This window comes from Variovorax sp. 3319, from assembly GCF_031456585.1.
Classification (GTDB): domain Bacteria; phylum Pseudomonadota; class Gammaproteobacteria; order Burkholderiales; family Burkholderiaceae_C; genus Variovorax; species Variovorax paradoxus_P.
Genome location: NZ_JAVDUZ010000003.1, coordinates 397,197 through 510,903 on the forward strand (window position 1 = coordinate 397,197; position 113,707 = coordinate 510,903).

General features: G+C 65.3%; 100 protein-coding genes, 1 tRNA gene and 1 riboswitch (2 of these 102 only partly in view). Of the genes, 47 read left to right on the forward strand and 54 right to left on the reverse strand.

All coding sequences use genetic code 11. From position 1 onward, the window contains the following. A protein-coding gene (locus tag J2X67_RS08985) for a response regulator (RefSeq protein WP_309952322.1) crosses the window boundary here: on the forward strand, positions 1–1,343 show its 3' portion. It extends 865 nt beyond the left edge of the window; 1,343 of the gene's 2,208 nt are visible here — the last part of the coding sequence; its start codon lies beyond the left edge, outside the window; the stop codon is at positions 1,341–1,343. Positions 1,344–1,384: 41 nt separating this feature from the next. On the opposite strand, the gene J2X67_RS08990 is transcribed toward J2X67_RS08985, so the two are convergent. The 3 genes from J2X67_RS08990 to J2X67_RS09000 form a co-directional block, all read right to left on the reverse strand. Then, positions 1,385–2,203 carry a substrate-binding domain-containing protein gene (locus tag J2X67_RS08990; protein WP_309952325.1) on the reverse strand — a complete coding sequence of 273 codons (819 nt, stop codon included), beginning with the start codon at positions 2,201–2,203 and terminating at the stop codon, positions 1,385–1,387. A gap of 150 nt (positions 2,204–2,353) precedes the next feature. After that, the gene (locus tag J2X67_RS08995; RefSeq protein WP_309952326.1) at positions 2,354–3,259 is read right to left on the reverse strand and encodes a response regulator transcription factor; all 906 of its coding nucleotides are present in this window, start codon (positions 3,257–3,259) and stop codon (positions 2,354–2,356) included. After that, positions 3,237–6,629 (reverse strand): ATP-binding protein, encoded by a 3,393-nt coding sequence (locus tag J2X67_RS09000; RefSeq protein ID WP_309952328.1) that lies wholly within the window; start codon positions 6,627–6,629, stop codon positions 3,237–3,239. Before J2X67_RS09000 ends, J2X67_RS08995 begins: the two co-directional genes overlap by 23 nt. A gap of 251 nt (positions 6,630–6,880) precedes the next feature. Here J2X67_RS09000 and urtA point away from each other — a divergent pair, with 251 nt between their 5' ends. The 8 genes from urtA (at position 6,881) to J2X67_RS09040 (ending at position 14,155) form a co-directional block, all read left to right on the forward strand. Continuing rightward, positions 6,881–8,146, forward strand: a complete 1,266-nt coding sequence (gene urtA / locus J2X67_RS09005; protein ID WP_309952331.1) for an urea ABC transporter substrate-binding protein — start codon at positions 6,881–6,883, stop codon at positions 8,144–8,146. 143 nt (positions 8,147–8,289) lie between these two features. After that, positions 8,290–9,204, forward strand: coding sequence for an urea ABC transporter permease subunit UrtB (gene urtB / locus J2X67_RS09010; RefSeq protein WP_309952333.1), 915 nt, complete (start codon positions 8,290–8,292; stop codon positions 9,202–9,204). Positions 9,205–9,238: 34 nt separating this feature from the next. Then, positions 9,239–10,429: an urea ABC transporter permease subunit UrtC gene (gene urtC, locus J2X67_RS09015; RefSeq protein ID WP_309952522.1), complete on the forward strand. Its 1,191-nt coding sequence runs from the start codon at positions 9,239–9,241 to the stop codon at positions 10,427–10,429. Between the two features lie 15 nt (positions 10,430–10,444). Next, positions 10,445–11,188 carry an urea ABC transporter ATP-binding protein UrtD gene (gene urtD / locus J2X67_RS09020; protein ID WP_309952335.1) on the forward strand — a complete coding sequence of 248 codons (744 nt, stop codon included), beginning with the start codon at positions 10,445–10,447 and terminating at the stop codon, positions 11,186–11,188. 148 nt (positions 11,189–11,336) lie between these two features. Further along, complete coding sequence (gene urtE, locus J2X67_RS09025; protein ID WP_309952525.1) at positions 11,337–12,026, forward strand: urea ABC transporter ATP-binding subunit UrtE; 690 nt, start codon at positions 11,337–11,339, stop codon at positions 12,024–12,026. 23 nt (positions 12,027–12,049) lie between these two features. Continuing rightward, positions 12,050–13,282 (forward strand): formamidase, encoded by a 1,233-nt coding sequence (fmdA, locus tag J2X67_RS09030; protein ID WP_309952337.1) that lies wholly within the window; start codon positions 12,050–12,052, stop codon positions 13,280–13,282. A gap of 7 nt (positions 13,283–13,289) precedes the next feature. Continuing rightward, on the forward strand, positions 13,290–13,634 hold the full coding sequence (locus J2X67_RS09035; RefSeq protein WP_309952338.1) for a zinc ribbon domain-containing protein: 345 nt from the start codon (positions 13,290–13,292) through the stop codon (positions 13,632–13,634). 170 nt (positions 13,635–13,804) lie between these two features. Continuing rightward, positions 13,805–14,155: an alpha/beta hydrolase gene (locus tag J2X67_RS09040; RefSeq protein WP_309952341.1), complete on the forward strand. Its 351-nt coding sequence runs from the start codon at positions 13,805–13,807 to the stop codon at positions 14,153–14,155. A 99-nt stretch (positions 14,156–14,254) separates the two neighbouring features. On the opposite strand, the gene bglX is transcribed toward J2X67_RS09040, so the two are convergent. From bglX to J2X67_RS09075, 7 genes are all read right to left on the reverse strand, one after another. Further along, the gene (gene bglX, locus J2X67_RS09045) at positions 14,255–16,549 is read right to left on the reverse strand and encodes a beta-glucosidase BglX (RefSeq protein ID WP_309952344.1); all 2,295 of its coding nucleotides are present in this window, start codon (positions 16,547–16,549) and stop codon (positions 14,255–14,257) included. Between the two features lie 98 nt (positions 16,550–16,647). Then, entirely contained in the window at positions 16,648–17,874 is a 1,227-nt protein-coding gene (gene tcuB, locus J2X67_RS09050) for a tricarballylate utilization 4Fe-4S protein TcuB (RefSeq protein WP_309952346.1), read from the reverse strand. Further along, entirely contained in the window at positions 17,858–19,285 is a 1,428-nt protein-coding gene (gene tcuA / locus J2X67_RS09055; protein WP_309952348.1) for an FAD-dependent tricarballylate dehydrogenase TcuA, read from the reverse strand. The genes tcuB and tcuA overlap by 17 nt, the downstream gene beginning before the upstream one ends. A gap of 77 nt (positions 19,286–19,362) precedes the next feature. After that, complete coding sequence (locus J2X67_RS09060) at positions 19,363–20,289, reverse strand: LysR family transcriptional regulator (protein ID WP_309952351.1); 927 nt, start codon at positions 20,287–20,289, stop codon at positions 19,363–19,365. A 7-nt stretch (positions 20,290–20,296) separates the two neighbouring features. Next, positions 20,297–21,175 (reverse strand): bile acid:sodium symporter family protein, encoded by an 879-nt coding sequence (locus J2X67_RS09065; protein ID WP_309952353.1) that lies wholly within the window; start codon positions 21,173–21,175, stop codon positions 20,297–20,299. Between the two features lie 104 nt (positions 21,176–21,279). Continuing rightward, complete coding sequence (locus tag J2X67_RS09070) at positions 21,280–22,047, reverse strand: class II aldolase/adducin family protein (RefSeq protein WP_157614430.1); 768 nt, start codon at positions 22,045–22,047, stop codon at positions 21,280–21,282. 23 nt (positions 22,048–22,070) lie between these two features. Next, positions 22,071–22,661 carry an HD domain-containing protein gene (locus tag J2X67_RS09075; RefSeq protein ID WP_309952354.1) on the reverse strand — a complete coding sequence of 197 codons (591 nt, stop codon included), beginning with the start codon at positions 22,659–22,661 and terminating at the stop codon, positions 22,071–22,073. 99 nt (positions 22,662–22,760) lie between these two features. Between J2X67_RS09075 and J2X67_RS09080 the strand changes: the two genes are divergently transcribed. After that, positions 22,761–23,480, forward strand: a complete 720-nt coding sequence (locus J2X67_RS09080; RefSeq protein WP_309952355.1) for a Crp/Fnr family transcriptional regulator — start codon at positions 22,761–22,763, stop codon at positions 23,478–23,480. Between the two features lie 32 nt (positions 23,481–23,512). On the opposite strand, the gene J2X67_RS09085 is transcribed toward J2X67_RS09080, so the two are convergent. The 3 genes from J2X67_RS09085 to J2X67_RS09095 all read right to left on the reverse strand — a co-directional run bounded on the left by J2X67_RS09085 (position 23,513) and on the right by J2X67_RS09095 (position 26,092). Then, complete coding sequence (locus tag J2X67_RS09085) at positions 23,513–24,670, reverse strand: ABC transporter substrate-binding protein (RefSeq protein ID WP_309952356.1); 1,158 nt, start codon at positions 24,668–24,670, stop codon at positions 23,513–23,515. Between the two features lie 124 nt (positions 24,671–24,794). After that, complete coding sequence (locus tag J2X67_RS09090; protein WP_309952358.1) at positions 24,795–25,346, reverse strand: cupin domain-containing protein; 552 nt, start codon at positions 25,344–25,346, stop codon at positions 24,795–24,797. Further along, positions 25,343–26,092, reverse strand: a complete 750-nt coding sequence (locus tag J2X67_RS09095; RefSeq protein WP_309952359.1) for an NAD(P)-dependent oxidoreductase — start codon at positions 26,090–26,092, stop codon at positions 25,343–25,345. The genes J2X67_RS09090 and J2X67_RS09095 overlap by 4 nt, the downstream gene beginning before the upstream one ends. A gap of 89 nt (positions 26,093–26,181) precedes the next feature. Between J2X67_RS09095 and J2X67_RS09100 the strand changes: the two genes are divergently transcribed. Further along, the gene (locus tag J2X67_RS09100; protein WP_309952360.1) at positions 26,182–27,639 is read left to right on the forward strand and encodes a PLP-dependent aminotransferase family protein; all 1,458 of its coding nucleotides are present in this window, start codon (positions 26,182–26,184) and stop codon (positions 27,637–27,639) included. A gap of 27 nt (positions 27,640–27,666) precedes the next feature. Here the strand turns inward: J2X67_RS09100 and trmB are convergent, their stop codons facing one another. From trmB to J2X67_RS09120, 4 genes are all read right to left on the reverse strand, one after another. After that, the gene (trmB, locus tag J2X67_RS09105; RefSeq protein WP_281148433.1) at positions 27,667–28,404 is read right to left on the reverse strand and encodes a tRNA (guanosine(46)-N7)-methyltransferase TrmB; all 738 of its coding nucleotides are present in this window, start codon (positions 28,402–28,404) and stop codon (positions 27,667–27,669) included. Continuing rightward, a complete protein-coding gene (gene gluQRS, locus J2X67_RS09110) occupies positions 28,404–29,327 on the reverse strand; it encodes a tRNA glutamyl-Q(34) synthetase GluQRS (RefSeq protein WP_309952362.1) in 924 nt (307 codons plus the stop codon). The genes trmB and gluQRS overlap by 1 nt, the downstream gene beginning before the upstream one ends. 7 nt (positions 29,328–29,334) lie before the next feature. Beyond that, positions 29,335–30,426, reverse strand: coding sequence for an FAD-dependent oxidoreductase (locus J2X67_RS09115; RefSeq protein ID WP_309952364.1), 1,092 nt, complete (start codon positions 30,424–30,426; stop codon positions 29,335–29,337). An 88-nt stretch (positions 30,427–30,514) separates the two neighbouring features. Beyond that, positions 30,515–31,468 (reverse strand): LysR family transcriptional regulator, encoded by a 954-nt coding sequence (locus J2X67_RS09120; protein WP_309952366.1) that lies wholly within the window; start codon positions 31,466–31,468, stop codon positions 30,515–30,517. Between the two features lie 176 nt (positions 31,469–31,644). Between J2X67_RS09120 and J2X67_RS09125 the strand changes: the two genes are divergently transcribed. The 4 genes from J2X67_RS09125 (at position 31,645) to J2X67_RS09140 (ending at position 34,388) form a co-directional block, all read left to right on the forward strand. Continuing rightward, complete coding sequence (locus J2X67_RS09125) at positions 31,645–32,346, forward strand: pirin family protein (RefSeq protein WP_309952368.1); 702 nt, start codon at positions 31,645–31,647, stop codon at positions 32,344–32,346. Between the two features lie 81 nt (positions 32,347–32,427). Then, a complete protein-coding gene (locus tag J2X67_RS09130; protein WP_309952371.1) occupies positions 32,428–32,865 on the forward strand; it encodes a DoxX family protein in 438 nt (145 codons plus the stop codon). 21 nt (positions 32,866–32,886) lie between these two features. Next, a complete protein-coding gene (locus tag J2X67_RS09135; protein ID WP_309952373.1) occupies positions 32,887–33,438 on the forward strand; it encodes a flavodoxin family protein in 552 nt (183 codons plus the stop codon). 26 nt (positions 33,439–33,464) lie between these two features. After that, positions 33,465–34,388: a pirin family protein gene (locus tag J2X67_RS09140; protein WP_309952374.1), complete on the forward strand. Its 924-nt coding sequence runs from the start codon at positions 33,465–33,467 to the stop codon at positions 34,386–34,388. Positions 34,389–34,423: 35 nt separating this feature from the next. Here J2X67_RS09140 and J2X67_RS09145 read toward each other — a convergent pair whose 3' ends face one another. Next, a complete protein-coding gene (locus J2X67_RS09145; RefSeq protein WP_309952375.1) occupies positions 34,424–35,209 on the reverse strand; it encodes a sulfurtransferase in 786 nt (261 codons plus the stop codon). A gap of 61 nt (positions 35,210–35,270) precedes the next feature. On the opposite strand from J2X67_RS09145, the gene dnaE reads away from it, so the two are divergent. After that, entirely contained in the window at positions 35,271–38,789 is a 3,519-nt protein-coding gene (dnaE, locus tag J2X67_RS09150; protein ID WP_309952377.1) for a DNA polymerase III subunit alpha, read from the forward strand. A 49-nt stretch (positions 38,790–38,838) separates the two neighbouring features. On the opposite strand, the gene tolA is transcribed toward dnaE, so the two are convergent. From tolA to ribD, 10 genes are all read right to left on the reverse strand, one after another. After that, the gene (gene tolA / locus J2X67_RS09155) at positions 38,839–39,798 is read right to left on the reverse strand and encodes a cell envelope integrity protein TolA (RefSeq protein ID WP_309952378.1); all 960 of its coding nucleotides are present in this window, start codon (positions 39,796–39,798) and stop codon (positions 38,839–38,841) included. A gap of 3 nt (positions 39,799–39,801) precedes the next feature. Next, the gene (locus tag J2X67_RS09160) at positions 39,802–40,239 is read right to left on the reverse strand and encodes a biopolymer transporter ExbD (protein WP_309952379.1); all 438 of its coding nucleotides are present in this window, start codon (positions 40,237–40,239) and stop codon (positions 39,802–39,804) included. A gap of 15 nt (positions 40,240–40,254) precedes the next feature. After that, positions 40,255–40,977, reverse strand: a complete 723-nt coding sequence (gene tolQ, locus J2X67_RS09165) for a protein TolQ (protein ID WP_309952381.1) — start codon at positions 40,975–40,977, stop codon at positions 40,255–40,257. Next, positions 40,974–41,432 carry a tol-pal system-associated acyl-CoA thioesterase gene (gene ybgC, locus J2X67_RS09170; protein ID WP_309952383.1) on the reverse strand — a complete coding sequence of 153 codons (459 nt, stop codon included), beginning with the start codon at positions 41,430–41,432 and terminating at the stop codon, positions 40,974–40,976. The genes tolQ and ybgC overlap by 4 nt, the downstream gene beginning before the upstream one ends. Continuing rightward, positions 41,429–42,625 (reverse strand): pyridoxal phosphate-dependent aminotransferase, encoded by a 1,197-nt coding sequence (locus tag J2X67_RS09175; RefSeq protein ID WP_309952385.1) that lies wholly within the window; start codon positions 42,623–42,625, stop codon positions 41,429–41,431. The genes ybgC and J2X67_RS09175 overlap by 4 nt, the downstream gene beginning before the upstream one ends. Then, on the reverse strand, positions 42,622–43,167 hold the full coding sequence (gene nusB, locus J2X67_RS09180) for a transcription antitermination factor NusB (protein WP_309952387.1): 546 nt from the start codon (positions 43,165–43,167) through the stop codon (positions 42,622–42,624). Before nusB ends, J2X67_RS09175 begins: the two co-directional genes overlap by 4 nt. Then, positions 43,164–43,631 (reverse strand): 6,7-dimethyl-8-ribityllumazine synthase, encoded by a 468-nt coding sequence (gene ribH / locus J2X67_RS09185; RefSeq protein ID WP_309952388.1) that lies wholly within the window; start codon positions 43,629–43,631, stop codon positions 43,164–43,166. Before ribH ends, nusB begins: the two co-directional genes overlap by 4 nt. A 6-nt stretch (positions 43,632–43,637) precedes the next feature. Continuing rightward, entirely contained in the window at positions 43,638–44,792 is a 1,155-nt protein-coding gene (gene ribBA / locus J2X67_RS09190) for a bifunctional 3,4-dihydroxy-2-butanone-4-phosphate synthase/GTP cyclohydrolase II (RefSeq protein WP_309952389.1), read from the reverse strand. After that, the gene (locus J2X67_RS09195; protein ID WP_309952390.1) at positions 44,789–45,454 is read right to left on the reverse strand and encodes a riboflavin synthase; all 666 of its coding nucleotides are present in this window, start codon (positions 45,452–45,454) and stop codon (positions 44,789–44,791) included. Before J2X67_RS09195 ends, ribBA begins: the two co-directional genes overlap by 4 nt. 87 nt (positions 45,455–45,541) lie before the next feature. After that, the gene (gene ribD, locus J2X67_RS09200; protein ID WP_309952392.1) at positions 45,542–46,669 is read right to left on the reverse strand and encodes a bifunctional diaminohydroxyphosphoribosylaminopyrimidine deaminase/5-amino-6-(5-phosphoribosylamino)uracil reductase RibD; all 1,128 of its coding nucleotides are present in this window, start codon (positions 46,667–46,669) and stop codon (positions 45,542–45,544) included. Between the two features lie 164 nt (positions 46,670–46,833). On the opposite strand from ribD, the gene pilV reads away from it, so the two are divergent. The 6 genes from pilV to J2X67_RS09230 are packed head-to-tail and all read left to right on the forward strand — an operon-like array spanning position 46,834 to position 54,045. Next, complete coding sequence (gene pilV / locus J2X67_RS09205; RefSeq protein WP_309952394.1) at positions 46,834–47,406, forward strand: type IV pilus modification protein PilV; 573 nt, start codon at positions 46,834–46,836, stop codon at positions 47,404–47,406. Between the two features lie 13 nt (positions 47,407–47,419). Further along, positions 47,420–48,406 (forward strand): PilW family protein, encoded by a 987-nt coding sequence (locus J2X67_RS09210; RefSeq protein ID WP_309952396.1) that lies wholly within the window; start codon positions 47,420–47,422, stop codon positions 48,404–48,406. Next, positions 48,403–49,056, forward strand: coding sequence for a PilX N-terminal domain-containing pilus assembly protein (locus J2X67_RS09215; RefSeq protein WP_309952398.1), 654 nt, complete (start codon positions 48,403–48,405; stop codon positions 49,054–49,056). The genes J2X67_RS09210 and J2X67_RS09215 overlap by 4 nt, the downstream gene beginning before the upstream one ends. Before the next feature lie 32 nt (positions 49,057–49,088). Continuing rightward, on the forward strand, positions 49,089–53,051 hold the full coding sequence (locus tag J2X67_RS09220) for a PilC/PilY family type IV pilus protein (RefSeq protein WP_309952400.1): 3,963 nt from the start codon (positions 49,089–49,091) through the stop codon (positions 53,049–53,051). Continuing rightward, a complete protein-coding gene (locus J2X67_RS09225; protein WP_309952402.1) occupies positions 53,048–53,482 on the forward strand; it encodes a type IV pilin protein in 435 nt (144 codons plus the stop codon). The genes J2X67_RS09220 and J2X67_RS09225 overlap by 4 nt, the downstream gene beginning before the upstream one ends. 26 nt (positions 53,483–53,508) lie before the next feature. Further along, positions 53,509–54,045, forward strand: coding sequence for a GspH/FimT family pseudopilin (locus tag J2X67_RS09230; protein WP_309952404.1), 537 nt, complete (start codon positions 53,509–53,511; stop codon positions 54,043–54,045). A gap of 18 nt (positions 54,046–54,063) precedes the next feature. Here J2X67_RS09230 and nrdR read toward each other — a convergent pair whose 3' ends face one another. From nrdR to J2X67_RS09245, 3 genes are all read right to left on the reverse strand, one after another. Beyond that, the gene (gene nrdR, locus J2X67_RS09235; RefSeq protein ID WP_007836918.1) at positions 54,064–54,507 is read right to left on the reverse strand and encodes a transcriptional regulator NrdR; all 444 of its coding nucleotides are present in this window, start codon (positions 54,505–54,507) and stop codon (positions 54,064–54,066) included. 21 nt (positions 54,508–54,528) lie between these two features. Continuing rightward, on the reverse strand, positions 54,529–55,773 hold the full coding sequence (glyA, locus tag J2X67_RS09240; RefSeq protein WP_258506967.1) for a serine hydroxymethyltransferase: 1,245 nt from the start codon (positions 55,771–55,773) through the stop codon (positions 54,529–54,531). Between the two features lie 41 nt (positions 55,774–55,814). Continuing rightward, positions 55,815–55,941, reverse strand: a riboswitch (ZMP/ZTP riboswitch). A 41-nt stretch (positions 55,942–55,982) separates the two neighbouring features. Next, on the reverse strand, positions 55,983–56,840 hold the full coding sequence (locus J2X67_RS09245; protein WP_309952406.1) for a lytic transglycosylase domain-containing protein: 858 nt from the start codon (positions 56,838–56,840) through the stop codon (positions 55,983–55,985). A gap of 594 nt (positions 56,841–57,434) precedes the next feature. Here J2X67_RS09245 and J2X67_RS09250 point away from each other — a divergent pair. Both J2X67_RS09250 and J2X67_RS09255 read left to right on the forward strand, forming a co-directional pair. After that, positions 57,435–61,244, forward strand: a complete 3,810-nt coding sequence (locus tag J2X67_RS09250; RefSeq protein ID WP_309952407.1) for a DUF748 domain-containing protein — start codon at positions 57,435–57,437, stop codon at positions 61,242–61,244. 130 nt (positions 61,245–61,374) lie between these two features. Continuing rightward, a complete protein-coding gene (locus J2X67_RS09255) occupies positions 61,375–64,281 on the forward strand; it encodes a DUF349 domain-containing protein (RefSeq protein ID WP_409050478.1) in 2,907 nt (968 codons plus the stop codon). Between the two features lie 81 nt (positions 64,282–64,362). On the opposite strand, the gene J2X67_RS09260 is transcribed toward J2X67_RS09255, so the two are convergent. The 6 genes from J2X67_RS09260 to J2X67_RS09285 all read right to left on the reverse strand — a co-directional run bounded on the left by J2X67_RS09260 (position 64,363) and on the right by J2X67_RS09285 (position 68,487). Then, entirely contained in the window at positions 64,363–64,959 is a 597-nt protein-coding gene (locus J2X67_RS09260) for a hypothetical protein (RefSeq protein ID WP_309952411.1), read from the reverse strand. A 95-nt stretch (positions 64,960–65,054) separates the two neighbouring features. Continuing rightward, entirely contained in the window at positions 65,055–65,846 is a 792-nt protein-coding gene (locus tag J2X67_RS09265) for a zinc-dependent peptidase (protein ID WP_309952412.1), read from the reverse strand. A gap of 8 nt (positions 65,847–65,854) precedes the next feature. Then, complete coding sequence (locus J2X67_RS09270; protein ID WP_309952413.1) at positions 65,855–66,625, reverse strand: UDP-2,3-diacylglucosamine diphosphatase; 771 nt, start codon at positions 66,623–66,625, stop codon at positions 65,855–65,857. Positions 66,626–66,658: 33 nt separating this feature from the next. Then, complete coding sequence (locus J2X67_RS09275; RefSeq protein WP_309952415.1) at positions 66,659–67,171, reverse strand: peptidylprolyl isomerase; 513 nt, start codon at positions 67,169–67,171, stop codon at positions 66,659–66,661. 33 nt (positions 67,172–67,204) lie between these two features. Then, entirely contained in the window at positions 67,205–67,822 is a 618-nt protein-coding gene (locus tag J2X67_RS09280) for a peptidylprolyl isomerase (RefSeq protein ID WP_409050474.1), read from the reverse strand. A gap of 74 nt (positions 67,823–67,896) precedes the next feature. Continuing rightward, complete coding sequence (locus J2X67_RS09285; RefSeq protein ID WP_309952417.1) at positions 67,897–68,487, reverse strand: tetratricopeptide repeat protein; 591 nt, start codon at positions 68,485–68,487, stop codon at positions 67,897–67,899. Between the two features lie 191 nt (positions 68,488–68,678). Between J2X67_RS09285 and cysS the strand changes: the two genes are divergently transcribed. The 6 genes from cysS to J2X67_RS09315 all read left to right on the forward strand — a co-directional run bounded on the left by cysS (position 68,679) and on the right by J2X67_RS09315 (position 74,164). Continuing rightward, entirely contained in the window at positions 68,679–70,055 is a 1,377-nt protein-coding gene (gene cysS / locus J2X67_RS09290; RefSeq protein WP_309952418.1) for a cysteine--tRNA ligase, read from the forward strand. Between the two features lie 17 nt (positions 70,056–70,072). Next, positions 70,073–70,723 carry a DNA-3-methyladenine glycosylase gene (locus tag J2X67_RS09295; protein ID WP_281148398.1) on the forward strand — a complete coding sequence of 217 codons (651 nt, stop codon included), beginning with the start codon at positions 70,073–70,075 and terminating at the stop codon, positions 70,721–70,723. Positions 70,724–70,739: 16 nt separating this feature from the next. Further along, the gene (locus J2X67_RS09300; protein ID WP_281148397.1) at positions 70,740–71,720 is read left to right on the forward strand and encodes an acetyl-CoA carboxylase carboxyltransferase subunit alpha; all 981 of its coding nucleotides are present in this window, start codon (positions 70,740–70,742) and stop codon (positions 71,718–71,720) included. A gap of 11 nt (positions 71,721–71,731) precedes the next feature. After that, complete coding sequence (gene tilS, locus J2X67_RS09305) at positions 71,732–72,709, forward strand: tRNA lysidine(34) synthetase TilS (protein WP_309952420.1); 978 nt, start codon at positions 71,732–71,734, stop codon at positions 72,707–72,709. 67 nt (positions 72,710–72,776) lie between these two features. Further along, complete coding sequence (locus J2X67_RS09310) at positions 72,777–74,045, forward strand: aspartate kinase (RefSeq protein ID WP_309952422.1); 1,269 nt, start codon at positions 72,777–72,779, stop codon at positions 74,043–74,045. A gap of 26 nt (positions 74,046–74,071) precedes the next feature. Beyond that, a tRNA-Ser gene (locus tag J2X67_RS09315) sits at positions 74,072–74,164 on the forward strand. 47 nt (positions 74,165–74,211) lie between these two features. On the opposite strand, the gene J2X67_RS09320 is transcribed toward J2X67_RS09315, so the two are convergent. Further along, positions 74,212–76,023 (reverse strand): ABC transporter ATP-binding protein, encoded by a 1,812-nt coding sequence (locus tag J2X67_RS09320; RefSeq protein WP_309952424.1) that lies wholly within the window; start codon positions 76,021–76,023, stop codon positions 74,212–74,214. 288 nt (positions 76,024–76,311) lie between these two features. On the opposite strand from J2X67_RS09320, the gene J2X67_RS09325 reads away from it, so the two are divergent. Next, positions 76,312–76,980, forward strand: coding sequence for a hypothetical protein (locus tag J2X67_RS09325; protein WP_309952425.1), 669 nt, complete (start codon positions 76,312–76,314; stop codon positions 76,978–76,980). A gap of 40 nt (positions 76,981–77,020) precedes the next feature. Here the strand turns inward: J2X67_RS09325 and J2X67_RS09330 are convergent, their stop codons facing one another. The 4 genes from J2X67_RS09330 to J2X67_RS09345 are packed head-to-tail and all read right to left on the reverse strand — an operon-like array spanning position 77,021 to position 80,409. Then, complete coding sequence (locus tag J2X67_RS09330; protein WP_309952426.1) at positions 77,021–77,827, reverse strand: PPK2 family polyphosphate kinase; 807 nt, start codon at positions 77,825–77,827, stop codon at positions 77,021–77,023. 46 nt (positions 77,828–77,873) lie between these two features. Further along, on the reverse strand, positions 77,874–78,308 hold the full coding sequence (locus tag J2X67_RS09335; RefSeq protein ID WP_309952427.1) for an RNA-binding S4 domain-containing protein: 435 nt from the start codon (positions 78,306–78,308) through the stop codon (positions 77,874–77,876). Between the two features lie 2 nt (positions 78,309–78,310). Beyond that, positions 78,311–79,732: a sensor histidine kinase N-terminal domain-containing protein gene (locus J2X67_RS09340; RefSeq protein ID WP_309952428.1), complete on the reverse strand. Its 1,422-nt coding sequence runs from the start codon at positions 79,730–79,732 to the stop codon at positions 78,311–78,313. Next, positions 79,729–80,409, reverse strand: coding sequence for a response regulator transcription factor (locus J2X67_RS09345; protein ID WP_126749534.1), 681 nt, complete (start codon positions 80,407–80,409; stop codon positions 79,729–79,731). The genes J2X67_RS09340 and J2X67_RS09345 overlap by 4 nt, the downstream gene beginning before the upstream one ends. Before the next feature lie 127 nt (positions 80,410–80,536). On the opposite strand from J2X67_RS09345, the gene J2X67_RS09350 reads away from it, so the two are divergent. The 3 genes from J2X67_RS09350 to J2X67_RS09360 all read left to right on the forward strand — a co-directional run bounded on the left by J2X67_RS09350 (position 80,537) and on the right by J2X67_RS09360 (position 83,656). Further along, entirely contained in the window at positions 80,537–81,496 is a 960-nt protein-coding gene (locus tag J2X67_RS09350; protein WP_309952430.1) for a tripartite tricarboxylate transporter substrate binding protein, read from the forward strand. A gap of 104 nt (positions 81,497–81,600) precedes the next feature. Continuing rightward, positions 81,601–82,137: a tripartite tricarboxylate transporter TctB family protein gene (locus J2X67_RS09355; RefSeq protein ID WP_309952431.1), complete on the forward strand. Its 537-nt coding sequence runs from the start codon at positions 81,601–81,603 to the stop codon at positions 82,135–82,137. A gap of 1 nt (position 82,138) precedes the next feature. After that, complete coding sequence (locus J2X67_RS09360; RefSeq protein WP_281148387.1) at positions 82,139–83,656, forward strand: tripartite tricarboxylate transporter permease; 1,518 nt, start codon at positions 82,139–82,141, stop codon at positions 83,654–83,656. A 279-nt stretch (positions 83,657–83,935) separates the two neighbouring features. Here the strand turns inward: J2X67_RS09360 and J2X67_RS09365 are convergent, their stop codons facing one another. From J2X67_RS09365 to J2X67_RS09380, 4 genes are read right to left on the reverse strand one after another with little or no spacing between them, the layout of a single operon-like run. After that, positions 83,936–87,046, reverse strand: coding sequence for an efflux RND transporter permease subunit (locus tag J2X67_RS09365; protein WP_281151196.1), 3,111 nt, complete (start codon positions 87,044–87,046; stop codon positions 83,936–83,938). Further along, positions 87,043–88,287 carry an efflux RND transporter periplasmic adaptor subunit gene (locus tag J2X67_RS09370; RefSeq protein WP_309952433.1) on the reverse strand — a complete coding sequence of 415 codons (1,245 nt, stop codon included), beginning with the start codon at positions 88,285–88,287 and terminating at the stop codon, positions 87,043–87,045. The genes J2X67_RS09365 and J2X67_RS09370 overlap by 4 nt, the downstream gene beginning before the upstream one ends. Further along, entirely contained in the window at positions 88,284–89,783 is a 1,500-nt protein-coding gene (locus tag J2X67_RS09375; protein ID WP_309952434.1) for an efflux transporter outer membrane subunit, read from the reverse strand. The genes J2X67_RS09370 and J2X67_RS09375 overlap by 4 nt, the downstream gene beginning before the upstream one ends. After that, complete coding sequence (locus J2X67_RS09380) at positions 89,780–90,502, reverse strand: CerR family C-terminal domain-containing protein (protein ID WP_309952436.1); 723 nt, start codon at positions 90,500–90,502, stop codon at positions 89,780–89,782. The genes J2X67_RS09375 and J2X67_RS09380 overlap by 4 nt, the downstream gene beginning before the upstream one ends. A gap of 157 nt (positions 90,503–90,659) precedes the next feature. On the opposite strand from J2X67_RS09380, the gene J2X67_RS09385 reads away from it, so the two are divergent. Continuing rightward, positions 90,660–92,204 carry a sigma 54-interacting transcriptional regulator gene (locus J2X67_RS09385; RefSeq protein WP_309952437.1) on the forward strand — a complete coding sequence of 515 codons (1,545 nt, stop codon included), beginning with the start codon at positions 90,660–90,662 and terminating at the stop codon, positions 92,202–92,204. A gap of 39 nt (positions 92,205–92,243) precedes the next feature. Here J2X67_RS09385 and J2X67_RS09390 read toward each other — a convergent pair whose 3' ends face one another. Beyond that, positions 92,244–94,268 carry a J domain-containing protein gene (locus J2X67_RS09390; RefSeq protein ID WP_309952438.1) on the reverse strand — a complete coding sequence of 675 codons (2,025 nt, stop codon included), beginning with the start codon at positions 94,266–94,268 and terminating at the stop codon, positions 92,244–92,246. Further along, positions 94,265–95,965 (reverse strand): molecular chaperone HscC, encoded by a 1,701-nt coding sequence (locus tag J2X67_RS09395; RefSeq protein WP_309952439.1) that lies wholly within the window; start codon positions 95,963–95,965, stop codon positions 94,265–94,267. Before J2X67_RS09395 ends, J2X67_RS09390 begins: the two co-directional genes overlap by 4 nt. 267 nt (positions 95,966–96,232) lie before the next feature. Between J2X67_RS09395 and J2X67_RS09400 the strand changes: the two genes are divergently transcribed. The 8 genes from J2X67_RS09400 to J2X67_RS09435 all read left to right on the forward strand — a co-directional run bounded on the left by J2X67_RS09400 (position 96,233) and on the right by J2X67_RS09435 (position 104,224). Continuing rightward, positions 96,233–97,420, forward strand: a complete 1,188-nt coding sequence (locus J2X67_RS09400; protein WP_309952441.1) for a substrate-binding domain-containing protein — start codon at positions 96,233–96,235, stop codon at positions 97,418–97,420. A 168-nt stretch (positions 97,421–97,588) separates the two neighbouring features. After that, positions 97,589–99,046: a PHB depolymerase family esterase gene (locus J2X67_RS09405; protein WP_309952442.1), complete on the forward strand. Its 1,458-nt coding sequence runs from the start codon at positions 97,589–97,591 to the stop codon at positions 99,044–99,046. A 44-nt stretch (positions 99,047–99,090) separates the two neighbouring features. Then, positions 99,091–99,858 carry an ABC transporter ATP-binding protein gene (locus J2X67_RS09410; RefSeq protein WP_309952444.1) on the forward strand — a complete coding sequence of 256 codons (768 nt, stop codon included), beginning with the start codon at positions 99,091–99,093 and terminating at the stop codon, positions 99,856–99,858. A 136-nt stretch (positions 99,859–99,994) separates the two neighbouring features. Continuing rightward, positions 99,995–100,723, forward strand: a complete 729-nt coding sequence (locus J2X67_RS09415) for an ABC transporter ATP-binding protein (protein WP_309952445.1) — start codon at positions 99,995–99,997, stop codon at positions 100,721–100,723. Further along, on the forward strand, positions 100,720–101,700 hold the full coding sequence (locus J2X67_RS09420; protein ID WP_309952446.1) for a branched-chain amino acid ABC transporter permease: 981 nt from the start codon (positions 100,720–100,722) through the stop codon (positions 101,698–101,700). The genes J2X67_RS09415 and J2X67_RS09420 overlap by 4 nt, the downstream gene beginning before the upstream one ends. A 13-nt stretch (positions 101,701–101,713) precedes the next feature. Beyond that, positions 101,714–102,781 (forward strand): branched-chain amino acid ABC transporter permease, encoded by a 1,068-nt coding sequence (locus J2X67_RS09425; protein ID WP_309952447.1) that lies wholly within the window; start codon positions 101,714–101,716, stop codon positions 102,779–102,781. Beyond that, complete coding sequence (locus tag J2X67_RS09430; protein ID WP_309952448.1) at positions 102,778–103,665, forward strand: alpha/beta hydrolase; 888 nt, start codon at positions 102,778–102,780, stop codon at positions 103,663–103,665. Before J2X67_RS09425 ends, J2X67_RS09430 begins: the two co-directional genes overlap by 4 nt. A gap of 52 nt (positions 103,666–103,717) precedes the next feature. Then, positions 103,718–104,224 carry a DUF1993 domain-containing protein gene (locus tag J2X67_RS09435; RefSeq protein WP_309952449.1) on the forward strand — a complete coding sequence of 169 codons (507 nt, stop codon included), beginning with the start codon at positions 103,718–103,720 and terminating at the stop codon, positions 104,222–104,224. Here the strand turns inward: J2X67_RS09435 and hemH are convergent. Continuing rightward, positions 104,221–105,270 carry a ferrochelatase gene (hemH, locus tag J2X67_RS09440; protein WP_309952451.1) on the reverse strand — a complete coding sequence of 350 codons (1,050 nt, stop codon included), beginning with the start codon at positions 105,268–105,270 and terminating at the stop codon, positions 104,221–104,223. The two genes, J2X67_RS09435 and hemH, sit on opposite strands and share 4 nt — an antisense overlap. 15 nt (positions 105,271–105,285) lie before the next feature. Between hemH and J2X67_RS09445 the strand changes: the two genes are divergently transcribed. Next, on the forward strand, positions 105,286–106,017 hold the full coding sequence (locus tag J2X67_RS09445; RefSeq protein WP_309952453.1) for an HAD-IA family hydrolase: 732 nt from the start codon (positions 105,286–105,288) through the stop codon (positions 106,015–106,017). An 18-nt stretch (positions 106,018–106,035) separates the two neighbouring features. Here the strand turns inward: J2X67_RS09445 and J2X67_RS09450 are convergent, their stop codons facing one another. From J2X67_RS09450 to hpnC, 5 genes are read right to left on the reverse strand one after another with little or no spacing between them, the layout of a single operon-like run. Next, the gene (locus J2X67_RS09450; protein ID WP_309952455.1) at positions 106,036–106,341 is read right to left on the reverse strand and encodes an NIPSNAP family protein; all 306 of its coding nucleotides are present in this window, start codon (positions 106,339–106,341) and stop codon (positions 106,036–106,038) included. A 42-nt stretch (positions 106,342–106,383) separates the two neighbouring features. Next, entirely contained in the window at positions 106,384–106,686 is a 303-nt protein-coding gene (locus tag J2X67_RS09455) for a hypothetical protein (RefSeq protein ID WP_309952457.1), read from the reverse strand. After that, the gene (hpnE, locus tag J2X67_RS09460) at positions 106,683–107,942 is read right to left on the reverse strand and encodes a hydroxysqualene dehydroxylase HpnE (protein ID WP_309952459.1); all 1,260 of its coding nucleotides are present in this window, start codon (positions 107,940–107,942) and stop codon (positions 106,683–106,685) included. Before hpnE ends, J2X67_RS09455 begins: the two co-directional genes overlap by 4 nt. Continuing rightward, positions 107,939–108,778, reverse strand: a complete 840-nt coding sequence (hpnD, locus tag J2X67_RS09465) for a presqualene diphosphate synthase HpnD (RefSeq protein WP_281151175.1) — start codon at positions 108,776–108,778, stop codon at positions 107,939–107,941. The genes hpnE and hpnD overlap by 4 nt, the downstream gene beginning before the upstream one ends. Beyond that, complete coding sequence (hpnC, locus tag J2X67_RS09470) at positions 108,775–109,686, reverse strand: squalene synthase HpnC (protein WP_309952461.1); 912 nt, start codon at positions 109,684–109,686, stop codon at positions 108,775–108,777. The genes hpnD and hpnC overlap by 4 nt, the downstream gene beginning before the upstream one ends. A 149-nt stretch (positions 109,687–109,835) precedes the next feature. Between hpnC and J2X67_RS09475 the strand changes: the two genes are divergently transcribed. From J2X67_RS09475 to J2X67_RS09485, 3 genes are all read left to right on the forward strand, one after another. Continuing rightward, a complete protein-coding gene (locus J2X67_RS09475; RefSeq protein WP_309952527.1) occupies positions 109,836–111,680 on the forward strand; it encodes a potassium transporter Kup in 1,845 nt (614 codons plus the stop codon). A gap of 111 nt (positions 111,681–111,791) precedes the next feature. Next, on the forward strand, positions 111,792–112,985 hold the full coding sequence (locus J2X67_RS09480; protein ID WP_309952463.1) for an efflux RND transporter periplasmic adaptor subunit: 1,194 nt from the start codon (positions 111,792–111,794) through the stop codon (positions 112,983–112,985). After that, positions 112,982–113,707, forward strand: partial view of an efflux RND transporter permease subunit gene (locus tag J2X67_RS09485; protein ID WP_309952465.1) — the 5' end (the start) only. It continues 2,430 nt past the right edge of the window; the window shows 726 of its 3,156 coding nt (coding positions 1–726); the start codon lies at positions 112,982–112,984; the stop codon falls past the right edge of the window. Before J2X67_RS09480 ends, J2X67_RS09485 begins: the two co-directional genes overlap by 4 nt.

A 113,707-nucleotide genomic window follows, 5' to 3' on the forward strand; every position in this document is an offset into this window, starting at 1 on the left:
TGCTCTACCTCAACCACGGGCAGGCGCGCGAGTGGACGCAGGACGAACTCGACTTTGTGCGCGAGACCGGCGACCGGGTGCGCTCGGCCATTGCGCGGCGCGAGGCGCAGATCGAACTGCAGGCCTTCGCCGAATCGCTGGAGCGGCAGGTCGAAGAACGTGCCGCCGAACTGGAGGCCGCGCGTGAGCAGTTGCGCCAAAGCCAGAAGCTCGAGGCCGTGGGCCAGCTCACGGGTGGGCTCGCGCACGACTTCAACAACCTGCTGGCGGCCATCAGCGGCAGCCTCGAACTGATGCGCCGGCGTGCCATCGACGGGCAGCCCGCCGAGTTGGAGCGCTACATCGGCGTGGCGCAGGGCGCGGTCAAGCGCGCGGCCGCGCTCACGCACCGGTTGCTCGCCTTCTCGCGCCGCCAGACGCTGGAGCCCAAGCCGCTCAACGCCAACCGGCTGGTGTCGGACATGGAAGAGCTGCTGCGCCGCACGCTCGGCCCCGAGATCGAGCTGGAGCGCGTGGCCGCAGTGGGGCTGTGGAACGTGCATGCCGATCCGAGCCAGTTGGAGAACGCGCTGCTCAACCTGTGCATCAACGCGCGCGACGCCATGCCCGAAGGCGGCAAGCTGGTCATTGAAACCGCCAACCGCTGGGTCGATGCGCGTACCGCCAAGGAACGCGACATGCCCATGGGGCAATACGTGTCGCTGACCGTGAGCGACAACGGCGTGGGCATGACGCCCGAGGTGGTGGCGCGCGCCTTCGACCCCTTCTTTACGACCAAGCCCATCGGCATGGGCACGGGGCTGGGGCTTTCGATGATCTACGGCTTTGCCAAGCAGTCGGGCGGACAGGTGCGCATTTATTCCGAGCCGGGCAAGGGCACCTCGGTGAGCATCTACCTGCCGCGCCACGACGCGCAGGAAGAGGCCGCGAGCGAACCGGTGGAGGCGCCGCTTGCGCCGCGCGCCGACCAGGGGGACACGGTGCTGGTGGTCGACGACGAGCCCGCGCTGCGAATGATCATTGTCGAAGTGATGCGCGGCCTGGGCTACGCCACGCTGGAGGCCGGCGACGGTGCGGGCGCGCTGCGCATATTGCAGTCGCCGCGCCAGCGCATCGACCTGCTTGTGAGCGACGTGGGCCTGCCCGGCGGCATGAACGGCCGGCAGGTGGCCGATGCGGCGCGCACCGCGCGGCCCGGGCTCAAGGTACTGTTCATTACCGGCTATGCCGAGAACGCGGTGCTGAGCCACGGCCACCTCGACCCCGGCATGCATGTGATGACCAAGCCCTTCGAGATGGACGTGCTCGCGCGGCGCGTGAAGGAACTGATCGAGTCTCGCTAGGTTTCGCCAGGGCCTTGCTGGCACCACGCGGCCGGGGGGCGTCAGCGGGCCGTGAGCGGCTCCAGCCCGGTCTTCGAGATCGTGGGCGCCGCGGCCGGAGAGTTGAGATAGCGAATCAGCTGGCGCGCGCCTTCCGGCTGCTTCGATGCGGTCGCAATACCTGCAGAGAACACCGTGTTGCGCTGCACCTCGGCGGGCAGCGGGCCGATGTAGTCGATGCCCTCGATCGGCAGCAGTTCGCTCACCTGCTGCAGCCCCAGTGCCGCATCGCCGCGCGCCACCACGGTGCCCACGCGCTCGCTCAGAATGCGCTTGCTCTTTGGCTTGACCTGGTCTTCGATGCCGAGCTTCTTGAGCAGCTCGGTCTCGTAGTAAGTGCCGCTTGCGCTGGCCGAATAGGCGATGGAAGGCGCAGCCACCAGCGTGCGCTTGAGCGCATCGACGGTGGAGATGTCGGGCTTGGGCGCGCCCTTGCGCACCGCAAAGCCAATGGCAGAGCGCACCAGGTCGACCTGGCTCCCCGGCACCACCTTGCCTTGCGCCACCAGCGCGTCGAGCGCCGGGCGCGCAAGGATCACCACGTCGGCCGGTTCGTTGCGCGACAGGCGGCTTGGAATCGAGTCTTCGGCGTTGCCCATCGAGGCGCCATAGGCAGTCTTGACCGTGTAGCCGCTGCTGCGCTCGAAGCCGGGGCGCAGATCGTTGTAGGCGGCAGTGAAGCCGCCCGAGGTCATCACATGGATGTCGCCGCCGGCCGGTTGCTGCTTGCCGAAGCTTCCGCAACCGGCAAGTGCGGCCGCAGCGGCCAGCAGGGCCGCGCGGCGGGTAAGGCGATGCAACGAGAAAGGCTGGGTCTTCATGATGTCTCCTGAATGGTTCACGCCCATCGTAGGCAGCAAGGCTGTCATTCAGCCCTCAGCATTTTTGGGGTAAGTACCGAGGGGAGTGGCCTGCTATGAAGCCTTTGGATTACATGCCGGAGCTTCGGCCTCGTCAACGCGGGCTTTTCATCAGGCCAGTTGTCCGCTCGCCAACGCCGCCGCGGCTGCGCGCGTTTCCACGCCGAGCTTCTCGAAGATGTGCTCCAGGTGCTTGTTGACCGTGCGCGGGCTGGTGCCGAGGATTTCGCCGATGTCGCGGTTGGTCTTGCCCTTGGCAAGCCACGACAGCACCTCTGTCTCTCGCGGCGTCAGCGCCGCTTCGGCGAGCCGTGCCGAAGAAATGCCGGCCGCACTTTCGCGCTGCACCGCAAAAAGCAGCATGGTTTCGCCGAGTGCCGCGGCGCCGAGGTTGCGCACCGAGAGCCGCGTGCCTGCGGCCGTCGTCAGGGCTATTGCGGCGCCTTGCGCGAGCACAGGCCCCAGCGACGCCGGCAGCAGGCCCGCTGCGGGCGGTGCATCCATGGCGTGCAGCCACAGCGCGGCTTGCGGAGAACGCCATGCGATGCGCCCGTGCGCATCGACAAAAACAACGCCCATGCCGGCCACGTCGACAGCGTCGCGCGCCATGCGGGTGATGCGCGCGTTGCGCGTGTGCGTGTGAAGCCGCGCGAGCACTTCCTGCGCGCGAATGGGCTTCACCACGTAATCGACGCCGCCGCACTCGAAGCCCTCGACCACGTGTGCCGTTTCTGAAAGGCCGGTCATGAAGAGCACCGGAATGTGCGCGAGCGCCGCGTTGGCCTTGATGCGCCGGCAGGTCTCGAAGCCCGAGAGGCCGGGCATCAGCCCGTCGAGCAGGATGGCATCGGGCACCACCAGTTCAAGGCGCTGCAGCGCGGCCTCGCCGTCAGCGGCAACCAGCACGGTGTAGCCGCTCGATTCGAGCGTGTCGCACAGCATGCCGAGGCTGCTGGGTGCGTCGTCCACCACCAGCACCACAGGGCGTTCGGTTTCAGGGGGTGAGAGTGTCTGCATCTTCTGCGAGTGCCTTGCGGAGATTGTCGAGTTCGAAGCGGGTCACCATGCCGCGCAGCCAAGTGCAGGTTGCGGCCGCAGGGGGAGAGGCGGCGGCAAGCCGGTCGAGCACCTGGTGCAGGCCGCGCACGTGGCCCATTTGCACGAGCCGCATCAGCTCTGCGCGGTCGTCTTCGGAAAGAGCGAGCTGCTCCGGCCGGGGCGCTGGCTCGGCCGTGGGCGGCATGGCTTCGTTCAGCGCCAGCCATTCGAGCCCGAGATGGCGCTCCAGAGTGGCAATCAGCTCCGATTCGATCACCGGCTTGCCTACGAACGCCTGGCAACTGGCGGCGCGCAGAAGCTCGGTCTGGTTCTCGAACATGTTGGCCGAGACGATGATGATCGGAATGCCGCTGAAGCCCGAGGCGCGCACCAGGGCAGCGGTTTGCCAGCCGTCCATGTCGTCCATGGTCAGGTCCAGGAGAATTGCGCTGGGCAGGTTTTCGCGCAGGCTGTCGAGGCACTCGGTGCCGCTCGCGGCCTCGCGCACCTCGAAGCCCAGCGGCACCAGCATGCCGGCCAGCATTTGCCGCTGCACCGGCTGGTCGTCGACCACCAGCAGGGTGCGCCGCTCGCCGATGTAGCCCGACACCAGCCGCCGCAGCGCACCGGCTTGCGCCTGCGGACCGGGGTCGGCCACCTCGCGCAAATAGACGCGCACGCTGAATGTGCTGCCTGCGGGCGAGGTGGCAGCCAGGGCCAGCTCGCCGCCCATGAGCGATGTGAGCAGGCCGGTAATCGTGAGGCCAAGGCCCGTGCCCGGCTCACCTCGCCGCCGGCCCGCGGCCCCGCGTTCGAACGGCAGAAAAATGCGCTGGTGGTCTTGCGGCGCCACGCCGATGCCGGTGTCGACCACGTCGAAGCGCAGCACTTCGCGCCGCGCATCCACATGCAGCGTGACCGTGCCGGTGTCGGTAAAGCGCACCGCGTTGGCCAGCAGGTTGATGAGAATTTGCCGCAGCCGCTTGGCGTCGGCATGCACCCAGGGCGGCAGCCTGCCGCTGTGGGTGTACACGAACGCAAGGCCCTTGTTCTCGGCCTGCGGCCGCACCATGTGCACCACCTCGTCCAGGAAGGCGGGCAGTGCGAGCGGCGCCGGCTCCAGTTGCAGGCGGCCGGCCTCTATGCGCGCCAGGTCGAGCAGCCCGTCGATCAGCCCGAGCATGTGCTCGCCGCTGCGCTGTATGGTCTGCACCGCTTCGCGCGGCGGCGCCACGGCTTCGCCCTTGAGCAGGATCTGCGAGTAGCCGAGGATGCTGTTCAGCGGCGTTCGCAGTTCGTGCGTCATGCCGGCCACGTAGCGCGTCTTCGCCTGGTTGGCGGCCTCGGCTGCTTCCTTGGCGGTTTGCAGGGCGGCGTCGGTACGCCGGTGCGCCTCGATCTCTACGGTGAGCAGGTGGTTGTGCCGGTTCGATTCTTCCTGCGCCATTTGCCGGCTCTCGCTGCCCAGCACAATCCACCACGCGGCCACCGCAGCCACCAGCGAGAGCAGCGCAAACACCTTGAGAAAGGCGCTGCGCAAGGCGGGGTCCATGGCATCGGAGCCCGTGATGGTTTCTTGCGCATACACCACGCCCATCACCGTGGCCAGCAGCGCGACGAGCGAGGTGGCCACCATCAGGTAGTGCGCCACCCGAAAATTGAGCCGCGCCGAAAGCGCCGGAGGCAGCAGCGCCTTGAGCCAGCCGCTCATCTGCTCGGCGGCGCGCGACTCGGTCTTGCAGCGGTCGTGGCAGCGCGATTCGAGCGTGCAGCACAGCGAGCAGATCGGCGCGCTGTAGGCCGGGCAATGCGCCATGTCTTCCGACTCGAAGCTGTTGTCGCACACCGAGCACTTGACCATCTGCCCCGGCGTCCAGCGCTGGATGTCGGTGCGCGCCAGGTAGTAGCGCCCGCGCGTGCGCCACGCGAGCAACGGCGAAACGGCCAGTGCCGTGATGAGCGCAATGAATGGCGAGAACGCCCGCGCCCATTGCCCCAGCACGCCGGAGTAGGCCAGCATGGCAAGCGCAGCCGCCACCAGCATCGCGCACAGGCCCACGGGGTTGATGTCGTAGAGGTGCGCGCGCTTGAACTCGATGGTGCGCGGGCTCCAGCCCAGTGGCTTGTTGATGACCAGATCGGCCACCAGCGCGCCGACCCATGCAATGGCAATGTTGCTGTAGAAGCCCAGCACGTGTTCCAGCGCCGCAAACACGCCCAGCGTCATCAGCAGGATGGCGATCACCACGTTGAAAACCAGCCACACCACGCGGCCCGGGTGGCTGTGCGTGAGCCGCGCAAAAAAATTGGACCAGGCCAGCGAGCCCGCATAGGCGTTGGTCAGGTTGATCTTCATCTGCGACACCACCACGAAGAGGGTGGTGATTGCCAGCACCCAGGCCGGATCGCGCAGCACGTAGGAAAAGCCGGTGAGGTACATCAGCGTGGGCTCTATCGCGTGCTTGCCCGGAATCTCGTGCTGCAGCGCCAGAAAGGCGAGGAAGGCGCCGCCCATCATCTTGAGCATGCCCGGCACGATCCAGCCCGGCCCCGACACCAGCACCGCAGCCCACCAGCGGCCCCGGTTGGCGGCCGTCTTCTCGGGCAGGAAGCGCAGGTAGTCGACCTGCTCGCCTATCTGCACCACCAGCGAGAAGGCCACCGTGGCTGCAGCGCCGAACATCAGCGGGTCGAAGCCGCTGCTGTCGGACGTGCGGCCCACCAGGCCGGTGAAGTCGGCATAGAGCTCGGGCTTCTTGACCAGCACCGCAACGAAGGGGCAGATGAACAGCACGATCCAGATCGGCTGCGTCCATAACTGCAGGCCCGAGATGAGCGTGATGCCGCGCATGACCAGTGGAACGATCACGATCGAAGAGAGCAGGTACAGCAGCGGCAGCGGCCAGTCGATGTACAGCTGCAGCGCCAGCGCGAGGATGGCCGCCTCGAGCGCGAAGAAGATGAAGGTAAAGCTCGCGTAGATGAGCGAGGTGAGGGTGGAGCCCAGGTAGCCGAAGCCTGCGCCGCGGGTGAGCAGGTCCATGTCTACGCCGTGCTTTGCGGCGTAGTACGAAATGGGCAGGCCCGTGAGAAACGTGATGAGCCCCACCACCAGGATGGCCCACAGCGCGTTCGAGAAACCGTAGTTCAGCGCAATGGCTCCGCCAATGGCCTCCAGCGCCAGGAACGAGGTGGCACCGAACGCCGCGTTGGCCACGCGGAACTCCGACCACTTGCGAAAGCTGCGCGGCGTGTAGCGCAGCGCGTAGTCCTCCAGCGTTTCGTTCGCGACCCACGCGTTGTAGTCGCGGCGGATGCGAAAGATCTTCTGGCCGGTGACGGGTTGCATGGTGGGGTCTTGCGGCAAGAGCGTAGGCGGCATGGATGGCAGCAGAGCAAGAAGCGCTCCCTGCGTGCTTTTCGGCCCTGTGCACGGCTTGCGAGTCTGCGGGCCCGGGCGCCTTCGGCCGCTACGTTGAATGACGTATTCGCGGCAGCGCGGGTGATTTCTAAAGTACCAGCCATGGTGCTCGAGGCACCGTCCGATGCACTGCGATGGTGCGCGGTCAACTCTTTCTTTCAACCCGCCTGGAGTTCCTGATGTCGCGTGATTCCGATCCCTCCCTCGATGCCCTGGCATTGCGCCGCCGCCGTTTGCTGCAGGGCGCCGCCGCGCTGCCTGTGATGGGCCTGAGCGGCCTGAGCTTCGGCCAGTCGCAATTCCCCACGGCCAAGGTCAACACCACCAAGCTCGCGGTGACCGACACCGAAGTGACGGTGGGGCAACTGCACTCGTCGTCGGGCACCATGGCCATTTCGGAAACCGGCTCCATCCAGGCCGAGCAGCTGGCCATAGACCAGATCAACGCGATGGGCGGCATCCTGGGCCGCAAGATCAAGGTGATCAAGGAAGACGGTGCTTCCGACTGGCCGACCTTTGCCGAGAAGTCGAAGAAGCTGCTGGTCAACGACCACTGCGCCGCAGTGTTCGGCTGCTGGACCAGCGCCTCGCGCAAGGCCGTGCTGCCCGTGTTCGAAAAGGAGAACGGCCTCTTGTACTACCCGACCTTCTACGAAGGCCTGGAGCAGAGCAAGAACGTGATCTACACCGGCCAGGAGGCCACGCAGCAGATCATCTGGGGCCTGGACTGGGGCGCAAAGGAGAAGAAGGCCAAGACCTTCTTCCTCGTCGGCTCCGACTACATCTGGCCGCGCACCTCGATGAAGATCGCGCGCAAGCACATCGAGAACTTCCAGAAGGGTTCGGTGAAGGGCGAGGAGTACTACCCCCTGGGCCACACCAACTTCAACTCGCTCATCAACAAGATCAAGGTGGCCAAGCCCGACTGTATTTTTGCGGCCGTGGTGGGCGGCTCCAACGTGGCGTTCTACAAGCAGCTCAAGGCCGCGGGCATCACGGGCGACAAGCAGTTTTTGCTGACGCTGGCCGTGACCGAAGACGAGATGACCGGCGTGGGCGGCGAAAACTTCGCGGGCTTCTATTCGTCGATGAAGTACTTCCAGTCGCTGGACAACGCGAACAACAAGAAGTTCGTGGAGGCCTTCAAGGCCAAGTACGGCAAGGACGCCGTGATCGGCGACGTTACGCAGGCGGGCTACCTGGGCCCCTGGCTCTGGAAGGCGGCCGTGGAGAAGGCGGGCAGCTTCGACGTGGACAAGGTGGTGGCGGGCTCGCCGGGCATCGAGCTGAAGACGGCGCCTGAAGGTTACGTGAAGCTGGATGCGAACCACCATTTGTGGAGCAAGGCGCGGATCGGGCAGGGGCAGCTGGATGGCACGTTCAAGGTCGTTGCCGAATCGGCCGAACTGATCAAGCCGGATCCGTTTCCCAAAGGCTACCAGTAACCCTGTCTTGCTCCCTCCCCCTCTGGGGGAGGGCAGGGGTGGGGGCAAGCGGCGCTACCACTGGGCACGCTCTGCCTGCCCTCATCCGAACCTTCCCCCATAGGGGGAAGGGGCCAATACCCAAACACCTGGAACCTGTCGCCATGAACCTGTCGGACATGATGAACATCGGCCTCATGCAGGGCTTCGCGGGGCTGAGCCTCTTCGCGGTGCTGCTGCTCATGGGCCTGGGGCTCGCGATCATCTTCGGCCAGATGGGCGTCATCAACATGGCGCACGGCGAGTTCATGACCATCGGCGCCTATTCGATCTACCTGGCCGCGCGCGTCACCGAAAGCCTGGCGCCCGCGTTCATGCCGTATTACTTTCCGATTGCCATCGGCCTGGCTTTCGTGTTTGCCTTCATCGTCGGCTGGATTGTGGAGTGGGTGCTCATCCGGCACCTGTACAAGCGGCCGCTCGATACGCTGCTTGCCACCTGGGGCGTCAGCCTTGGGCTGCAGCAGCTCTTTCGCACCTTCATCGGCCCGAAGGAAGTGAGCCCCACGCTGCCCGAGTGGCTCATGGGCTCGTGGACGCCGCATGAAGGCCTGGACATTCCGATCAACGGCCTCTTTGTGCTGGCGCTCACCGCGCTGGTGACCGGCGGCGTGCTGGTGGCACTGCACAAGAGCCGCTGGGGCCTGCGAGTGCGTGCCACCGTGGCCAACCGCACCATGGCCAATGCGACGGGCATCGACACCATGAAGACCGACCGCCTGACCTTTGCCATCGGCTGCGGCATTGCGGGCATGGCTGGTGCGGCCTTTACCACCATCGGCTCCACCGGGCCGACCTCGGGCTCGCTCTACATCGTCGATGCCTTCCTTGTCGTCACCTTCGGCGGTGCAGCCAGCCTGCTGGGCACGGTGGTCTCTGCCTTCGGCATTGCGCAGACGCAATCCGTGTCGGAATTTTTCATGACCGGCTCGATGGCCAAGGTGCTGACGCTCTCGCTGATCGTGCTCATCCTGATGATGCGTCCGCAAGGCCTTTTCGCGGTCAAGGTGCGCCGCTGATGAACCCGAATTCTTTCTGGAGAACGTTCCGATGATGAATTTCATCAAGGCCTCGATCCTGCGCTACCAGCTGGGCAGCCTCTTGCTGCTGGTGTTGCTGCTGGCGGTGGTGCTGCCGCTGTCGCTCGACATCTTTCGCCTGAACCTGGTGGGCAAATACCTCACCTACGCCTTCGTTGCCGTGGGGCTTGTGATGGTGTGGGGGTACGGCGGCGTGCTGAGCCTGGGGCAGGGCGTGTTCTTCGGCATCGGCGGCTATGCGATGGCGATGTTTCTCAAGCTCGAGGCTTCGGACCCGATCACCACCAAGATCCAGTCGACACCCGGCATACCGGACTTCATGGACTGGAACCAGATCACCGAATTGCCGGTGCTGTGGCTGCCCTTCAAAAGCCTGCCGCTGAGCCTGGCGCTGGTGGTGCTGGCACCGATGGCACTGGCGTGGCTGGTGAGTTTTGCAATGTTCAAGCGCCGCGTGGGCGGGGTGTACTTTGCGATCATCACGCAGGCGGTGGCGCTCATTTGCACCGTGCTCATCATCGGCCAGCAGGGCTACACGGGCGGCGTCAACGGCATGACCGACCTGAAGACGATGCTGGGCTGGGACACGCGCGCCGACGGCGCCAAGTACATCCTCTACTACGTGTGCGTCGGCCTGCTGGTCGCAAGCATCGTGCTGTGCCGCTGGATCCAGACCAGCAAGCTCGGCACGCTGCTGCTTGCCATGCGCGACAAGGAAGACCGCGTGCGCTTCTCGGGCTACGACGTGTCGAACTTCAAGGTCTTCATCTTCTGCCTCGCGGCCGGCCTCTCGGGCATCGGCGGCGCGATGTTCGCGCTGCAGGTGGGCTTCATGTCGCCGAGCTTCGTGGGCATCGTGCCTTCCATCGAGATGGTGATCTTCTGCGCCGTGGGCGGCCGCATGAGCCTGGTGGGCGCGGTGTACGGCGCGCTGTTGGTGAATGCGGGCAAGACGCTCTTCTCCGAAAGCTTTCCGGACCTCTGGCTGTTTTTGATGGCCGGTCTCTTCATCGGCGTGACCATGGCCTTTCCCATGGGCCTGGCGGGCCTGTGGGACGACAAGATCAGGCCCTGGTGGAAGAGCCGCCGCCAGGCGCTGCGCGAAGCCGCGGTAAAGCCGCCGGCCGCAACCGTACCCGCACAACCTCCCGCGCCGCAGACCGAACCCGCATTGCCGGACGGCGTCGGCAGCCAACGCGCCTGACCCGGAGCCCATCGCATGAGCAACACCGACTTCGCGCTCGCAGTGGAAGACCTCACGGTCTCCTTCGACGGCTTCAAGGCCATCGACGACCTGACGCTGTACATAGACAAGAACGAACTGCGGGTGATCATCGGCCCTAACGGGGCCGGCAAGACCACGCTGCTCGACCTGATTTGCGGCAAGACGCGGGCGAGCGGCGGCAGCATCAAGTTCAAGAACACCGAGCTCACGAAGATGGCCGAGCACAAGCGCGTGCGGCTGGGCATCGGGCGCAAGTTCCAGACACCATCCATCTACGAGAACCTGAGCGTCTTCCAGAACCTGGAGGTGTCTTTCCCGAAAGGCCGTTCGGTGCTCGGCGCGCTGGCCTTCAAGTGCGACGACGAGGTCAAGTCCAAGGTGCAGGCGGTGGCCGAAGACATCGGCCTGGCCGACAAGCTGCGCACGGAAGCGGGCCTGCTGAGCCATGGCCAAAAGCAGTGGCTGGAGATCGGCATGCTGCTGATGCAGGAGCCCGAGTTGCTGATGCTCGACGAGCCCATAGCGGGCATGAGCGCGCGCGAGCGCGAACTCACCGCCGACCTGCTCAAGCGAATTTGCCAGAACCGCGCGGTGATCGTCATCGAGCACGACATGGCGTTTGTGAAGCAGATTGCGCACAAGGTAACGGTGATGCACCAGGGAAAGATCCTGGCCGAGGGGCCTATGGAGAAGGTGCAGGCGGATCCCAAGGTCATCGACGTTTATCTGGGGCACTGATGGCTGGTTTTTTAAACGCCGCGTTGTGCGTGAAGTGCTTTGTTCAGGGCGCGCACCTGCCGACGGGGGACATTCGCGGAGGGGAGTACCCGGTGGCCTGTGTACCCGCCCTGAACAGAAGCAAAGGAGCCACGACATGAGCAACATCATGCTGAAGGTCGACGACCTGCACACAGCCTACGGCCAGAGCGAGGCCCTGCACGGCATCTCGTTCGAAGGCCATGCCAACGAAACAATAGCCATCATGGGCCGCAACGGCATGGGCAAGACCACGCTGTTCAAGAGCCTCATGGGTGTGCTGCCGTTGAAGAGTGGGCGCATCGAGGTGGCGGGGCAGGACGTGTCGCGCGACGAAAGCTTCAAGCGGGTGGCCAAGGGCATTGCCTATGTGCCGCAAGGCCGCATGATTTTTCCGACCCTCACCGTCGAAGAAAACATCCAGACCGGCCTCGAAAACTCAAAGACCAAACGCATTCCCGAAGAGATCTATGCCCTGTTCCCCGTGCTCTGGGACATGAAGCGCCGCAACGGCGGAAACCTCTCCGGCGGCCAGCAACAGCAGCTTGCCATTGCGCGCGCCCTTGTTACCGACCCCAAGGTGTTGCTGCTCGACGAGCCTACAGAAGGTATCCAGCCTTCGATCATCAAGGACATTGCCAAGGCCCTGAACGAAATTCGCAAGCTGCGCGGCATCACCATTGTGGTGTCCGAACAGGTGCTTAGCTTTGCGATGGATGTGGCCGACCGGCTCTTCGTGATCGAGGGCGGGCGGCTCGTGCATGAGACCGCGCGCGACAAGACCGATGTCGACCACATCAAAGCCTATCTCTCTGTTTAACCACAACCCAGGAGCCACCGCAAATGACGGACACGCTGATCAAGGTCGACCTGACCAAGCCGCCCACGGAAAACGAGAATATCCACAACCGCTGGCACCCGGACATTCCGATGGCCTGTTGGGTCAACCCGGGCGACGATTTCATTCTTGAAACCTTCGACTGGACCGGCGGCTTCATCAAGAACAACGACAGCGCCGACGACGTTCGCGACATCGACCTGAGCACCGTGCACTACCTTTCAGGTCCCGTGGGCGTGAAAGGGGCAGAGCCCGGCGACCTGCTGGTGGTCGACCTGCTCGACATCGGCGCCAAGCAGGACAGCCTGTGGGGCTTCAACGGATTTTTCTCGAAGAAGAATGGTGGCGGATTCCTGACCGACCATTTTCCCGAGGCGCAAAAATCCATCTGGGATTTCAAAGGCATGTTCACCAGCTCGCGCCATGTGCCGGGCGTCAACTTTGCGGGCCTCATCCACCCTGGCCTGATCGGCTGCCTGCCCGACAAGCCCATGCTCGACATGTGGAACGAGCGCGAAGGCAAGCTCATTGCCACCGACCCTGACCGGGTGCCTGGCCTTGCCAACCCGCCGTTCGCAGGCACCGCGCACATGGGCAAGATGACAGGCGACGCCCGCGCCAAGGCCGCTGCCGAAGGCGCGCGCACCGTGCCGCCGCGCGAGCACGGAGGCAACTGCGACATCAAGGACCTGTCGCGCGGCTCCAAGGTTTTCTTTCCCGTGTATGTGGATGGTGCCGGGCTCAGCGTGGGCGACCTGCACTTCAGCCAGGGCGATGGCGAGATCACCTTCTGCGGCGCCATTGAAATGGCGGGCTGGGTGCACATGAAGGTCACTCTCATCAAGGGCGGCATGGCCAAGTACGGCATCAAGAACCCGATTTTCAAGCCGAGCGTGATCACGCCGCAGTACAACGACTACCTCATCTTCGAAGGCATTTCTGTCGACGAGTCAGGCAAGCAGCACTACCTGGACGTGAACGTGGCCTACCGCCAGGCTTGCCTCAACGCCATCGAGTACCTGAAGAAGTTCGGCTACTCGGGCGCGCAGGCGTATTCGATTCTTGGCACTGCACCGGTGCAAGGCCACATCAGCGGCGTGGTCGATGTGCCGAACTCTTGCGCCACGCTTTGGCTCCCCACGCAGATCTTCGACTTCGACATCAACCCGAACGCAGCAGGGCCGGTGAAGATGATCGACGGCAGCATCGACATGCCGCTTTCGCACGACCTGGCCTGACGCGCCCATGCCTACCTACGACTACGCCTGCGTGCAATGCGGCGGCTTCGAGGCGTTGCGGCCTTCGGGCCAGCGCGACGAGCCTGCCGCTTGCCCCGATTGCGGTTGCGCATCGCCGCGCGTACTTTCGGCGGCGCCGCGGCTTGCGCTGATGGCCTCGGGCACACGCCGCGCCATGGAGACCAACGAGCGCGCGCGGCACGAGCCCGGCAGTTCGCGCGACTATGCGCGCTTCAGGCATCCGGCAGGCTGCGGATGCTGCTCGAGCTCGTCGAGGCGCAGTGCCACCGTGACGGCGCCCAGCGGTGCAAAGTCGGCGCCATCGAAGCGGCCATGGATGATTTCGCACTAACGCGGAGCTAACGCCGGACTAACGCCGAGCTAACTCTGCAGCCTGAGCGGCGCCTTGGCAGCCGGGCGATTGTTTCAATCCCGTGAACGCCGTGATTCATTTTGCGGCGTTTTTTTATGGGTGTTCGGGATCAAACTTCATCTCACCAACCAACCCATTAGGAGATTGAAATGAATGCCTCGAAAATCCTCGCTGCCGCTGCTCTCTCGCTCCTGGCTGCTGCCGGTGCGCAAGCAGAAACCTATGAAGGCGTGCTGACTGTGAACTCGGGCGTGTCGCGCTCCGAAGTCGCTCCGCAAGCCGTTGCCGCTGCACGCGCCGGGAACCAATACAGCGAAGGCGCCAGCGCCGGCGCACAAGCCTTCACCTCGACCGCCGACCGCTCGGTGATCCAGGCCGAAGCTGTTGCCAAGGCACACGACCCGCTGGCAAGCCTCGACCGCCGCGCGTTCTACCGCGACGAAGTGCCGCAAGCCTACAAGAAGCCCAGCGTGTCGTTCACGCGCCAAGCTGGCCTGTAAGCCGATATCCCGCTGATCAGCGCGCAATGAAGAACGGGCCTTCGATAGGCCCGTTTTCCGTTGCTGCAAAAAGCTGTCGGAGGCCCCGCGCGGTACGCATCACTCCCGTGTCAGCGCGAAGCTCTTTCGTATGCCGCCGATGGCCGAAGGCGCCACCCACAAATCGAATTCGCCGGGTTCGACGGTTGGCTTCATGTCGCGGCCGATGAACTTCAGGTCTTCGGCGCCAAGCGTGAACTCCACCACCTTCGATGCGCCCGGCTCGATGCGCACCTTTTGAAAGTTCTTGAGCTCTCGCACCGGCCGCGTCACGCTGGCGGCGCGCTCGGCGGTGTATAGCTGCACGACTTCCTCGGCCTCGCGCTGGCCGGTGTTGGTTACCGTGGCGCGCACGCGCAGGGTGCTGCCAATCGGCAGCCTGTCGCGGCTGAGTTCGACGCCGTCGTAGCGCACGGGCGCATAGCCGATGCCGTATCCGAAGGGGTAGAGCGCCTGATTCGTGGTGTCCACGTAGCGGGTCTTGAAAGCCATGGCCTGGTCGTTGTCGGGCAACGGGCGACCGGTGCGCTTCTGGCCGTAGTAGAACGGCACCTGTCCCGAGGTTTGCGGAAAGCTCACCGGCAGCCGGCCCGACGGATTGAAGTCGCCGAACAGCACGTCCGCAATGGCGGAGCCCGTCTGCACGCCCAGAAACCAGGTGACAAGAATCGCGTCGGCATTGCGCACCGCGCCCCGCAGCGCCATTGCGCGGCCGTTGCTCAGCAGCACGACCACGGGCTTGCCTGCCGCGGCCACCGCCTCGGCCAAGTCTTGCTGCGCCTGGGGAAGACCGATATCGGTTCGCGAACGGGCTTCGCCCGACATGAGCTGGCCTTCACCGACGGCGAGCACCACCACGTCGGCGTCGCGCGCGGCGGCCACCGCGGCCTCGATGCCGCCCGCCAGCGGCGTATCGATGCCCGAGCCGCGCACCACGGTCAAGGCGCCAGGGTCGCGCAGCGCGGCACGCAGGCCGTCTTCGATGCCTACAGGGGCCGATTGGCCCGGAAACAGGCTCCAGGCGCCGAGCAGGTCTTGCGTGCCCGAGCCGAAGGGGCCGATCAACGCGATCTTCTTGCCCGACTTGGGCAGCGGCAGCACGGCGCGCTGGTTCTTCAGCATCACGATGGAACGGCGTGCGTCCTCGCGCGCCAGCGCAATGTGCTCGGGGTTTTCTGCGCGGTCGTGTGCCGGCGGACCGTCGAGCCCGCGAAACGGATGGTCGAACAAGCCGAGCTTCTGCTTGACCCACAGCACGCGGCGCACCGCGTCGTCCAGGCGCGCCATCGGCACCTCGCCAGAGGCGACGAGTTCGGGCAGGTAGCGCATGTAGAGGCCGCTCTGCATGCTGACATCGGTACCCGCCAGGAACGACTGCTTGGCGGCTTCGCGGCCATTGGCGGCGTAGCCATGCGCAATCAGCTCTTCGTCGGCGGTGTAGTCCGAAACCACGAAGCCCTTGAACTTCCACTCGTCGCGCAGCACGCCGGTCAGCAGCGCGGGGTTGGCAATCGAAGGAATGCCGGAGATTTCATTGAACGCGCTCATGACCGAGAGCGCACCCGCGTCGAGCGCGGCGCGGAACGGCGGCAGGTACACCTGGCGCAGCGTGCGTTCGGAAATATCGGTGGCTGCATAGTCGAGCCCGCCCTCGGCGGCGCCGTAGGCCGCAAAGTGCTTGGGCGTGGCCAGCAATGCGTCGCCGCGCGAAAGGTCGTTGCCCTGGAAGCCGCGCACGCGCGCCGCCGCGAACAGGTTGGCCAGGTATACGTCTTCGCCCGCGCCTTCGATGCCGCGGCCCCAGCGTGCATCGCGTGCAATGTCGACCATGGGTGCAAAGGTCCAGCGAAAGCCGTCCGCGCTGGCTTCCACCGCCGCGGCGCGCGCGGTGCGCTCGGCCAGTTCGGGCTCCCAGCTTGCGGCCTCTGCCAGGGGCATGGGGAAGATGGTGCGAAAGCCGTGGATCACGTCGGCACCGTAGAGCAGCGGAATGCCCAGGCGCGATTCGCGCACGGCCACCTCTTGCAGCACGCGCTTGCGCTCCAGCCCCTGGTTGTTGAACAGGCCCGTGAGCCGACCGGCGCGCACGTCGTCTATCTCTTGCTGCGCATTGCGTTGCGCGGCCTGGGGGTTGCCGGGAATGTTGGTGTCGGCGGGACCATAGAGGCTGAGCTGGCCCACCTTCTCTTCGACCGTCATGCGGGCGACCAGCGAGTCGATACGCGCGTCGGCGCCTTGTGGCCCTGCGGGAGGGGTTGCAGGGGCTCTCTGCGAGACGGGGGTGACGGCGGAAACGGGAGAGAGAAAACAGGCCAGGCCCAGCAGGGCCGCCATGGCGGGGGTTCGAACGTGCATGGCCCGCCATTCTCGTGCCAAAGCCTGACCGCATGGAACGGGCGGTCTTTGGAGCTGTTACACCCGGTTTAACAGCTGTTGTCCGTTGGCCCGGCGCCTCAGTCGCCGCCCAGTTGCAAGCGGCCGGGCAGGCGTTTTTCAATCGCAAACTTCAGCAGCGCCGCCGAGCGGAAGATGCCGTGCGCGAACTTGCCGTAGGGCAGGGTAAGAAAGAGCGCCATCACCACGCCCAGGTGCACCGCGAGAAGCAGCGCCATGAAGGCGCTGTCGCGCCAGGCAAGCAGCGCAAGCCCCGTGAGGCTGGTGAGCAGCAGCAGCGCGATGAAGCCGCGGTCCATCGGCCGCTGGGCAATGTCGCCATGCGCGGCGCTGCGCCGCAGGTTCATCCACAGCAGGCCCGCCGGGCCGGCCACCAGGCCGATGCCGCCAGCGGTGCCCAGCAGCACGGGTAGGCTGGTGAGTGCATAGGGCGCTTGCAGGCCGAGCAGGTAGTGATACAGCGTTGCCACGCAGGTGGAGGCAAAGCACAGCACGAAGCCGTAGAAGGTGAAGTGGTGAAAGCGCCTGCGCCAGAGAGTGAAGCGGTCGTCTTCGTTGTTGCAGCCTTCGCCGTGGCCGCCGTCCAGGTACTTGAGGCGCAGCACGTCTTGCGCCGCCTCGGCGCTTGCCGCGGCGCGCACCCCGGCAAGGTCGGCGGGCGCATTCTCGTGTGCCGGCGACACCTCGCGCCAGAACCGGCGCGTGCCCATGCCCAGCGCGAACACCACAAAACCGAAGACCGCACCGAACACCAATGCCAGGAAGTTGTGCGGAAAGATCGCGTAGAAATTGCCCGCGAGCGGTTCGTGCAGCAAGGCGCCCGTTGCCGCTACCGCCAGCACCAGGAACAGCGCGAGGCCGGCGGCGAGAGCGAGCGCCACGGCAAGGCCGGCTCTCTTGTACAGCGCGCCCATGGCGGGCGGCCAGGCGTAGTCGTGGTATGTCTGCATGCGCACCCGCGCCATGGCCTGCGGCACGTTCACCGCAAACTCGTGCGGCGGGGCATATTGGCAGGCATGCAGGCAAGAACCGCAGTTGTGGCAAAGGTTGGCAAGGTAGTGCGTGTCGGCCTTGCCGAACTCGAGCCGCCGAGTCATTGCAGGAAACACGGCGCAAAAGCCTTCGCAGTAGCGGCATGCATTGCAGATCTGCAGGATGCGCGCAACTTCGCCCTCGTTTGCTGCAAGCGGCAGGGCGGGGCGAACCGGAATCACGCGTACCGAGGCGCTGCCGATGCCGTCGGCATCGGCCCTGGCGCGCGCAACGAGATCAGTGAGCTGCTGCAAGGCGGGCCTCCGAAAATTTTCGTGCAAAGGCCTTGGCTGCATTGGCCGCCTGCGTACCCGCAATGCGGCCGAAGGCCGTGCCGATGCTCATGCCCACGCCGGCCGTGTAGCCCTTGCCCAGCACGTTGCCGGCCATCATTTCGCCGGCCACGAACAGGTTCGGGCTGGGCCGGCCGCCAAAGCGCACCGCCGCCGTTTCGTCGACCTTCAGGCCCAGGTAGGTGAAGGTGATGCCGGGCCGCACCGGGTAGGCGTAGAAGGGTGCGGTGTCGATCGGGCGCGCCCAATGTGTCTTGGCCGGGGCAATGCCCTCGGTGTGGCAGTCGTCCAGAGCCGTGTGGTCGAAGCGGCCTACGCGGCAGGCGGCGTTGTAGCCCTGCAGCGTGTGCTCGAATGCGGCCTGGTCAAGGCCGATGGCTTGTGCAAGTTCGCCCAGCGTGTTGGCCCTGGCGCCGGGGAACACCGGTGGCATGAAGCGGCCCACGGCCTTCTGGTCGATGATCGACCACGCAATTTGCCCCGGCTGCTGCGCCACCAGCCGGCCCCAGATGGCATAGCGCTTGGGCCAGAAATCTTCGCCCTCGTCGTAGAAGCGCCTTGCCTCGCGGTTGACCACCACGCCTAGCGAGACACAGTCGATGCGCGTGCAGATGCCGCCGTCGTACAGCGGTGCGCGCGCGTCGATGGCCACCATGTGGCCCTGCGACGGATCGCCGATGCTGTCGGCGCCGGCTTCGATCATGTGCTTGAGCAGCACGCCCTGGTTGAAGCGCGTACCGCGGATCAGGAAGTTGTCGGCAGGCCATTCGCCGTGCTCGTTCTGGCCCCAGGCCTCGCGCAGCCATTCGCGGTTCGATTCGAAGCCCCCCGCGGCCACCACGCAGCTCCTGCCCTCGATGCGCTGGCCGGCCTCTGTGCGAACTGCCACGAAGCGTTCGCCGTCGAGTTCCATCGAGGCCACGGGCGTCTCGTAGCGAATCTGCACACCCAGCCGCTCGGCGCTGCGGTAGTAGGCGTTGACCAGCGCCTTGCCGCCGCCCATGAAGAACGCGTTGGTTCGCGCCACATGCAATGCGCCGGAGAGCGGCGGCTGAAAGTGCACGCCGTGGCTGCGCATCCAGTCGCGGCAGCTGGAAGAAGCGCGAATCACCAGGCGTGCCAGATGCTCATCGGTGAGGCCGCCCGTCACCTTCAGCAGGTCTTGCCAGTACTCTTCTTCAGGGTAGGCGTCGACCAGCACGTCCTGCGGCGCGTCGTGCATGCAGCGCAGGTTGCGGGTGTGCTGCGAATTGCCGCCGCGCCATTCCTTGGGCGAGGCTTCGAGCAGCAGCACCGAAGCGCCGGCTTCGCGTGCCATCAGCGCGGCGCACAGCGCCGCATTGCCGCCGCCGACAACCAGTACGTCTATCACTCGTGGGTCTCCTTGGAATGCAGGAGACTTTACGCAGCAGACCCTTCAGGCGAAAGGCCGATCGAGGCAACGGGTGTTCAGTTTTCGAGAAGACTGGCACCGGCCCAGCGGCCTTCGCGCACCAGGGCGCGGGCGGTGTCCGCAAGCACCACGCGCGCGGCGAGCGCGGCGGGCGAAAGCTCGTCGTCCGACAGGCTGACGAGCAGGTTGCGGCGGCCCACGTGCGCATCGCTGATCTGCGTGAGCCGCAGGTCGTCGCGGTCGTGCCTGGCGGTGGCGGCGCCCGGCTGGATGGTGGCGCCTTGGCCTGCGCGCACCGCGTCCATCAACAGCGCCAGGCCGTCGACCTCGGCGACGATGCGGGGCGAAATGCGGGCCCGCGCAAAGGCCGCGACGAGCGTGGCGCGCAAGCCGTGGCTGCCGCTGGGCAGTATGAGCGGCAGGCCGGCCAGCTGCGAGAGCCGCACCTTGGTGCCCGGCGGGCGCTCGGCGAGGTTCGGCGATGCAATCACGAACAGCTTTTCCGCCAGCAGCGGCAGCACGCTCCAGCGCCGCGGCGTGTCGGTCTGGAACAGCACGGCCAGGTCGAGCTGGCGCGCGTGCAGCATGGTGGTGAGGTGGCCCGAGAGCGCCTCGACCATGTGCAGCCGCACCTCGGGGTAGCGCTCTTGCATGGCGCGCATCAGCGGCACACCGAGCACCGTGGCCGTGGTGGGCGCAAGGCCCACACTCACGTGCCCCGAAAGGCGTGCCTGCTGCGCCGCGCGCACGGCGTCGTCGGCATGCCGCAGCGTCAGCTGCGCCTGATGCAAGAAAGCCATGCCGGCATCGGTGGGCACCACGCCGGTCGAGCTGCGCTGCAGCAGCCGCGTCGAAAGCTCGCCTTCGAGCCGGCTGATCTGCTGGCTGAGCGCCGAGGTGACCACGCCCAGCTCGACGGCAGCGCGGCCCATGCTGCGGAGTTCGCAGACCTTGACGAAGTAGCGCAGCTGCCTCAGTTCCATGCCCGCATCATCGCGCAGGCAGGGCCACCGGTTGCCGCCGGCGCACCAGCAACCAGCCGAACAGCGGGGCCGTGATGTACATCACCACCGCATAGATGGCGGCCGGTAGAGCGAGCTCATAGCTGCCGAGCACGCTCACCGCAATGAAGATGGCCAGTGTGGAGTTGTGGATGCCGATCTCGTAGCTGATGGCAGTGGCCAGCGGCTTGTTCAGGCCGGCGGCGCGGCTGAGGTAGTAGCCAGCCAGCAGGCTCAGCAGGTTCAGCAGCAGCACGGGGAGGCCGATCTCGGCGAAGGCGGCCGAGAGGTTCTTCCACTCGTTGGCAATGGCCAGCACCGTGACCACTGCGAGCACCACCGCGCTGAAGATCTTGATCGGCTTTTCCATGCGCGCGGCGAAGCCGGGCTTGCGCGCCGCTACGAACATGCCGATAGCCACCGGCGCCAGCACGATGGCGATCACCTCCACCAGCTTTCGCGTCTGCAGCGGCACCACTTGGCTGTTTGCTGCGAAATGCACGATGGCCCAATTGGCGATGAGCGGCAGCGTGATGATGGACAGCAGCGTGTTCGCCGCCGTGAGCGAGATGTTCATGGCCACGTTGCCGCCGAACAGGTGCGAAAACAGGTTGGCCGCAATGCCGCCCGGCGATGCCGCGAGCAGCATCAAGCCAACGGCGAAAACCGGCGACAGCCCAAAGCCCACGATGATGGCGCAGCAGGCGAGCGGCAGTCCGACAATCTGCAGCGCGAGCGCGATGGTCACCGCCTTGGGGTGATCGAGGAGCCGCCTGAAGTCTTCCGGCGAAAGCGAAAGGCCAAGCCCGAACATGATCAGCGCCAGCGCGCCGAAAAAGAACCGGGTCGCGATGAGCGCATCGTCCATGCTGTCTCCTCTTTTGGTTCTTTTAAAAAAATGGCTGCCGGCACCTGTCGCGCAGGCACCGGCAGCCGTGCAAACCGGAATCAGTGCGTCTGTCCGGGTCTGTCTTATTGCTTGTAACTGTCGTCTATGCGGTCGAGCTTGCGAATGAGCGACGGCCAGACGAACTGCCCGCCCAGCCCGCCCGTTTGAACCTTCATTGCCTGGCCCACGCCCTCGACGATCTTCGGGTTGACCTGCGTGAGCTCGCCGCCGCCCGATTGCGCCGCAATCTGGATCTGGCAGGTGTTTTCGAAGGTGTACATCGAAAGGAACGCGTCTGCAATGGTCTTGCCGCAAGTGAGCAGGCCGTGGTTGCGCAGCATCAGGAAATTGGCGTTGCCCATGTCGGCCTGCAGGCGCGGCTTTTCGTCGTCGCGGAAGGCCACGCCTTCATAGTCGTGATAGGCCAGCGAGGCCAGCACGAAGGTCGATTGCTGGCTGATGGGCAGCACGCCGTTCTTCTGCGCGCTCACGGCAATGCCGGCCTTGGTGTGGGTGTGCAGCACGCACTGGATGTCTTCGCGCGCGGCATGCACTGCGCTGTGAATCACGAAGCCCGCCGGGTTGACGGGGTAGGGCGACTCGATGATCTTGTTGCACTGCTGGTCGACCTTCACCAGGCTGGACGCGGTGATCTCGTCGAACATCAGGCCGTAGGGGTTGATGAGGAAGTGGTGCTCGGGCCCCGGAATGCGCGCGCTGATGTGCGTGAACACCAGGTCGCTCCAGCCGTAGAGCGCCACCAGCCGGTAGCAGGCGGCAAGGTCGACGCGCAGCTGCCACTCTTCGGCGGAGACGAGCTTCTGGATTTCGGATTGGGAGTTTGCGTTCATGGTGGTGTGTCCTTTGTCGGGTATCAGGCGGCGGCCGGCTCTTTCAGCGCGGCCTTGTAGATGCTCTGCTTGGGCTGTGCCATCAGGCGCTGCAGCATGGGCTCGAATTCGCTGATGGGCAGCGTCTCGGCCTTGGGGTCGAAGGCCGGGTTGTCGTACAGCGCGCAGAACTCGGCCGTGCGCTCGTAGTGCGGGTGGTTCCTGAAGTTGTCGCGCATGTCGCGGTCCAGCCCGATGTGGTGAAAGAAGTAGTGGCCCTGGAAGATGCCGTGGTGCTGCACCATCCAGTGGTTGGCTTCGCTCACGAAGGGCTTGAGAATGGCCGCGGCGATGTCGGGGTGGTTGAAGCTGCCGAGCGTGTCGCCGATGTCGTGCAGCAGCGCGCACACCACGTATTCCTCGTCGCGGCCGTCGCGCAGTGCGCGGGTCGCGGTTTGCAGCGAATGGGTGTAGCGGTCTACCGGAAAGCCGCCGTAGTCGCCTTCCAGGATTTGCAGGTGCCTGATCACGCGCGCGGGCAGGCCGCCCGCAAACTGCCTGAACTCGCCGCCAATCAGTTGCCAGTCTTCGCGCGTGCTCTGCTGCATGCTGGTGAAACTCGCCCGTTCGCTCATTTTGTGGTCTCCGTTCTTGTGGGGTGCGGCCACTGTAGACCTGTGCTTGACGTGCAACTGTCAAGAATTTGACAATGCAGGGGTCTGGAAAACCCCCGCATGTCCGCCACCAAGCTGCGCCTTTCAGCCTCGCATCGAGTTGCGATGGAGCGCAACCCGTGGTTCACGAGCATGCCGCGCGTGCAGCGCGACGCCTTGCTGGAGGCGGCCGAACTGCTCCACCTGCGGCGCGGTGCCATGGTGTTTCGCCAGGGCGACCCGGTGCACGCGACGGGCGGCGGCTTCTATGGCCTGGTGGCCGGCACCATCAAGATTTCATCGCTGCGGCAAGACGGGCGCGAAGCCATCCTCGCGGTGCTCGAGCCCGGCAACTGGTTTGGAGAGATCACGCTGATCGACGGCTCGCCGCGCACGCACGACGCCACCGCGATGGAGCCGCTCGACCTGCTGGTGGTGCCGCCCGAAGCCTTTGCGCAGCAGATGCGCGACGTGGTGTTTGCCAACGCCATTGCATTGATGCTGGCCGCAAGGGTGCGCATGCTCTACGGGCTGACAGAAGATGCCACGCTGCGCAGCCTGCGTGCACGCGTGGCGCATCGCCTGCTGGTGCTGGCGCGCGGCGATGCAACGCAATCGGTGCAATTGCGCCGCACGCTGATGCTGCCGCAGGAGGCGCTGGCCATGATGCTCGGCGTTACGCGCCAGACGCTCTCGAAAGAGCTGAACGCGCTGGGGCGCGACGGGCTGATTTCGCTCAGCTATGGGCGCATCGAGCTGCTGTCGATCGATGCGTTGCAGGCGCTGGTGCGCAGCGGCTAGCCGGGCGCGTCCGGCGCGTTTTCATTGCCGACTCAGCGTAGAACGCGGCCGTCGGCAGAGATGCTGATCAGGTCGATGTTGCGCGACGGGTCGCGCAGGCCCGGCCGCAGGTTGATGCGAAAGCCGCCCACGTCGTAGTCGGTCATCGTGGTCATCACACGCTGCAGGCTTGCGGTGGTAAAGCCGCGGCCCGCACGCCGAACCGCTTCGCCCACCACCTTGGCGGCAATGAAGCCCTCCAGGCCTTCGTACGAAGGTGTCTGGTCGGAGTTGTCGACCGCGGCGCGGTATTCCTTGACGATAGGAATGGCCGAAGGGCGCGGCGAGGGCACTACCTGCGAAATGACGATGCCGCCGATGTCCTTGCCGAGTTCGGCGTAGAGCGGGTCGATACCCACGATGGAAAAGGCCATGAAGCTGCCGGTGTAGCCGCTCTTGCGCAGCTTGCGGATGGCGTTGGCCGTGGTGCCCGAGAGCGACACCAGCACGATGGCCTGGGGCGTTTGCTGCTGCACCGTCTTCAGGGCTGCGTCGAGCTTGTCCGCACCAGCGGGAACCATGGCAGTGGCCACCAGAGCGGGAAGCTTCAGTTCGGTAATGGCCTGCTGCACGGCCGCCAGGCCGGCGCGGCCCATGGCGTCGTCGTCGCCCACCAAGGCAATGCGCGTCTGCCCCACGGTGGCGCACTGGCGCACGATCTTCAGGGCCTCGTCGATCATGCCGGGGCGCACGTGAAATACGTTTGGATGGCTCGCCTCGCGAAGTGCATCTGAAGCGGCGAAGGGTGCGAACAGCAGGTTGCCCTGTTGCGCGGCAACGCTTGCCCCGGCATCGCTGCTTGCGGTGCCCACAAAGCCGAACAGCAAGTCGGCCTTGTCCGTGCCCAGCAGGGTGCGGGCGTTGGCGGCGGCGCGGGTGGCGTCGTAGCCGTCGTCCAGCTGCAGCAGCTTGAGCTGGATGCCGCTGGACGCATTGCGTTCGTTGAAGTCGCCCACCGCCAGCCGGCTGCCGGCTGCAAAGGCCAGGCCAATCTCGCCGGCCGCGCCAGTCAAAGGCACAGACTGCCCCAGCAGCACCACGCGGGAGCCCGCCGCTGCCTTGGCGGTTTGCGAGAGCGCCGGAAGAGAAAGGCCGCCGCCCAGGAGCAGTGCGCCGGACGTTTTCAGTACTTGCCTGCGAGACCTGTTCATTTGCCACCCTTTGTCTAAATTAGTAAAAAAGTGTAGCAATTTCGGTGCCTGCGGGGAAGCTGCCGAGGTGTAACGGTGGCCAAAGGGGGCGCTCTCCAGTGGCCCCAGTCGCCCTCAGTTGCCCTCAGTCGGCGTCGGGCGGCAACAGCAGCGGTCCGCAGTTCTCGTCCGCCACAAACACCGCGACCAGCTTTGCGGGGCGCACAGGATCGGGGTTTTCCGCAAAAAGGTGCAGCGTGCGCGGCGGCTCGAAGAAGGTTTCGCCGCTCTTGAAGCTGCCCACAGGGCCGCCCGCGAGCTGCGATCGGATGGTGCCTTCGAGAATGATGGCGGTCACCGAGCCCGGGTGCCGGTGGGCGGGGGAATAGGCCAACGGCGGAAAGTCGACCAGAACCGTGGTGACTGACTTGCCCGGCACGTTGGGCAGCGGTTCGCAGGAGAGCATCTTGACCGAGGTTGCCGGCCTCGCTTCGGCGCCAGAGCCGGCGGGCGCCGGGGCGGACGAAAACATGGGCCCGGCTGCGACGGTGCTGCACACATCGGCAAACCATTGCACGGCGTCCTTCCGGTTGCTGTGCGGCACCAGCGCCCAGCCTGCGGCCAGCGCCAAGGCAAGAGCCGCGGAACCGGCGCCGAGTTGGCGGCCAGGGCCACGATAAAGCCAGGCCGCCTTCACGATGCGGCCCCTTGCCGCTCGCGCAGCCTCATCGACGGATGCCAGCCGAGTTGGCGTTTCGCCTTCTCGCTGCTGACTTCCGGACTGTCTTCGGCAATGTTGAAGATACCGCTGCGCGCATGCCGCAGCGCGAGCACCGTTGCCTGCGCCGCCGCTTCCACATGGACCGGGCACGCCCCCTTGGGCTCGGCGTTCGAGGTGCCGGGGCCGTAGAACTGCCCATAGCGCAGCACTGTGCCGGTAATGCCCCTGGCGCCCAGTACGCTGCGCTCCAGCGCCGCCACGCCTTCCACACTGATGCGCCGGATGCCTTCGGCCTGTAGATCGAGCGGATGTTCCTCTACGTGCGGCAACGGCCCCGGTGCATAGACCCAGGCAATGCTTTGCGCCACCATCAGGCGGGTGCCGGCCGCTTGCGCCGCGGCCACAAGGTTGCGTGTGCCTTCGGTGCGAACGCGCGCGTTGCGGTAGGCAGCATCGGCCATCTTCTTTGGATCGAGATCCGGCGGCAGGTCCGTGAGCTGGTGTATCACGATGGCCGGCTTGATGCGCACCATGGCCGCATGCAGCGCCTGCGTGTCGAATACATCGACAACGACCGGAACAACGCCGCGCGCCTCCAGCACTTGCGCGCGCTCTGCTCGCCGGGTGGTGCCGTGCACCGTGTAGCCCGCCTCGATCAACAGAGGAACCAGCGCGCTGCCAATCGCCCCGGCCGCTCCTGCCACGAATATCTTTTCGCTCATCGCATGTCCTTTCTCGCTATACGAATGGTTGAGCTTAGGTTTTTGATGCCCCATGCAAAAGAGCCAAGATTTGTGAAAATGACCAGGCCATGACCAGAGAGAAAAAACCTTCCGACGCCTTGGTGGAGATCGACCGCGCGACGGCTGTGCCTTTGCACCGGCAGATCTACGAGCGCTTCAGAACAGCCATAGAGCAGGGCGTGCTCGGCCCTGGCGATCGCGTGGCGTCGGCACGCAGCCTGGCCAGCGAGCTGGGGGTGGCACGGGGCACGGTAGAGACGGCCTACAACCTGCTCGCGGGCGAAGGCTATTTATCGGCGCGAGGCCAGGCGGGTACGGTGGTTTCGCCGTCGCTTCCGTCGCTTCCGTCGCGACGGCCGGCGCGGCGCAAGCCCAGGCGGGCCGAGGCGAGAGCGCTCGATCCGATGTTCGCGAAACCCGCTCCGCCGCCGCCGCTACTGCAATTGGGCATTCCGGCGCTCGATGCTTTTCCGCGCAAGCTCTGGGCGCGCCTGGCGTCGCGCCGGCTGAGGGCGACAGCCGCTGCCGACATGTTTTATGGCGATCCCTCGGGTCACCCGCCGCTGCGGGCGGCCATCGCGGCATATCTGCAGGTGTCGCGCGGTGTCTCGTGCCATCCATCGCAGGTCTTTGTGACGGGCGGATACCGCGCATCGCTTGCGCTCGCTTCGCGCACGCTGCTTGCCGCCGGCGACCGGGTGTGGGTCGAAGACCCGGGCTTTCCGCCCACGCTGGAGGTGCTCCGCAGCGCCGGGCAACTTGCCGTGCCAGTGCCGGTGGACGATGAGGGCATGGTCGTTGCGCTGGGCATGCGCAAGGCCCCGAAGGCGAAGATGGCGGTGGTCACGCCGTCTCACCAGGCGCCGCTGGGCGTGTCGATGTCGCTCGCGCGCCGGCTGCAGTTGCTGGCCTGGGCATCGCAGGCAAAGGCGTGGATTCTGGAAGACGACTACGACGGCGAATACCGTTACGCGGGCCCGCCACTGCCCGCGCTCAAGAGCCTCGACGGCCAGGACCGCGTGCTGTATGCAGGCAGTTTCTCGAAGGTGCTTTATCCGGGCCTGGCGCTGGGCTACGTGGTGGTGCCCGACTCGTTGTGTGAAGTCTTCGGCGCGGCAGTGCAGACGTGGTCGAACGGTTGCCCGCAGATCACACAGGCCGTGGTGGCCGACTTCATGCGGGAAGGCCACTTTTCCCGACACCTGAAGAAGATGCGGCTGCTCTATGCCCGTCGCCGCAACATGCTCGCGCAGGCGCTGGCAAAGGCCTTCGGCGAGGAGGTGCGCATCGATTTGCAGGGCGGCGGCATGCACCTGATTGCGCGCTTCGCCATGCGGGGCGCAAGCGATGAAGAGCTGGCCCGCCGGGCGCAACTTGCGGGGCTGAACTGCCAGCCGCTTTCTGCGCGGGGCACCGCGAGGTTCAGCGACCAGGGGCTGCTGATCGGCTTTACCAACGTTGGCTCCGCAGCACAGGCACAGCAGCTTGCAACCAGGCTGCGGAACGCCCTGGACGGCAAGCGCTGACGAACACCCCGGGGCGGCAGCCTGCGCTCAGGCGCGCCGGAAGACCAGGTCCCACACGCCGTGGCCCAGCTTGAGGCCGCGGTTCTCGAACTTGGTCAGGGGCCGGTATTCCGGCTTGGGCGCATAGGCTTCGGCCGTGTTGCGCAGCAGCGGCTCTGCGGACAGCACTTCGAGCATTTGCTCGGCATAGGGCTGCCAGTCGGTGGCGCAGTGGATGTAGCCGCCCGGGCGCAGGTGCTCGGCGAGTTTTTTCACGAACTCGGGCTGGATGAGCCGGCGCTTGTTGTGGCGCTTCTTGTGCCAAGGATCGGGAAAGAACACATGCACGCCGGCCAGCGAATCGGGCTGCAGCATGTGGTCGAGCACGTCGACCGCATCGTGCGCGCAAATGCGGATGTTGCCGATCGATTGCTCGCCGATGCGCTTGAGCAGCGCGCCCACGCCGGGCTCATGCACTTCGCAGCACAGAAAGTTGGTCTCGGGCATTACCGTGGCGATGTGCGCAGTGGCTTCGCCCATGCCGAAGCCGATTTCGAGCACTGTGGGTGCGGCACGGCCGCCGAAGGCCGCGGTCAGGTCGAGCGGCTCGGGCTTGTAGGGCAAGAGGAACAGCGGGCCCAGCTCGGCAAAGGCGCGTGCCTGGCCTTCGGTGGTGCGGCCGGCGCGCTTCACAAAGCTCTTGAGGCGGCGGTGCAGCGGATGCGGTTTGTCGGCCGCGTCGTCGCTCGGCGGAGAATCGTTGGGCACGGTGTCGGGAAAGGTCATTACGGGCGCGAATTGTAGAGACCGCGCCACTCGGGCACCCAGCCGGCCAGTGCCGCAGTGCATGAAGCACCCTGCGCGGCGCCAAGGCCCAGAACCCCCGCGGCGGCCTCTAGCGACGCCAGCGCGGCCTCTGGCGTGCCGGTATCGATGGGCGTGGCGCCGTTCTGCTTGGAGAGCTTGTCGCCATCGGCACCGCGCACCAGCGGCGTATGCAGGTAGCTTGGCGTAGGCAGGCCGAGCGCGCGCTGCAGCAAGACCTGGCGCGCGGTGTTGTCGGCGAGGTCTTCACCGCGCACGACGTCGGTCACGCCTTGTTCCGCGTCATCGACCACCACCGCGAGTTGATATGCCCAGGGGCCGTCGGCGCGGCGCAGCACAAAATCGCCGACCTCGCGGCTGACGTGCTGGCACTGCCGGCCAAGGCGGCGGTCTGTCCAGCAAAGCTCGCCTGATGGAAGCGCCGGTTGCATGGCCTCGAACTTTTCGGTCGCAAAGCGCCACGCCCGCGCGGGCTTGCCGTGCAAGCCGCTGCGGCAGGTGCCGGGGTAGACACGCTCGCCGTGCCGCGCATGCGGCCGGCCGAGCCTGGTCAGCGCTTCGTCGATGTCCTTGCGCGAACATCCGCAGGGATAGGCAAGCCCAAGGGCCTGCAGCTTTGCAAGCGCCGCTTCGTAGCGCGCGGTGCGGTGCGTCTGCCACACGGGAGCTTCGTCCGGCAGCAGGGCGCAGTCGGCAAGTTGGCGGAGGATATGTTCGCCCATGCCGGGCAGGCAACGCTCGGTGTCTGCGTCTTCGATGCGAACCAGCCATCGCGCGTTCGATCCACGGGCGCGCACGTCGAGCCAGCTTGCGAGCGCGGCTACCAGCGAGCCCGCATGCAGCGGGCCGGTGGGCGAAGGCGCGAAACGGCCGGTCTCACGCATCCGCGGATCAGATCACTGCAAGCGCCAGCGAGAGGCCCGAGAGGAACGCGTCTTCCAGGCGGTGGCCTGTGCACCAGTCGCCGGCCACGCCGATCCTGGCCTTGGCGTCCCACAGGTGGCTCTTGCCTACGGGCACTTGCGTCTGGGCTTCGGTCCAGCAGCGTGCCTGGGCATGCGTGGGCGCGGCGTGAATGCCGGTGATCTCGGAGAACGCGCGCAGCAGCTTGGCTTCGACGCGTGCGGCGTCGTCGCGCAGGTGTTCTTGCGACCAGGTGGCGCTGGCCTGCAGCGTCCAGCGCTCGACGCGTTCGCGCCCCGGCTTGGACGATTCGCGCGCGAGCCATGCCACGCGGTGGTGCGTGCTGCGCGCGGCATTCCATTGCGGGCCCAGGTGCGACATGTTGGCCTGGTTGGCCTGCGGAAAGGCGATCATCAGCGTCCAGCAGGGCGCAATGCGCACGGGCTCGATCTTCTGGCTGATGCTGGCCGAAAGCTTGCCGTCGCCCAGCAGCGCACGTGCGCGCGACGGGGGCACGGCGAGCAGCACGGCGTCGAAGCCGGAGTACACATGCTGCGAATCGTCCGCACCGGCGGTGCGCAACTGCCAGCGCTTCGGGTCGAGCGCATCGGGTTCGATCTGCGTGACTTGCGTGCCGGTCACGAGGTTGCTGCCCAGCGGCGCGGCCCAGTGGGCTACCAGCGCGTCCATGCCGGGCTGCGCGACCCAGTGCGATTCGCGGCCGGGCAATGCCGCTTCGGCCACGCGGCCGTGGGCGTCGAGCACGCGCACGAGGTTGGCGCTCCATGGGCGGCAGAGGCTTGGCGTGGCTTCGAGTGCCAGCGCAAAGCGCGCGTCGCGCACGGTGAAGTACTGCGCGCCGCTGTCGAAGCGGCCAAAGGCGGTGTCGATGCTTGCCATGCGCCCGCCGGGTGCGCCCTCGCGTTCGAACACCGTGACCTTGTGGCCGGCCTGCACCAGCGTGCGTGCGCAGGCCACGCCGGCAATGCCGGCGCCCACGACGGCGTAGTGGCGCGGAGCAGCGGGGGTTCGGTGGCGGTCGGCCGCCTTTGCCGTCTTGGCAGTTGCGCGAGTGGTCATGAGGGACTCTTTTCTTGTGTACGGGGAAACGATGGATGTGTGCGCACTCTACATCGGTCTGCGAAGGGCACTTGTGGCAGGCAGTCGCCTAGCGCCCACGATGCCGCTCGAGCAGCGCCCGCCGGGTGGCCTCGTGGTCGAACTGCGCAAGCCACCATTCGAGCGCGCGCCCCGGGCCGCCCGCGCTGCGCACGCGCCAGGCGCAATGCATGGTTGCGAGCGGCGGCTTGCGTTCGGTCTTGCGTTCGACCAGGTGGCCGGCTTCGATGTAGGGCCGCGCCATGGGCTCGGGCAGAAAACCGCCGCCAAGGCCGTGCAGTTGCGCGTTCAGCTTGGCATGCATGCTCGGCACCGTGAGCACATCTTGTCCGCCGACCAGGTTGACAGTCATGCTGGGGCCGCTGCGAACCGAGTCGGCAGCGGCAACCGCGCGGTACTGTCGCAGCACGGCATCGGTCAAAGGCTCGGGCAAGCGCGCGAGCGGATGGTGCGGCGCCAGGGCATAGACGAAGCACAGTTCGCCGATGGGCCGGCTGCGGATGCCGGTTGCAGTGAAAGCCAGGCTTGCCGCATCGAGCACGGCGCCGACGGCCAGGTCGGCCTCGCCGCTGGTGAGCGCCTCGATGGTGCCGAGCAGCGTTTCATCGCGCAGCTTGAGCCGCGTGGGCGGATCGAGTGCGAAGAATGCGGTGGCCAGGTCCAGGAGCGGGTCGCGTGCAATCACGCTGTCCACGGCAATGGTGAGCATCGGCTCCCAGCCGGTGGCAACGCGCTTCACGCGGTTTGCCACGGCATCGATCTCGCCCAGCAGCCGCGCCGCCTCGCGCAGCAGTTCGGCGCCGGCTTCGGTAATGCGGGCCTGGCGTGCGCTGCGATCGAACAGCAGCACGTCGAGCGCGTCTTCGATCTGGCGCACGCGGTAGCTGAGCGCGCTTGGCACCAGGTTGAGCGCGCGCGCCGCGCCGGCAAAGCTGCCCGTGCTTGCCACGGTCTGGAGCATGGAGAGTGCGTCGGGGGTCAGTACGTCTCTGGCGCTGGGCATGGCGGCTCCGTCGATTGCTCGATTGATTGATCAAATAATTTGAATGATGCCATCAAAACCCGGCGCTTTTAAGGGAGGGGTGCGGACCTAAAGTTCTTCACATCCGCTGCGCATCCGGCGCGGCATACGAAGAAGGCCCGAGCGTCCCCAAGAGGCAGGGCCGAAGGAGTTTGACGATGTTGCAAGTCCGTAAATCACAGGAACGCGGTTATGCCGACCATGGCTGGCTGCGCTCGTTTCACAGCTTTTCTTTTGCCGGCTACTACGACCCGGCCCACATGGGCTTCGGCAACCTGCGGGTGATCAACGAAGACCGGGTGGCTGCGGGCGCCGGCTTTGGCACCCACGGCCACAAGGACATGGAAATCATCAGCTACGTGCTGTCGGGCGAACTGGCGCACAAGGACAGCATGGGCAACGTGGAATCGATTCCGCCGGGCGACGTGCAGCGCATGAGCGCGGGCCGCGGCGTGATGCACAGCGAGTTCAACCACAAGGCCGACGAGACCACGCATTTCCTGCAGATCTGGATCGAGCCGAACGTGCGCGGCATTGCCCCGGGCTACGAGCAGAAGAAGTTCAGCGACGCCGAAAAGCGCGGCAAGCTGCGCCTGGTGGCTTCGCCCGATGGTGCCGACGGTTCGGTCACGGTGCACGCCGATGCGCGCCTGTTCGCGGGCCTGCTCGATGGCGATGAAAAAGCCAGCCTCGCGCTGGATCCGCAGCGCAAGAGCTACGTGCACCTGGTGCGCGGCGAGCTCGAAGTGAACGGCCAGAAGCTGTCGGGCGGTGACGCCGCAATGCTCCAGGGCGAATCGCAGCTGACGCTCGGCGCCGGCAACGACGCCGAAGTGCTTGTGTTCGACCTGGCCGCCTGAGACCTGGCACTTGAGCAGGCGCGCTCTTTGCTCCTGCTCTTTTCTTTCAAATTCAATTTTCAACAACCGAGGAGTTTCATCATGACAACCACTGCAATCAACGCAACCGCAACATCCAACCCCACCGCCGCGCAAGACACGCTGGCACTCGTCGGCCGCGTGCTGCTGGCGCTGCTTTTCGTGCCCGCAGGCTTCAGCAAGCTCATGGGCTTTGCGGGAACCGTGGGGTACATCTCGTCCGTGGGGGCGCCGCTGCCGCAGGTTGCGGCTGTCATCGCGATCATCGTGGAGCTGGGCCTCGGCCTGATGCTGCTGGTCGGCTTCAAGACGCGACTGGCGGCCGTGGTGCTGGCGGTGTTCACCGTGGCGGCTTCCGTGCTGTTCCACAATTACTGGAGCATGCCTGCCGACAAGGCTTTCGTTAACCAGCTGATGTTCTTCAAGAACATTGCCATTTCCGGCGGCCTGCTCGCCTTTGTCGCCTTCGGTGCTGGCCGTTTCAGCATCGACAGGAAGTAAGCCACTTCAGGAGAACATCCAATGCCAAACATCGTTGTCGTCTTTCATTCCGGCTACGGCCACACCCAGCGCATCGCCCAGGCCGTGGCCGATGGAGCAGGCGCGCAACTGCTTGCCATCGACGCCGATGGCAACCTGCCCGAAGGCGGTTGGGAGACGCTGGCCGCGGCGGACGCCATCATCATGGGCTCGCCGACCTACATGGGCGGCGTGAGCTGGCAGTTCAAGAAGTTTGCCGATGCGTCGTCGAAGGTGTGGTTCACGCAGGGCTGGAAAGACAAGCTCTTTGCGGGCTTCACCAACAGCGCCACCATGAACGGCGACAAGGTCACGACCATGGCCTACCTGTGGACGCTCGCCATGCAGCACAGTGGCATCTGGGTGAGCATGGGCATCCTGCCGACCAACAACAAGGCCGCAACGCGCGACTCGCTGAATTACGTGGGCGGCTATGGCGGCCTGCTCACGCAGTCGCCGTCGGACGCGAGCCCGGCCGAGATGTTCAAGGGCGACTTCGATACCGCCCGCGCGTTTGGAGAACGCATTGCCGAAGTGGCAAGATCGCGCGGGTAAAACCCAGTCCACCACGGAGCCACCCGATGACCGATACCACCGCACAGACCCAACTGCTTCAACCGCACGACAAGGACCTGGGCGGTGGCTTCAAGGTGCGGCGCCTGCTGCCCGCGGCGCAGCGCCGCTCGGTCGGCCCCTTCGTCTTTTTCGACCACTTCGGCCCGGCCACGGAGCAGCCCGGCGCCGAGCACGACGTGCGGCCGCATCCGCACATCGGCCTTTCCACCGTCACCTATCTTTTCGAGGGCGCGATGATGCATCGCGACAGCCTTGGCAGCGTGCAGGAAATCCTGCCCGGCGCCATCAACTGGATGACAGCGGGGCGCGGCATTGTGCATTCCGAGCGCAAGCCGGAGCGGCTCAAGGCAGATACCTACGTGAATCACGGCTTGCAGCTCTGGGCCGCGTTGCCGAAGGCGCATGAAGAGGTCGAGCCGAGCTTCGAGCACACGCCCGCCGGCGCCATTCCCGAACTGGTGGAGCAGGGCGCGCAAGTGCGTGTGCTGGTGGGCGAGGCTTTTGGAAAGCGCTCGCCGGTGAAGACGCTGTCGCAGACGCTCTACCTCGATATTGCGTTGCCCGCGGGCGGCCGCTTCGAACTGCCCGCATTGGCACCCGAACTGGCCGTCTATGCCGTCGATGCCGATGCGCGCGTCAACGACGAGGCCATTGCGGCGCACACGATGGTGGTGTTGCCGGACGGCCAGGGCGCGGTGCTGAGCACCGATGTGGCGGTGCGCCTGATGGTGATCGGTGGCGAGCCGCTCGATGGCCCGCGCTACATCACGTGGAACTTCGTCTCCAGCCGGCGCGAGCGCATTCTCGAGGCTGGCTCTGATTGGGCCGCACAGCGCATGGGCCATGTGCCCGGTGAGACCGAGTTCATTCCGCTGCCAGGCAAGCCGTTTGGCGTGCGAGAGCCGGACGTCGGCACTACGCCGGTCTGACGAGCTCGCAGCGAACAAGGGCCGCGCCGCGCGGCCTAGCTTTTTCGTTCCAGGTCGGGATCTTCCGATGCGCGCGCACTCGCATCGGCAGCCCGCGCGCTCAGGTCGGGCGCCAGCGCACGACGGCCGTCGAACACGAAACAGTCGCCGTGATAGTGCGCACCGCCGACTTCTTCAAAATATTTCAGGATGCCGCCTTCGAGCTGCAGCACGTTCTCGACGCCTTCCTCGCGCATCAGGATGGCGGCTTTTTCGCAGCGGATGCCGCCGGTGCAAAAGCTCACCACGGTCTTGCCTGTGAAATCGGCCCGGTGCGCCTTCAGTGCGGGCGGAAATTCGGTGAACTTGGTAATGCGCCAGTCGATCGCCCCGTCGAAGGTGCCTTCGTCGACCTCGAAATCGTTGCGCGTGTCGAGCAATGCAATTTCGCGGCCGGCGTCGTCGTGCCCCTGGTCGAGCCAGCGCTTGAGCGTTTGCGCGTCCACCCCGGGTGCACGGCCGGCGGCGGGCTGGATGGCCGGATGATCCATGCGGATGATTTCGCGCTTGAGCTTGACCAGCATGCGGCGGAAGGGCTGCGTGGCCGACCAGCTTTCTTTCGTTTCGAGGTCTGCAAAACGCGGATCGGCGCGCAGGCTGGCCACAAAGCTGCGAATGGCGTCGGCAGCGCCAGCCAAAAACAGGTTGATGCCCTCGGGCGCCAGGAGGATGGTGCCCATGAGGCCCAGCGCCTGGGCGCGCCCGCGCAGGTCTTCACGCAGCACGGGGCTGTCGTCGATGGCTACGAACTTGTAGGCCGCAATATTCAAAATCTCTTGCACGGGGCGGAATTGTAGGGATTGCCAACCCACATCGTGGAGTGCCGGTTTCTACAATGGGAGGATGTTTGTTCACCTGCGCCTGCACACCGAGTTTTCCGTCGTCGACGGCACCAACCGAATCGATGAAGTCGTCAAGGCCGCCGCTGCAGACAAGCAGCCCGCGCTGGCCATTACCGACCTGAACAACCTGTTCGGGGCGATCAAGTTCTACAAGCAGGGGCGCAGCAAGGGTGTCAAGCCGGTTATCGGCGCTGAAATCTTCATTGAGGGGCTGGGCAAGGAGCCCGGCGTGCTCACGCGCATCGTGCTGCTGGTGCAGAACATGGAAGGCTACCTGCACCTTTCAGAATTGCTGGCGCGTGCCTGGACGCAGAACGTGGGCCGCGGCCAGTCCCAGGCGGCCTGCAAGCTCGAATGGCTGCAGGAGCTGCAGGGCGGGCTGATTGCGCTTTCTGGCGCGCAGGCGGGCCCGCTGGGGGCGCCGCTGCTGCAAGGCCAGGAAGAACGCGCCGCAGAGTTGGCGCTGCAGCTGGCGAGCATGTTTCCGCATCGCTTCTACATCGAGCTGCAGCGCGCCGGCCGGCCCGACGACGAGCCGCATGTGATTGCCGCCGTGAAGCTGGCGGCGCGGCTGCGCTTGCCGGTGGTTGCCACGCACCCGGTGCAGTTTGCCGAACGCCAGGACTACGAAGCGCACGAGGCACGTGTCTGCATCTCGGAAGGTGAAATTCTTGGCAACCCGCGCCGGGTTCGCAAGTTCACCGAAGAGCAGTATTTCAAGTCGACCGCGGAGATGGAGGCGCTCTTTGCCGACGTGCCGAGTGCACTGGCCAACACGGTCGAGATTGCCAAGCGCTGCAATCTGACGCTGGTGCTCGGCAAGCCGCAACTGCCTGATTTTCCGACGCCCTTCATCAGTGAAGGCGTTCGCATGCCGATCGACGAGTTCTTCCGCCAGGAGTCGTTCGCGGGCCTTGAAGAGCGGCTGGCGCACCTGTATCCCGACCCCGCCAAGCGCGATGCCGAGCGTCCACGCTACGTGAAGCGGCTGGAGTTCGAGATCAACACCATCTTGAACATGGGGTTCCCGGGCTACTTCCTGATCGTGGGCGACTTCATCAAGTGGGCCAAGAACAATGGCTGCCCGGTGGGCCCCGGCCGGGGCTCGGGCGCGGGCTCGCTGGTGGCCTATGCGCTGAAGATCACCGACCTCGATCCGCTCGAATACAAGCTGCTGTTCGAACGTTTCCTGAACCCCGAACGCGTTTCGATGCCCGACTTCGACATCGACTTTTGCCAGGGCAACCGCGACCGCGTGATCGACTACGTGAAGGACAAGTACGGCCGCGAGGCCGTGAGCCAGATCGCCACCTTCGGAACCATGGCCGCGCGCGCCGCCATTCGCGACGTGGGCCGCGTGCTGGACATGAGCTACATGTTCTGCGACGGCATCAGCAAGCTCATTCCGAACAAGCCGGGCCAGCCTGTCACCATCCAGTACCCGCCCGACCCGAAGGTGGATGGCGACAAGAACAACTACGCCATCGAGATGGAGCCGCAGCTTGCCGCCCGCATCGAGAAGGAAGAAGAAGTGCGCATGCTGGTGGAACTTGCGCAAAAGCTCGAAGGCATGACCCGCAACATCGGCATGCACGCGGGCGGCGTGCTGATTGCGCCCGGCAAGCTCACCGATTTTTGCCCGCTGTACCAGCAGCCCGGCAGCGACTCGGCCGTGAGCCAGTACGACAAGGACGACGTGGAGGCCATCGGCCTTGTGAAGTTCGACTTTCTGGGCCTGGCCACGCTCACCATCCTCGAGATTGCGAAAGAGTTCATCGTCAAGCGCCACAAGGGCCAGGAGAACTTCGCATACGAGAACATCAAGCTGGACGACCGCGAGACCTACAAGCTGTTTTCGGAGGGCAAGACGGAAGCGGTGTTCCAGTTTGAAAGCCGCGGCATGCAGGGCATGCTGAAGGACGCAAGGCCCACGCGGCTCGAAGACCTGATTGCGCTCAACGCCCTGTACCGCCCGGGCCCTATGGACCTGATTCCGAGCTTTGTGGCGCGCAAGCACGGCCGCGAAGAGGTGGAGTACCCGCACCCGGCGGTGGCCGAAATGCTCTCCGAGACCTACGGGATCATGGTCTACCAGGAGCAGGTGATGCAGACCGCGCAGATCCTGGGCGGCTACTCGCTTGGCGGCGCCGACCTGCTGCGCCGCGCCATGGGCAAGAAAAAGCTCGAGGAAATGGCCGAGCACCGCGAGAAATTCCGCGCGGGCGCGCTCAAGACGCACGGCATTCCCCAGGACAAGGCCGACGAGATCTTCGACTTGATGGAGAAGTTCGCGGGCTACGGCTTCAACAAGTCGCACGCGGCCGCGTATTCGCTGCTGGCGTACCACACGGGTTGGCTCAAGGTTCACTACACGGCCGAGTTCTTCTGCGCCAACATGACCGTGGAAATGGACGACACCGACAAGCTCAAGGTGTTGTTCGAGGACGCGCAGAAAAACTTCGGCATTACCTTCGAGCCGCCGGATGTGAACCGCGGCAACTACCGCTTCGAGCCGGTTACCGACAAGGTGATTCGCTACGGCCTGGGCGCCGTCAAGGGCACGGGGCAACTCGCCGTCGAAGCCATTGTTCGGGCGCGCGAAGAGGGCGGGCCGTTCAAGAGCCTGTTCGATTTTTGCGTGCGCATCGACCGCCAGCGCATCAACAAGCGCACGGTCGAAGCGCTCATCAAGGCCGGCGCGTTCGACGCCATCCAGCAGAACCGCGCTTCGCTCATTGCCTCGGTCGACCGCGCCTTCGAGTTTGCGGTGGCCACCGAAGCCAACGCGGCGCAGGTCGACATCTTCGGCGACAGCGAGCACGGCTCGGCCACGCAGGAGCCCGAACTGGTCGACGCTACGCCTTGGGGCGTGAAGGAGCGGCTCACCTACGAGAAGACAGCCGTGGGCTTCTATCTCTCGGGCCATCTGTTCGACGAAGTGGCGCACGAGGTGCGGCGCTTCTGCAAGCGCGAGATCGGCGACCTGATGGACACCCGCGACCAGCAGGTGATTGCGGGTATCGTGAGCGACTTTCGCGTGATCAACGGCCAACGCGGACGGCTGGCCATCTTCAAGCTCGACGACAAGTCGGACTCGATTGACGCGACCGCCGACGAAGCGCTGATCAACGCGAACCGCAACACCCTGAAAGACGACGAACTGGTAATCGTGAGCGGGCGCCTCCAGCCGGGCCGCGGCGGTTTCGAGGCGCGCTTTCAGGTGCAGCAGGTGTGGGACCTGGCCACGGCGCGTTGCCGCTTCGGCAAGTTCCTGCGCGTGGCCGTGAATGGCAAGGCGCCCGACATTGCCCGCCTGGTGAAAGACTTTCCGCCGCGCACCGAGCAAAGCGAGCACGGCGACCTTGTGCAGGGGCTGCCCGTGCGCCTTTCAATGGCACGCGGCGGAGCGCAGGTCGAGCTGCAGCTTGGCGAGCGCGCCAAGTTCTTTCCGACCGATGCCGCGCTGGCAAGCTGGACGGCGCAGGCCGAAGCCGGAAAAGCTGCGGTCGTCTACGAGTAAGGCGACTGATGGCGAGGCGGCCAGGCGCGCGTAACGCCTGGCCGGGTTCTTAGCGCTTGGGCCGCAGCGACACGATCAGCGACGGGAAGATGCGCCCGTCGTTATCGCGCGGCAGCTTGTCGGTCTTGCGCAGGCCCCGCTCGGCGGCTTCATCCCAGCTGGGCAATCCGCTCGATTTGGTCAGCTTGACGCCGACGATGGTGCCGTCCGGCGCGAGATGCACCTCGAACTCTGCTGCCGGATTGCCATTGACCGTTTCAGCGTCGGGGAAGGTGATGTTCGGGCGAACCGCGGCGGCAATGCGCCCCGCGTAGCCGCTCGAAGGCCCAGACGAACGCAGGGCAGTGCCCTTGGAGTCGTCGCTGCCGCTGGCGCCTGCGAGGCCTTGCATGCGCTTGAGCGTTGCAGCGCGATCGGCGGCGGCCTGCTTGGCGGCAGCCTCGGCTTTTTTCGCCTCCGCCTGTTTGGCTTCGGCTTTCTTGGCCTCGGCCTGCTTGGCTTCTGCCTCCTGCTGCTGCTTTTTCTGCTCGGCCAGCTTCTTTTGCTGTTCCTTCTTGCGCTCGGCTTCGTCTTCGGCGCGCTGCTTGGCCTCGAGCTCTTTCTTGCGCTGCTGTTGCTGGCGCTCGAGCTCTCGCTCTTTCTGTTCTTTTTCTTCCTTGAGCTTCTTCTCGCGTTCGAGTGCGATGTCAGGGGCGCGCGGCGGCGGCGCGGGCTCGGGCGCTTTTACCTGCGGCGGCGGCGGCGGTGGCGGCGGTGCAGGAGCAGGCGGCGGAGGCGCGGGAGCGGGCGTAGGGGCTTGCGGTGCGGACAGGCGCGGTGCGGCCTGTTGCACGGTGGAAGACCACAGCTCGGCGTCGACAGCGCCTTCGTCGGGGTCGCTGCGCCAGCGCACTCCCCACGTGAGCGCCGCGATGAGCAGCGCATGCGCGACCAATGCGAGCAGCACCGCGCGCGGCGTGCCGCGCTGCGGCGGTGGTGCGAACTCGGGGCGATCCAGGGCGAGCGACATGCCTTATTTGCCGCCCGTGGTCGTGACGGACAAGCCCACGCGCTCGATGCCGCTGCGCTTGAGCTGGTTCATTGCCTTCACGACGGTTTCGTACTTGACGGTCTTGTCGGCGCTGATGACCACCGGGCGCTGGTCGTCGCCGCCTTGGGCGGTCTTGGCCGCGGAGCCGATCTGCGTCATTGGAATCGACGTGCCGCCGGTGCCGGCGGACGGGTCTTTCTTGATCTGCACTTCGTCGTCGCTCTTGATGACGATCTCGATGGGCTTGTCGGGCTGCTTGTTGGCACGGTCGACCGAGGGCAGGTTGATCACGCTCGGCGTGATGAGCGGCGCCGTGACCATGAAGATGATCAAGAGCACCAGCATCACGTCGATGAACGGGACCATGTTGATCTCGTTGATCGTGCGGCGGCCTCGGCCCCGGGATGAAACGGCGGGCATGCGCTGGACCTCCGTTCAGCGGTTGGCCGGAGCCGCCGAAGTTGCCGACGCCACCGCGGCGGGGTTGGCCGAGAGGTTGCGCTGCAGGATGTTGGAGAACTCCTCGATGTAGGTTTCGAGGGCAATCGCGATCTTGTCGATTTCGCGCGCAAAGCGGTTGTAGCCCACCACCGCCGGAATGGCGGCGAACAGGCCGATGGCCGTGGCGACCAGTGCTTCGGCAATGCCGGGAGCCACAGTTGCCAGGGTCACCTGGGCCAGCGCGGCCAGGCCCGTAAAGGCATGCATGATCCCCCAGACCGTGCCGAAGAGACCGACGTAGGGCGACACCGACCCGACGGTGGCAAGAAAGGACAGGTTCTGCTCGGCCGCGTCGAGTTCGCGCTGGAAGCTGGCGCGCATGGCGCGGCGGGCGCCGTCGAGCAGGGTGCCGGCGTCGTTCACGTGGCGTTCGCGAAGCTTTTGATATTCGCGCATGCCCGAAGCGAAGATGCGCTCCATGGGGCCGGCGAATTTGGCGTTTTGCGCGGCCGAGGCAAACAGTTCGTTCAGGCTGGTGCCCGACCAGAACTCGCGCTCGAAGTCGTCGTTCAGCGCGCGCATGCGGCGAAGCGCGAAGTATTTGCGGATGATCGCGGCCCAGCTGGCAATCGAGACGATTACCAGCAGCAGCACGACCAGTTGGACCACGAAGCTCGCGTGGAGGAGGAGATTGATGATCGAGAGGTCTTGGTTCATGGCTTGAAAGGTTGAGTCATGGAGCCGCCGGAGCGCTCGAGGGTTCCCGAAACTTGGGCCGGTATGCGCGCGGGGCGCAATGTGGTGGCGTCCACCCAGCCGATGCGGATGGTGCCTTCGCACAGCAGGACGGGCGCCGCGGCCCCCGTTCGCTCTTGCTCTGTTTTTGATAGCACCTGTTGACCGATTATCAACGACGCCGTACCCATTTGTCGGAGATCGGCTGTAACCAGCAGTTCGTCGTCGAGGCGGGAGGGCCGATGGTATTTGAGCTGCGTTTCGCTCACCACGAACTGGCCGCCGGTTTCCTCGCGCAGCCTTCGCTGCTCCACGCCCAGCGAGCGCAACCATTCGGTACGGCCGCGCTCCATGAACTTGAGGTAGTTGGCATAGAACACGATGCCGCCGGCGTCGGTGTCTTCCCAGTAGACGCGAATTGGAAACGCGTAGCTCATCGGGCCGGGTTCGCGATCATCGCCCGCAGGCGTTCGATGGATTCCTCAAGATGCGCCATCGAACTGGCGGTGGAAAAGCGCACGAACTTGCCGGTTTCGGCTGTGCCGAAATCGCGGCCGGGGGTGACGGCCACGTGGGCGCGGTTCATGGTTTCGAAGGCGAAATCCCAACTGCCCGAAATGCCGAGCTTCTCGGCGACGCTCGTGCAGTCGGCCCATGCATAGAAGGCGCCGTCGGGCACCACGGGCACGTTCAGGCCAAGCGCGTTGAGCTGCGGAATGAACCAGTCGCGGCGTGCCTTGAACTCGGCGCGCCGGCGCTCGTATTCGGCAATGCTCGGGTCTTCGAAGCAGGCCAGCGCCGCATATTGCGACACGGTGCTGGGGCAAATGAAGAGGTTTTGCGCAAGCCGCTCGACCGCGGGCACCAGTGCTTCGGGCACCACAAGCCAGCCGAGGCGCCAGCCGGTCATGTTGAAGTATTTGCTGAAGCTGTTGATGCTGATGACGTTGTCGTCGATGGCGAGCGCCGTCTGGCCAAATGCCTCGTCGTACGAAAGACCGAGGTAGATCTCGTCGATAAGCGTGATGCCGCCGCGTTGCGACACCACGTTGTGGATGCGGCGCAGTTCGTCGGGTGCGATCGAGGTGCCCGTGGGGTTGGACGGCGAGGCGAGCAGCACGCCGCGCGTCTTGCCGGTCCACGCGGCTTCGACCTTGGCGGCGGTGAGCTGAAAGCGCTCTTCAGCCGTGGTGGGGATCAATACGGCGGTGCCGTCCGCTGCGCTCACGAAGTGGCGGTTGCAGGGGTAGCTCGGGTCAGGCAGCAGGATTTCGTCGCCTGCTTCGATAAGTGCCAGGCAGGCCAGCTGCAGCGCGGCCGATGCGCCGGCTGTCACCACGATGCGGCGTGCAGGCACGTCGACGCCGAAGCGCTGTGCATACCAGCCGCTGATGCGCTCGCGCAAATGATCGAGCCCGGTGGCCTGCGTGTACTGCGTGGCGCCGGCACGCACCGCGCGTGCGGCAGCTTCCTGCACCAGCGGCGGGGCAGTGAAGTCTGGCTCGCCGATGTTCAGGAAGATCATCGGCCGGTCGGTATGGGCCACTTCGCGCGCAAGCGCGCCGGCGGCCTTGGCGACCTCCATCACATAAAAAGGTTCGATGCGCTGCGCGCGCGCCGAAATTCTCACGTTCTTGCCTTGCCCGAAGTGCGGTCGGCTTCCACCTCGGCCGCGCGCAGTTGCGGCGCCAGCCCGTTGAGCACGGCGTTCACGTACTTGTGGCCGTCGGTGCCGCCGAATTCCTTGGCAAGCTCGATGCACTCGTTGAGCACCACGCGCCATGGCACGTCGAGGCAGTGCTGAAACTCGTACACGCCGATCCACATCACGGCGTGCTCGATGGGCGATATTTCCTCGAACTTGCGGTCCAGCAGTGGACGAATGAGCGCGTCGAGTTGCTCGGCGCCTTCGATGGCGCCGTGCAGCAGCGCGTCGTAGTGCGCGGCGTCGGCCTTGTGAAAGCCCGCAAGGTCGCGCGTGAACTGGTCGATGGCGGCGGCGTCGTTGCGGCCCACCAGGTGCTGGTAGAGCGCCTGCAGCGCAAATTCGCGTGCGCGGCTGCGGTTGGACTTGGCCGAAGCCTTGCGTGCGCCGGTGCTGGTCAGGCCGGTGCGCACTTGCCGCGCCGGGCGCGGCTTGGCGCCGGCTGCTTTGTTGTTGTCTTCGGTCATGTCAGGGAGGTCAGCAACCGCGCCATCTCAACGGCGACCTGGGCTGCGTCGCGGCCCTTGTCGGTCTGCCGGGCAACGGCTTGCTCGATGTTTTCGGTGGTGAGGATCGCGTTGGCGATCGGAATGCGATGGTCGAGCGCGATGCGGCTCACGCTCGCGCCGGATTCGTTGGCCACCAGTTCGAAGTGGTAGGTTTCGCCGCGGATGATGCAGCCCAGTGCCACAAGCGCGTGGTACCCACCACGCTTCGCCATGGCCTGCAGCGCGACCGGCACTTCAAGCGCGCCGGGAACCTGCACATGATGGATGTCGTCTGCAGCCACGCCGAGCTTTTCGAGCTCGGCAAGGCAGGCCGCGGCGAGCGCGTCGGTGATGTCGGCATTGAAGCGTGCCTGGACGATGCCGATGCGCAGCCCTTTTCCGTCGAGCGGCTTTGCATCCGCTCCCTTGTTTGCACCTTGCATGTCGTGTCAGTCTTTCGTGAGGTAGCCGGCAATTTCGAGGCCGTAGCCTGCGGCCATGCTCGGCATGCGGCGGGGCGTGCCGAGCAGGTTCATCTTGTGCACGCCGCATTCGCGCAGGATTTGCGCGCCGATGCCGTAGCTGCGCAGGTCCATGCGGCCGCGCTCGGGGGCTTGTGCGGGGCGCGCGGTGCCGTCGAATTGGGCAAGCAGTTCGCCGGCCGTTTCGCCGCAATTCAGCAGCACGGCCACGCCTTTGCCTTCGTTCGCAATGTGCGACAGGCTGGCGTCGAGGCTCCAGGAGTGGAGCGACCGGTTGACCTCGAGTGCGTCGAGCACCGAGAGCGGCTCGTGCACGCGCACCGACACCACGTCTTCAGGTGCCCACTTGCCGCGCACCAGCGCAAGGTGCACGCCGCGGCTGGGCTTGTCGGTGAAGGCATGGGCCGTGAAGGCGCCCCACGCGGTCTGGATTTCGCGGCAGCCGACTTTTTCGACCAGCGATTCGGTGCGGCTGCGGTGCTCGATGAGCGCGGCAATGGTGCCGATCTTGAGGCCGTGCTCGGCCGCAAAAAGCTGCAGGTCGGGCAGGCGCGCCATGGTGCCGTCTTCGTTCATCACTTCGCAGATGACCGAGGCGGGCGAGCAGCCGGCCATGGCCGCGAGGTCGCAGCCGGCTTCGGTGTGGCCGGCGCGCATCAGCACGCCGCCGTCCACCGCCTGCAGCGGAAAGATATGGCCCGGCTGCACCAGGTCGCTGGCAACGGCGTTGCGTGCAACAGCGGCCTGCACCGTGCGTGCGCGGTCGGCGGCCGATATGCCGGTGGTCACGCCCTCGGCCGCTTCGATCGAAACGGTGAAGGCGGTCGAATGCTTGGCGCCGTTGCGGGACACCATGGGCGGCAACTGCAGCCGCTCGCACATCTCGCGCGAGAGCGTGAGGCAGATGAGCCCGCGCGCATGGCGGGCCATGAAGTTGATCGCCTCGGGCGTGATGTGGTCCGCGGCAATGACGATGTCGCCTTCGTTCTCGCGGTCTTCTTCGTCCACCAGGATCACCATGCGGCCGGCGGCAAGGTCTGCCACGATTTCCTCGACCGGCGAAATCGGCGCGGGTGCCCGCGAGCTGCGGGGCGCACCGATGGGGGTGACGGAGGCGTTCATTCGGCGGTGTCCTTGGAATACGTGGAAGGAGTTGGCACCAGGACGCCGGCCTGGAGCATGCGCTCCACGTAGCGCGCCACGGTATCGATTTCGAGATTGACCCTGGAGCCGGCCTGGAGGCTGCCGAGGGAGGTGTTTTCGACGGTGTGCGGGATCAGGTTGATGCTGATTTCCGCGCCGTCTTCGATGTCGCTCACGCTGTTGACCGTAAGGCTTACGCCGTTGACGGTGATCGAGCCCTTGTAGGCCAGAAAGCGCGCCAGTGCGGGCGGTGCGACCACGCGCAGTTCCCAGCTTTCGCCCACGGGCGCGAAATGGCTCACGGTGCCGATGCCGTCGACATGGCCCGAAACGATGTGGCCGCCAAGACGGTCGCTGGCGCGCAGCGCTTTCTCGAGGTTGATGCGGGCGCCTGCTTCTGTAAGGCCAGCGGTCTTGTCGAGCGATTCGGCGGAAATGTCGATGGTGAACAGCTGCTGCGCCGGATCGAGCGTGGTCACGGTCATGCAGGCGCCGTTGAGCGCAATGCTGTCGCCGAGACCTACATCGTCAAGATATCCGCCCGGCACCGAAATGCCGAGTCTTTTGCCGTAGGAGGAGGAGGGGCCGAGGTCGTGGATGGCGGCGATGCGCCCCACGCCGGTAATGATTCCGGTGAACATTCGCACATTTTCGCAGATGCGGGGCCGGCCGGACTTTCCGCGGCGCTTTGCCCGCGTAAATCGCCTGTCCCTGGATGACGCGGGCGGCTAGAAGCTGTCGCGCCCACGCACCCGCGACACGATCCGAAGGTCCGGCGCCAGCATTTGCACAGACTTGAATTCAAGCGCCAGCGCGCCTTCCAGTGAGGTGAGCGGGCCCTCGGCGTGCAGGTGGCTAGCCATGTCGAGCCCGCTGCCGATCAGCTTGGGCGCCAGATAGACCAACAGCTCGTCGACGCAGCCTTCGCGAATGAGCGAGCCGTTGAGCTTGTGGCCAGCTTCGACGTGAAGCTCGTTGACGCCGCGCGCCGCCAGGTCTTGCAGCATTGCGGCCAAGTCGACCTTGCCGCTCGCGTTGGGCAGGCAGGTGACCGTGGCGCCGCGTGCCTCCAGGGCGGCAGCTCGGGGTTCGTCGCGGGCTGCCGCGTAGATCCACACGGGGCGGCCTGCTATGAAAACATGAGCGTCGGGCGGCGTCTGGAGATGGCTGTCGACGATCACCAGATGCGGCTGGCGCGGCGTCTCGACCATTCGTACATCGAGCCGGGGGTTGTCCTCGAGCACGGTGCCCACGCCCGTCAGCACCGCGCTGGCGCGAGCACGCCACGCGTGGCCGTCGGCGCGGGCGGCCTCGGAAGTGATCCACTGGCTCACGCCATTGGCAAGGCCCGTCTTTCCGTCGAGCGAAGCCGCGACCTTGAGGCGCACCCAAGGCAGCTTGCGGACCATGCGGCTGAAAAAGCCGATATTGAGATCGCGCGATTCGGCGGCGCCCGGACCGGTTTGCACTTCGACGCCGGCCGCCCGCAGGCGGGCAAAGCCTTGTCCTGCGACCAGGGGGTTCGGGTCTGCAAGCGATGCCACGACCTTGGCGATGCCGGCCGCGATCAGCGCATCGCAGCAGGGGCCGGTGCGCCCATGGTGCGAACAGGGCTCGAGCGTGACGTAGGCGGTGGCGCCGACAACCGAATAGCCCTTGGCCGCGGCGTCGCGCAGCGCCATTACTTCGGCATGCGGGCCGCCGGCCTGCTGCGTGTGACCCTGGCCCAGCACGCGGCCCTCTGCATCGCACAGAACGCAGCCCACGCGCGGATTGGGGTCGGTCAGCAAGAGCGCCTCGGAGGCCAGCCGCAATGCGGTGGCCATGTGCTGCGCGTCTGTTTCAGGGGTGGGCATGGCTGCGAGAAGAATTATTTAACACCGGAGCCGCTGGATCATACGAGCGGCGGTCAAAAGCGGATGAACGGCAAAGCCCTTGCCGAGGGCGGCGCCTACGCTCCAGTTTCGATGCGGGAATAAAGAAGCAACCGAAGTTGCAGGACAGGGGAGGACATCGAAAAATGGCTACATCAAGGCAGGCCTCCACGGGCTTTTCGCTCGTGGAGGTACTCGTTTCCATCGTGGTGCTGAGCATCGGCTTGCTCGGCTCCATTGGCATGCTGCTGACCGCAGTGCGCACGGGCAAAGAAGCCGCCACCTTTGCGGCGGCAGTCAACCTTGCTCGCGACCTGTCCGAAAAGGTTCGCATGAATCCGGGCGTCGCGGCAAGGAACGACGCGGCCAATACGTACCTCGTCGCCAACTGGACTGCGGGCAGCGATGCTCCCGTAGCTGCCGGCGGCGGATGCGCGGCGGAAGCTTGCAATCCTGAAAGCCTTGCCGCGTGGGACATGAGCGAGTGGAAGCGCCGTGTTGCCAAGGCGCTGCCCGGCGCCCGCCTGAGTGTTTGCTTCGACGACAAGCCCTGGAATGCGTCGGCCGGCGAATACGAGTGGACATGCAGTGAGGCCGGCCCCAACGTGGTTGTCAAGCTAGGTTGGGTTCCGCATGCCGACGCTGCCAATTCGAAGCACGATGGCGAGCCGCAGAGGGAGCATCCGCCGCGCCTGGTAATGCAGCTTGTTTCCGGCTAGGCGAACGGCAGCCATGTACGTGCTCCATCACGCACCGCCCGCAGTTCTGCATCGCCACCAACGCGGCATGACTTTGGTCGAATTGATGATTGCAGCGGCCATCGGTCTGGCTGTGGTGCTTGCCGCTACGGCCACGTTCCTTGGCAGCAGGCAGCTCTTTGCCGCCAACGCGGAAGCGCAGGCGGTAGAAGATTCACTGAGGTTCGCGGCCTCCGTCGTGAGGGGCGTCGTGCGGCAAGCCGGATATTCCGACTACGCCCCCGACCACGCGGGCGCCGATGGCACCGTGGTGATCGGCAGCAACGCAAACCTCATGGCCGCGTCGGACGATCCTTTCACCTTGGACATCATCGGCGCGAGCAATGCGCGGGTCGCGCTCACGGGCGAAAGCCATGGCAGCCACAACAGCAAGGGCGTGAACGGCAGCGATTCGCTGCGGGTGCGCTTTTTCGGGCGCAGCCGCGCGGGAGGCAGCGACACCGAGCCGGACGGCACCATGATCGATTGCATGGGCATTGCCCAAGCCGGTCCTTCGGACGGCGAGCCTTCGCTTGCCGATCGGGCCTGGAGCTTCTTCTTTGTGGCGGAGGCCTCCGACAAGGAACCCGAGCTCTACTGCAAGTACCGCAGCGACAAGCAGGGCACGTTCAGGTCCGAGCCGCTCGCGCGCGGCATCGAGGTATTCAAGATCGCCTATGCGTACGACAAAAACGGCGACGGCGTACCAGAACGCTGGATCGATGCCGCGCAGCTGGAGGCGCTGGCCGGCTCCGCCGCTGCCGTCAACGACGAATGGCGCAGGGTGGTCGGCCTGCGCGTCGGCATGGTTGCGCGCAGCGGCCCCGGCATCGGCGGAGCCCGAACGCAGGGCGAGGTTCTCTACCCGCTTGGTGCCGACTTTCCCGGCGTGAGCTTCATGCCGCCGGCGGACGGCAGGTTGAGGCGCACCTCCACCTTCACGGTCATGCTGCGCAATGTCATGAAGGAGTCGGCACCATGAGCCGGGTCGGCCCTTGCCAGCAACGAGGCTTCTCGCTGATCGTGGTGTTGTCGATGTTGCTCATTGCGATGGTGCTGGGCATCGGCGCCGCGCAGGTTTCGCTGGTGGGCGAGCGAAGCGCGCGCAACGACCGTGACGCCGAGGTTGCGTTTCAGGCCGCAGAAGCCGCGCTCATCGACGCCGAACGTGACGTGCTCGGACCGAACCAGGCCGCGGCGCAGCGCCTGTGTGTTTTCAACAGCAGGGATGTCTCTGCTTTCGCTGCGGGGTGCGGCGGCACGGGCATACGCCAGGGGCTGTGCGCCCAGGCCGGGGAGGGCGCAGAGCCGGTCTGGATGACTGCCGATTTCGGGCCGGACAGCGCGACCTCGGTCGCCTACGGCACCTTCACCGGGCACACCTATGCCACGGCCAGTGCGGCCGCCGGTGTTCGCGGCGGTGCATTGTCCGCGCGTGCGCCGCGCTACATGGTGGAAGCGGTTCGCAATCTTGGCGGGTGGCAGTCCAGCCAGTTGCAAAGCGCCAGTGCGCGAAATGCCTCGTATCTCTTTCGCGTCACAGCCATCGGCTATGGCGTGCGGGACGAGACGCAGGTGGTGCTGCAAACCAGTTTGCACAAGCCGGCCGCCAGCCCTGGTTGCCCCTCCTGACTGTCTCCTTTTTTTGCTGAAACGGAATTCGAATGCGTTCTCCTGAAAGCCGCGCGCTCTCGACGGCAGCTGTTGCCGCATTGGTGCTCTGCATCGGCTCGTCGGCGTTCGCGGCCGAGCCCGGCATTGCGCCGGCTATCGAACTGCCGAGCGAGCCGCTGTCTTCGATGGCATCGCGCGTCGACCCGAACCTGGTGCTCGACCTTGCGCTGGAGGTGTCGAATACGGGCGCGGCCTATCGCGAGAGCTTCGACCGGAAGAAGATTTACCGGGGCTACTGGGATCCGCTCGCCTGCTACGGCTATGCCGCAGCCGACGGGTATTTCAAGCGCCTGGCCCCTGCGACCCGACTTGCGGGCGGCGAGATTGCGTGCACGAATCAGTGGAGCGGCAACCTGTTGAACTGGGCCGCAACATCCACCGTCGACGTGCTGAGGCTTGCCTTGACGGGCGGAGATCGGGTGGTGGACGAAGTCGACCGTACCGTGCTGCAACGTGCGGTGCTTCAAGAAGATTTCTACCGCAGCAGCCATTTTCCCGACAAGGTGGTGACCGGCAACCTGGACAAGCTCACACCTCTCGTTGCGGGCAGCAGCAATGGATTGCGTGCAGCGGGCACGCTCCACTTCAATCATTGCTTCGATCGCATGTTCGTTGGGCCGAGCGCAGGCGGTAGCTGCACCAACCCCGGCGCCGGCCAGCAATACGGCCCGAGGGCCACCAGCGCTCCCTACTTCGCGCGGGTCGAGGTCTGCACTGCAGACGAAGCCGCAACACGCAGCGATCTCTGCGTCAAGTACCCGAGCGGGCGTTTCAAGCCGGCAGGAGAGATTCAGCGCTATGCGGACCGGCTTCGTTTTGCCGTGTTCGGCTATCTGCTCGAGAACGACCCCGCCCGCTATGGAGGTGTGCTGCGCGCGCCGATGAAATACGCCGGGCCGAAAAAGCTGGACGCCGGCCTCGACAGGGGTGACAACCCGCAAACCGAATGGGAGGCCAGGACGGGTATCTTCCTTCGCGATCCGGTTTCCGCGGCGCAGGGCGGCGGGTTCAGCGGCGTCATCAACTACGTGAACCGATTCGGACGCGCCGGTGCATACAAAAAGTTCGACCCCGCCGGCGAGCTCTACTACGAGTCGCTGCGCTACCTGCAGGGCAAAGTGCCCACGCGGGATGCAACGGCGGGAGTGGCAGCCGTCGATGACCCCCGCAAGGACGGGCTGCCCGTCTACAACGACTCGGAGCAATGGCGCACCGATGGACATAAGGCCTGGGACCCTGTGGGCGCCAGTTGCCGCAAGAACTATATTGTCGCAATCGGAGACCTCGAAACGCATGGCGATCGCTCCTTGCCCGGCCTGCCGGGTGGTGGCCGCAGCTTCAGCAATGCGTCGTTCGAGCCTGATGCCTCGTACTGGACCCGCTTGGTCGGCGCATTCGAAAACCGTGAGTCGCTTTCCTATACGCACCCTTCGGGCAAGTCCGGCCTTGCGACAACCGGCAACCGCGGCCCCCTGGCCTTCAACTACAAGGGCGGAGCGCAACTGACGGCAAGCACCATCGCAGGTGCGGAAACAGGCGCCGACAACGGCTCCTTCGGCATGGCGGGCCTGGCTTACTGGGCCAACACGCAGAAGATTCGTTCAGACTACCCGGACGTGCGGGTCCAGACTTTCGGCATCGACCTGGACGCAGGGGGGCAAGGGTCTGTGCGGCAGGCCCAGCGCGGCAGTTCGCTCTATCTCGCTTCGAAGTACGGCGGCTTTGCCGACAGCAATGCAGACGGCAATCCATTCAGGACATCGGGCAGCACAGGTCGCCCCGACGTGGCAGGCAATTCCGAATGGGCCGACGGCATCGACGACGACGGCCAGCCCAAGCCATCCAACTATTTCCTGGCAGGCGAGCCACGGCAATTGCTCGGCGCGGTTCACCGGATTTTCGAGTCGGCGGCGGCGCCGCAGGGAGGGCGCACGACGGACGCGGCCATTTCGTCGGATCGCATCGGGCAAGCCGGCACCAGCCTTTATGTGTCGCAGTTCAGCGGACACCGCTGGTCGGGCACGTTGCTGTCATATTCGCTTGCGTACAACGCGGCCTCGGGCGCCGTGCACCAAGCCGACGAGCCCGCCTGGGACGCAGGGGCCTTGTTGACCGGCAGTGCGTCGGCTCAGCCGGCAGTTGCGCCACGCGATCCTTCGAGCCGGAACATCGTCACTCTGTCGTCGGCCGGCAGGGGCACGCCCTTTCGTTGGGACGCACTCGACAGCGTTCTGCGAAGCCACCTGAACTCCACGCCTTATGCGGTGCCGGCGGCATCCGATGCGCTGGGCATCGATCGGATGGCGTATTTGCGTGGCGACCGGCGCAAGGAATTGTCGGCGCCCGGCGGTATGTTCCGGGTGCGCGACTCGGTCATGGGAGACGTCGCCAATTCGAATCCGCTGTTCGTCGGCCCGCCGAGCTCCCAGGCGCAAGGCGACGACTACGCCCGGTTTGCCGAAGCACACAAAGCGCGGTCAAGCGCCGTCTATGTCGGCGCGAACGACGGCATGCTGCATGCGTTCTCAGTCGCCACCGGGAGCGAACTCTTCGCCTACGTTCCACGCGCGCTGTTCGCAAAGCTCGGGGGCTACACCTCGCCCGACTATGTGCATCAGGCGTATGTAGACGGGTCGCCTGCCGCAGCGAACGCGCGCATGGCCGACGGCACATGGAAGACCTTGCTGGTTTCCGGAATGGGCGCCGGAGCAACCGGCGTTTTCGCGCTCGATGTTTCGGACCCCGCCGCGTTTTCAGCTGACAAGGCGCTGTGGGAGTTCACGGGGCTCGACGACGAGGACATGGGCCATGTGCTCCAGGCTCCGCGCATCATGAAGTTCCGCATTTCCGCGCCAACACGTACCGCGGCTGCGGCCTACGCCTGGTTCGCCGTGGTTCCTTCGGGCTTCAACAACGCCAATCCGGACAGGCGCGGAGCGCTGTTCCTGCTGTCGCTCGACAGGGCCGCCGGCGTTGCATGGAAGCGCGGTGTCAACTATCACAAGATAGTGCTGCCGGTTCCCGCGGACAAAACCATGGTGAATGCCCTTGGCACGCCCGGTGACTATGCGGCGTCGGATGGATGGGTGCGCTGGATGTACGCCGGCGACACGCAAGGCAACTTGTGGAAGTTCGACTTCACCGGCCAAGCGCCGTGGACCGAGGACAACGCACTCGCCCTGAAAGGGTTGCCGCTCATGGTCGCAATGTCGCCCGGCGCAAGTGCAAGGCGGCAACCCATCACCGTGGCGCCCGAGGTGGGAGCGGGGCCGAACGGAGGCGCGATCGTGCTGTTCGGCACCGGAAAATTCGTGAGCGCCGAAGATATTGGCAGCTCCAGCCGTGCCGTGCAAACGCTTTATGGCGTGTACGACTCCGGCACGGCCATTCCCCCGCACGAAACCCGCACGCAGCTTCAGGCGCGCAGCGCCGCCGCTGTTGCCGGCGAGGCATTGCCGGCCGTCGTGGGTGAGCCCTTCGTTTACGGTGCCAGCAACGGCGGGGTGGCAAGTCGCCGTGGCTGGTATTTCGATCTTCCCGGGTCGCTCGAGTCGGGCGAGCGGCAGGTAACCCGGCTGGCGCTTGGCGATGGCTATCTGTTCTTCAACACGTTGATCCCTGGTGGCGATGCATGCGGCGCCAGCGCCGGCGGCCGCAGCTGCGCGGTCAACGCAATGACCGGGCTTTCGAAGGGCGGGACCTGTGTGCCGTCGACGGGGGGGCCGTTGTCTTCGCCATTGCTGGCTGAACTTGGGGAGGGTGCCTATGCGCCGCCCGATGCGTTCGGGCGCCGATCGGCAACAAAGAAGCTCTCGGTGGTCAACGTCGGTTCGCGCGGCTCGGCTGCAGCTGGCATTTCTACCGTGCAGCCGGTGGAGGGCGGCCAGGTTTCGCAAGTGGCGGGGCGCCTGAACTGGCGCCAGATCATGGACTTTCAGGGAGCGAAGCCATGAAGGCCGCCAAGGCAGCGAGTGGCGCGGCAAGTCGCACTCACGGCTTCACCCTGATCGAAGTGATGATGGTGGTCGCAATCCTCGCCATCCTGGCTGCAACGTCGTATCCGTCCTATCTGGGGTTCATGCGCAAGGGGTGGCGCACCGAAGCCCGCTCGGCCCTTCTGCAACAGATGCAGCAGCAAGAGCGGCAGTACACCATGACGGGGCAGTACAAGCGCTACGAAGGCGGGTCTGGCGAGGGAGGTGCGGCCGGCAAGTACCTCGTCGAAAGCGGCAATTGCGAGGGGCAGGGCACCATCGACCGCTGCATCAGGCTGACTGCAACGCCCAAGTCGGGCTACTCCGATGCCGAGGTCGGAGCGCTCTGGATCGACAGCATGGGCGACAAGGGCTGCAACGGCACGGCGGGGGCCGGGTGCTGGCAGTGAACCGCGGCCGGAGATGGTCAAAGGGCATGGCTGGTGCGCCGGGCGGCTTCACGATGATCGAGTTGATGGCGGTGTTGGCCATCATGGCAATCCTTGGCTCGCTCGGCATTCCTGCTTTTCGCAGCTTGCTGCTCAACCAGCGGCTTGCCGCGGCTTCCAATGGTTTCGTCGTTGCGCTGAGCCTTGCTCGAACCGAGGCAATCCAGCGGTCGCAGAAAGTCCATGTGGGCGCGCTCGACGGAAGCAACTGGTCAAGCGGCTGGGCCGTGCAGGCCGGCCCCGACGGCACAATGCAAACGCTGCGCAAGTTCGAAAAGCTTCCGAACGGCGTCAGCGTCGACACAGAACTCGGAGACGGATTCGTGCGCGGGCTGGACTACGACAGCAACGGCTTTTCGCGCCGGGTTGGCGGCGCGGGCTTTGGCGCCGGGTGCCTCACGCTGAAAGCCGAGTCGGGCCGCAGGGCATCGGTCGTGGTGTCGGCATCGGGCCGCGCCAGGGTGTGCAACCCGGATGTCCGGGGCGATTGCGGGAGCGGCGCTTGCGGCAACGGCGGCAAATGAGCAGGCACCGGGGCTTGCTCAAATATCCCGCAACAACTGCCTGAACTCGTCGACGTCCTCGAAGCTGCGGTACACCGAAGCAAAGCGCACGTAAGCCACTTTGTCGAGCTTCTTGAGCTCGCGCATCACAAGCTCGCCGACCTTGGTCGAATCGATTTCGCGCAGGCCGCTGGCCAGCAGCTTCTGCTCGATGCGCAGCAGGGCGTTGTCGATCTGTTCGATGCTCACCGGCCGCTTGCGCAGCGCCAGCATCATCGAGGCCCGTACCTTGGTCGAGTCGAAGTCGGCGCGGCTACCGTCCTTCTTCACGACAACCGGAAAGTTGACGTCCGGCCGCTCGTAGGTTGTAAAGCGCTTGTCGCAGGCGCTGCACTGGCGGCGCCTGCGCACGAAGTCGGCGTCCTCCGAAACGCGGGTCTCGACGACCTGCGTTTCAAGATGACCGCAAAAAGGGCATTTCATGCGGCCAGGTCTTGCGGACGATCAGCGGTAGACAGGAAAACGGCTCGTGAGCGCGTGAACCTTGGCGCGCACCGCGTCGATGTTGGCAGCGTCGCGTGGGTTCTCGAGCACGTCGGCGACGAGGTTTGCCGTGATGCGGGCCTCTTCGTCCTTGAAGCCGCGCGTGGTCATGGCGGGGGTGCCAATGCGCACGCCGCTCGTCACCATCGGCTTTTCAGGGTCGTTGGGAATCGCGTTCTTGTTGATCGTCATGTGCGCGGCACCCAGCACGGCTTCTGCTTCCTTGCCGGTAATGCCCTTGGAGCGCAGGTCGACCAGCATCACGTGGCTTTCGGTGCGCCCGCTCACGATGCGCAGGCCGCGCTCGGTGAGGGTGTCGGCCACGATCTGTGCATTCTTGACCACTTGCTGCTGGTAGGCCTTGAACTCGGGCGTCATGGCTTCCTTGAACGCAACGGCCTTGGCGGCAATCACGTGCATCAGCGGGCCGCCTTGCAGGCCCGGGAAGATGGCGCTGTTGATTGCTTTTTCGTGCTGCGACTTCATCAAGATGATGCCGCCGCGAGGGCCGCGCAGGCTCTTGTGGGTGGTGGAGGTCACCACGTCGGCGTGCGGCACGGGGTTGGGGTACACGCCCGCGGCCACAAGGCCCGCGTAGTGGGCAATGTCGACCATGAAGATTGCGCCTACGTCCTTGGCCACCTTGGCAAAGCGTTCGAAATCGATGCGAAGCGAATAGGCGGACGCGCCGGCGATGATGAGCTTGGGCATGTGCTCGTGCGCCTTGCGCTCCATCGCGTCATAGTCGATGGCTTCGTTGGCGTCCAGGCCGTAGCTCACCACGTTGAACCACTTGCCGCTCATGTTGAGGGGCATGCCGTGGGTCAGGTGGCCGCCTTCGGCCAGGCTCATGCCCATGATGGTGTCGCCGGGCTTCAGGAAGGCCAGCATCACGGCCTCGTTGGCCGATGCACCGCAATGCGGCTGCACGTTGGCCGCGTCGGCGCCAAAGATCTGCTTGATGCGGTCGATGGCCAGTTGCTCGGCCACGTCGACGTGCTCGCAGCCGCCGTAGTAGCGTTTGCCAGGGTAGCCTTCGGCGTACTTGTTGGTAAGTTGCGAGCCCTGTGCGGCCATGACGGCCGGCGAAGCGTAGTTTTCGCTTGCGATGAGCTCGATGTGGTGCTCCTGGCGCGCGTTTTCGGCCTGGATGGCAGCCCAGATTTCGGGATCGGTCTGTTCGACCAGGATGTTGCGTTGGTACATGGCAGTCCTTTGAAGACGAGGTCCTTGTTCTTCAACCAAACAAGGGCTGCCCAGGCGAACGGCTGAACGCCTGTATGGATGCCAGGCGGCACGCTTCCCAGTGGTATTCCACGTCAGCGCGTGGCACCTTTGGAGGTGCTGCGCCTATCGCCAGTCGCGTACGGAACGGAGTGTAGCTCACCCCATGGTTTCGCCCATGGGGAAGGGACTCAGGAAACCTCGGAAAGCAGTGCGACTTTTTGCGGGTCGGCTGCCGGCTCGGCGGTTTGCTCCCGCTTGGGCGTCACAGTGGTGGGAATTGGCTGGGGCCGGACGATGGGTGCCGATGGCGTTGCCATGGTTGGCGGATTGCGGCCGTTGGCCACCTGCAGCAGCCGCTCGTGCTCGGCAAGGACCTTGCCGGCATAGCCGCCGTCGTCGTCGAGATTGGCTGCGCCCACGTAGTAGCGCAGGCCGCCCTCCAGCGAGCCGGCGCGGGCGATGCATTCCTGCAGCACCTTCACGCCGACGCGCATGTTGGTCACCGGGTCGAAAGCGGTGAGCGTGCCGCCGGCGCTTTCATACTTGTCGCCATGGACGCGGGTCATGACCTGCATCAGGCCCTGTGCGCCCACGTGGCTCTGGGCGAACGGGTTGAAGCTCGATTCCACGGCCATGATGGCCAAAATGAGCGTCGGGTCGAGCTTGGTGCGCTTGCCCAGGTGGTACGCCTCCGCAACCAGCACGCTCAGCGGCTCGGCCGCAACGCGGTACTTCTTGCTGAGCCAGTAGGCTACGGCGGCCTGCTGCTTGGGAAGGTCGCCAGGGCTTGCGGCGGTGGTGCGCACGATCGCGGTGGGCTCCAGGTCTGTGGCTTCAGGCGCGGGCTTGCGCGACTGGAGCCAGCCCATGAGCTGCTCCTCGCCGGTCTGGCGAAGATCGGGCCGCGCGACGAGGGCGAGTGCCGCAAACACAATGGCCAGGCCAACCAGTGCAAACCCGTTGTGGGTGATTTCAAAAAAGCCGTCTGCCACATCGGACGCAAAGGTCCTTAGCCCGCGGGCTGTGGCATCAAACGCCTTGTTCATCGCTCTTCCTTTCTATGCGGCACCTGATCGCAGCGCCACGGGGGCGATGGACGAAGGCAGCGGCGCTTGGATTGGTACGAATCAGGCTCCGCGCGTGGAGGTGTAGGGGTGAGGGCGCGGCGACCTGATCAAGCCGGGGGAAATTCGGCAGCGGGTTCAGGGGCCCCTGCTGGGTCTGGGGCAGGCCAGGGGCAGGCGGATTCTAGCGTGGCTAAATACTCGGTCAAGTATAAGGATTTATATCCTTATGTCATTACATATTTAAACAATTCCAACTTTTTGATTCGATCTCAAGGGAAATCCCTCGGGGGTTGGGATTGCAATGCGAGCGTGGGGCGCCTAATCTGAACACGCCTGAGTTCTCAGGCGGTTTTCCGAAATCCGGTAGCCCGAGGTGCAAGTCGAGGGCTCGAACGATGGAGGATCCACGGCGGCAATCTCTTGCTGCCAGCACGGCAGGAACCATTGACTTCCGGTCGCGCGAAACGATGGCATGGGTCTTATGCCCGCCATCAAGCCCGGTAATGAGACTTTCGTCGAATTGCCGGGCTTTCTTGTTTCTGGCTTTGCTCGTCTTTGCGGCACACTCCCGCGATGGATGTAGCTTCGCTCAAACAAAACAAATGGATGCGACGTGGGATCGTCGCCTTGCTCGTTCTACTGGCCCTGTGGGCGATTGCGTGGCTCGCCGTTCCTCCCATTGCCAAGAGCCAGATCCAGAAGATCGCGAGCGAAAAACTCGGGCGGCAGGTTACCGTGGGCAAGATCGACTTCAAGCCCTGGACCCTCGAGGTTGCGCTGAACGACCTGAGCATTGCCACAGCGGACGGCAGCCGGCCCCAGGTGGCAATCAAGCGAATCTATGCCGACGCCGAACTGCAGTCGCTGTTGCGGCTCGCTCCGGTGATCGACGCGGTAACCGTCGAGTCACCCGCCATCCTCCTCACGCACCTTGCCGACGGCAAGTACGACATCGACGACATCGTCGCCAAGCTGGCGGCCGGGCCGCCGCCTGACCCCAAGGCCGAGCCGGCTCGTTTTGCGATCTACAACATATCGATCAAGGACGGCGCGGTCGACTTCGACGACCAGACCGTCAAGCGCAAGCACCAGCTGCGCGACTTCGTGCTCAATGTGCCGTTCCTGAGCAATCTGGCTTCCAAGCGCGACATCAATACCGAGCCCAAGCTCGCCTTCACCCTCAATGGCAGCAAGTTCGATTCGGCCGCGTTCACCACGCCGTTCGCCGAGAGCCGCAAAACCGACGCCCATGTGCAGTTCAAGGGGCTCGACCTGGTGCCCTACCTCGGCTACATACCCGGCGGCTTGCCCGTGAAGCTTCAGGCGGGCAGCCTGGACGCAGACCTGAAGATCGACTTTGCACAGGGCGCGACGCCCGGCCTGAAGATCACCGGCACCATCGAAGCACATGGCGCAAAGCTGGGCGACGCGCTCGGCCGTGACCTGCTTGGTTTCGAATCGCTCAAAGTGGCGCTGGCGGACGTGCGGCCGCTGGAGTCGGTTTTTCATTTGCGCGAAGTTGCTCTTTCCGCCCCCCAGCTCGCGGTCGCCCGCGACGCAAAGGGGCAGCTCAACCTGCTGGCCACCGATCCCACCACAGGGGCTGCCGAAAAAGTAGCAACTGCTCCTGCTGCCGCGGCAAGTGCCCCGGCCGGCAAGGCACCCGAAAAGCCAAAGCTCAAGGTGCAGGTCGACAAGCTTGCGCTCACCGGCGGGCGCATCGGCTGGCGCGACGAAACCGTCAAGCCCGCAGCTGCTGTCGACCTGAGCGCGCTCGGCCTCGATGTGACAGGCGTTACCTGGCCCATGGAAAAGCCGGCCCAGTTCAACGGCAGCACCGCAGTTGCCGGTGCAACGCTCAAGTTCCAGGGCAGCGCCACCGACAAGGTGGCCGATGTGCAGACCGAAGTCGACGCATTGCCGCTGTCGCTGGCGGCGCCTTATCTGGCGCAAAGCCTGGAGCCCACGCTCGACGGCAAGCTCAGCGGCCAGATCGACATTGCCTGGGCCCAGCCCGATCTCAAGTTCAAGGCCCGGCGCCTTGCCGCTGACGGCCTGGCGCTCACCCAGGCAAAGACCGCGTTGGCGAGCGTCGGCCGCTTCGAACTGGTCGATGCCGAGGTCGACATGACCAAGCACACGCTGAATGTGGCTTCGTTCACTGCCACCAACCCGAAGGTTCATATAGAACGCGACAGCGAAAAGCGCTGGATGTTCGAACGCTGGCTGAAGGCGCCCGCCGGCGGCGCGGCGGCAGAGGCCAAGGTGGCCGCGCCCAAGCCCGCAGGCAGCGGACCCGCAGCGGCACCGCCCGGCGCCAATACCAAGCCTTGGGCATTGACCATCGGCACGCTGGCGGTGGGCAACGGCACGCTCTCGTATGCGGACAAGGCCAGTGCAACGCCGGTGGCGGTCGAGATCACGGCGCTCAACCTGAACGCGCAAAAGGTCGCGCCCGAAACCAACACGGTGTCGCCCCTGCAGATTTCAGGCCGCATCGGCTCGCGACGGGCCGAGCCGGGCCGCTTCGACTACAAGGGCCAGGTGGTGCTCAAGCCGCTTTCGGCCGAGGGCCGGCTCGAAGTGGCGTCTTTTCCCGCCCATGCCTTCAAGGCCTACTACGCCGATGCCCTCAACGTAGACATCCGACGCGCCTTCGCGAGCTATCGCGGTACCGTGAGATATGCCAGCGGGCCGGCGGGCATGACCTTGAAGCTGGCCGGGGACACCGCACTCGATGACTTCCGCGCCAATAGCGTGTCGCTCACCCAGTCACCCGGCTTCGACCGAAATACCAACCAGTTGCTGAGCTGGAAGACCCTGAGCCTGCGCGGCCTGCAGGTAAACATGGCGCCCAATGCGCCACCGGCGGTGGACGTGCGCGAAACCACGCTGACCGATTTTTTTGCCCGCGTGATCGTCGACCCGACCGGACGGCTGAATCTGCTGAGCCTGACCAAGAAGGGCGAGGCCGAAGCCAATGCCGCGGCTGCGACAAGTGCAGAAGCAAAGACCCGCCGAAGCCTTGGCGGGACCAGCACCACCACAGCACCCCTGCCGCAATCGGGCGGCGCGCCGCCGTCGGCAGAAGCCATCGTCGGAGGCAGCCCAGAGCCCGCCCGGCCGGCGTCGGCGCCTGTTGCAGCGGCGCAAGCCGAGGCCGACACCGGCCCCAAGCCGGTCATCAACTTCGGCCCGATGAGCCTGGTCAACGGCCGGATCGACTTCACCGACCTGTTCGTCAAGCCCAACTATTCGGCCGACCTGAGCGAACTGACCGGCAAGCTCAGTTCCTTCTCGTCGAGCCCACCCAAGGGCGAGAGCGGCCGCCCCGCGCTGGCCGACCTTGAACTGCGCGGCAAGGCGCAGCAGACGGCCGCGCTTGAAATTACCGGCAAGCTCAATCCGCTGGCCAAGCCGATCGAGCTCGACATCACGGCCAAGATGCGCGATCTCGACCTGGCGCCGCTGTCGCCGTACTCGGTGCGCTATTCGGGCCACGGCATCGAGCGCGGCAAGATGAGCATGGACGTCAACTACAAGGTTGCAGCCGATGGCCAGCTCACGGCCACCAACAAGCTGGTGCTCAACCAACTGCAGTTCGGCGACGAAGTGCAGGGCGCGCCCAACAGCTTGCCAGTTCGGCTGGCGGTGGCGCTTTTGGCTGACCGCAACGGTGTGATCGACGTCGACCTGCCGCTGCGCGGTTCGCTCAACGATCCGCAGTTCAGCATCGGCCCGCTGATCTTCAAGGCCATCGTCAACCTCATCGTCAAGGCGGCAACGTCGCCGTTCAGCCTGCTCACAGGCGGACTCGGCGGGGGCAGCGGCGAGTCGAGCACCATTACCTTCGAACCCGGTAGTTCGGTGCTCAGCGCCAGCGCCAAGGAAAGCCTGGACAAGGTGGTCAAGGCCTTGGTGGAGCGCCCGACCTTGCAGATGACCGTGGTGGGCACCTCCAGCCTCGAGCGTGAGCGCGAGGCCTATCAGCGCCAGCGCCTGCGGCAGCTGGCCCAGGCCGAAAAGCGGCGCGCGGCGGTTCGCGGGGGCCAGACGGCAACCGATGTTCCGCCGGTCACGGATGCCGAATATCCCGAACTGCTGACTGCCGTCTACAAGCGCGCCGACATCACCAAGCCGCGCAACATGGTCGGGCTTGCCAAGGACCTGCCGGTCAAGGAAATGGAAAACCTGCTGATCACGAGCATCCCGGTCGATGAAGAGTCGATGCGGCAACTGGCCGTGGAGCGCGGCGCCGTGGTGCGCGACTACCTCCTTGCACAAAAACTCCCGAGCGAGCGCCTGTTCCTTGGCGCCGTGAAGACCAAGCCGACCGATGCCGACTGGAAGCCAGGCGCCGAACTCAACCTGGCCATGAGGTAGCAGGAAAAGGGCTTGGTTTTTCGCGCCGGCACGCTATATATAGGGGCGGCTGGGCTGTGCTTCTGGCCGCCATTTGGCTGCTGTTCCGGCATGGGTTTCAACCGCCGGCCACAACTGGGTGAAAATGTCGATGTGCGCCGGCCTTTGCCGGCGCCTTCGCTTTCTCTCTTCAGACAACGATTTCGCGCAAGTGACCTCTACTTCTTCCAAGCCACACGACCTCCAGGCCCTCGACACGCTCACCGGCGGCGCCTTCACTGCGCCAACTTCGGGCGAGCGCGCTGCGCGCATCCGCGACTGGCTCGCGGGCAACCCCGCGCCCGAGCAGATGCAGGAAGTCTTCAAGGAGCTGAGCGGCCGCGACAAGGGCGCGGCGCGCCTCTTGCGCGAAAAGCTCGACGAGCTCAAGCGCGCCAAGGGCCAGGAAGCCATTGCGGCCGAATGGGCGCAAAAGGCCGAGGCGCTGCTGGGCCAGTCCAAGCTCAACATTGCCGACGCGCTCGCCTGGCAGCGCGACGCCGCCAAGGCCGGCGCGCCGCTCTCGCGCGAGCCGCTGGCCGGTTTCAAGGTGCAACTCGCCGAGCGCGTGAAGGGCATCGAAGACCTGCAGCACCGTGCCCAGGTGCACCGCGAGGCCGCCGTGCTGCTCGCGCAGCGTTTCGAGGTGCTCTCGACCAAAGGCTGGCAGGACGCACAGGCCGCCGAAGAATCGTTGCGCGCCGACGTGACCCACTGGCAGCAGCAAGCTGCCGACATCACGGCCGATGCCAACTGGACCAGCCTGGACGCCAGGTTTGCCCCGCAGCTCGAATCGTCGAAGGCCCAATTGCTGGTCGTGTCCGATGCGTTCCATGCGGCGCTGGCCCAGGCGCAAGCGGCTGCTGCCGACCCTGCGGCACCCTTGCCGCCGGTGCCCGTGTGGGCTGACGAGCTCCGCGCTGCGCGCGGCGAAGTGGTGGCGCCCAAGGCTGCGCCAGCCAAGCCGGCGGCGCCCAAGGTCGATCCGGCTGTACGTGCGGCCGCGCAAGATGCTGTGCAAGCGGCCCTTGCCAAGCTCGAACAAGAAACCGCTGAAGGCCACGGCAAGGCCAGCGCCGGCGCGGCCGCCGCGTTGCGCGCAGTACTGAAGGAACACGGCAAGCTGGTCGACGCACCGCTCGAAGCGCGCGTGCATGCGGCGCTGGTGGCGGCCGGCGAGCTCGAAGGTTGGCAGCGCTGGAGTGCCGACAAGGTGCGCGAAGACCTCGTGGCCAAGGCCGAAGGCCTGCTCAAGCGCCCTGAAGGCCAAGCCCTCGGTGGCCGCAAGATGCAGGAAACGCTGCGCTCGCTGCGCGATCAGTGGAAGCAGGCCGACCAGGGCGGCGTGCCCAATCACGCGCTGTGGAAGCGCTTCGACGAAGCCTGCAACGAAGCCCACAAGGTGGTGGAAGCGTGGCTCGAAAAGGTTCGCGCCGATGCGGCCGAGCACCGTGCGCATCGTGTGGCACTCATTGAAGAGGTCAAGGCCTGGGCGGCCGAGCACGCCACCCCGTCCGACCTGAAGGCACACAACCGTGCGCTGCACCAGTTTGCAGACCGCTGGCGCGATGCCGGCCATGTGGGCGAGAAAGTTTTCGCCGAACTGCAGCCGCAGTGGAACGAGGCATTCGGCGCCGCACGCGCTCCGTTCGAAAGTGCGCAAAAGGCCAGCATTGAACGGCGCCAGGCCATGATTGCCGAGGCTGCCGAGCTTGGTGCGCAGCCCATGCTGCGCATCGATGCCGTCAAGGCGCTGCAGCAGCGCTGGCAGGCGGAGGCGCAGAGCGTGCCGCTCGACCGTCGCCATGAACAGAAATTGTGGGACGCATTCCGTGCGCCCATCGACGAAGCCTTCAATCGCAAGACCGCCGAGCGCGAGAAGTCTGCAACCGCAATGAGCGAACACGATCGCCATGTGCTCGAGGCCTCCAAGGCGCTCGACGCGGCCAATGCCGGTGGCGACGTGCAGAAGATTCGCGCTGCCATCGCCCGGCTCGAAGCTGCGCTGCGTGGCGAGGCGCCCCCGCCGGCACCCGCAGCCTCCAGCGATGGACCTTCGGTAGGCGCCACCGAGGTGGTCGCACCCGGACAGGCCGCGGCCGAATTCGGCGAAAGCGCCGAACAGGCTCCGGGTTCGAGCGATGCGGAAGCGCTGCCAGGTACACGCGCCGAGCCGCCGCCTGCTGCCAGCGCCGATCTCGTGGCTCCTGCGGATGGTGCCGATGCGTCGGCACGCGCCGACAGCTCGGCGCATGAAGGCAGCGAACCTGCTTCGGCCGAAGAAGCCAAGGCTCCGCCGGCACCGCCAAAGCCCGCCCCCAAGCCGGTGGTTGCGGTGCGCGGCGACGACCGCCCTGGCAACAAGAAGGCAGAAGCGGCTCCGGCAGCCCGTGCAGGTGGCCGGTTCGGCGACCGGCGCGATGGTGCCCGTCCGGGCCCGGGTGGCCCTGGTCGCCCCGGCGATCGGGGAGCTCCGCGTGGTGACCGCGGTGATCGCGGCGCACCGGCCGGGCGCTTCGGCGACCGTCCGCCTCGCTTCGAAGACCGCGGACCGCGGCTCGGCGACGCGGCCTTCCGCGCGCAGCGCGAAGCGCTCGAGCGTGCGGACATGGCGCTGCGCAAGCTGGCGGCGCAGGCCCACGGCGAAGCGCTCACGCAAGTGCTCGGTGCATGGGAGCAGCGCGATGCGTCGAAGCTGCCCAGCGTTCAGGAACTGGGCCGTGCGGTAACGCCTGCGGTGCGCACCGGCTGGTCCCAAGCCATCGGCTCAGCGCCCAAGGCGGCACCCGATGAAGCCGCCGAAGCGCTGCTGCGCCTCGAAATGGCCGCTGAAGTGCCGACGCCCGCCGAGCAGCTCGATGCGCGCCGCGCGCTGCAGCTCAAGCTGTTGACGAAGCGCGGTGATCCCCCGCCGGCGCAGACCTGGGGCCAGGACGCCGGCAAGGTGCTGGCCGCGGCGCACGACAGTGCGAGCGCACGCCGCTTGCAGAACGCGTTGAAGGCGCTGCTGCGCAAGTAAAGCGCGCTACCCGCGCACTGCCTGCGGCAATGAAAAAGCGCCCCTCGGCGCGCTTTTTCATTGTGCGATGAATCGCGTGGATCAGACTTTCTCGCCGATCACGGGCGTCTGCACAGCAGCCGCCTGCTCGGCCGCATGGCCGCTTGCGATGCGGCGCCGGACGAACAGCCCGCCGATGCCCAGCAGCAGGGCGAGGGCGCCGACGATCAGGGTGCTCTTGTCCGTGGCCAGCGAAGCCGCGACCTTGTCCTTGTTCTCCATGATCTTCTGCACGTCGGCCAGTGCGACCACCGGCTGGCCCTTGAGCTTGGCCTCGTAGACAAGGTTGTTGTCCGAGGGATCGACGCGAACTTCAACGGCTTCGTCGATCAGCGGCTCGAGCTTGCTGCGGCCGATGGCGTAGTCGACGCGCCATTTCTCGACGCTGCCGTCGGCGAGCTTGGCATCGAGGACGAAGTAGTGGCGCGTCGTGCTGCCACCGCGGCGGCGCTTCGTGGTTTCGGTGATCTCGCTGCCGCTGACGATCGTGCCGCTCTTGGCGACGAGATCTTCCACCGCGGTGCCGTGCGTGTCGGCGCCTGCCTTGAACTGCGCGTAGGCTGCCCAGCCCAGGATGCCTATGCCGAACAGCAGCGCGATCCATGCCTTGCCCGTGAGCTGGTAAAACCAATCCCTCATGTTGTTGACCTTTTTTCGGTGAGTTGATAACCCGCCGATGGTAAAGGGCAAACTGCTATCGGATACGTAGCAACGAACAAAGAGTGGACGGGCGATCAGCCCTGTTTAGGCCGAAAGAATTCATCGAACAGCGCCACCACGGCCGGGAAGTCCCGGGCGAAGTTCGGACGGTTCACGAAGTAGGCCTCGCAGGCCACCGCGAAAAACTCGCTGATCGAGGTCGCGCCGTATTCATCAAGCCATGGCCGGTCTGCGCCGAAGCGGTCGGCGAGGATGGTTTTCTCGCGAAAGTCGTCGTACGCCGGCTGCAGCACCGCAAGCCACGCGGCGCGTGCCTCGCGCGCGCTGCTCTTGCCCGCAAAGCCCGCAGGCAGCGGTGGGCAGCCGTCGGCATCGCCTCCGCGCATGTCGATCTTGTGCGCAAACTCGTGAATAACCACGTTGTAGCCGCCATTCGTAGTGATGCCGCTTGCGAGCACGTCTTGCCAGCTCAGCATCACCGGACCGCGGTCCATGGCCTCGCCGGCCACCACCTCGTCGTATTCGTGCACAACCTGTGCCTCGTCCACGATCTTTCGGCGTGCAACGACTTCCGACGGATGCACCACGATGCCAACAAAATCGTCGTACCAGTCCAGCCCGCCCTTCAGGTCAAGCACCGGCAGCACCGCCTGCGCGGCAATGGCCAGCGCAACTTCGTCCGTGATGACGAAGCCCTGGGTGCCATGAAATTGCTTGTCTCGCAGGAATTCGGCCGTAAAGGTCCGCAGCTTTTGCTGTGCCGCGTGAGGCAATTCGCCAAGGAAGGCATAGCGCTCGAGCGTGGCCTTCCAGGCGGCCTCGGGAATAGGGGGCAGGGCGCGCAACTGGCGCAGCCACTTGAACATTGCGACCGCTAGCGCAAATCGACGCGCTGCGCGCCGGCAGGTGAAAGGCACAGCAGCTGTGCGCGCGGCGGGTGGGCCGCGGCATCCCAGTCGCTGAGCACCATGCGCTGGAGGCCGTCTCCCAGGTCGTGATCGGCTGGCCGGTGCGTATGGCCGTGCACCAGTGTGCCTGCACGCGCCTGCTGCAGCCACTGGCGCGCGGCGCCGCCATCCACATCGGCCCAGCGCGCCGAAGCATCGCGCTTGCGGTCTTCGCTTTGCTGTCGCATCGACCGTGCGAGCGCACGGCGTTCGGCAAGCGGCCTGGCCAGAAACGCAGCCTGCCATTCAGGCGTGCGCACCTGCGAGCGAAACTTGAGGTAGTCGGTGTCGTCCAGGCAAAGAATGTCGCCGTGGCTCAGCAGCCAGCGTTCACCGTGCAGCACCAGCACCGTGGGGTCGTCGAGCAGCGTGAAGCCGCATTGGGCGGCGAGCGAGGGGCCTACGAGGAAGTCGCGGTTGCCGTGCATGAAGTACACCGGCAGCCGCTCGGCCGTGCGGCGCAGCAGCTCGGCGCAATGCGCTTCGAAGCCGGGCAGGGCGGCGGCGTCGTCGCCCACCCACACTTCGAACAGGTCGCCGAGGATGATCAGCGCATCGGCCGGCGTGGTCTGCAGATAGCCCTGCCACGCCTCGAAGGTGGCAGGCTCTTCGGCCTGCAGGTGCAGGTCGGAAATCAGGTCGACGGTGCGCCACGTCGGCGGGGCGAGAAGCTCCTTGAAAGCCCGGTTTGCCGCCATGCCGATGTGCGCCTGTCTGCTCGTGCCCGCTTCTTATTCGGAGACGACGACAGCCTTTTCGATCACCACGTCTTCGAGCGGCACGTCGTCGTGAAAGCCCTTGCGGCCCGTCTTCACGGCCTTGATCTTGTCGACCACGTCGGTGCCGCCGGTGACCTTGCCGAACACCGCGTAGCCCCAGCCTTGGGCCGAGGGGGCGGTGTGGTTCAGGAAGCCGTTGTCGGCCACGTTGATGAAGAACTGGGCGGTGGCCGAGTGCGGTGCGCTCGTGCGGGCCATGGCCACGGTGTAGTTGTCGTTCTTGAGGCCGTTGTTGGCTTCGTTCTCGATTTCAGCGCCGGTGGGCTTTTGCTTCATGCCGGGCTCGAAGCCGCCGCCTTGCACCATGAAGCCAGGAATCACGCGGTGGAACACCGTGTTGTCGTAGTGACCGTTCTTCACGTAGTTGACGAAGTTCTCGGCCGACCTGGGCGCCTTGGCGCTGTCGAGTTCGAGCGTGATCACGCCGTAGTTCTTGATGTGCAGTTCGACTTTGGGGTTGCTCATGAGGGAGTCCTTCTTTCGGATGTGTTCGAGAAATTACTTCGCCAGTGTGGCGGACTTGATGATGATGGGCTCGAGCGGCACGTTCTGCATGCCGCCCTTGTTACCAGTTTGCACCGCGCGAATCTTGTCCACCACCTCGGTGCCGGCCACGACACGGCCAAAGACCGTATAGCCGTAGCCGTCGGGGTTGGGCGCATTGAGCGAGTCGTTGTTCTTCACGTTGATGAAGAACTGCGAGGTGGCCGAATTGGGGTTGCCGGTGCGCGCCATTGCGATGGTGTAGCGGTCGTTCTTGAGGCCGTTGCTGGCTTCAAGTGCGATGGGCGGTCGCGTGGGTTTTTGTTGCATATCGGCAGTGAAGCCGCCGCCCTGGATCATGAAGCCGTCGATCACGCGGTGGAACACCGTACCGTCATAGTGCTTGTCGTTGACGTACTGCAGAAAGTTCTCGACCGTCTTGGGCGCCTTGGCCTGGTCGAGTTCGACCAGGATGTCGCCGGCCGAGGTGGCGAGCTTCACGCGTGGGCCGGCCTGTTGTGCATGCACGGCGCCGGCCAGAGCCAACGAGGCCACCAGCGCGAGCGCACCGCGGCGGCTGAATCGAGCGGAGGAGGAGGTGAAGAAGTCTTGGATCGTCAAGGAGAGCTCCATGTGCGAATGATGAGTGAGGCGTCGGCCCGGCAAGGCAAATTGCCAGGGCCTGTCAGGGGCGGCCGGCTACTTGCTTATTTGCTCGGGCGGCCGACCGGCTTGCGAACTTCGGCCGGGGGCGCCGGCAGCGTTGCGGCTTGCGCCTCGGTCTTCGGGTTGAAGATCTGGCGGATCAGCGCGAGCTTGGGCGCCACGCTGGCGTTGGTGCTGGCGAATTGCTGCGCCCGCACATATTCCTGGGCCGCGAGGCGCGCATACACGTCGCCGAGATTTTCATGCGCGGTGGCGTAGTTGGGGTTGAGCCGAAGCGCCTGTTCCAGCGCGGCGCGTGCCTGGTCGAACTTGCTCTGCGCTGCATAGAGCGCGGCAAGGTTGTTGTATGGCTCGGAGAGTTCCGGAAAGTCTTGCGTCAACTGCGTGAACGCGGCAATGGCCTCGTTCTGCTTTTTTTGCTCGGTGAGGATCACGCCCCGCAGGAAGCGCATTTGCGGATCGCGCGGCTTGCCGGCAATGTAGGCGTCGGCCTTGGCAAGCGCTTCGTTCGACTTGCCCTGGCGCAGCAAGGTGTTCACGTCGTCGTAGTCGTTGGCGTACGCGGCGGAACCCCACAGGCTGAAGAGCAGTGCAAAGGCAAGGGAGAGTTTGGAGAACGCGACGTGCTTCATGAAGCCTCGGCAAGATTGGGAAATGCGGGCCTCGAAAACACCCGGAATGTACACGGCAGCAGCCGTTTATACTGCGAAGCATTGTAGCCGAGGGGCCATGTCCAACCCCTCGCGGCCACTGCCCCGTCACCCCTGAAATCAACGTCGTTCGCCCGTGCCGCACGTGCGCGAAGCGACGCTTTCCGAGCCTCATGAGTCTGCGCATCTACAACACGCTTTCGCGTGAACTGGAGGAGTTCTCCCCATTGCAACCGGGTCAGGTGCGCATGTACGTTTGCGGCATGACGGTCTATGACCTGTGCCACCTGGGCCATGCACGCTCGATGATCGCCTTCGACCTGGTGCAGCGCTGGCTCAGGGCCAGCGGCTACGCAGTGACCTACGTTCGCAACATCACCGACATCGACGACAAGATCATCCGCCGCGCGGTCGAAAACGGCGAGACGATCCGCTCGCTCACCGATCGCATGATCGACGCGCTGCACGAAGACGCCGACGCGCTCGGCATCGAGCGGCCCAGCCACGAACCCCGCGCCACCGACTACATTCCGCAGATGCTGTCGATGATCGGCACGCTCGAGAAGAAGGGCCTCGCCTATCGCTCGGACAACGGCGACGTGAACTATGCGATTCGCAAGTTTCCGGGGTACGGCAAGCTCAGCGGCAAGTCCATCGACGAGCTGCATGCGGGCGAGCGCGTGGCCGTGCTCGACGGCAAGGACGACCCGCTCGATCCCGTGCTCTGGAAGAGCGCCAAGGCAAGCGAACCCGACGAGGTGAAGTGGGCCAGCGAGTTCGGTCCCGGCCGCCCCGGTTGGCACATCGAATGCTCGGCCATGGCTTGCGAACTGCTCGGCGAGACGCTGGACATCCACGGCGGCGGCGAAGACCTGCAGTTTCCGCATCACGAGAACGAAATTGCGCAGAGCGAAGGTGCAACGGGCAAGCCGCTGGCCAACTACTGGATGCACAACGGCTTCATCGTGACCGACAACGAGAAGATGTCCAAGAGCCTGGGCAACTTCTTCCTGATTCGCGACGTGCTCAAGAAGTACGACGCCGAAACCGTTCGCTTCTTTGTTGTGCGGGCGCACTATCGCCGGCCGCTCAACTACAGCGACGTGCACCTGGACGATGCCCGCAATTCGCTGAAGCGGCTCTATACGGCGCTCGAGCTGGTTGCGCCGCAAGCCGTGGCCATCGACTGGAGCGATCCGTACGCGGCGCGCTTCAAGTCCGCAATGGACGAAGACTTTGCAACGCCCGAAGCCGTTGCGGTGCTGTTCGATCTGGCAGGCGAGGTGAACCGCACGCGGTCGGCGGCGCAGGCCGGCCTGCTGAAAGCCTTGGGCGGATGCCTGAACATCCTGCAAAGCGATCCAACAAACTTCCTTCGAGCCGGCACCACGCTCGACGAAGCCACCATCCAGGCGCAAATCGATGCGCGCGCGGCCGCCAAGGCCGCAAAGAACTTTGCCGAGGCCGACCGCATCCGCAACGACCTTCTTGCGCAGGGCATTGTTCTCAAGGATTCGCCCACTGGCACGACCTGGGCCGCAGCGCAGTGAACGGAACCACCAACCCCATGCCTGCAACCAAGAAATCGAGCGTGCAGATCTTCACGCCCGACTATTGGGAGGAGGCCTGCAAGCACCTCGCCAAGAAAGACCGCGTCATGAAGCGGTTGATCCCGAAATTCGGCGATGCATGCCTCGAGTCGCGCGGCGACGCATTCACCACGCTCGCGCGCAGCATCGTGGGCCAGCAGATTTCGGTGAAGGCTGCGCAGACCGTCTGGGACAAGTTCGCGGTGTTGCCGCGCAAGCTGACCCCGGCCAACGTGCTCAAGCTCAAGGTAGACGACATGCGCGCGGCTGGGCTGTCGGCGCGCAAGGTCGAATACCTGGTCGACCTGGCCATTCACTTCGATTCCGGCGCGGTGCACGTCGATGCCTGGAAGGACATGTCGGACGAGCTCATCATCGAGGAGCTCGTGGCCATTCGCGGCATCGGCCGCTGGACGGCCGAGATGTTCCTCATCTTTCACCTGATGCGGCCGAATGTGCTGCCCGTGGACGACCTGGGCCTGCTCAACGGCATCAGCGTCAACTATTTTTCGGGCGATCCCGTGAGCCGCAGCGATGCCCGCGACGTCGCCGTGGCCTGGGCACCATTTTGCAGTGTGGCAACTTGGTATATTTGGCGCTCGCTCGACCCGGTACCGGTCGCATACTGAACAACAGGAGAAGACGTTGGCGAAACGAACCTTCCTCGACTTCGAGCAGCCCATTGCTGAACTCGAATCCAAGATCGAAGAACTGCGCTATGTACAGACCGAATCGGCGGTCGACATCTCGGAGGAAATCGACCAGCTGGGCAAGAAAAGCCAGCAGCTCACCAAAGACATCTACAGCGACCTGACGCCCTGGCAGATCACCAAGATCGCACGGCATCCGGAGCGCCCGTACACGCTCGACTACGTCAACGAAATCTTCACCGATTTCGTCGAACTGCATGGCGACCGCCATTTTGCGGATGATCTTTCGATTGTTGGCGGGCTCGCGCGTTTCAATGGCACGCCTTGCATGGTGCTCGGCCACCAGAAGGGGCGCGACACCAGGGAGCGTACGGCGCGCAACTTCGGCATGAGCAAGCCCGAGGGCTATCGCAAGGCATTGCGGCTCATGAAGACCGCTGAAAAATTCAAGCTGCCGGTCTTCACTTTCGTCGATACACCCGGTGCCTATCCCGGCATCGATGCCGAAGAGCGCGGCCAGTCCGAAGCCATTGGCCGCAACATCTACGAGATGGCGCAGCTCGAAGTGCCGATCATCGTGACCATCATCGGCGAAGGCGGCTCCGGCGGTGCGCTCGCGATTTCGGTCGGCGACCAGCTCGTGATGCTGCAGTATTCCATCTACTCGGTGATCAGCCCCGAAGGTTGCGCCTCCATTCTCTGGAAGACCAGCGACAAGGCGCAGGAAGCGGCCGATGCCCTTGGCATTACCGCGCACCGCCTGAAGGCGCTGGGCCTGGTAGACAAGATCGTGAATGAGCCAGTCGGCGGCGCGCACCGCGACCATCGCCAGATGGCGGCTTTTCTGAAGCGCGCGCTCAACGACGCCTTCCGCCAGGTCAGCGACCTGAAGCCGAAAGAGCTGCTCGACCGCCGCTACGAACGCCTGCAAAGCTACGGGCGGTTCAACGACACCAAGGCCGACACCGGCAGGTAAGCAAGCGCCCCATGAACGAAGCCTTCGAACGCGCGATGGCCGCGTTCGAGCCGGCGCATCTGCCGCTGGCGGTCGGCTTCAGCGGCGGGGCTGATTCCACTGCCTTGCTCGCCGCTTGCGCATCGGCTTGGCCAAGGCAGGTGGTTGCGTTTCACGTACACCATGGCTTGCAAGCTGCGGCCGACGATTTCGAGCGCCATTGCGCCGCGGTGTGCGAGCGGCTCGGCGTGCCGCTGGTGGTGCACCGTGTCGATGCCCGGCACGCGCAGGGCGACAGCCCCGAAGACGCGGCACGGCGTGCCCGCTACCAAGCCTTTGCGGCCATGGCCAGCTCAGTCGAGCCGGCAGGCGCTATCAAATCGATAGTTCTCGGGCACCACGCTGACGACCAGGTGGAGACTCTGCTGCTGGCGCTCTCCCGGGGCGCGGGAATGCCGGGGCTGGCTGCCATGCCGGCCCATGCGCAGCGCAATGGCCTCGACATCTACCGGCCGCTGCTGGCGGTGCCTGGCGCCGACATCCGCGCCTGGTTGAAAGACCTCGGCTTGCCATGGATCGAAGATCCGACCAACCAGGACGAGCGCTACACCCGAAACCGCATTCGCGCCATGCTGCTGCCTGCGCTGGCGCAGACTTTTCCGCAATTCCGTTCCACCTTCGCTCGCAGCGTCGGCCACGCCGCGCAGGCGCAAGAACTGCTGGGCGAACTTGCAGCGCAAGACCTGGCAGCAGTGGGCAATCCGCCGAGCATTGCGGCGCTGCGGGCACTTTCGAAAGCGCGCCAGGCCAATGTGCTGCGGCATTGGCTGATGCAGGCGCACGGCTGCGCACCCAGCGCCGCGCAGCTCGACCAATTGATGAGCCAGTTGCAAGCGTGCACTACGCGAGGCCATCGCATCCACCTCAAGGTGGCCAATGGTTTTGTCGAGCGCAGGGGCGATTTTTTGCATTGGTACAATTCCAGGCCCTCGCCCAAGGCTTCGCGCTGACGGCTTGCAGGGCGCCGCGCAGGCACTCAGGAGTGGAGCGGCCCTTTCTTTTTCTCTGAATTCACCCATGGCATTGATCGTTCACAAATACGGCGGTACGTCGATGGGCTCGACCGAGCGCATCAAGAATGTCGCCAAGCGCGTCGCCAAGTGGGCGCGCGCCGGCCACCAGATGATCGTGGTCCCGAGTGCCATGAGCGGCGAAACCAATCGCCTGCTCGGCCTGGCCAAGGAGCTGGCACCGAGCAAACCTGGCGAGTCCCACGGCCGCGAACTCGACATGCTCGCCGCCACCGGCGAGCAGGCCTCGTCCGCCCTGCTGGCCATTGCCCTGCAAGCCGAAGGCATGGAAGCCGTGAGCTACGCGGGCTGGCAGGTGTCGGTGCGCACCGACAACTCCTACACCAAGGCCCGCATCGAGAGCATCGACGACGAGCGCGTGCGCGCCGACCTGGACGCCGGCAAGGTGGTTGTCATTACCGGCTTTCAGGGCGTTGACGACAGCGGCAACATCACCACCCTGGGCCGCGGCGGCAGCGACACTTCGGCCGTGGCCATTGCCGCTGCAATGAAGGCGCACGAGTGCCTGATCTACACCGACGTAGACGGCGTCTACACGACCGACCCGCGCGTGGAGCCCGATGCACGCCGGCTCTCGACCGTGAGCTTCGAAGAGATGCTCGAAATGGCAAGCCTCGGTTCCAAGGTGCTGCAAATCCGCTCGGTGGAATTCGCCGGCAAATACAAGGTGCCACTGCGCGTGCTTTCGAGCTTCACGCCGTGGGACATCGACATCAATGAAGAGGCCAAGTCCGGCACGCTGATCACTTTCGAGGAAGACGAAAACATGGAACAAGCCGTTGTATCAGGCATCGCTTTCAACCGCGACGAAGCCAAGATCTCGGTGCTGGGCGTGCCCGACAAGCCGGGCATCGCATATCACATCCTCGGTGCCGTGGCAGACGCCAACATCGAGGTCGACGTGATCATCCAGAACCTCAGCAAGGACGGCCGCACCGACTTCAGCTTTACCGTGCACCGCAACGAGTATGCGAAAACGGTCGACCTGCTGCAATCGAAGGTCATGCCCTCGCTGGGTGCGACCGAGATCGTGGGCGACACCAAGATCTGCAAGGTCAGCATCGTGGGCATCGGCATGCGCAGCCACGTGGGCGTGGCCAGCAAGATGTTCCGCGTGCTGAGCGAAGAGGGCATCAACATCCAGATGATTTCGACCAGCGAGATCAAGACCTCGGTCGTGATCGACGAAAAATATATGGAATTGGCCGTGCGCGCGTTGCACAAAGCCTTCGATCTGGACCAACCTGCCGCCTGACAGTGGCATAATCTCGGCTTCTTTCAGGAACTGTGACCGAGTGGCCGAAGGTGCTCCCCTGCTAAGGGAGTATGGGGTGTAGAGCCTCATCGAGGGTTCGAATCCCTCCGGTTCCGCCAGACCCAGCGTTCATGACGCTTTTAAAACGCACCTTCGGGTGCGTTTTTCATTGGGAAACGCTTTCCCGCTCGCCCGGCGCAACCAGCCGTTGCAGCAGCGGCTGGCGCTTCAACACCTCATCGCGGGGCCCCGCATCGAGCACTCTGCCGGCCTCCATCACCACCACGGTGTCGAAGCGGTCGAGCAGGCTCAGCCGATGGATCGAAGCAATGACACAGGCACGGGGGAATGCGTTCGCAATTCGTTCGAGCACGCGGGCTTCGGTGCCCGCGTCCAGCGCACTGGTGGGTTCGTCGAGGAGCAGCAGCGAACTGCCCTGGGCCGCGAGCACTCCACGCGCAAGGCAAAGGCGCTGGCGCTGGCCTCCGGACAGGTTGAACCCGCGTTCAGAAACCGGCGTGTCCAGGTCGCCGCTGGTGGCCTTCAGCACTTCGTCGAATGCGCTCGCGTGCAGGGCGGCGTTCAACGACTCATCGGTGAACGGGCGGCCGAACGAAAGGTTCTCGCGCACGCTGGCTTCGAACACTTCGGTTTCTTGCGGAATCAGCGTGGCAATGCGGCGCAGTTGGGCCCAATCCGCCTGCTGCCCGTCGATTGCCAGCGTGCCTCCGTGCGGCGCGTACAGGCCCGCGAGCACGCGCAGCAAGGTGCTCTTGCCGCCACCGCTCGGACCGACGAGCGCGATGCGTTCCCCGCGGCGAAGAGTCAGGGTGACGGCCTTGAGGCCGCCGCGAACGGGTTCTTCATCGGCCACGGCCACCGCGCCTCGCGGTGCGTAGTTCCACTGCAAGCCCTCGACCTGCAGCATTTGCCATGCGGCGTCGGGCTCGATGCGCTCGTGCTCGGGGACTTGATCGGGCGATGTTTCTTCCGCGCTGTTCATCGGCGCCTGCCAGATCGGTTCGGCGCTGCTGTAGTCGGTGTGCATGCGCGCGAAGAAAGAAAAATTGGCCGCGACCGATGTCACCACACCGGCGGCCTGCTGCGCATATTGGTAGATCATGAACACCGCTCCCAGCATCACCGCCTGCCCCGGGGTGCGCGCCTGCCACACATAGACCACCACCAGGCCCCAGGTCAGCGCCAGCCCCATCAGGTCGACTGCAAACCACTTGCCTTCGTTCAGAACGACTGTGCGTTTGAGGGGCAGCGATATCGCGGCCATGCGGCGGCGCAGCAGCAGGCGCGACGCACCCTGGAGGCGCAGGCCGATCACCGTCGAGGCATTGCCCAGAAAGTCGAGCAGGGCTGCCACATAGCGCCGGTCGGCGTCATTCTCGGCGCGGGCAAGGCGCATCAGCGCCTTGTCGATCTGAAGGATGACGATGGCGATGAGCACATAACCGCCCAGCGCCGTAACGCCGCTGGTGCGCGACAGCAGCGCAAGGGCGACCAACGGCCCGACGAAGTTCACTGCGTTGGTAAGCCAGATGAACTGGTTCTGCGCAAAGTCCGACAGTGCCCGGCTGGCTTGGTGCACGCGATGCTGCAACTCGCCCGAATGGTGGCTGTCATGCCAGACGAGCGGCGCAGCAGCAATGCGCGCGTAGAGTCGATCGGCCAAGGCCTCGCGCACCTTCACGCCCACGTTGCGCTCGAGGATGCGGCCAGGGCCGTGCAATGCCCAGGCGCCCACATATACGCCCGCCAGGGTGGCAATCCAGCGGCCTGCCGTGCCGAATTCGTTGCGCTGCAGGGCATTGATCGCCTGGCCTGCAAGGTAGGGCAGGGTGAGCCGAATCAACTGAGAAGCGCCGAGCAGGGCCGTGGCCCCCAGCAACTGCCCACGGGCACCCGCGGCAAAGTGCCAGAGCGCTGCGTAGAGTTCGCGGATGGCTGTGCCGGGGTTCTTGTTCATGCGCGGTGCTGCTCCTTTGATGAGACCTGTCGGTACATGCTGCATATCGTGGCACGGCTTCCGCAATGGCTTGAACCGCCCTCGGGTCGAAAGGTTTGCCAAAGTACTCAGATTCGCTGGCGCGAAACCTTTGCCAACAAGCCCGTGGGCCCGCCTGCTCCGAAACCAACGTAAATAAATCTCGTACAACCGCCCGCGGCGTAGCAGCTTTGCGACAAATCTGGGACAAAAGTAACCATCTGTATGGTTAAATCGCCCGAACTATCGCGAAGAGGACGAGGGATCTCCATGAAGCTGCTGCTGAGCGTCGTGTGCGCTGTTGTTGCATTGGCCGGGTGCGTCAGCACGCCGCCGACACCAACGGAGCCTGGAACAGGGTCGGGGCTCTCCTATGTGCCCATGGTGGCCATGGAAGGCGTCGACAAGACCCGATACGACAGCGACGTGGCCGATTGCCGCATCGCGGCGACGCGGATCACCGCGCGCAGCGAAACGGGCGATGCCATGTGGTTTGCGCTGGGCTTGGGGCTGATCACCGTACACGGCCAGGGCATCGTCGCTGCAGCAGCTCAAGGCGGCATTGCGGCCGCCATCATCGACATGTCGTACCGCCCTGATGCAGAGCTGATCGCCGAGCACCAGCAGACCGCCATCGTGCACTGCATGGCAAAGCGGGGCTACCGCAATCTCGACCCGAACGTGCGCGACTCTTTCTACGGCCACTCCTTCAATCCGGAAGTGGTGCTGGCGCCTCGCCGTACGGGTGTGGACACCTACAACGCCGAAGTCCTTGCCAAGGCTGGCCGATGCAGCATTCAGCCGCGTGCGGAACTGACGGCCAAGGGCCCCGGCTACGAAGCCTACAACGTGCCGTGCTCGAACGGCGCAACCTTGGCCGTGCGCTGCGAATTCGGCAAGTGCAGGGTGCTCGGCCAGTCGCCGGTCCGCCGCTCCTGATGCGGCCCGGCGTGCCTTTGGCGCGCATCGGCGGCAACGCTCACTTGATGATCATTCCCTTGAGCGCCGGATCCGCAGGCGGTGCCTTGAGCTTCATTTCCCGCAGGGTCTTCATGAGCAGCTTGGCAATCATCAGGTTGCGATGGCGCTTGTGGTTGGCGGGTATCACGTACCAGGGCGCGTGGTCCGTCGAAGTGGCACGCAGCGCCTTGTCGTAGGCCTGCTGGTAGGCGCTCCACTTGGTGCGCACTTCGAGGTCGCCCATGCTGAACTTCCATTGCTTGCCGGGTGTATCGATGCGCGCCTGAAGGCGCTCGCGCTGTTCGTCCTTGTCGATGTGCAGCATGCACTTGACCACCACCGTTCCTGTTTCTACCAGCAGGCGCTCGAAGTCGTTGATCTGTGCATAGCGCCGCTTGGCCTCGGCCTTGTCGATCCAGCCTTCGACCACCGGCACCAGCACGTCTTCGTAGTGGCTGCGGTTCCATACCGCGATCTCCCCATTGCGCGGCACAACCGCGTGGCAGCGCCAGAGGTAGTCGCGTGCGCGCTCGTCCTCAGTGGGCGCCTTGAACGCCGTAACGCGAACGCCGAGCGGCGAGGTGCGTGAAAAGACCCAGCGCACGGTGCCGTCCTTGCCGCTGGTGTCCATGCCTTGCAGCACCAGCAACACCTTGCGGCGGCCTTCCGCATGCAGCAGGTCTTGCATTTCGTCGAGTTCGGCCGCCAGCTCATCTATTTCGGCGATTTGCGCTGCTTCATTGCCTTCGAGAAACGGCGTTTCTCCAGGGCTCACCTGCGAGAGTTGGAAGCTGCTGCCGACGCGGTATTTTTTAAGGCTGGCCATGAACCGGAGCTCCGTGCAAAAACACGCAGCGTACGCGATCGGCCGGTCAGCGATCGTTCTCGTCGGGATCGATGGAGGCGCTCCAGCGGTTGTCCCAGTCGGCGTGGCGCGCCGCACCGTCGAGTTCGCGGCGGTCGCGCTTGGTGGGCCGTCCTTGTTCGATGGCCAGGGCCGGCTCGCTGCCCATGCGGCGTTGTTCGCGCGCGGCTGCCTGCGCGGCAATGCTCTCCGCCGTTTCTTCATAGAGCTGCTGCGCCACCGGCGCGGGGCCGCGCTGGCCGCTCAGGCCGCGCACCATGACCGTTCGCGTGACGGGGCCCAGCCGAATGGCCACGGTGTCGCCCGCCTTGACCTCGCGGGAGGCCTTTGCAACGTCGCCGTTCACTTGCACCCGGTTCTTGCCGATCTCTTCCGCAGCCAAAGACCGCGTCTTGAAGAAGCGGGCGGCCCAAAGCCATTTGTCGATGCGCAAGCGATCCATAGTCAAGAATTGTGGTGGTAGAGAGGGAGCCGCACGACAGCGTCGAGCCCGACCACCTGTGCGGAATTTTCCTGCACGCTGCGGTTGTCGAGGCTGATGCGCCCGCCGAGCGCCAGAACGATCTCACGGCAGATTGCCAGGCCCAATCCGGAGCCGCTGCCGGAGTCGCCGGCGGAGAAGGGCGCAAACAGGCGCTGGCGGAGGTCAGCAGAAATGCCGGGGCCCTCGTCGCGCACCGTCAGCACCGCTTCATCGCCCGTGGATTGCACCAGGACCGAAAGTGCGCCCCCGCGCGGGCTCTGCTTGATGGCGTTGTGCAACAGGTTGCGCGTGAGTTCCTGCAGCATCCAGCGGTGCGCGCGCACGGTGACGGGCTGGTCGACGGCCAGTTCGAAGTCGAGGGCCTTGTCGGCGATGAGCGGCGAGAGGTCGAGCGCAATCTGCCGCGCCACTTCGCCGAGTTCGAGCGGAACCGATTCCGGCTGCTGGCGCAACTGCTCCACCTTGGCAAGCGAGAGCATCTGGTTGGCGAGCGTCGTGGCGCGTTCCACGGTGTGGCTGATTTCGGCCAACGCCTGCTCGGGCCCTACGTCGCCGCGCCGCGCCGACTGCACCTGTGCCTTCAGCACGGCCAAGGGGGTGCGCAACTGATGAGCGCTGTCGCGGACAAAGCGTTTCTGGTGGTCGAGCAGGCGCTGCAGCCGGCCCATGACCTCGGTGGTGGCATCGACCAGCGGGCGCAGTTCGCGCGGCGCATCGGGCGCGTCGATCGGAGAAAAATCGTCGGCCGCGCGCTTCTCGATGGCTTCGCCAAGCTCCCGCACCGGCCGCGTGGCGCGCTGCACCACGAGCACGGTGACCAGTGCGATCACACCCATCAGCAGCAACTGTCGCCACAGCATGTCGATGAGCAGCTTGCGCACCAGCGTTTCGCGCAGTTCCAGCGTTTCGGCCACCTGCACCACGGCCATGCCGCGCCCTTTGCCGCTTGCCACCGGTTGCAGCAGCACGGCCACGCGAACCGGCTGGTCGCGAAAGCGCGCGTCGTAGAAGTCGACCAGTGCGGAATAGGCGCCCCGGTCGGGAATGCGGCCACGCCAGAACGGCAGCTCGGCAAAGCCCGAAACCATTTCGCCGTCGAGCGCGGAAACGCGATAGAAAAGCCGGCTGCGGTTGTCGGCCTCGAAGGCTTCCAGCGCGGAATAGGGAACGATGGCGCGCAGCCGGGCTGCTTCGTCGTAGCCCTCCACGTCGAGCTGCTCGCCGATGGTCTTCGCCGAAGCGAGCAGGGTACGGTCGTAGGCCGTGGTGGCCGCCGCCAGGCTCTGCCGGTACAGGCTCACGCTGTTGATCACAATGAACAGCGCCACCGGCGCGAGAATGCCGAACAGCAGCCTCGCGCGCAGCGACAAGGCCTTCTTCATGGTTCGGCGCGCAACAGGTAGCCCAGGCCGCGCAGCGTCATCAGCGCCGCGCCCGTGCCCGCGAGCTTCTTGCGAAGACGGTACACCACCACCTCCACGGCCTCGTACTGCACATCGGTTTCGCCCGGGAACACCAGTTCGAACAGGCGCTCCTTGCTGACGGCGTGGCCCGGTTTCATCATCAGCGCCTTGAGCAGAGCGAGCTCGCGCGGCGTGAGCTCCAGGATGCCGCCGCGGTGGTAAACGGCGCCGCTTTCGGGCTCGAAGCGCAGGCCGCCCACCTCCTGGGGGTTCAGGCCCACGTCGGGGCCGGCATTCTGGTGGCGCCGTCGGAGCGCCCGGATGCGCGCCTCGAGTTCATCCAGGTCGAAGGGCTTGGGCAGGTAGTCGTCGGCCCCGGCATTCAGGCCCATGATGCGGTCGCCCACCGTGCCCCGGGCAGTGAGCAGCAGCACGGGGGTGCGCAGCCCCGCGGCGCGGGCCTGGGCAAGCACCTGGAGGCCGTCGAGGTTGGGCAGGCTCAGGTCGAGCGCGACCACGTCGGGCTCCAGTTCGCGCCATTGCTCGACGGCCAGGGCGCCGTCGCCGCAAATGCGCACGTCGATCTTGCTGCGGGCGAGGGCGCGCTGCAGGGTGACCTGCATCGAGGGATCGTCTTCGACCAGCAGCAGCTTCATGGGGTGTGGTGGGGGAATGGTACTTCGGTGTTTTCCCCAGTCCGGCGGACAGCCAACTGACAGCGGGGCGGCGCATGATAGCGGCTCAGGTCCAAGTCAGGTTTTCTTTAGTTCTCAGGAGACAACGATGCGTCGCGACACCTTTTTGAAGTCATTGGCCGCGCTGGCCGCCGCCGGAGCCCTGCCGTTGTCGGCGCGCGCCGCTGCCAACGTCAAGATGATGATTCCAGCCAACCCGGGCGGTGGCTGGGACACAACGGGCCGCGCACTGGGCAAGGCACTGACCGACGCCAAGCTGGCCGATACGGTCACCTATGACAACAAGGGCGGCGCCGCGGGTGCACTGGGCCTGGCCCAGTTCGTGAACGGCTCCAAGGGCGACCCGAACGCGCTCATGGTGATGGGCTCCGTCATGCTCGGCGGCATCATCACCGGCAAGCCGCCGGTCAACCTGTCGCAGGCTACGCCGCTGGTCCGCACCACCACCGAATACAACGTGTTCGTGCTGCCGGCCAACTCGCCTTTCAAGACCATGAAGGACGTGGTCGAGCAGCTCAAGAAAGACCCGGGCAGCGTGAAGTGGGGCGGCGGTTCGCGCGGCTCCACCGAGCACATTGCCGCGGCCATGATCGCTCAGAAAGTCGGCGCCGATCCGTCCAAGATCAACTACGTTGCCTTCCGTGGAGGCGGTGAGGCCACCGCGGCAATCCTGGGCGGCAACGTCACCGTTGGCGGCAGCGGCTACAGCGAATTTGCCGAGTACATTGCCGCCGGCAAGATGAAGCCCATCGCCGTCACCTCTGCCCAGCGCCTGCCGGGCATCAACGTGCCCACGCTCAAGGAGCAGGGCATCGACGTCGAGATCGGCAACTGGCGCGGCGTATATGGCGCCCCCGGCATCACCGCCGAGCAGCGCAAGGCGCTGACCGACATGGTGCTGGCCGCGCTCAAGAGCCCGTCGTGGGCCGAGTCGCTCAAGAAGAACGACTGGACGCCGGCCGTGCTGTCTGGCGATGCTTTCGCCAAGTTCGTGGACGACGACTTTGCCAGCCTGCGCGCCATCATGGCCAAGTCCGGAATGATCTGAACCTGGCCCGCCGCCAGTCTTCGCGCACTTCGGAGATCGGCGGCTCTTTCGACAGTGGGGCCCTTCAACGGGCCCCATTCCTTTCCCTGACTGCGGGAGAAAAAATGACAACTCCAGAATCCTCGGTCTCGCCGCAACCGGCGGCCACTTGGCCGCAAACCCTGGTCGGCGCCGGCGTGCTGCTGACCGGCCTGGCGCTGGCTTTCGGCGCCATCGGCATTTCTTCAGAAGCCGGCTATGGCGGCGTCGGCCCCAACTTTCTGCCCTGGCTGGTGTCCGGTGTGCTCACCTTGTGCGGCGCCTGGATTCTTTGGGAGGCGCGTACCGGCGGTTTCCGTGAACTCGACGCGCCCTCCGGCGCAGAGCATGCCTATTGGCCGGGCTTCGTCTGGGTCTCGGCCGGCCTGCTGCTCAATGCAGCGCTCATCACCACGCTCGGCTTCATCCTGAGCTGCATGCTGTGCTATGTGCTCGCAGTGCAGGGCCTGCGCCGTGCAAGCGGGCAGGCTTCAGCCAGCCTGCCGCGCACCTGGGCCATCGACCTGCTGACGGGCGCGCTCATTTCGGCGCCCGTTTTCTGGATGTTCACGAAGTTCCTGGCCATCAACCTGCCGGGCCTTACAACGACCGGGTGGCTCTGACATGGAAATCTTCAACGCACTCATGGCGGGTTTCGCCGCGGCGATCACCCCCGTCAATCTGCTCTGGTGCCTGGTGGGCTGTGCATTGGGCACGGCCGTCGGTGTGCTGCCGGGCATTGGCCCGGCCGTGGCAGTGGCCATGCTGCTGCCGATCACCGGCAAGGTCGACATCACCGCTTCGATGATCTTTTTCTCGGGCATTTACTACGGCGCCATGTACGGCGGCTCGACCACGTCGATCCTGCTCAACACGCCGGGTGAAACAGCGAGCATGGTCACGGCGATGGAGGGCAACAAGATGGCCAAGAGCGGGCGCGCTGGCGCGGCGCTCGCCACCGCCGCCATCGGCTCCTTCGTTGCAGGCACCATCGCCACGGTCATCGTTACGTTGTTTGCACCGTTCGTCGCCGAGTTCGCGGTCAAGCTTGGGCCGCCCGAGTATTTCTTGCTGATGCTGCTGGCCTTCACCACGGTGAGCGCGGTGCTCGGCAAAAGCACGCTGCGCGGCATGACGGCCCTGTTCATCGGCCTTGCGGCAGGCTGTATCGGCCTGGACCAGATCTCGGGCCAGGGCCGCTACACCGGCGGTATTCCCGAGCTGCTCGACGGCATCGAGATTGTGCTGGTGGCCGTGGGCCTGTTCGCGGTGGCCGAGGTTTTGTATGCCGTGCTCTACGAGGGCAAGGTGGTCGAAGCCCAGAACAAGCTGACCCGCGTGCACATGAGTGCTCGCGACTGGAAGCGCTCGATTCCAGCATGGCTGCGCGGCACCGCAATCGGCACGCCGTTCGGCTGCATTCCGGCCGGCGGCACGGAGATTCCGACGTTCTTGAGCTACGCGACGGAAAAGAAGCTGGCCAAGGACGCGGATGCCAAGGCCGAGTTCGGCACCAAGGGCGCCATCGAAGGCGTGGCCGGCCCCGAGGCCGCCAACAACGCCACGGTAACGGCGGCGCTGATTCCGCTGCTGACGCTGGGCATTCCGACATCGAACACCACCGCAATCTTGCTGGGTGCGTTCCAGAACTACGGCATTCAGCCTGGGCCGCAACTGTTCACCACGTCGGCCGCGCTGGTGTGGGCGCTGATCGCCTCGCTGTACATCGGCAACGTGATGCTGCTGGTGCTCAATCTGCCGATGGTCGGCCTGTGGGTCAAGCTGCTGAAGATTCCCAAGCCGCAGCTCTACGCGGGCATCCTGATCTTCGCGACGGTGGGTGCCTACGGAATGCGCCAGAGCGCGTTCGACCTGTTCCTGCTGTACGGCATCGGCCTGCTCGGCGTGGTGATGCGGCGCTTCGACTTTCCGACCGCTCCCGTGGTGGTCGGCATGATTCTTGGGCCGCTTGCGGAAGCGCAACTGCGCAACGCCATGTCGATTGGCGAAGGCAGTGCCTCGGTGTTCTTCCAGCGGCCGATGTCGATTGCGCTGGTGGTCATCATCGTGGCTGTGCTGGTGTTGCCGCGCGTTGCCAAGCGGATGAGTGATCGGAAGCTGGCTCGGCTGGCGGCCCAGTAACTTCCTTTGCCTCGTTAACGCGGGCGCTGATCGTGCGGGGGCACTCTTCGGGGGGCGCACCCGCCGACGGGGTACCTTACTCCGCGAATGTCCCCCGGCCTGCGGCCTCCTCCTTTATTTCGCTGCGCAAGGCACCCCATCGACGGGCGCGTTGCAAAGAGCGGTCGTTGATCAGCGGAGCACCCGGTGGCCTTTGCACACGCCCTAAACGGCAACTCCGCATCAACACCGTTGAAAGCCAAAGCGCCCTCTCCAGTAACCGAAGAGGGCGCAGCGCATTCAAGTCCGTGGCGCCTCGACCAGGTCATCATCGATGTGCGGATCAGCCGGCTGCCCCCGCAACTTGCGCACAGTTCGCCGAATCCAGTGCTCGATGTCGTCCACATAAGTGAACACAGCCGGCACCACCAGCAAACTCAGAACGGTAGAGGTAATCAGCCCCCCGATCACCGCCATTGCCATTGGCGAGCGGAAACTCGAGTCGGCCGCGCCCAGGCCCACCGCAATCGGCAACATGCCCGCGCCCATGGCCAGCGTGGTCATGATGATGGGCCGCGCGCGCTTGTGGCACGCATCGCGCAATGCATCCCAGCGGCTCATGCCGTGATCGCGCCGCGCCACGATGGCGTATTCGACCAGCAGGATCGAGTTTTTGGTCGCGATGCCCATCAGCATGATCAACCCGATCAGCGACGGCATCGAAAGCGCCTTCTGCCCGATCAGCAGGCCCACGAATGCGCCACCCAGCGCCAACGGCAGTGCGCAAAGAATCGTCACCGGATGCAGGAAGTCCTTGAAGAGAAGCACCAGCACGATGTAGATGCACAGCACGCCCGTGAGCATTGCAAGGCCAAAGCTCGCGAACAGCTCGGTCATCACTTCCGCGTCGCCGATCTCCGTGACGCGCACGCCGGGTGGCAGCTTCTGCATCGACGGGAGCGAGGTGACTGCGGCCTTTGCATCGCCGAGGCCAACGCCCGAGAGCTCGATTTCGAAGTTGACGTTGCGCGAGCGGTCGTAGCGGTCGATGACTGCAGGGCCGCCTTCCATGGTCAATGAAGCCACCTGGCTCAGCATGACCGGGCCACGGGCACCGGGCACCGAAAGGCGGCCGAGCAGATCCAGGTTCTGGCGCGCCGAATCTTCGAGCTTCACCACGATGGGCACCTGCCGCTGCGCGAGGTTGAGCTTGGCCAGCGCCTGGTCGTAGTCGCCCAGCGTAGCTACGCGCAAGGTCTCGGCAATGGCGGAACTTGTCACGCCAAGATCTGCGGCGCGCGCGAAGTCGGGGCGCACCGCAATCTCGGGGCGAATCAGGCTGGCGGTGGAGGTGATGTTGCCAAGGCCGGGCACCGTGCGCAGGTCTTTCTCGACTGCGCTGGCTGCGCTGGCCAGGGCCGCAGGGTCTTCACCGGTAAGCGCAAGGATGTACTTTTCGCCCGAACCGCCGAGACCCACCGTGCTGCGCACGCCGGGCAGCGTTTCGAGCGCGGCGCGGATCTGGTTTTCGATCACCTGCTTGCGTGGCCGGTCACCGCGGTCATCCAGCTTGATGGTGAGCGTGGCCTTGCGCGTTTCGGGCGTTCCAAAGTTGGCGAACGGGTCGCCGCCCGCGCTGCCGCCCGCAACTGTGGTGTAGACGCTCTTCACGTGCTGGATCTTCATCACGCGGTTTCGCGTTTCTTCCGCGGCCGCGGTGGTCTGCGCCAGCGTGGAACCGGGCGCAAGCGAAAGATAGATCTGCGTCTGCGAGTTGTCGTCCGGCGGAATGAAGCCGGTCTTCAGCAGCGGGATCATCGCCAGCGAACCGAAGAAGAAGAGGGTGGCGAACACCATCGTCTTGAAGCGATGGTGCGTGCTCCATTCCACCGCGCGCATGTAGGCCGTGAGCCAGCGCGGTTCTTTCTCGGCGCCGACCACCGGCTTCAGGATGTAGGCCGCCATCATCGGCGTGAGCACCCGGGCGACCACCAGCGACGCAAACACCGCCAGCGAAGCCGTCCAACCGAACTGCTTGAAGAACTTGCCCGCCACGCCGCTCATGAAGGCCGTGGGCAGGAACACCGCAATCAGCGTGAACGTGGTGGCGATCACCGCCAGGCCAATTTCGTCGGCGGCCTCCATTGCGGCCTCATATGGCGTCTTGCCCATGCGCAAGTGGCGCACGATGTTTTCCACCTCCACGATGGCGTCGTCCACCAATATGCCGACCACCAGCGAAAGCGCGAGCAGCGAAATGACATTGACCGAAAAGCCCAGCAGGTGCATGCCGATGAAGGCCGGAATCACGGACATGGGCAACGCCACGGCCGAGACGAAAGTAGCCCGCCAGTCGCGCAGGAACAGCCACACCACGATCACGGCAAGAATTGCGCCTTCGTACAGCAGGTGCAGCGAGCCGTCGTATTCTTCCTCGACGGGGTCGACAAAGTTGAAGGCTTCGGTCAGCTCGATGTCGGGGCGCTGCACGCGCAAATCGGCCAGGGCCTTCTGGATGGCGCGGCCTACTTCGACTTCGCTGGCGCCGCGGCTGCGGGCCACTTCGAAGCCGACCACAGGCTTGCCGTTGAGCAGCGCCGCGGCGCGCGGCTCGGCAATGGTGTCGCTGATGCGCGCCACCTGGTCGAGCCGGATGCGGCGGCCGTCCGAAAGTGCAATCTGCATATCGGCAAGCTGGTCGGCGGACTGCACCGTGGCCATGGTGCGCACCGGCTGTTCGCTGCCACCCAGATCGATGCGGCCACCCGCGCTTTCGGTTTGCACCTGGCGCAGCTGGCGCGAGATGTCGGCCGCCGAAGCACCCAGCGCCTGCAGCTTGGCGGGGTCCAGGTCGACATGCACCTGCCGCGTAACGCCGCCCACGCGATTGACCGCGCCCACTCCGGGCAGCGCGAGCAGCTTCTTGGTGATGTCGTTGTCCACGTACCAGCTGAGCGCCTCGATGTCCATGCGCGACGAGGCGATGGTGAAGGCCAGCACCGGCTGGGCGGCAAAGTCGAGCTTGGTGACCACCGGGTCGCGCACGTCGGCCGGCAGGTCGGCGCGCACGCGCTGCACCGCGGAGCGCACGTCGTCCACGGCCTCTTGCACCGGCTTCTCGAGGCGGAACTCGACGATGAGCGTGGCGGCACCGTCTTGCACCTTGGTCGTGATGTGCTTCAGGCCCTGCACCGTGGCAATGGAGTTCTCGAGCTTGCGCGCAACGTCGGTTTCAAGCTGGGAGGGCGCCGCGCCGGGCAGCGATGCCGAGACCGTGACGGTCGGCAGGTCGATGTCCGGAAAGTTCTGCACCTTCATTGCATTGAACGACAGCAGCCCACCGAAGGTGAGCAGCACGAACAGCATTACCGCCGGAATCGGGTTGCGGATGGACCATGCGGAAACGTTCATGGGCGTGCCTTTGTTTCGTTGGCGCCCGGGTTGCCCGCGGAGGCCGATGCGGCCGGTGCCGGCGATGGGGCGGGCTGGGAGCCGGCCGCTGCCGGTGCGGGCGCCGCCACAATGCGCACCAGGTCGCCGTCGTTCAGGAAGCCCGCGCCTTGCACCACGATCTGCGCGCCCTCGGGCAGGGCGCTGGTTATTTCGACGCGCTCGCCGACCCGGCGGCCGGTCTGCACCTTGAGCTGTGCCACGCGGTTGTCGGGCAGCAGCATGAAGACGTTGTTGAAGCCGTCGCGCGGAACGATGGAGCTCTGCGGCACGGTCGGTGCCGTGCTGCGACCGAGCTCGAAGTCGCCGCGCGCGAACATGCCGGCCTTGATGCCGGTGTTCTGCTGCACGTTCGGCAGGTCGACATAGACGAGTGCCGCGCGCGTCTGCGGATCGACCGTGGGCGCAATGCTGCGCACCTTGCCGCGCACCTGTGCGCCGCTTGCGCTGACAACGAAGGCGGTGGTGCCCACCGCAATGCGGCTGAGCTCGGCCGAGGTAACCTCGGCGCGCCATTCGAGCCGGCCCTGGCGGATCAGCCGGAACAGCTCGGTGCCTGCGGCAACCACGCTGCCGACCGTGGCGGTACGCGATGAAATCACGCCGTCGTCGGGCGCCAGCACCTGTGTGTTGCGGCCGCGTACTTCCTGCGCGGCAAGCACCGCCTCGGCGGCTTCGACGCGTGCCTTGGCGGTCTGCTCGGCCGTTTGGTACTGGTTGATCTGCTGCTGGCTCAGGGCACCCGTGGCTTGCAGCGTGCGGGCGCGCGCGGCGTTGCCCGCGGCATCGGCCGCGGTGGCCTTGGCTTCCGCAAGCGAGGCGCGCGATTGCGCGATGTCGGCACGCACGGTTTCCGGCGAGAAAACGGCCAGCACCTGGCCCTTCTTCACCACGTCGCCCACGTTCACGCGAACCTCTGCCAGCTTGAGTCCGCTCGATTCAGAGCCCACGCTGGCTTCTTGCCAGGCAGCCACGTTGCCGTTGGCCGCCAGGGTGAGCGTGAGCTCCGTGGGCTCGGGCTTGGCGACAGTTACCGTCAAGGTCGGCCGTGGCGGCGCGGCGCCGTCCTTGCCCTTGGCGGCCGCGGGCGCGGCGCCGGGCTCGCTTGCCGGCTTGCTGCGCGTCAGCCACAAGGCCGCGGCAACCACGATGACGAGCGCCAGCAGCGCAATGACGAGGGTAGAGCGTTTGATTCTTTTCATGGCGACGTCGCGACCTTGGCGGTCGGGTTGGAGGTCATAGAGGGCGATTCGGGACGGGCCCATCCGCCGCCCATCGAGCGGTAGAGCGCAACCCAGGCTTCGGTGCGCTCGCGTTGCAGCGAGACGCGCGCGGTTTGCGCTGCGAAGAGCGTGCGGCGCGAATCCTCGAGTTCGAACAGGCTGGCCAGGCCGCTCTGGTAGCGCGCCTGCGTGGCGTCGAACGAGGCCTGGTAGTTCTGCACGGCCGTGTCGGCATCGGTGGCGCGTGCGTTGGTGCTGTCGAGGTTGACCAGGGCTTCTTCCACCTCGCGCACGGCCTGGCGCACGTTGGCGCGGTAGAGCGACACGGCCTCGGTGTAGCGCGCCTTCGCCGCTTCGGCGTTAGCGGCGCGCGTGCCGCCGTCGAACAGGGGTACCGTCAGCGCCACCGGCCCGATCGTCCATGTGTCGAGCGATTCGCGGAAGCCGCTGGTGCGAATCTGCAGGCGGCCGATGGAGCCCGAGAGCGACAGGCGCGGATAGCGCGCGGCCTCGGCCGAGCCCACTTCGGCGCTAGCGGCGGCTACGCCAAGTTCGGCGGAATACACATCGGGCCGCTGCGAGATGGCCTGTGCCGGCACGCTGGCAATGCCGCCCACCGCCGGCAGCGGGCGCTGCGCCGGCGAGGCCGCGAGCTTTTGCTCCAGCGTTGTTTCGTCGATACCGCTGAGCGCAACGAGTGCCTTGCGCTGCACGGCGCACAGGGCGCGCTGCTGGGTCAGGCGGCCCGAGGCATCGGATGCGCTGGCGCGTGCAAGCGCCGCATCGGCCGGCGCGGTAAAGCCGGCGCGTGCCGAAAGGTCAGTGAGCCGTGCGGTCTCGCTGCGAGAGCGGGCATCGGATTCGGACACGCGCAGTTGCTGCTGGCAGGCGCGCTCTGCGAAATACGCGTTGGCGGTTTCGGCCGCCACGGCAACGCGCGCGTCATGCCACTTGGCATCGGCGCTCTCCTGCCGGTTGCGTGCTGCGTCGCGGTCGGCGCGCAGCCGGCCGAACAGGTCGATTTCCCACTGCGACTGAAGGCCCGCCTGCAGGGTGGTCACCGGCGCAAGTGCGGTGGCACCGCCGCTGCCCGACGAGGCGCCTGAAGCTCCCGAGCCAAGCGAAGAGCCCGAGACGCCGCGGCTGGCCGACAGCGTGCCATCGAGGTTGGGCAGCAGCGCTGCACCCGCTGCAATGCGGGTGGAGCGGGCCTCGGCCACCCGCGCCGCGGCGCTCGCCACGTTGGGGCTCGCGGCTTCGGCTGCGGCGATGAGTTCGACCAGCAGCGGGTCGTCCAGCCGGCGCCACCAGTCGGCCAACGATGCGAGCGAGCCGCCGTGCGGCAGCGGCGCGTGCCACTGCGCTGGCATCGGCGCCTCGACGGCGGCGGGCGGCCTCATGAACCCGCAGCCGGTAAGGCCCAGCCCTAAACCGAGCGGCAGGCACAGCGTGTAGATCAATCGAAGTCTTCTCATGTCTTCTTTCTCCCGGATCGGACTGGTGCGGCCGCGGACTTGGCAGCGGCCTGGCGGCGCAGGGCTTCGGCATCAACCAATGCAAGGGCATAGCCGGTGAGGCGCTGGGCCCAGGTGTCGACGCTGCGCGGCGTGTTCAGCAAAGAGGGGCGTATGGCCTCTACGAGGTCCTGGCTCACGAAGAGCTGCATCGCAAGGCCGGTGATGGCGAAGGTCAGCCGATGCACGTCGTCGTCTGGCCGCGGCAGGCCGAGCCGGCGGCACAGAATGCCGGCAATGGCCTTGTGCGGCGCCTTGATGTCGCGCTCCATTTCTTCGGCCCACTGGCTGGTCGGCTCAAGCATTTCGCGCAGGTGCAGCTGGATGCACTGCCGCACGATCTCGCCTTGCTTGAGCGGCTCGATCATGTGGGTGAAGAACACGCGCAGCGCTTCTTCAATCGGCATGTCGGGTGCGTCGTACAGCTGGACGAAGTCTCCGGCGTTGCCGCCCATCGGCTCGCCGAAGCTCGCGGCATACAAGCCGGCCTTGTCCCCGAAGTAGTAGCTGATGGCCGAGATGTTCACGCCTGCCGTGCGCGCAATTTCGCGTGTGGAGGTCTTGGCGTAGCCGTTGGCTGCAAAGAGCGAGAGCGCGGCATACAGAAGACGCTGGCGCGCTTCAACGCCGTCGCTTCGGGGGGCGCGGGCAGAAATAGCTTGAAGGGCGGGGGCGCTCATGCCCGCGATTACACCACGCAGGCAATCAAACGATTGATTTACTTAAGGCCGGATGAGGGCTTTAGTCGCACTCATCGGCTGAATGTGAATTCTGGACAATCCCCGAGCCGCATTGATGCCGGATTTGTTGCGGATTGATGCACGCTACGATCCGCCCATGTCCGCCGCTCCGCCCGTTTCCGCAACCTCCGCCTTGCCCCTCGATGCAGAGGGCATCCTCGCGCTGGCCGCGCGCTCCATGTTTCATCTGTTCTCGAGCATCAGCCAGGGCATGTTCCTTGTCGACCGCAGCGGGCGCATCGTGTGGGTGAACGAAGGCTACCGGCGCTTCTTGCCCGCGCTCGGTTTTTCTTCGATCGACCAGTTCATGGGGCACATGGTCGAAGACGTCATTCCCAACACGCAGATGCGGCGTGTGCTTGAAACCGGCGAGCCGATACTGGTCGACTTGCTCACCAACAAAGCTGGTACTTTTGTTGTCAGCCGCATTCCGTCGCGTGCCGAGCACGACGAGCGAGAGGGCGCAGCGGGAGAGGTTATCGGCGCCATCGGCATCGTGCTGTTCGACCAGCCCGAAACCACGCTGCAGCCGCTCATCAGCAAGTTTGCCCTGCTGCAGCGCGATCTCGACGATGCGCGGCGCGAACTGGCCAGCCAGCGCAACAACCCGCTCTACCTGCATGCGGCCGACGGCCAGCGGCGCTCCAAATACACCTTTGCGAGCTTTATCGGCAGCAGCCCTGCAGCGGTCGAAGTAAAGCGCCATGCACGCCGCGCCGCGCAGTCGACCAGTCCGGTGCTGCTGCTCGGCGAAACCGGCACCGGCAAGGAACTGCTCGCGCATGCGATTCACGCGTCTTCGGCGCGGGCCAAGGGGCAGTTCGTCAGCGTCAACATTGCGGCCGTGCCCGACACGCTGCTGGAGGCCGAATTCTTCGGCTTTGCACCCGGCGCCTTCACCGGCGCCGACCGGCGCGGGCGCGAAGGCAAGTTCAAGCTGGCCGATGGCGGCAGCCTTTTCCTCGACGAGATCGGCGACATGCCGCTCGGCCTGCAGGCCAAGCTGCTCCGTGCGCTGCAAGAGGGCGAGATCGAGCCGCTCGGCTCCAACAAGCTCGTGCCCTTCGATGCGCGTGTGATCGGCGCCACCTCGCGCGACCTGCCCGAGCTGGTGCGCCGCGGTCAGTTTCGCGAAGACCTGTACTACCGCCTCAACGTGCTGCCATTGCGCGTGCCGCCGCTGCGCGAGCGGCGCAGCGACATACCGGCGCTGGTCGAAGCCCTGGGCGAAGACATGGCGCTGCGCAGCGGCGAGGCGCCGCCAGAACTCACGCCCGATGCGCTGGCGCTGCTTGCAGGGCAGCATTGGCGCGGAAACATCCGCGAGCTGCGCAATGTGCTGGAGCAAGTGACCATGCGCAGCGATTCACAGCGCATCGACGCGGCGCAACTCGAGCGCATCTTGCGCGAAGCGGGGCTCGAGCAGATTGCCCCACCCGAGTTGCCGCAAGCAGGCGGCGATGCCGACGAGAAAGCCGCATTGCTGCGGCCACTCGCTCAGCAGGTGGCAGAACTTGAACGGCGCGCCATCGCCGCGGCAATGGCGGCAACTGGCGGCAACAAGCTTGCCACGTCGCGGTTGCTGGGTATTTCGCGGGCGACGCTGTACGAGCGTATGACAAACACGGATCGCGCGGCCTGAAATGCGGAGGCCACCCTTGGCTGCGGGCGGTTCGATTCTCTAGCGCGAGCCGGTCCGCGACTGCCGCTGCACCTTGACCAGCCTGAAAAAGCCGGAGGTCCACATCATGAGCAGGAGCGGGGCGCAGAAGGTGAGTCCGAAGCGGCGGACCTGCGTTTCGAATGGATTGGCCGCCGGGCCCCAGCCCAGATGCGTATCGATCCAGCTGCCCGCGCCGTAGTACACGCCTGCCCAAACGGCCCAAAGCGTGAGCAAGGCCAGTCCGACCCATCCCCTCCGTGCGAGCTTCTGGCCCGGCAAGAGGGCCAGCACCGCATGGTTGAACCACAAGCTGGCAAACAACACGAACAGGCCGGCTACGGCGGCGGAGAACGGCAACTGCCACGCGCGCTCCTGCGCCGGCAAGGCTGCAATCGAGATGCACACGATGGCAATTACCAGGCGGGGCGATTGCGAGGCGCCGAGTTGCATCAGCCGGTAAGGCCACGCCACCGTGATGCGCAGCAGCGACCCCGCCATGACGAGGAGGCCATGGTGCGTGGTCTGGTTCGTGCGCTCCCTGTGCCGCCGGGCATCCTCCTTGTACTGGCGCCAGCGGCTCTCGATGGCCTCGCCATGGAGCGTGTGGGCCAGGCAGGCGGCCATGAACCACGCCATGCCTGCGCATGCGCCGGTCCAGGGCAAGCCGCTGAACCAGGGGAGATAGATTCCGACGACGATGCAGAGCACCAGGATGGCCGGGAAGGCGGGGCTCGCCTCGGTGGGTGGCAGCGACGGCGTCATCACGGCAAATGCGATCAGCAGCACCGTAATGCACACCAGCACCGGACTTCCGAAGCCGGAGTGAAACGCTGCGGGCCATGCATCGGTCTCGCTGAGGCCGCACATGAACGTGGCCGCCAGCATGCAGGCAAAGCCCGCGGCGGCAAGATGCGACCGCTTGGGCAAGCCCGGTGCAAGGCCTTCAGGCCGGAGTGTCGCGTGCACGCTTGCCTTGAAAGAAAGGAAGAAGCGATACGCAAAGTGCAGCACCACCCAGCCGACGACGCCGTTGGCGACCGCGAACGCCAGGCGTTCGAGCCAGGGCCTCTCTGCGTAGCCTTTCAGCTGCACCACTGTCGCTGCTACAAGAAGCACGGCGAACGTGCGAACCCACGCTCCGACTTCCATTGCGTGATCGGCGCGCGAATGCTGCGGCGGCGGTACCCCTAGAACATACCGCTGCCTCGGTTCGAGCTCGCCCCAGAGCCGCGCGAGGCGGCTCGACGCAAGCATGGCAAACAGATACAGCCGCCATTTGGCGACCTGCTCGATCATCGGGCCGAAGAACGAGAGCTCGGCGTAGCGGCGCCTGAAGTTTTCGTCGGCGTGAAAACCAAAATTCAGATCGTGCAGCCGCTGGCGAAGCGCGACGGCGCGCGACGCACCCATCACCTGCTCGGTCCGAAAATCCGTTTCCCAGCCGAAGTAGGTGGACAAGCCCTGCGCGAAGCCCCGCGGCATCTGCTCCGCGTCGATCACCAGTTGCGCAAACCATTTGCTTGCTTCGCTGTGCTCCCAGAAAGGCAGCTTGCCGAGCTCTTGTTCCAGCAGGGGCCATCCGGCAATCAAGGCTTCGCCGCCCGCTTGCTGCAGGTAGGCCAGGGTCTGCTCCGCGAGCACGCGGGCGGGAACGTAGGACAGGGGCGGCGCTTCGGGCTCGGGTTGCGGCTCCAGATGCGGTTCATGCTCAGGCTCAAGCACGTGGGGCTCAGGCGCAAGCGCTTCTTCTGCGGCGACGTTTGCATGCCCTTCGTCGGCAGCAGCGTGCTGCTCAGGCGGTGTTGCCAATGCAACCGCCGTTGCGGTCGCCGGCTCCTCTGTCAAAGGCTCGGGCGCCTGCGTTGCCGCATGCTGTGCGAGCCAGCGCGCATGTTCCTGGGCAAATTCGTAGGCCTCTCTCAAGGCTTGGTAGGCCTGTGCGTCTTCGTCGGGCCGCGTCACCTTCAACCGCGCCGCATAGGCGCGCTTGATTGCAATCAGGTCGGCAGTGGGCTCCATGCCGAGCGTCGACCAGAAATTCACAGCACGAAGCCCTTGTCGATGCTGTCGAGGTAAGCCTTGAATTCTGTTCGATGCTGCCGAATCAGGTGCTCGTCCTGGCTGTCGAGCGCCGCTTCGAAGCGCATCAGCGCATGGGCAACGTCTTGCCGTGCATGGCCCAGGCGATCTTCGTAGAGCCGCTTCGCCCGCGACACCAGGTACACGTTCTCCTGCTTGTCGCGCGGATGGATCTTGAGGGTGCGCAGTTTCTCGAGTGCGGCGGCAATCTGCGGTTCGCTCATGACCTGCGCAGACCGCTGTATCACGCTTTGGGTCGTCTGCCCGGTGGCGGGAATATGGGCCTCCACTTCGAGCAAGCCGTTGATGTCGTAGGTGAAGCGAAGATTCACGTTGATCTCGCCGCGCGCCATCGCAGGCACCTGGACATCGAGGCTGCCCAGCTTGAGGTTTTCGGTTCCTATCGGCGACTCGCCCTGGCGCACGTCGATGGTGATGGCTGTCTGCCCGTCCTGCACAGTCGAGTAGGACTGCACACGCGACACCGGCACGGCCGTGTTGCGCTCGATGATGGGCGAGAAGCGATTGGGATAGTGGCGGCCGTCGATCTCTTCCGACACCACGATGCCGAGCGAGTAGGGCATCACGTCGGTGAGCACGACCTCGTCGAGCGCGGCGTTTCTTTCCTTGAGCGCCGCCTGTATCGCGGCGCCGCGGGCGACGGTTTCGTCCGGATTGATGGTTCGCAGCGGAAGCCGGCCGAACAGGCGTGTCACAACCTGCCGCACGATGGGCATGCGGCTTGCGCCCCCCACCAGAACCACTTCGCTGAGGCCGCTCGGGTCGAGCTTTGCGTCCATCAGGGCGCGTTCGAGCGGCCTTCGCAGACGCAGCAGCAAGTCGGCGCAGCGTTTTTCGTATTCGGCGCGGGTCACTTCCAGCGTGTGCGTGGCTTCCTTGCGCTGAAGCTGGAGCTGCGCGGTTTCACGCTCGCTCAAGTCGCGCTTGGCTTGCTCGGCCGATCGCCAGAGCGCGTTGTCGGAGGCAATGGCTTCCTTGTCCGCATCGTTGAGCGCGGGAATCTTCTCGACGAACCAGTCGACCAGCACCTTCACGAAATCTTCGCCGCCAAGGCGGGTGTCGCCCGCGCTGGCGCGCACTTCGATCACGCCTTCAAAGTATTCGAGCACCGAGACGTCGAAGGTGCCGCCGCCAAGGTCGAACACGAGGAAAGCCGAGTGATCGGCGCGTTCCTGCAATCCGTAGGCAAGCCCGGCCGCGGTGGGCTCGTTGAGCAGCCGCTCGACCTTCAGGCCCGCCAGGCGTCCGGCTGCCTGGGTGGCCTTGCGCTGCACGTCGTTGAAGTACGCCGGCACCGTGATCACGGCCTCGGTGACCGGCTGGCCCAGATAGGCCTCGGCATCGGCCTTCAGTGCGCCGAGCACGAGCGCGCTCAGTTCCTCGGCGCGCATTCGGCGCTGGCCGAGCGTTACGGTGTGGTCCGTGCCCATCCAGCGCTTGAAGGCGGTGGCCGTGAGCCTGGGGTGGGTGGCCGCGCGTTCGCGAGCGGGCAGTCCGACGATAAAGCTGCCCTCGTCGGCCACGCCCACGGCAGAAGGAGTCAGCACGTGCCCCAGCGAGTTCGGGATCAGTTCTGTTTTTCCGTCTCGGTATACACAGACCAGGCTATTGGTCGTTCCCAGGTCGATTCCAACTAGCATCTCACTCCCTCATAGGACACGTTGCATTTTGTTGCCAAGCATACTTCGGTGCCGTGTCTGCTGCTGTGCCTCTCCGTGAGCGAGTGCAGGGGTGCACCCCTAGTTAACCCTGATCGAATAGAAGACAAGTGTCTGAAAATCAGACGATTCGGGTGTTCTGAAGCTGGACGAACTGACTGCTGTGCGAGACAAATCCGTTTGGCATCAACGGCTTTGATGCCTGGCACGAAGTGTGCAATATTCAGGCATCTAATAAGGAGACAAAGAATGAACCGTCGCCACCTCGTTGCCCTGGCCGCACTCGCCACCTGCGCCACCGCTGCACCCGCATGGGCCCAGTCCAACGAAATCCGCATCGCGCACATCTACAGCAAGACCGGTCCGCTCGAGGCCTACGGCAAGCAGACGCAGACTGGCTTCACCATGGGCCTGGACTACGCCACGGGTGGCACGATGACGGTCAACGGCAAGAAGCTGGTGGTCATCGAAAAAGACGACCAGGGCAAGCCTGACCTCGGCAAGTCGCTTCTCGCGGCCGCTTACTCCGACGACAAGGCCGCGCTGGCGGTCGGCCCCACGGCTTCGGGCGTGGCGCTGGCCATGCTGCCAGTGGCCGAGGAATACAAGAAGATCCTGATCGTGGAGCCGGCGGTGGCCGATTCGATCACCGGCGACAAGTGGAACAAATACATCTTCCGCACCGGCCGCAATTCGAGCCAGGACGCCATTTCCAATGCAGTGGCCATCGACAAGCAGGGCGTGACCGTTGCCACGCTCGCACAGGACAACGCCTTTGGCCGTGACGGCGTAAAGGCCTTCGGCGCCGCGCTCAAGAAGGCGAAGCTGGTGCACGAGGAATACCTGCCGCCCGCCACCACCGACTTCACCGCCGGCGCACAGCGCCTGATCGACAAGCTCAAGGACCAGCCCGGCCGAAAGATCATCTGGATCGTCTGGGCCGGTGCGGGCAACCCGTTCAAGATTGTCGACCTGGACCTGAAGCGCTACGGCATCGAGATTGCCACCGGCGGCAACATCCTGCCGGCCATGGCGGCCTACAAGAACCTGCCCGGAATGGAAGGCGCGGCCTACTACTACTTCGGCATTCCGAAGAACCCGGTCAACGAGGCACTGGTGTCGGCGCACTACAAGGAATTCAAGGCGCCGCCGGACTTCTTTACCGCGGGCGGTTTCTCTGCCGCAATGGCGGTGGTCACGGCGCTCAAGAAGACCGGCGGCGACACCGGCACCAACAAGCTCATCAGCGCCATGGAAGGCATGAGCTTCGACACGCCCAAGGGCAAGATGACCTTCCGCAAGGAAGACCACCAGGCGATGCAGTCGATGTATCACTTCAAGATCAAGGTCGACCCGGCGTTTGCGTGGGGCGTGCCCGAGCTGGTGCGCGAGATCAAGCCCGAAGAGATGGACATTCCCATCAAAAACAAGCGCTGAGCTGAGCGCCCGATTCCTGCCGCGGCCCTGGCGCCGCATGCCTTTTTGCCCCGGATGGCCGCCGGGCGAAGCGCCAGCCTGCGCCTTGCGGCGCAAGCGCGGCGCCACCAACGGCCGATTCGTCAGCAATCAAGCAAGCGTTCGACACACCTAAAGAAGGAGACAGCGATGGCAGCGATGCGATGGAACTGGAAGGGATTGGCCGCGGCGGCAGCCATGGCGTTTGGCGCATACGGCGGAACGGCAACTGCGGCGGTGCCGCTGCCTTCGCTGGGCGCGAATCCGGCGGAGGTGAGCGTGTCCGGCCTTTCGGCCGGCGGCTTCATGGCGGTGCAATTGCACGTGGCTTATTCGGCCACCTTCAAGCGCGGCGCCGGCGTTGTAGCCGGCGGGCCCTACTACTGCGCCGAGGGCTCGGTGCTCAATGCCACGGGGCGCTGCATGGCCCATGGCACCAGCATTCCGGTTTCTTCGCTGGTGAGCACCACCAACAGCTGGGCTGCAAGCGGTGCGATCGACCCGGTGTCGAACATGACGGCATCCAAGGTATATCTTTTCTCGGGCACGTCGGACAACACGGTGAAGCCGGCGGTCATGGACGACCTGAAGACCTACTACCAGAGCTTCGTGCCCGCCGCCAATACGGTCTACAAGAACAACATCGGCGCGGGCCACGCCATGGTGACCGACGACTACGGCGGCGCCTGCAGCACCACCGCCGCACCCTACATCAACAACTGCGGCTTCGATCTTGCGGGCGAGATCCTGCAGCATCTCTACGGCCCATTGAACCCGCGCAACAACGGCACGCTGGGCGGCACGTTCACCGAGTTCAACCAGTCTGAATTCATTAGCGGCCACGGCGTGGCCGCCACTGGATGGATCTACGTGCCGCAGGCCTGCACCACCGCCTCGTGCCGCGTGCACATGGTGCTGCACGGCTGCAAGCAGAACTACACCGACGTGGGCGACCAGTACGTGCGCAAGACCGGCTACAACCGCTGGGCCGACACCAACAACATCGTGCTGATCTATCCGCAGACCAGCACGGCGGCCACCAACAGCTGCTGGGACTGGTGGGGCTACGACAACGCGAACTACGCGAAGAAGTCGGGCCCGCAGATGGCTGCGCTCAAGGCCATGGTCGACCGCGTGACCGGCTCCGGCGGCGGCTCGTCGCTACCGGCGCCCACCGGCGTGGGCACCTCGGGCGCGACCAGCAGCAGCATGGTGATCGGCTGGGCGGGCGTCTCCGGTGCGAGCGGCTACAACGTGTACCGCGGCGCAAGCAAGGTCAACGCCGCGCCAGTTGCCGGCACCAGCTACACCGACACCGGCCTGGCCCCCTCCACCACCTACAGCTGGACCGTGGCTGCGCTGGATGCAAGCAACGCGCAAGGAGCGATGTCGGCCGCGGCCACCGGTACCACGCTGGCTGGCAGCGGTGGCGGCGGCACCTGCTACACCGCCAGCAACTATGCACATACCGTTGCCGGACGCGCCTACGCACTGTGGGGCCTCACCTACGCCTACGGCTCGGCGCAGGCCATGGGCCTGTGGAACATCTACGTCACGACCACGCTGAAGCAGACCGGCCCTAACTACTACGTGATCGGCAGCTGTTGAGACCGTTCGATACCTGCTTGTCCATTCGAGAAAAATGACCAACGATGCTTGAGACCCGAGACCTGACCATTCGCTTCGGCGGGCACGTGGCCGTCAACAACGTGAGCTGCGCCTTCGCGCCGGGCACGTTGACGGCCATCGTCGGCCCCAACGGCGCGGGCAAGACCACGTACTTCAACCTGATTTCGGGCCAGCTCAAGGCAAGCGCGGGAACGGTGTCGCTCGACGGGCAATTGCTCTCGGGCCTGTCGCCGTCCGCGCGCACGCACGCCGGGCTGGGGAGGGCGTTTCAGCTCACCAACCTGTTCCCCAATCTCACGGTGCTGGAGAACGTGCGCCTTGCTGTGCAGGCCACGCGCGAAGGCGCGCACCGCCGAGGGCTCAACCTGTGGAGCATCTGGAGCGACCACAAGGCGCTGACCGAACGCGCCGACCAGATCCTGGCCGACGTGGCGTTGAAGTCGCGCGAGCATGCGACCGTGGCAAGCCTGCCGCATGGCGATCAGCGCAAGCTCGAGGTGGCGCTCCTGATGGCGCTCGAACCCAAGGTCTTCATGTTCGACGAACCCACGGCAGGCATGAACGCGGCCGAGGCGCCGGTCATTCTCGATCTGATTCGCAAGCTCAAGCAGGACAAGAGCAAGACCATCTTGCTGGTCGAACACAAGATGGACGTGGTGCGCGAGCTCGCGGACCGCATCATCGTGCTGCACAACGGCACGCTGGTGGCCGACGGCGAGCCGGCCCAGGTGATTGCCTCGCCGGTGGTGCAAGAGGCTTACCTGGGCATTGCAAAGGAGGCCGCAGCATGAAGGCGTTGATGAATTTTTCCCGCCCCTGCCGGGGGAGGGCAGGGGTGGGGGCTCGCGGCCTTCGAACCGCCGCGGCTTCTCGAGCGCCGCATGCCCCCATCCCAACCTTCCCCCGAAAGGGGAAGGAGCAAGACCGATGACAACTCAGAACCTGTTGACCCTCGAAGGCGTGCAAACGCACATCGGGGCGTATCACATCCTCCACGGTGTCGACCTGCAAGTGCCCAAGGGCCAGCTCACCATGCTGCTGGGCCGCAACGGAGCGGGCAAGACGACCACGCTGCGGACGATCATGGGCCTGTGGCACGCATCGCAGGGCAAGGTGCGCTTTGGCGACAAGGACATCACCGCCATGCACACGCCGCAAATCGCGGAGCTTGGCATTGCCTACGTGCCGGAGAACATGGGCATCTTCTCCGACCTCACGGTGAAGGAGAACATGCTGCTCGCCGCGCGCGGCGCGAAAAACGCCGAGCAGATGGACGATGCGCGCCTGAAGTGGATCTTCAAGCTTTTTCCGGCGGTGGAGAAGTTCTGGAACCATCCGGCGGGCAAGCTTTCGGGCGGCCAGAAGCAGATGCTCGCCGTGTCGCGCGCCATTGTGGAGCCGCGCGAGCTGCTCATCGTCGACGAGCCCAGCAAGGGGCTTGCGCCGGCCATCATCAACAACATGATCGATGCGTTCGGCGAGCTCAAGCGCAGCGGCGTGACCATTCTTCTCGTGGAGCAGAACTTCAACTTCGCCCAACGCCTGGGCGACACCGTCGCGGTGATGGACAACGGCCGCGTGGTGCACAGCGGCGGCATGGCGGAGTTTTCCGCGGATGCGCAACTGCAGCAATCGCTGCTCGGACTGGCTCTATGAAATTCGACTTCGACTGGAAGCCGCTGCTTCTCGCCCCTATCCTCGCAGCGGTGGCGCTGCCGCTGACCGGCTCGTTCTCGACCTGGCTCACCCTCACGGTGGCGGGCCTGGCCATGGGCATGATCATCTTCATCATCGCCTCGGGCCTCACGCTCGTGTTCGGGCTGATGGACGTGCTCAACTTCGGCCACGGCGTGTTCATTGCGCTCGGCGCCTTCGTGGCCAGCAGCGTGCTCGGCCTGATGGGCGACTGGACGGGTTCGCAAGAGCTGTGGCGCAACCTCGCCGCCGTGTTTCCGGCCATGCTGGTTGCAATGGCCGTGGCCGGCGCAGTGGGGCTGGCGTTCGAGCGCTTCATCGTGCGGCCTGTGTACGGCCAGCACCTGAAGCAGATCTTGATCACCATGGGCGGCATGATCATCGGCGAGGAACTCATCAAGGTGATCTGGGGCCCCGCGCAGGTGCCGCTGCCGCTGCCGGAAGCCTTGCGCGGCTCGCTGCTGATCGGCGATGCGGCCATCAGCAAGTACCGCCTGCTTGCGGTGGCGGTGGGCATGCTGGTGTTCGGCCTGCTCGCGTGGACGCTCGGCCGCACGAAGATCGGCCTGCTGATCCGCGCCGGCGTGCAGGACCGCGAAATGGTCGAGTCGCTCGGCTACCGCATCGGCCGGCTCTTCGTGGGCGTGTTCGTGGTGGGCAGCGCGCTCGCGGGGCTGGGCGGCGTGATGTGGGGGCTCTTCCAGCAGAACCTCGTGCCGCAGATGGGCGCGCAGGTCAACGTGCTGATCTTCATCGTCATCATCATCGGCGGGCTCGGCTCGACGGGCGGGGCGCTCATCGGCGCGCTGCTCGTGGGGCTCATGACCAACTACATCGGCTTCCTGCTGCCCACGGTCACGCAGTTCGCGAGCATCTTCCTGATGGTGGCGGTGCTGCTGTGGCGGCCGCAGGGCGTGTATCCCGTTGCGAACCGTTGAGGAAGAAGACACCATGTTCCTCAAACGACTTCTCTCCAACGACATGCCGCGCAGCCGCCTGCTCGCGTTGCTGCTGGTGGCGCTGTTCATTGCGCTGGCGTTCGCGCCCTTTATCTTTCCGGGCGTGAAGGCGCTCAGCGTTGCGGCCAAGATCCTGGTGTTCGTGGTGCTAGTGGCCAGCTTCGATCTGCTGCTGGGCTACACCGGCATCGTGAGCTTTGCGCACACCATGTTTTTCGGAATCGGTGCCTATGGCATTGCCATTTCGGCGTCGCGGCTTGGGCCGAACTGGGGCGCGGTGCTGCTAGGGTTGGGGGCTGCGCTCGCGATCTCGCTGGTGCTCTCGTTCGCCATCGGGCTCTTCTCGCTGCGGGTGCGCGCCATCTTCTTCGCGATGATCACGCTGGCGGTGGCCTCGGCCTTCCAGACGCTGGCGTCGCAGCTGTCTGACTTTACGGGCGGTGAAGACGGCCTGACCTTCAAGCTGCCCGAGCTGATTTCGCCGAGCTTCGAGTTCTCCGAAGAGCCTTTTCTCGGCGTGTCGCTCGACGGCCGGCTGCTCTGCTACTACATGCTGTTCGTGGCCGCGGTGGTACTGCTGCTTGCGTTGCTGCGAATAGTGAACTCCCCATTCGGCCGCGTGCTGCAGGCCATTCGCGAGAACGAGTTTCGCGCCGAGGCCATCGGCTACCGCGTGGTGGTGTACCGCACCACGGCGGCCGTGTTGTCCGCGCTCTTCGCCACGCTGGCCGGCGCCATGCTCGCGATCTGGTTGCGCTACAACGGGCCGGACACCTCGCTGAGTTTCGAGATCATGATCGACGTGCTGCTGATCGTGGTGATCGGCGGCATGGGCACCATGTACGGCGCGGCCATTGGCGCGGTGCTGTTCGTGCTGGCGCAAAGCTACCTGCAAGACCTGCTGCGTGTGGGCAGCGAGGCCGCCAGCGGCCTGCCGTGGCTGGCGGCACTGCTGTCACCCGACCGTTGGCTGCTGTGGCTGGGCGTGCTGTTCGTGTTGTCGGTGTATTACTTTCCGACCGGCATCGTCGGCAAGCTCAGGGCGAGGGCTGTGCGATGAGCAACGATCTCCTGGTTCCGATTTCACGCTATGCGCAGCTCTCAGGCCGCGAGATTCATTGGCTCGATTGGGGCCCGCCCGACGCGCCGGTCGTCATTGCATGGCATGGCCTTGCGCGCACCTGCCGCGACATGGACGAGTTGGCGCAGCACTTTGCCGCCCGCGGCTTTCGCGTGATTTGCCCGGACACCATCGGCCGCGGCCTGAGCCAGTGGAGCCCGCTGCCGGACGAGGAATATCAGCTGTCGTTCTACGCGCACCTTGCCAGTGCGCTGTGCGACGAACTGCGCCTGGGCCGTGTCCATTGGGTTGGCACCTCGATGGGCGGCGCCATCGGCATGGTGTGCGCTTCGGGCCTGTTCGAGCCGCGAATGAAGGGCCGCATTGCGAGCCTGGTGCTCAACGACAACGCACCGCAGCTTGCGCAGGCGGCCATCGAGCGCATTCGCGCCTATGCCGGCGAGCCGCCCGCGTTCGACACCGTCGCGGAGCTAGAACTGTTCTTTCGCACCGTCTACAAGCCTTACGGCTGGCTCAGCGACGCGCAATGGCGCCGGCTGACTGAAAGCTCCACCCGCCGCCTGCCCAATGGCCGGGTGACGCCGCACTACGACCCGGCAATGGTCCGGCAGTTCAGCGCGCACGACAACGACTACCTCATCTGGCCGCACTACGACGCGATCGAGGTGCCGGTTCTGTGCCTGCGCGGCGCCGATTCCGACCTGGTGCTGCCCGAGGTGACGCAGCAGATGCAGCAACGAGGGCCAGGCGTTTCGGGCCAGCTGCAAGTGGTCGAAATTCAGGGGTGCGGCCACGCCCCCGCGCTGAACGTGCCCGAACAACTGGAGCTGGTCGAAGGGTTTATTCGAGCCGCCGGCCGTTAGTGGCGAGTCGGCGAGACAATCGCCGCCGATTCCAACCACAAGGATTTTTGCCATGGCGCTTTCGATGTACGACCTGTCCGTGCCGGTTTTTTCCCGCGGACTCGGCCAACTCACCCATCTGCTCGAAAAGAGCCTTGCGCACGCCAAGGCCAACGACATCGATCCCGCAACGCTGGTGGAGGCAAGGCTTGCACCCGACATGCTCACACTGGCCGGCCAGATCCAGCGCGCAAGCGATGCCTCGAAGCTTGGCGTTGCCCGCATTGCCGGCATTACGGCGCCCAGCTTTCCCGACGAGGAAAAGACCTACGACGATCTGCTGGCTCGCATCGCGAAGACGCAGGAATTCCTGGCGACCGTGGACCGCGCGCTGATCGACGGCCAGGAGGATCGGCCCGTGACCATCAAGACCCGCGAAGGCGAGGCGCATTTCACTGCGCAGCGCTACCTGCTCCAGTTCGCGCTGCCCAACTTCTTCTTCCACGTGACCACGGCCTATGGCGTGCTGCGCCACAAGGGCATGCCGATCGGCAAGACGGACTATCTGGGCAAGTTCTAGGCGCCGGGCTTCTGGGCAGCGGCGGGCTGCTGGGTCGGCCAGCCTGCCAGATTGCGTTCGGCAATACCCGCAAGCGCGGTGATCCATGCAGGGCTGTCGTTGAGACACGGGATGTAGCTGAAGACTTCGCCGCCGGCATGCATGAAGGCTTCGCGGCCTTCCATGGCAATTTCTTCCAGCGTTTCGAGGCAATCGGCGGGAAAGCCCGGACACACCACATCGACCCGCTTCACGCCGCTCGCGCCGAGTTCGCGCAACGTGGGTTCGGTATAGGGCTCCAGCCATTTGGCGCGACCGAAGCGAGACTGGAAGGTGACGCGGTGCTGCGCCTCCGAAAGACCCAGCCGTGCTGCGAGCAGGCGCGCGGTTTCGAGGCATTGCGCCTGGTAGGGATCGCCGAGTGCGATGTTGCGCGCCGGAATGCCATGGAAGCTCATCAGCAAGGTTTCGCCGCGGCCCTCTTTCTTCCAGTGCTGCTCGATACGCAGCGCAAGCGCTTCGATGTAGGCTGGGTCGTCGTGATACTGGTTGACGAAGCGGAACTCCGGAATACGCCGCTGGCGGCGGCTCCAGTCGTTGACCGCGTCGATCACGCTGGCGGTGGTGGTGGCCGAATACTGCGGGTAGGCCTGCAGCACCAGCACACGGGTGGCACCTTCGGCCTGGAGCGCATCGAGGCGCGAGGCGATAGAAGGGCTGGCGTAGCGCATCGCGTCTCCCACCACCACACGGTGGCCGCGTTCACCGAGCCAGCCGGCGAGTAGCGTCGCTTGTCTTTGCGTCCAGACCTTCAGCGGCGAGCCTTCGGGCATCCAGATGCTCGCGTACTTGGCAGCCGACTTGGCGGGTCGCACACGCAGAATGATGCCGTGCAGGATCAACGCCCAGACCAGCCTTGGAATCTCGACCACGCGCGGGTCGCCGAGAAACTCCGCAAGATACGGCCGAACGGCGGCCGCGGTGGGTGCGTCGGGTGAGCCCAGGTTGCACCAGAGGACGGCGGTGCGTTCGGCGATGGAACTGTCGTTCGTGTTGTCTTGAGGCATGCGATATTCTCGGGCATGACCTCCGCTTCCACGGCGCTCTCGAACGCCGAGCCCCTCGACATCAAGCGCATCGGCGCGATCTCGCTCGACCTTGACGATACCCTGTGGCCGATCTGGCCGACCATCGAGCGGGCCGAGACGGTGCTGCAGGAATGGCTGCTGCGCGAAGCACCCAAGACCGCTTCGTTGCTGCTGACCCCTGGCATCTTGCGCGAACTGCGCGAGGCCACCGCCAAGGAGCGCTCAGACCTTGCACACGACCTGAGCGCACTGCGCCGCGAGTCGATTCGCACGGCGCTGAAACGCTCGGGCGAAGACCCGGCGCTGGCCGACCCCGCCTTCGATGCCTTCTTTGCCGAACGACAGCGCGTGACGCTGTACGAAGACGCGCTGCCTGCCCTCAAGTGGCTGAGCGAACGCTATCCGCTGGTGGCGGTGTCGAACGGCAACGCCGACGTTCACCTGACCGGCGTGGGCCGCTGGTTTCGCACCGCCTTCAATGCGCGCGCGTTCGGCAGCGGCAAGCCGCACGCGCCGATTTTTCGCGCAGCGGCCGCTTCGGTCGGCCTGCTGCCTAAAGACGTGCTGCACGTGGGCGACGACGCAGAGCTGGACGTTGTCGGCGCACTCAACGCGGGTATGCAGGCGGCCTGGCTTGTGCGCGACGAGCGCCCCTGGGTGCACGGCGCGCGGCCGCAGCTGATCGTGCCCAACCTACACGCGCTGTGCGTGGCGCTTGGCGCCTGAACGCTGTGAACGTCGGCCTTACGAAAACACAGGCCGGAAGAAGCTGCGCTCGTAGCTCACGATGCAACGGGTGTCTTCGGCGTACCTGAAGGCGGCCTGGCATTCGGCGTCTTGCATGGAATCGGCGCGGTATTGCTCGTAGGCGGCCAGGCTCGGAAAGCTGAACATCGCCAAGGCCACGTTGTTGGCACCTTCAGACGGAAGGAAGTAGCCATGGTGCTGTCCGCCGAACCTTTCGACCAGCGGAATCCACAGCTTGCCGTAGTGCTCGAATTCCTTGAGCTTGTAGGGGTCGACGATGTAGCGGAGATAGCAGGTGACCATGGTTCTTTCCGTGAACGAGTGAGGATCGGCAAATCGGCTTTTTCAGTCCAGCCTGAACTGTTCGCGCAGCGCTGCGCAGAAATCGGCGGTGCCGCTGAGCGAGAAGGTGACTGTGTCGAGCTCTGGCGCTTCGCTGGTCTGCTGAAGATCGAAGTCCCAGGCGGCGCCGTCTTCCAGCGCGCCTTGCGCATCGGGGAAGGTGGCGTTGGCCCAGGCCAGCACCTGCGCAACTTCTGCAAGCACCTCGCGCGTATTGGCGGGCACCGTCGTCGCCATTGCATCGAAGGTGCCGTGGCCTTCGGTGTCTTCGCTGTAGTCGAAGTCGAGATAACGCAGGTGGGTCATGGTGAATTCAAGGCATTTGCGGCGGCGAGCCCGCTGAGTACCGCGCCTTCGAGCGTGGCGGGGTAGGGGCCTTCGGTGTAGTCGCCGCTGGCCTGCAGGCCAGGCGCGATTTTGGCAGGCGGCCGCACGAGCGCCGGCGTGCAGGCAAAGGTGGCGCGTTTTTCGACGACGGTCTGCACGAGTTGCAGCGACGCCTGCCCCAACTGCGCTGCCGCCTGTGCCAACACCTGATGCTCCAGCGCCTCGCGCGGAGCTTCGTTCGCGCTCACGACCATTGCAAGCACGCCCTCGGGTCCGCCGAGCTGGCCGCGATCGAACACGAACTGCGCCGGCGCGGTGGCGGGGTGGCTGCGCAGCGCGAGCATCGGCTCTGCAAGCGGTGTGGCGCCGCGCACATAAATAGTGGCAATGGCTTCGAAGCGCAGGGCCTCGGTGGTCTCGCACCAGCGCTCCGCCGGCACGCCGGACGCGCGCACGAGCCGGGCTGCATCCCACGGGGCGCAGGCCAGCACAACCTGGTCGAAGCGCTCATCATCGACACGCCATTGCTGGCCTTGAGGCGAGATGGCGCGCACGCGCGTGCCGATGCGCAGCGTGGCGCCATGCTGCGTTAGCCACGCCAATGCAGCATCGGGGAAAAGCGCCCCCAGGTCGACACGCGGAAGCAGCAGGTCGGCGCCGCCGCTGCCGCTGAAAAGTGCGTCGCGCAGCACGCGCAAGAACACCTCTCCGCTCGATTGACCGACCGGCGTGTTGAGCGCCGAAACGCACAGTGGCTCGATCAGTTCCTGCATCACGCGCGGCGTAAGGCCGGTGCAAAGCGCGGCAACCGTGGTGTCGGCTGTGCAGCGGAACCCGCCGATTCGCCATCGCAAGGCGGTGCGCAGCAGGCTGGATCTATCACGCCACGTCCAGCCGCGCGCGGTGAAGATGCCCACCAGCAAGTCGAGCGGCGCGGGCAGCCGCGGCAGCTTCAGTCCGCCGCCGTCGGCAAAACGCAGCGAAAGCGGCAGGCGCAACAGCGCATCGTTTGCGTCGACGCCCACTTCGCGCATCAGCTTGAGCGTGGCGGTGTAGGCGCCAATAAGAATGTGCTGCCCGTTGTCGAGCGCCATGCCATGCATGTTGTCGACACGCCGCGCCCGCCCGCCCGCCATGTGCGCGGCTTCGAACAGCGTCACGGCGTGGCCGAGGCGCGTCGCTTCGACAGCGCAGGCGAGGCCGGCCCAGCCGGCGCCGATGACTGCTGTTCTCAAATGCGCCCCAACGCCTGAACTTTCCACGCCAGCCAGAACTTGCGCACGGGCGTCAGGCTCACGCGCTGGTTCAGCACCTGGAAGTTGTCGCGCTCGATTTCGCGCAGCAGCGTCCGGTAGATGCTGGCCATCATGAGGCCGGGCTTCTGGGCGCGGCGGTCTGCAATGGGAAGGAGGGCAAGGGCTTCGTCGTATGCCGCATGCGCGCGCTCGGCCTGGAATTTCATCAGTGCGACAAAGCGCTCCGAATGCACGCGGTTGAGAATTTCGTGCGCCTTCACATCGAACTTCTGCAGCTCGTTCACGGGCAGGTAGATGCGCCCGCGCAGCGCGTCTTCTCCCACGTCGCGAATGATGTTGGTGAGCTGCAGCGCCAGGCCGAGCTTGTGCGCATAGGCGGTGGTCTGCGGGTCGGTCTGGCCGAAGATGCGCGCGGCCACCTCGCCGACGACTCCTGCCACCAGGTGGCAGTAGCGCGCGAGGCCTGGAAAGTCGAGGTACCGGGTCTGGTCGAGGTCCATCTGGCAGCCGTCGATCACTTCGTTGAGTTGCCGGGGCTCGATGCCGTAGGCCGCGGCGTGCGGCAACAGCGCCTGCATGACGGGGTGCCGCGGCGGGCCCGAAAATGATTGCGCCACCTCGGTGCGCCACCAGGCGAGCTTGGTCGCGGCCACGCCGGGGTCGCTGACCTCGTCGACCACGTCGTCGATCTCGCGGCAGAAGGCATAGAACGCCGTAATGGCCGCGCGCCTGGGCTTGGGCAAGAACAGGAAGGCGTAGTAGAAACTGCTGCCCGAAGCGGCGGCCTTGTCTTGTACGTATTGCTCGGGAGTCATCGGGGAAGCGCTTTCATGGGCGGCAATTGTCTCCGCATCTGCAGGGCTCGCCAGACCAGCAATGGCGCATCGGTCTTGCCTATTTTCGGACGCTGCGAAAACGTATCGAAGCCCAGGTCTTCGATCTTGTCGAGAATGCGCAGCCCGCCCTGCACGACAAAGCGCAGCTCCCAGCCGGCGCGGCCCGGCAGCCGGTGGACCAGGGGCGCGCCATGGGTCATCAGTTCGCGTGCCCATGCGCTTTCAACGGCAACGAGGTTGATGGCTTCCTGCGGGGGCGGTGCTTCGGCCAATGGAGCGAAGACCTTGAAGCTCTCGCGCGCGAGGCCGCGCCGCGCGCAATCGGTGAGCGGAAAGTAGAAGCGGCCGCGTGGCAGGTCCACGCTCGGGTCTTGCCAGAAATTGATGAGTTGCAGCGCGCTGCAGATGGCATCGCTCTGCGCCAGCGCTTCTGCATCGGTCACCCCATAGAGATGCAGCAGCAGGCGGCCGACCGGGTTGGCGGAGCGGCGGCAATAGTCGAGCAGTTCGGCGCGGTCGGCATAGGTGCCGCCGTCGCGGGTTTTCTCGATGTCCTGGATGAAGGCGCTCAGCAGGTCGGCCAGCAAGTCTTCGGGCAATGCGAACTGGGCGATGCTGTATGCGAGCGGTCCGAACACCTCGGGCCAGCGCGAGGAGGGCGGTACCCTGCCCACGGCGGCGGCGCGGAGTTGTTCGCGGTAGGCGTGCAGGTCGGCCAGCCGCTCGCCGGGCGAGGCGTCGCCTTCGTCTGCGATGTCGTCGGCCGTGCGGGCAAAGTGGTAGATGGCGGCAATCGGCGCGCGCAGGTGCGGCGGGCACAGCCAGGAGGCGACCGGAAAGTTCTCGTAGTGCGCGGGCGGCGCGGCAATGTGGGATGGTGCGGACACGCGGCGATTGTCCCCGACGAGCGATGCCGCGGACTATGCTCGCGGTGTCCCCATCACCAAGTTCTGCCTCCATGAATGCACCGGCACCGGTTACCTCTGCCCCTAGCCTGGCACCCGGCGAGGCGCCTCATCCGGCAGGGCCGGGCCTGATGATCGCTGCCCTGGGTGTGGTGTTCGGCGACATCGGCACGTCACCGCTCTATGCCTTCAAGGAAACGCTGAACCCCGAGCACGGCGTGGCGTTTACGCCCGACGCGGTGCTGGGCCTGCTCTCGCTGATCTTCTGGGGCCTGATGTTCGTGGTGACGCTCAAATACGTGGTGTTCGTGCTGCGCGCCGATCACGACGGCGAAGGCGGCATTCTTGCGTTGCAGGCGCTTGCCCGCAGCGCGGTGGCAGGCCCCGAGGCCCGGCCGTGGATGTGGAACGCAATCGGGGTGCTCGGCCTGGTGGGCGCGGCCATGTTCTATGGGGACAGCCTGATCACGCCGGCCATCTCGGTGCTGTCTGCCGTCGAAGGGCTCGAGGTGCAGGCACCGGTGCTGCAGCGGGCCGTCATTCCGGTCACCATGCTTATCCTGCTCGGGCTCTTTGCGGTGCAACGCAAGGGAACCGGCGTGGTCGGCAAGGTGTTCGGGCCCGTCATGCTGCTGTGGTTTGCGGTGCTGGCGCTCGCGGGAGGCTGGCAAGTGCTGCAGCAGCCGCAGGTGCTGGCGGCACTCGATCCGCGCTGGGCTGTCGGGTTCCTGTTCGAGCACCGCGCCCAGTCGCTGGCAGTGCTTGGCGCGGTGTTCCTGGCCTTTACCGGCGGCGAGGCGCTGTATGCCGACATGGGGCATTTCGGCGCGCGGCCGATACGCCTGGCCTGGCTCTTCGTCGCGCTGCCCGGGCTTGTGCTCAACTATTTTGGGCAGGGTGCGCTGGTGCTGGCAAACCCGGCGGCTGTCGACAACCCGTTCTTCCGGCTTTTTCCTTCATGGGGCGTGGTGCCGATGGTGGTGCTTGCCGCCATGGCAACTGTCATTGCCTCCCAGGCGGTGATTTCGGGCGCCTTTTCCCTGACGGCACACGCCATGCGCATGGGCTACCTGCCGCGCATGCGCGTGGTGCAGACCTCGGGCTCGGCCATCGGCCAGATCTATGTGCCGACCGTTAACTGGCTGTTGATGGTGGGGGTGCTGCTGCTGGTGCTGGGCTTCCGCAGTTCGGAGGCGCTGTCGGCGGCCTACGGCATTGCGGTGTCGATCACGATGGTCACCACCACGCTCCTGGCCGGTATCGTGGCGTGGGGCCTGTGGCGTTGGAGCCGGGCGGCGGTGGTGCTTGGCGTGGCGGCCTTCGCGCTGGTCGACCTGACCTTCGTCGTTGCCAACAGCCTCAAGGTGGCCGAAGGCGGCTGGCTCACGCTGGCGGTGGCGGCTGGGGTGATGGTGCTTTTCACCACCTGGGCCAAGGGGCGCCGGCTGGGCCTGGAAGCCGCAGCGGCCGAAAGCCTGCCGCTCAAGCCGTTTTTTGAATCGCTGGCGCTGCACATGCCGCATCGCGTGAGCGGCACAGCGGTGTTCCTGAACGCCGACGCGACGTCGGTACCGCACGCCTTGCTTCACAACCTCAAGCACAACCAGGTGCTGCACGAACAGGTGATCGTGTTGCGGGTACTCGCCTGCGACACGCCACGGATTGAAGCACGCATGCGCATAGAGGCCGAGTGCCTGATGAAAGGCATCTGGGTGGTTACCGCGCGCCATGGCTTCATGGAACGGCCCGATGTGCCCGAGTTCATCCGCATCCTGGCCTACCAGAAGGCGTTGGCCATCGACTCGATGAAGACCTCGTACTTCGTTTCGCGCGCTTCGGTCGGAGAGGAAAACCTTCCGGGCATGAACCCGGTGCGGCGGGCGCTTTTCGGCTGGCTGCAGCGCAACGCGGGCCGAGCGTCCGACTATTTCGAGATTCCGGGCAACCGGCTGGTCGAAATGGGGCAGCGAACTTAGACACGAAGCAGATCGAACTGTCACGGCGCGATTGACAGTGTTTAAGGTTTACCCTAGATTACTAACCGGTGGGTCAGTAATTGACCCGGTTCGACCTTTCTAGGGTGTCTCATGACCGCCTCTTCCGGCTTTTCCCCCCTTGCCCGCAGTGCCGCCTGGCTACTGCTTCCCGCCTTGTTCCTGGCCGGCTGTTCACAGTCGAAGCCGGCCGAGGAACCTGTGCGTGCGGTCAAGCTGGTGACTGTGGGCACCAGCGATTTCGACGCCCAGCCCGAATTCTCGGCCGAGGTGCGGGCGCGCGTCGAATCGCGCCTGGGGTTCCGCGTGGCTGGCAAGATCATCAAGCGCCAAGCCGAGCTGGGCCAGCATGTGCAGGCCGGGCAAGTCTTGGCGCAACTCGATCCGCAGGACTACCGGCTGGCAACCGAAGCCGCACGGGCCCAACTGGCAGCGGCGCAGACCAATCGCGATCTTGCGGCGGCCGATCTCAAGCGCTACACCGAATTGCGGTCGCAAAATTTCATCAGCGGCGCCGAACTCGAGCGCCGCGAATCCACTTTCAAGGCTGCGCAGGCACAGCTCGAGCAGGCACAGGCCCAGCTGTCGTCGCAAGGCAATCAGGCCAGCTACACCTCGCTGGTCGCAGATGTGGCCGGCGTCATTACCGCGATCGAAGCCGAGCCGGGGCAAGTGGTGCAGGCGGGCACGCCCGTCGTGCGCATTGCGCAGGACGGCGCGCGCGACGTGGTGTTTGCGGTGCCCGAAGACAGGGCCGCGCTGATCAAGCCCGGCTCCCCGGTCACGGTGCGTGGCTGGTCGGGCGGGGATGAACTTCAGGGCCAGGTGCGCGAAGTGGCGGCCAGTGCCGACGCGGTGACGCGCACCTATTCGGTCAAGGTGGCGATCGACGCGGCAACATCGCCCGCGCTCGGCGCCACCGTGTATGCGCGTCCGCAGGCGCTGGCTCGTGCGGGCGGCGCGGTCATCAAGCTGCCGACCAGCGCGTTGCGGCAGGAAGGCAAGGGCACCGCGGTCTGGGTGCTGGACAAGGCGACGATGACAGTGCGGTCGCAGCCGGTGCAGGTTGCCACGGCAGACGGCAACGAGGCCGTGATCGGCGCCGGACTCGCGCCCGGCATGATGGTCGTTGCCGCAGGCGTGCATGTGCTCTCGCCAGGGCAGAAGGTCACCATCTACCAGACGAAAGAGGCTGCCGCTGCAGCGGCCAGCGCCAACGAATCGGTGAAGCCCGCCCAACCCGTTGCGGCGACGAAGAAGGAGATTGCAGCAGGTGCCTCCAAATGACGCAGGGCGCTGCGACAACGGACAAGCCCGCAGGCTTCAATCTCTCCAAATGGGCGCTGGACCATGCGCCGCTCACACGCTACCTGATGGTGGTGCTGATGGTGCTGGGAGCCTTTGCGTATTTTCAGCTCGGCCAGGACGAAGATCCGCCGTTCACCTTCCGTGCCATGGTGGTGCGCACCTATTGGCCCGGTGCCACCGCGCAGCAGGTGGCCGAGCAGGTAACCGACAAGCTCGAGCGCACGCTGCAAGAGGCCCCCTACGCAGACAAGATCCGCAGCTATTCGAAGCCGGGCGAGTCGCAGATCATTTTCCAGATCAAGGATTCGTCCAAGGCAGGCGATGTTGCCAACGTCTGGTACACGGTGCGCAAGAAAATCGGCGACATGCGCAACACGCTGCCGCCGGGCGTGCAGGGACCGTTCTTCAATGACGATTTCGGCGACGTGTATGGCGTGATCTACGCGCTGGAGAGCGAGGGCTTCAGCCAGGCAGAGCTCAAGACACTGGCAGACGAAGTGCGCCAGCAGTTGCTGCGCGTGAAAGACGTCGCCAAGGTCGACCAGTTCGGCGTGCAGGACCAGAAGGTCTATATCGAGATTTCGCAGAAGCGCATTGCACAGCTGGGGCTGGACTTCAACGCCGTGCTTGCGCAGCTCGGCTCGCAAAACGCCGTGGAAAGCGCGGGCACGATCCAGTCGCCGCTCGACGTGGTGCAGGTG

Coding starts and splice junctions, on each gene's coding strand:
- J2X67_RS08990 (WP_309952325.1), bottom strand. CDS start 2,203: ATGAAGACCCAGCCTTTCTCGTTGCATCGCCTTACCCGCCGCGCGGCC.
- J2X67_RS08995 (WP_309952326.1), bottom strand. CDS start 3,259: ATGCAGACACTCTCACCCCCTGAAACCGAACGCCCTGTGGTGCTGGTG.
- J2X67_RS09000 (WP_309952328.1), bottom strand. CDS start 6,629: ATGCAACCCGTCACCGGCCAGAAGATCTTTCGCATCCGCCGCGACTAC.
- urtA (WP_309952331.1), top strand. CDS start 6,881: ATGTCGCGTGATTCCGATCCCTCCCTCGATGCCCTGGCATTGCGCCGC.
- urtB (WP_309952333.1), top strand. CDS start 8,290: ATGAACCTGTCGGACATGATGAACATCGGCCTCATGCAGGGCTTCGCG.
- urtC (WP_309952522.1), top strand. CDS start 9,239: ATGAATTTCATCAAGGCCTCGATCCTGCGCTACCAGCTGGGCAGCCTC.
- urtD (WP_309952335.1), top strand. CDS start 10,445: ATGAGCAACACCGACTTCGCGCTCGCAGTGGAAGACCTCACGGTCTCC.
- urtE (WP_309952525.1), top strand. CDS start 11,337: ATGCTGAAGGTCGACGACCTGCACACAGCCTACGGCCAGAGCGAGGCC.
- fmdA (WP_309952337.1), top strand. CDS start 12,050: ATGACGGACACGCTGATCAAGGTCGACCTGACCAAGCCGCCCACGGAA.
- J2X67_RS09035 (WP_309952338.1), top strand. CDS start 13,290: ATGCCTACCTACGACTACGCCTGCGTGCAATGCGGCGGCTTCGAGGCG.
- J2X67_RS09040 (WP_309952341.1), top strand. CDS start 13,805: ATGAATGCCTCGAAAATCCTCGCTGCCGCTGCTCTCTCGCTCCTGGCT.
- bglX (WP_309952344.1), bottom strand. CDS start 16,549: ATGCACGTTCGAACCCCCGCCATGGCGGCCCTGCTGGGCCTGGCCTGT.
- J2X67_RS09060 (WP_309952351.1), bottom strand. CDS start 20,289: ATGGAACTGAGGCAGCTGCGCTACTTCGTCAAGGTCTGCGAACTCCGC.
- J2X67_RS09065 (WP_309952353.1), bottom strand. CDS start 21,175: ATGGACGATGCGCTCATCGCGACCCGGTTCTTTTTCGGCGCGCTGGCG.
- J2X67_RS09070 (WP_157614430.1), bottom strand. CDS start 22,047: ATGAACGCAAACTCCCAATCCGAAATCCAGAAGCTCGTCTCCGCCGAA.
- J2X67_RS09075 (WP_309952354.1), bottom strand. CDS start 22,661: ATGAGCGAACGGGCGAGTTTCACCAGCATGCAGCAGAGCACGCGCGAA.
- J2X67_RS09080 (WP_309952355.1), top strand. CDS start 22,761: ATGTCCGCCACCAAGCTGCGCCTTTCAGCCTCGCATCGAGTTGCGATG.
- J2X67_RS09085 (WP_309952356.1), bottom strand. CDS start 24,670: ATGAACAGGTCTCGCAGGCAAGTACTGAAAACGTCCGGCGCACTGCTC.
- J2X67_RS09095 (WP_309952359.1), bottom strand. CDS start 26,092: ATGAGCGAAAAGATATTCGTGGCAGGAGCGGCCGGGGCGATTGGCAGC.
- J2X67_RS09100 (WP_309952360.1), top strand. CDS start 26,182: ATGACCAGAGAGAAAAAACCTTCCGACGCCTTGGTGGAGATCGACCGC.
- trmB (WP_281148433.1), bottom strand. CDS start 28,404: ATGACCTTTCCCGACACCGTGCCCAACGATTCTCCGCCGAGCGACGAC.
- gluQRS (WP_309952362.1), bottom strand. CDS start 29,327: ATGCGTGAGACCGGCCGTTTCGCGCCTTCGCCCACCGGCCCGCTGCAT.
- J2X67_RS09115 (WP_309952364.1), bottom strand. CDS start 30,426: ATGACCACTCGCGCAACTGCCAAGACGGCAAAGGCGGCCGACCGCCAC.
- J2X67_RS09120 (WP_309952366.1), bottom strand. CDS start 31,468: ATGCCCAGCGCCAGAGACGTACTGACCCCCGACGCACTCTCCATGCTC.
- J2X67_RS09125 (WP_309952368.1), top strand. CDS start 31,645: ATGTTGCAAGTCCGTAAATCACAGGAACGCGGTTATGCCGACCATGGC.
- J2X67_RS09130 (WP_309952371.1), top strand. CDS start 32,428: ATGACAACCACTGCAATCAACGCAACCGCAACATCCAACCCCACCGCC.
- J2X67_RS09135 (WP_309952373.1), top strand. CDS start 32,887: ATGCCAAACATCGTTGTCGTCTTTCATTCCGGCTACGGCCACACCCAG.
- J2X67_RS09140 (WP_309952374.1), top strand. CDS start 33,465: ATGACCGATACCACCGCACAGACCCAACTGCTTCAACCGCACGACAAG.
- dnaE (WP_309952377.1), top strand. CDS start 35,271: ATGTTTGTTCACCTGCGCCTGCACACCGAGTTTTCCGTCGTCGACGGC.
- tolA (WP_309952378.1), bottom strand. CDS start 39,798: ATGTCGCTCGCCCTGGATCGCCCCGAGTTCGCACCACCGCCGCAGCGC.
- J2X67_RS09160 (WP_309952379.1), bottom strand. CDS start 40,239: ATGCCCGCCGTTTCATCCCGGGGCCGAGGCCGCCGCACGATCAACGAG.
- tolQ (WP_309952381.1), bottom strand. CDS start 40,977: ATGAACCAAGACCTCTCGATCATCAATCTCCTCCTCCACGCGAGCTTC.
- ybgC (WP_309952383.1), bottom strand. CDS start 41,432: ATGAGCTACGCGTTTCCAATTCGCGTCTACTGGGAAGACACCGACGCC.
- nusB (WP_309952387.1), bottom strand. CDS start 43,167: ATGACCGAAGACAACAACAAAGCAGCCGGCGCCAAGCCGCGCCCGGCG.
- ribH (WP_309952388.1), bottom strand. CDS start 43,631: ATGCAAGGTGCAAACAAGGGAGCGGATGCAAAGCCGCTCGACGGAAAA.
- ribBA (WP_309952389.1), bottom strand. CDS start 44,792: ATGAACGCCTCCGTCACCCCCATCGGTGCGCCCCGCAGCTCGCGGGCA.
- J2X67_RS09195 (WP_309952390.1), bottom strand. CDS start 45,454: ATGTTCACCGGAATCATTACCGGCGTGGGGCGCATCGCCGCCATCCAC.
- ribD (WP_309952392.1), bottom strand. CDS start 46,669: ATGCCCACCCCTGAAACAGACGCGCAGCACATGGCCACCGCATTGCGG.
- pilV (WP_309952394.1), top strand. CDS start 46,834: ATGGCTACATCAAGGCAGGCCTCCACGGGCTTTTCGCTCGTGGAGGTA.
- J2X67_RS09210 (WP_309952396.1), top strand. CDS start 47,420: ATGTACGTGCTCCATCACGCACCGCCCGCAGTTCTGCATCGCCACCAA.
- J2X67_RS09215 (WP_309952398.1), top strand. CDS start 48,403: ATGAGCCGGGTCGGCCCTTGCCAGCAACGAGGCTTCTCGCTGATCGTG.
- J2X67_RS09220 (WP_309952400.1), top strand. CDS start 49,089: ATGCGTTCTCCTGAAAGCCGCGCGCTCTCGACGGCAGCTGTTGCCGCA.
- J2X67_RS09225 (WP_309952402.1), top strand. CDS start 53,048: ATGAAGGCCGCCAAGGCAGCGAGTGGCGCGGCAAGTCGCACTCACGGC.
- J2X67_RS09230 (WP_309952404.1), top strand. CDS start 53,509: ATGGCTGGTGCGCCGGGCGGCTTCACGATGATCGAGTTGATGGCGGTG.
- nrdR (WP_007836918.1), bottom strand. CDS start 54,507: ATGAAATGCCCTTTTTGCGGTCATCTTGAAACGCAGGTCGTCGAGACC.
- glyA (WP_258506967.1), bottom strand. CDS start 55,773: ATGTACCAACGCAACATCCTGGTCGAACAGACCGATCCCGAAATCTGG.
- J2X67_RS09245 (WP_309952406.1), bottom strand. CDS start 56,840: ATGAACAAGGCGTTTGATGCCACAGCCCGCGGGCTAAGGACCTTTGCG.
- J2X67_RS09250 (WP_309952407.1), top strand. CDS start 57,435: ATGGATGTAGCTTCGCTCAAACAAAACAAATGGATGCGACGTGGGATC.
- J2X67_RS09255 (WP_409050478.1), top strand. CDS start 61,375: ATGTGCGCCGGCCTTTGCCGGCGCCTTCGCTTTCTCTCTTCAGACAAC.
- J2X67_RS09260 (WP_309952411.1), bottom strand. CDS start 64,959: ATGAGGGATTGGTTTTACCAGCTCACGGGCAAGGCATGGATCGCGCTG.
- J2X67_RS09265 (WP_309952412.1), bottom strand. CDS start 65,846: ATGTTCAAGTGGCTGCGCCAGTTGCGCGCCCTGCCCCCTATTCCCGAG.
- J2X67_RS09270 (WP_309952413.1), bottom strand. CDS start 66,625: ATGGCGGCAAACCGGGCTTTCAAGGAGCTTCTCGCCCCGCCGACGTGG.
- J2X67_RS09275 (WP_309952415.1), bottom strand. CDS start 67,171: ATGAGCAACCCCAAAGTCGAACTGCACATCAAGAACTACGGCGTGATC.
- J2X67_RS09280 (WP_409050474.1), bottom strand. CDS start 67,822: ATGGAGCTCTCCTTGACGATCCAAGACTTCTTCACCTCCTCCTCCGCT.
- J2X67_RS09285 (WP_309952417.1), bottom strand. CDS start 68,487: ATGAAGCACGTCGCGTTCTCCAAACTCTCCCTTGCCTTTGCACTGCTC.
- cysS (WP_309952418.1), top strand. CDS start 68,679: ATGAGTCTGCGCATCTACAACACGCTTTCGCGTGAACTGGAGGAGTTC.
- J2X67_RS09295 (WP_281148398.1), top strand. CDS start 70,073: ATGCCTGCAACCAAGAAATCGAGCGTGCAGATCTTCACGCCCGACTAT.
- tilS (WP_309952420.1), top strand. CDS start 71,732: ATGAACGAAGCCTTCGAACGCGCGATGGCCGCGTTCGAGCCGGCGCAT.
- J2X67_RS09310 (WP_309952422.1), top strand. CDS start 72,777: ATGGCATTGATCGTTCACAAATACGGCGGTACGTCGATGGGCTCGACC.
- J2X67_RS09320 (WP_309952424.1), bottom strand. CDS start 76,023: ATGAACAAGAACCCCGGCACAGCCATCCGCGAACTCTACGCAGCGCTC.
- J2X67_RS09325 (WP_309952425.1), top strand. CDS start 76,312: ATGAAGCTGCTGCTGAGCGTCGTGTGCGCTGTTGTTGCATTGGCCGGG.
- J2X67_RS09330 (WP_309952426.1), bottom strand. CDS start 77,827: ATGGCCAGCCTTAAAAAATACCGCGTCGGCAGCAGCTTCCAACTCTCG.
- J2X67_RS09335 (WP_309952427.1), bottom strand. CDS start 78,308: ATGGATCGCTTGCGCATCGACAAATGGCTTTGGGCCGCCCGCTTCTTC.
- J2X67_RS09340 (WP_309952428.1), bottom strand. CDS start 79,732: ATGAAGAAGGCCTTGTCGCTGCGCGCGAGGCTGCTGTTCGGCATTCTC.
- J2X67_RS09345 (WP_126749534.1), bottom strand. CDS start 80,409: ATGAAGCTGCTGCTGGTCGAAGACGATCCCTCGATGCAGGTCACCCTG.
- J2X67_RS09350 (WP_309952430.1), top strand. CDS start 80,537: ATGCGTCGCGACACCTTTTTGAAGTCATTGGCCGCGCTGGCCGCCGCC.
- J2X67_RS09355 (WP_309952431.1), top strand. CDS start 81,601: ATGACAACTCCAGAATCCTCGGTCTCGCCGCAACCGGCGGCCACTTGG.
- J2X67_RS09360 (WP_281148387.1), top strand. CDS start 82,139: ATGGAAATCTTCAACGCACTCATGGCGGGTTTCGCCGCGGCGATCACC.
- J2X67_RS09365 (WP_281151196.1), bottom strand. CDS start 87,046: ATGAACGTTTCCGCATGGTCCATCCGCAACCCGATTCCGGCGGTAATG.
- J2X67_RS09370 (WP_309952433.1), bottom strand. CDS start 88,287: ATGAAAAGAATCAAACGCTCTACCCTCGTCATTGCGCTGCTGGCGCTC.
- J2X67_RS09375 (WP_309952434.1), bottom strand. CDS start 89,783: ATGAGAAGACTTCGATTGATCTACACGCTGTGCCTGCCGCTCGGTTTA.
- J2X67_RS09380 (WP_309952436.1), bottom strand. CDS start 90,502: ATGAGCGCCCCCGCCCTTCAAGCTATTTCTGCCCGCGCCCCCCGAAGC.
- J2X67_RS09385 (WP_309952437.1), top strand. CDS start 90,660: ATGTCCGCCGCTCCGCCCGTTTCCGCAACCTCCGCCTTGCCCCTCGAT.
- J2X67_RS09395 (WP_309952439.1), bottom strand. CDS start 95,965: ATGCTAGTTGGAATCGACCTGGGAACGACCAATAGCCTGGTCTGTGTA.
- J2X67_RS09400 (WP_309952441.1), top strand. CDS start 96,233: ATGAACCGTCGCCACCTCGTTGCCCTGGCCGCACTCGCCACCTGCGCC.
- J2X67_RS09405 (WP_309952442.1), top strand. CDS start 97,589: ATGGCAGCGATGCGATGGAACTGGAAGGGATTGGCCGCGGCGGCAGCC.
- J2X67_RS09410 (WP_309952444.1), top strand. CDS start 99,091: ATGCTTGAGACCCGAGACCTGACCATTCGCTTCGGCGGGCACGTGGCC.
- J2X67_RS09415 (WP_309952445.1), top strand. CDS start 99,995: ATGACAACTCAGAACCTGTTGACCCTCGAAGGCGTGCAAACGCACATC.
- J2X67_RS09420 (WP_309952446.1), top strand. CDS start 100,720: ATGAAATTCGACTTCGACTGGAAGCCGCTGCTTCTCGCCCCTATCCTC.
- J2X67_RS09425 (WP_309952447.1), top strand. CDS start 101,714: ATGTTCCTCAAACGACTTCTCTCCAACGACATGCCGCGCAGCCGCCTG.
- J2X67_RS09430 (WP_309952448.1), top strand. CDS start 102,778: ATGAGCAACGATCTCCTGGTTCCGATTTCACGCTATGCGCAGCTCTCA.
- J2X67_RS09435 (WP_309952449.1), top strand. CDS start 103,718: ATGGCGCTTTCGATGTACGACCTGTCCGTGCCGGTTTTTTCCCGCGGA.
- hemH (WP_309952451.1), bottom strand. CDS start 105,270: ATGCCTCAAGACAACACGAACGACAGTTCCATCGCCGAACGCACCGCC.
- J2X67_RS09445 (WP_309952453.1), top strand. CDS start 105,286: ATGACCTCCGCTTCCACGGCGCTCTCGAACGCCGAGCCCCTCGACATC.
- J2X67_RS09450 (WP_309952455.1), bottom strand. CDS start 106,341: ATGGTCACCTGCTATCTCCGCTACATCGTCGACCCCTACAAGCTCAAG.
- J2X67_RS09455 (WP_309952457.1), bottom strand. CDS start 106,686: ATGACCCACCTGCGTTATCTCGACTTCGACTACAGCGAAGACACCGAA.
- hpnD (WP_281151175.1), bottom strand. CDS start 108,778: ATGACTCCCGAGCAATACGTACAAGACAAGGCCGCCGCTTCGGGCAGC.
- J2X67_RS09475 (WP_309952527.1), top strand. CDS start 109,836: ATGATCGCTGCCCTGGGTGTGGTGTTCGGCGACATCGGCACGTCACCG.
- J2X67_RS09480 (WP_309952463.1), top strand. CDS start 111,792: ATGACCGCCTCTTCCGGCTTTTCCCCCCTTGCCCGCAGTGCCGCCTGG.